69 protein-coding genes, 2 tRNA genes and 2 rRNA genes are annotated in these 86,451 nt (G+C 56.3%); 45 read left to right on the forward strand and 28 right to left on the reverse strand.

All coding sequences use genetic code 11. The features are described from left to right. Window positions 1-206: 206 nt before the first annotated feature. Entirely contained in the window at window positions 207-881 is a 675-nt protein-coding gene (locus tag CEE69_RS25870; RefSeq protein WP_233215646.1) for a transposase, read from the reverse strand. A gap of 260 nt (window positions 882-1,141) precedes the next feature. Here CEE69_RS25870 and CEE69_RS25880 point away from each other — a divergent pair, with 260 nt between their 5' ends. From CEE69_RS25880 to CEE69_RS25890, 3 genes are all read left to right on the forward strand, one after another. Continuing rightward, window positions 1,142-2,110: a hypothetical protein gene (locus tag CEE69_RS25880; RefSeq protein WP_099263550.1), complete on the forward strand. Its 969-nt coding sequence runs from the start codon at window positions 1,142-1,144 to the stop codon at window positions 2,108-2,110. Between the two features lie 283 nt (window positions 2,111-2,393). Next, window positions 2,394-2,822 carry a GNAT family N-acetyltransferase gene (locus tag CEE69_RS25885; protein ID WP_199169955.1) on the forward strand — a complete coding sequence of 143 codons (429 nt, stop codon included), beginning with the start codon at window positions 2,394-2,396 and terminating at the stop codon, window positions 2,820-2,822. 1 nt (window position 2,823) lies between these two features. Then, on the forward strand, window positions 2,824-3,885 hold the full coding sequence (locus CEE69_RS25890; protein ID WP_099263492.1) for a M42 family metallopeptidase: 1,062 nt from the start codon (window positions 2,824-2,826) through the stop codon (window positions 3,883-3,885). Between the two features lie 197 nt (window positions 3,886-4,082). On the opposite strand, the gene CEE69_RS25895 is transcribed toward CEE69_RS25890, so the two are convergent. Continuing rightward, window positions 4,083-5,120: a nucleoside monophosphate kinase gene (locus CEE69_RS25895; RefSeq protein WP_099263493.1), complete on the reverse strand. Its 1,038-nt coding sequence runs from the start codon at window positions 5,118-5,120 to the stop codon at window positions 4,083-4,085. Between the two features lie 65 nt (window positions 5,121-5,185). After that, window positions 5,186-8,023: an alanine--tRNA ligase gene (alaS, locus tag CEE69_RS25900; protein WP_099263494.1), complete on the reverse strand. Its 2,838-nt coding sequence runs from the start codon at window positions 8,021-8,023 to the stop codon at window positions 5,186-5,188. A 236-nt stretch (window positions 8,024-8,259) separates the two neighbouring features. On the opposite strand from alaS, the gene CEE69_RS25905 reads away from it, so the two are divergent. The 7 genes from CEE69_RS25905 to CEE69_RS25935 all read left to right on the forward strand — a co-directional run bounded on the left by CEE69_RS25905 (window position 8,260) and on the right by CEE69_RS25935 (window position 16,336). Next, complete coding sequence (locus CEE69_RS25905; protein ID WP_099263553.1) at window positions 8,260-9,366, forward strand: M24 family metallopeptidase; 1,107 nt, start codon at window positions 8,260-8,262, stop codon at window positions 9,364-9,366. Between the two features lie 90 nt (window positions 9,367-9,456). Beyond that, window positions 9,457-9,957, forward strand: a complete 501-nt coding sequence (gene accB / locus CEE69_RS25910; RefSeq protein WP_099263495.1) for an acetyl-CoA carboxylase biotin carboxyl carrier protein — start codon at window positions 9,457-9,459, stop codon at window positions 9,955-9,957. Window positions 9,958-9,962: 5 nt separating this feature from the next. Beyond that, window positions 9,963-11,315, forward strand: a complete 1,353-nt coding sequence (gene accC, locus CEE69_RS25915; RefSeq protein WP_099263496.1) for an acetyl-CoA carboxylase biotin carboxylase subunit — start codon at window positions 9,963-9,965, stop codon at window positions 11,313-11,315. A gap of 151 nt (window positions 11,316-11,466) precedes the next feature. Beyond that, window positions 11,467-12,462: an NAD-dependent epimerase/dehydratase family protein gene (locus tag CEE69_RS25920; RefSeq protein ID WP_099263497.1), complete on the forward strand. Its 996-nt coding sequence runs from the start codon at window positions 11,467-11,469 to the stop codon at window positions 12,460-12,462. A 124-nt stretch (window positions 12,463-12,586) separates the two neighbouring features. Beyond that, a complete protein-coding gene (locus CEE69_RS25925) occupies window positions 12,587-13,222 on the forward strand; it encodes an RNA polymerase sigma factor (RefSeq protein ID WP_099263498.1) in 636 nt (211 codons plus the stop codon). Window positions 13,223-13,229: 7 nt separating this feature from the next. Next, complete coding sequence (locus CEE69_RS25930; RefSeq protein ID WP_233215648.1) at window positions 13,230-14,756, forward strand: serine/threonine-protein kinase; 1,527 nt, start codon at window positions 13,230-13,232, stop codon at window positions 14,754-14,756. Window positions 14,757-14,998: 242 nt separating this feature from the next. Next, window positions 14,999-16,336, forward strand: a complete 1,338-nt coding sequence (locus CEE69_RS25935) for a hypothetical protein (RefSeq protein WP_233215649.1) — start codon at window positions 14,999-15,001, stop codon at window positions 16,334-16,336. Window positions 16,337-16,354: 18 nt separating this feature from the next. On the opposite strand, the gene CEE69_RS25940 is transcribed toward CEE69_RS25935, so the two are convergent. The 8 genes from CEE69_RS25940 to CEE69_RS25980 form a co-directional block, all read right to left on the reverse strand. Further along, window positions 16,355-16,927, reverse strand: coding sequence for a hypothetical protein (locus tag CEE69_RS25940; RefSeq protein ID WP_099263501.1), 573 nt, complete (start codon window positions 16,925-16,927; stop codon window positions 16,355-16,357). An 83-nt stretch (window positions 16,928-17,010) separates the two neighbouring features. Continuing rightward, window positions 17,011-18,330 carry a glycosyltransferase family 87 protein gene (locus CEE69_RS25945; protein WP_099263502.1) on the reverse strand — a complete coding sequence of 440 codons (1,320 nt, stop codon included), beginning with the start codon at window positions 18,328-18,330 and terminating at the stop codon, window positions 17,011-17,013. Then, a complete protein-coding gene (gpmI, locus tag CEE69_RS25950; protein WP_099263503.1) occupies window positions 18,330-19,961 on the reverse strand; it encodes a 2,3-bisphosphoglycerate-independent phosphoglycerate mutase in 1,632 nt (543 codons plus the stop codon). The genes CEE69_RS25945 and gpmI overlap by 1 nt, the downstream gene beginning before the upstream one ends. 131 nt (window positions 19,962-20,092) lie before the next feature. Continuing rightward, window positions 20,093-20,476, reverse strand: a complete 384-nt coding sequence (locus CEE69_RS25955; RefSeq protein WP_199169952.1) for a group I truncated hemoglobin — start codon at window positions 20,474-20,476, stop codon at window positions 20,093-20,095. A gap of 21 nt (window positions 20,477-20,497) precedes the next feature. Beyond that, window positions 20,498-21,415, reverse strand: a complete 918-nt coding sequence (locus CEE69_RS25960) for a sugar phosphate isomerase/epimerase family protein (RefSeq protein WP_099263504.1) — start codon at window positions 21,413-21,415, stop codon at window positions 20,498-20,500. An 86-nt stretch (window positions 21,416-21,501) separates the two neighbouring features. Then, the gene (locus CEE69_RS25965; RefSeq protein ID WP_099263505.1) at window positions 21,502-23,259 is read right to left on the reverse strand and encodes a hypothetical protein; all 1,758 of its coding nucleotides are present in this window, start codon (window positions 23,257-23,259) and stop codon (window positions 21,502-21,504) included. A gap of 484 nt (window positions 23,260-23,743) precedes the next feature. Beyond that, a complete protein-coding gene (locus CEE69_RS25975; RefSeq protein ID WP_233215658.1) occupies window positions 23,744-24,724 on the reverse strand; it encodes an agmatine deiminase family protein in 981 nt (326 codons plus the stop codon). A gap of 103 nt (window positions 24,725-24,827) precedes the next feature. Beyond that, window positions 24,828-25,118: a hypothetical protein gene (locus CEE69_RS25980; protein ID WP_007328915.1), complete on the reverse strand. Its 291-nt coding sequence runs from the start codon at window positions 25,116-25,118 to the stop codon at window positions 24,828-24,830. Window positions 25,119-25,378: 260 nt separating this feature from the next. On the opposite strand from CEE69_RS25980, the gene hpf reads away from it, so the two are divergent. From hpf to ccsA, 11 genes are all read left to right on the forward strand, one after another. Continuing rightward, the gene (hpf, locus tag CEE69_RS25985; protein WP_099263507.1) at window positions 25,379-25,720 is read left to right on the forward strand and encodes a ribosome hibernation-promoting factor, HPF/YfiA family; all 342 of its coding nucleotides are present in this window, start codon (window positions 25,379-25,381) and stop codon (window positions 25,718-25,720) included. A gap of 84 nt (window positions 25,721-25,804) precedes the next feature. Beyond that, window positions 25,805-26,284, forward strand: coding sequence for a PTS sugar transporter subunit IIA (locus CEE69_RS25990; RefSeq protein ID WP_007328918.1), 480 nt, complete (start codon window positions 25,805-25,807; stop codon window positions 26,282-26,284). A gap of 142 nt (window positions 26,285-26,426) precedes the next feature. Beyond that, window positions 26,427-26,774 carry an HPr family phosphocarrier protein gene (locus tag CEE69_RS25995; RefSeq protein WP_099263508.1) on the forward strand — a complete coding sequence of 116 codons (348 nt, stop codon included), beginning with the start codon at window positions 26,427-26,429 and terminating at the stop codon, window positions 26,772-26,774. A 417-nt stretch (window positions 26,775-27,191) separates the two neighbouring features. Next, window positions 27,192-28,937: a phosphoenolpyruvate--protein phosphotransferase gene (ptsP, locus tag CEE69_RS26000; RefSeq protein ID WP_233215659.1), complete on the forward strand. Its 1,746-nt coding sequence runs from the start codon at window positions 27,192-27,194 to the stop codon at window positions 28,935-28,937. Continuing rightward, entirely contained in the window at window positions 28,934-29,635 is a 702-nt protein-coding gene (locus tag CEE69_RS26005) for a TIGR03936 family radical SAM-associated protein (protein ID WP_099263510.1), read from the forward strand. Before ptsP ends, CEE69_RS26005 begins: the two co-directional genes overlap by 4 nt. A gap of 111 nt (window positions 29,636-29,746) precedes the next feature. Beyond that, window positions 29,747-31,351, forward strand: a complete 1,605-nt coding sequence (locus CEE69_RS26010; protein WP_099263511.1) for an Rne/Rng family ribonuclease — start codon at window positions 29,747-29,749, stop codon at window positions 31,349-31,351. A 5-nt stretch (window positions 31,352-31,356) separates the two neighbouring features. Continuing rightward, on the forward strand, window positions 31,357-32,919 hold the full coding sequence (locus CEE69_RS26015; RefSeq protein WP_099263512.1) for a sulfatase family protein: 1,563 nt from the start codon (window positions 31,357-31,359) through the stop codon (window positions 32,917-32,919). Window positions 32,920-32,947: 28 nt separating this feature from the next. Then, entirely contained in the window at window positions 32,948-34,285 is a 1,338-nt protein-coding gene (locus tag CEE69_RS26020; protein WP_099263513.1) for a sulfatase family protein, read from the forward strand. Window positions 34,286-34,306: 21 nt separating this feature from the next. Next, window positions 34,307-36,502, forward strand: coding sequence for an FdhF/YdeP family oxidoreductase (locus CEE69_RS26025; protein ID WP_099263514.1), 2,196 nt, complete (start codon window positions 34,307-34,309; stop codon window positions 36,500-36,502). Between the two features lie 476 nt (window positions 36,503-36,978). Then, window positions 36,979-38,226, forward strand: a complete 1,248-nt coding sequence (locus tag CEE69_RS26035) for a dihydrolipoyllysine-residue succinyltransferase component of 2-oxoglutarate dehydrogenase complex (protein WP_099263516.1) — start codon at window positions 36,979-36,981, stop codon at window positions 38,224-38,226. Window positions 38,227-38,293: 67 nt separating this feature from the next. After that, window positions 38,294-41,983 (forward strand): cytochrome c biogenesis protein, encoded by a 3,690-nt coding sequence (ccsA, locus tag CEE69_RS26040; RefSeq protein WP_099263517.1) that lies wholly within the window; start codon window positions 38,294-38,296, stop codon window positions 41,981-41,983. 162 nt (window positions 41,984-42,145) lie between these two features. Here the strand turns inward: ccsA and CEE69_RS26045 are convergent, their stop codons facing one another. After that, window positions 42,146-43,006 (reverse strand): class I SAM-dependent methyltransferase, encoded by an 861-nt coding sequence (locus tag CEE69_RS26045; RefSeq protein ID WP_099263518.1) that lies wholly within the window; start codon window positions 43,004-43,006, stop codon window positions 42,146-42,148. Then, window positions 42,994-43,824: a phosphoribosylformylglycinamidine synthase subunit PurQ gene (locus CEE69_RS26050; RefSeq protein WP_099263519.1), complete on the reverse strand. Its 831-nt coding sequence runs from the start codon at window positions 43,822-43,824 to the stop codon at window positions 42,994-42,996. Before CEE69_RS26050 ends, CEE69_RS26045 begins: the two co-directional genes overlap by 13 nt. 190 nt (window positions 43,825-44,014) lie before the next feature. On the opposite strand from CEE69_RS26050, the gene CEE69_RS26055 reads away from it, so the two are divergent. Then, a complete protein-coding gene (locus tag CEE69_RS26055; protein WP_099263520.1) occupies window positions 44,015-45,403 on the forward strand; it encodes a class-III pyridoxal-phosphate-dependent aminotransferase in 1,389 nt (462 codons plus the stop codon). A gap of 91 nt (window positions 45,404-45,494) precedes the next feature. Here CEE69_RS26055 and CEE69_RS26060 read toward each other — a convergent pair whose 3' ends face one another. The 3 genes from CEE69_RS26060 to CEE69_RS26070 form a co-directional block, all read right to left on the reverse strand. Next, window positions 45,495-45,914, reverse strand: coding sequence for a hypothetical protein (locus CEE69_RS26060; RefSeq protein WP_143549338.1), 420 nt, complete (start codon window positions 45,912-45,914; stop codon window positions 45,495-45,497). A 355-nt stretch (window positions 45,915-46,269) separates the two neighbouring features. Continuing rightward, window positions 46,270-47,496 (reverse strand): metallophosphoesterase, encoded by a 1,227-nt coding sequence (locus tag CEE69_RS26065; RefSeq protein ID WP_099263522.1) that lies wholly within the window; start codon window positions 47,494-47,496, stop codon window positions 46,270-46,272. After that, window positions 47,493-48,014, reverse strand: a complete 522-nt coding sequence (locus tag CEE69_RS26070; protein WP_099263523.1) for a SixA phosphatase family protein — start codon at window positions 48,012-48,014, stop codon at window positions 47,493-47,495. Before CEE69_RS26070 ends, CEE69_RS26065 begins: the two co-directional genes overlap by 4 nt. A gap of 99 nt (window positions 48,015-48,113) precedes the next feature. Here CEE69_RS26070 and CEE69_RS26075 point away from each other — a divergent pair, with 99 nt between their 5' ends. Together CEE69_RS26075 and CEE69_RS26085 are read left to right on the forward strand one after the other, a co-directional pair. Beyond that, window positions 48,114-49,493, forward strand: coding sequence for a PQQ-binding-like beta-propeller repeat protein (locus tag CEE69_RS26075; RefSeq protein WP_099263524.1), 1,380 nt, complete (start codon window positions 48,114-48,116; stop codon window positions 49,491-49,493). A gap of 506 nt (window positions 49,494-49,999) precedes the next feature. Then, on the forward strand, window positions 50,000-50,479 hold the full coding sequence (locus CEE69_RS26085; protein WP_099263525.1) for an EVE domain-containing protein: 480 nt from the start codon (window positions 50,000-50,002) through the stop codon (window positions 50,477-50,479). 48 nt (window positions 50,480-50,527) lie between these two features. Here the strand turns inward: CEE69_RS26085 and CEE69_RS26090 are convergent, their stop codons facing one another. Continuing rightward, on the reverse strand, window positions 50,528-51,007 hold the full coding sequence (locus CEE69_RS26090) for a DUF6960 family protein (protein ID WP_099263556.1): 480 nt from the start codon (window positions 51,005-51,007) through the stop codon (window positions 50,528-50,530). 283 nt (window positions 51,008-51,290) lie between these two features. On the opposite strand from CEE69_RS26090, the gene CEE69_RS26095 reads away from it, so the two are divergent. From CEE69_RS26095 to CEE69_RS26105, 3 genes are all read left to right on the forward strand, one after another. Continuing rightward, complete coding sequence (locus CEE69_RS26095; RefSeq protein WP_099263526.1) at window positions 51,291-51,911, forward strand: peptidylprolyl isomerase; 621 nt, start codon at window positions 51,291-51,293, stop codon at window positions 51,909-51,911. A gap of 243 nt (window positions 51,912-52,154) precedes the next feature. Next, window positions 52,155-53,636, forward strand: a complete 1,482-nt coding sequence (locus CEE69_RS26100; protein ID WP_099263527.1) for a DUF58 domain-containing protein — start codon at window positions 52,155-52,157, stop codon at window positions 53,634-53,636. A 163-nt stretch (window positions 53,637-53,799) separates the two neighbouring features. Beyond that, window positions 53,800-54,027 carry a hypothetical protein gene (locus tag CEE69_RS26105; RefSeq protein WP_008658974.1) on the forward strand — a complete coding sequence of 76 codons (228 nt, stop codon included), beginning with the start codon at window positions 53,800-53,802 and terminating at the stop codon, window positions 54,025-54,027. Window positions 54,028-54,511: 484 nt separating this feature from the next. On the opposite strand, the gene rrf is transcribed toward CEE69_RS26105, so the two are convergent. The 4 genes from rrf to CEE69_RS26130 form a co-directional block, all read right to left on the reverse strand. Next, window positions 54,512-54,620, reverse strand: a 5S ribosomal RNA gene (gene rrf / locus CEE69_RS26110). A gap of 107 nt (window positions 54,621-54,727) precedes the next feature. Continuing rightward, a 23S ribosomal RNA gene (locus CEE69_RS26115) occupies window positions 54,728-57,619 on the reverse strand. 820 nt (window positions 57,620-58,439) lie between these two features. After that, a tRNA-Ala gene (locus tag CEE69_RS26125) sits at window positions 58,440-58,512 on the reverse strand. Window positions 58,513-58,590: 78 nt separating this feature from the next. Next, window positions 58,591-58,664, reverse strand: a tRNA-Ile gene (locus CEE69_RS26130). Between the two features lie 278 nt (window positions 58,665-58,942). Between CEE69_RS26130 and CEE69_RS26140 the strand changes: the two genes are divergently transcribed. Beyond that, window positions 58,943-60,883, forward strand: a complete 1,941-nt coding sequence (locus tag CEE69_RS26140) for a TlpA disulfide reductase family protein (RefSeq protein ID WP_099263529.1) — start codon at window positions 58,943-58,945, stop codon at window positions 60,881-60,883. A 96-nt stretch (window positions 60,884-60,979) separates the two neighbouring features. Here the strand turns inward: CEE69_RS26140 and CEE69_RS26145 are convergent, their stop codons facing one another. The 3 genes from CEE69_RS26145 to CEE69_RS26155 are packed head-to-tail and all read right to left on the reverse strand — an operon-like array spanning window position 60,980 to window position 64,709. Continuing rightward, window positions 60,980-61,867: an RAD55 family ATPase gene (locus tag CEE69_RS26145; RefSeq protein WP_099263530.1), complete on the reverse strand. Its 888-nt coding sequence runs from the start codon at window positions 61,865-61,867 to the stop codon at window positions 60,980-60,982. 23 nt (window positions 61,868-61,890) lie between these two features. Further along, on the reverse strand, window positions 61,891-63,369 hold the full coding sequence (locus CEE69_RS26150; protein WP_099263531.1) for an NAD(P)/FAD-dependent oxidoreductase: 1,479 nt from the start codon (window positions 63,367-63,369) through the stop codon (window positions 61,891-61,893). Beyond that, window positions 63,366-64,709 (reverse strand): MBL fold metallo-hydrolase RNA specificity domain-containing protein, encoded by a 1,344-nt coding sequence (locus CEE69_RS26155; RefSeq protein ID WP_233215651.1) that lies wholly within the window; start codon window positions 64,707-64,709, stop codon window positions 63,366-63,368. The genes CEE69_RS26150 and CEE69_RS26155 overlap by 4 nt, the downstream gene beginning before the upstream one ends. Window positions 64,710-64,909: 200 nt before the next feature. Here CEE69_RS26155 and CEE69_RS26160 point away from each other — a divergent pair, with 200 nt between their 5' ends. From CEE69_RS26160 to CEE69_RS26175, 4 genes are all read left to right on the forward strand, one after another. Continuing rightward, the gene (locus tag CEE69_RS26160; RefSeq protein ID WP_099263533.1) at window positions 64,910-65,272 is read left to right on the forward strand and encodes a hypothetical protein; all 363 of its coding nucleotides are present in this window, start codon (window positions 64,910-64,912) and stop codon (window positions 65,270-65,272) included. 198 nt (window positions 65,273-65,470) lie between these two features. Continuing rightward, window positions 65,471-66,550 (forward strand): DUF1611 domain-containing protein, encoded by a 1,080-nt coding sequence (locus CEE69_RS26165; RefSeq protein WP_099263557.1) that lies wholly within the window; start codon window positions 65,471-65,473, stop codon window positions 66,548-66,550. Next, window positions 66,547-67,596: a dipeptide epimerase gene (locus tag CEE69_RS26170; protein ID WP_099263534.1), complete on the forward strand. Its 1,050-nt coding sequence runs from the start codon at window positions 66,547-66,549 to the stop codon at window positions 67,594-67,596. Before CEE69_RS26165 ends, CEE69_RS26170 begins: the two co-directional genes overlap by 4 nt. Window positions 67,597-67,655: 59 nt before the next feature. Next, window positions 67,656-70,064 (forward strand): serine hydrolase, encoded by a 2,409-nt coding sequence (locus CEE69_RS26175; protein WP_099263535.1) that lies wholly within the window; start codon window positions 67,656-67,658, stop codon window positions 70,062-70,064. Window positions 70,065-70,097: 33 nt separating this feature from the next. On the opposite strand, the gene CEE69_RS26180 is transcribed toward CEE69_RS26175, so the two are convergent. The 3 genes from CEE69_RS26180 to CEE69_RS26190 are packed head-to-tail and all read right to left on the reverse strand — an operon-like array spanning window position 70,098 to window position 73,311. Continuing rightward, window positions 70,098-71,927 carry a hypothetical protein gene (locus tag CEE69_RS26180; RefSeq protein ID WP_099263536.1) on the reverse strand — a complete coding sequence of 610 codons (1,830 nt, stop codon included), beginning with the start codon at window positions 71,925-71,927 and terminating at the stop codon, window positions 70,098-70,100. Then, window positions 71,924-72,919 (reverse strand): ABC transporter ATP-binding protein, encoded by a 996-nt coding sequence (locus tag CEE69_RS26185; RefSeq protein WP_099263537.1) that lies wholly within the window; start codon window positions 72,917-72,919, stop codon window positions 71,924-71,926. Before CEE69_RS26185 ends, CEE69_RS26180 begins: the two co-directional genes overlap by 4 nt. Then, complete coding sequence (locus tag CEE69_RS26190; protein WP_008671697.1) at window positions 72,916-73,311, reverse strand: GntR family transcriptional regulator; 396 nt, start codon at window positions 73,309-73,311, stop codon at window positions 72,916-72,918. The genes CEE69_RS26185 and CEE69_RS26190 overlap by 4 nt, the downstream gene beginning before the upstream one ends. A gap of 255 nt (window positions 73,312-73,566) precedes the next feature. Between CEE69_RS26190 and CEE69_RS26200 the strand changes: the two genes are divergently transcribed. From CEE69_RS26200 to CEE69_RS26275, 13 genes are all read left to right on the forward strand, one after another. Further along, the gene (locus CEE69_RS26200) at window positions 73,567-74,139 is read left to right on the forward strand and encodes an RNA polymerase sigma factor (RefSeq protein ID WP_233215653.1); all 573 of its coding nucleotides are present in this window, start codon (window positions 73,567-73,569) and stop codon (window positions 74,137-74,139) included. After that, entirely contained in the window at window positions 74,132-74,605 is a 474-nt protein-coding gene (locus tag CEE69_RS26205) for a hypothetical protein (RefSeq protein WP_099263540.1), read from the forward strand. Before CEE69_RS26200 ends, CEE69_RS26205 begins: the two co-directional genes overlap by 8 nt. Further along, on the forward strand, window positions 74,602-75,669 hold the full coding sequence (locus CEE69_RS26210) for a hypothetical protein (protein ID WP_233215654.1): 1,068 nt from the start codon (window positions 74,602-74,604) through the stop codon (window positions 75,667-75,669). The genes CEE69_RS26205 and CEE69_RS26210 overlap by 4 nt, the downstream gene beginning before the upstream one ends. Then, on the forward strand, window positions 75,666-76,769 hold the full coding sequence (locus tag CEE69_RS26215; RefSeq protein ID WP_099263541.1) for a type II secretion system F family protein: 1,104 nt from the start codon (window positions 75,666-75,668) through the stop codon (window positions 76,767-76,769). Before CEE69_RS26210 ends, CEE69_RS26215 begins: the two co-directional genes overlap by 4 nt. Next, window positions 76,766-77,836 (forward strand): type II secretion system F family protein, encoded by a 1,071-nt coding sequence (locus CEE69_RS26220; protein WP_099263542.1) that lies wholly within the window; start codon window positions 76,766-76,768, stop codon window positions 77,834-77,836. The genes CEE69_RS26215 and CEE69_RS26220 overlap by 4 nt, the downstream gene beginning before the upstream one ends. Then, window positions 77,836-78,261: a type IV pilus modification PilV family protein gene (locus CEE69_RS26225; RefSeq protein ID WP_099263543.1), complete on the forward strand. Its 426-nt coding sequence runs from the start codon at window positions 77,836-77,838 to the stop codon at window positions 78,259-78,261. The genes CEE69_RS26220 and CEE69_RS26225 overlap by 1 nt, the downstream gene beginning before the upstream one ends. Before the next feature lie 104 nt (window positions 78,262-78,365). After that, window positions 78,366-78,797, forward strand: coding sequence for a hypothetical protein (locus tag CEE69_RS26230; RefSeq protein ID WP_233215655.1), 432 nt, complete (start codon window positions 78,366-78,368; stop codon window positions 78,795-78,797). A 251-nt stretch (window positions 78,798-79,048) separates the two neighbouring features. After that, entirely contained in the window at window positions 79,049-79,375 is a 327-nt protein-coding gene (locus CEE69_RS26235; protein ID WP_233215656.1) for a hypothetical protein, read from the forward strand. Window positions 79,376-79,407: 32 nt separating this feature from the next. Beyond that, window positions 79,408-80,271: a DUF1559 domain-containing protein gene (locus tag CEE69_RS26240; protein WP_099263559.1), complete on the forward strand. Its 864-nt coding sequence runs from the start codon at window positions 79,408-79,410 to the stop codon at window positions 80,269-80,271. 944 nt (window positions 80,272-81,215) lie between these two features. Beyond that, window positions 81,216-81,380, forward strand: coding sequence for a 50S ribosomal protein L33 (gene rpmG / locus CEE69_RS26250; protein ID WP_007324504.1), 165 nt, complete (start codon window positions 81,216-81,218; stop codon window positions 81,378-81,380). Between the two features lie 39 nt (window positions 81,381-81,419). After that, window positions 81,420-83,219: a single-stranded-DNA-specific exonuclease RecJ gene (gene recJ, locus CEE69_RS26255; protein WP_099263545.1), complete on the forward strand. Its 1,800-nt coding sequence runs from the start codon at window positions 81,420-81,422 to the stop codon at window positions 83,217-83,219. A gap of 371 nt (window positions 83,220-83,590) precedes the next feature. After that, window positions 83,591-84,400 (forward strand): D-mannonate oxidoreductase, encoded by an 810-nt coding sequence (locus CEE69_RS26270; protein ID WP_099263547.1) that lies wholly within the window; start codon window positions 83,591-83,593, stop codon window positions 84,398-84,400. A 193-nt stretch (window positions 84,401-84,593) separates the two neighbouring features. Beyond that, complete coding sequence (locus CEE69_RS26275; RefSeq protein ID WP_008658280.1) at window positions 84,594-85,670, forward strand: sugar kinase; 1,077 nt, start codon at window positions 84,594-84,596, stop codon at window positions 85,668-85,670. A 90-nt stretch (window positions 85,671-85,760) separates the two neighbouring features. Here CEE69_RS26275 and CEE69_RS26280 read toward each other — a convergent pair whose 3' ends face one another. Beyond that, window positions 85,761-86,258, reverse strand: a complete 498-nt coding sequence (locus CEE69_RS26280) for a DUF4430 domain-containing protein (RefSeq protein WP_233215657.1) — start codon at window positions 86,256-86,258, stop codon at window positions 85,761-85,763. Between the last annotated feature and the right edge of the window lie 193 nt (window positions 86,259-86,451).

Below are 86,451 nucleotides of genomic sequence, written 5' to 3' on the forward strand. Positions count from 1 at the left end.
GTTACGGACTGCTCATTCGCTTTTGGTTGCTCTCCACCCTTTCTGTTGAAAACGCAGTTACCATCAGCTACGGGGCGGTAACGAATTCCCCGATCAGGACTTTCACCTGACAATTCAATCGCCTTTGCAGGCGCACTAGCTCGGTGGTCCTCCACCGAGACGAGCATGAACTCACGGCGGGGACCGACGTGCTACAGGTTTTTAACTCATTCACGAGTCCAGAGTGTGAATTCCGACTCGTTTAGGCGAGCGTTGGACGGATTGCGGTCGATGTAGCCTTGCAGATATTCGAACTGTTCGGGACTGCGAACGATGTGGTCAAACGGTTCGCTTTGCCACAAACTCCCTCGACGCCCCAATTGGCGATTGATCTCTCGCGCCGAAAACCTCAGTACCTCTCGTAGTTGGTTTCGAAGCAAGAAACCATCTTGCATCTGAAGCAAAACATGCACGTGATTGGGCATGATCACGAACCGCTCGAGGTCATAACGCTCACCATCGAAAAACCGCAGTGACTTCGCAACGACATCGCGTGCCGTCATGTCGCGTAAACAGCAATCTCCATGACAGTCGTCCAGGTGACCATGCCATCGACGATTCTTGTGAAACCTCAACTCTCGCTTGATAGATGGATCAACCGCTGGTGATTGCAACACCTGATCAACGGACCAATCATCCAGCCCATTCTGCTGAAGCCAATTTTCGATCTCTGCGTGCCAACGTTGAACCACCTGCTTCGGCATCGAATCGGCAAGACGAAATGTAACGAAGGTCAGAACCCCATTCATATCGAGATGCGGGAGATTGCGACGAGACTCCAAGACATCACACTTTGTGTCGTAGTAAGCCCATTCGACCGGCGAATTTTTCTTGCCACTCATCCTCAGTCCAATTTCTCGCTGAGTCTTCCAAACGGCGGTATTCTCTCACAGGATCCCTCTGGACCAGCATTGAATATTGAACCCCACATTCCCAACCTGTAGCTCGGTGGTCCCCTGCCGAGACGAGCGCAAACTCACGGCGGGGACCGCCGTGCTACAGTTTTTTTTGATCGCTGTCGCATTCTGTGAAACTGAAGCGTCGTGATTCCTTGGCGGAGTTGACTTGACATCGTTTGTCGCGGATTCGTAGTGTCGGCTCGATAGATGATCCCAAGGTTCTTTCCGATTTGGTTGGACGGCATTCCCGCGTGTATTTTCGTTCCCACGAACGAATGACTCTCTCGGCACCAATGCGGTGTTGGTGGGCTGCTTGCGCACTGGCGTTTGTGACGCTTGGATCAGGATGCTCGCTGTTTCAAAACGGTGTCTGGTCGGACGGGACTCTGGACGAGTCGCACTCAGGTACCAAGCACACTCAGGTTTCCAAGCTCACTCACAAGAGCCGCAAGACGATTTCGTTGCAAGCTGACTTCCGTCATGTCAGCACGCAAGACCTCGACGAATCGCTCTGGCAGCACATCGACGAAACGGCTTTCCCACCCAAGGTCCGCGAAGCCTGGCTGGCCAACGGGTTTCGCATCGGTTTGATCGCGACTCCCGATGCGTTGCCTGACACGGCGGAAGAAAACATGGCCGCGGGCGGCGACCCCATCGATCGATTGCTATCCACCGCCGGAATCCTGGGCCGAAGCCCCTCCGGAGTCGACACGATTCCTTTGCGGCCTTCGCAGCGGCACGAGCTTCCAGTTTCTCACGTGCTCGATGGTGCCCATGTGGTGCTGGCACAAGAGAATGGAAAACTCACGGGTCGCTCGTTGGATTCGCCTCAGATGTCACTCTCGTTGACGCCAACCTTGGGACCGGGGCCCGGACAAGTCACGTTGGACATCCGTCCCGAAATTCAACACGGTTCGGTTCAACAACGTTTCATCAGCAGCGAAGCCGCCACACGATTGGCAACCGGACGCTCGACATGGGAGTTGCCCGAGATGAATCTGTCTTGGGCGGCCAATCCTCACCTGACTTTGCTGATCGCTCCGGTGCATCAACCGGACGAAACCGAACCCACGTTCGGATTGGCTCGGCAAATGCTTCGCGATTCCGATCACATGCAAGACGATCAGCACGTGATGCTGTTGCTGCGGGTCAACGATCTGCCATCGTCCTGATCGCGACGAGTCACCGGTCGATTTCGTTTCGGTGACGCTGGCTGGGGACGAACACCCTCCCCTTCTCATATGGGTCTTCTCATTTGGGATCTTTCGTGATCCGCCGATGCCCCCGCGAAGGATCGGCGGCATTTGTTAAACTCGTGTTTTTGGTGGCCTCCGACTGCAACTGCCGGTGAAACTTCGTTTTTGAAAGACGCTCGCTTTGGCTGACATTCCCTCCCCCGATCCCGCTCCGATCGTCAACGCCCCGCCGGTTTCTCCGCCGGGGGAATCGCTGTCGATGGACGAAGTGACCGTGCGGCAATCAACTCCGTTGGACGCCCTCGCCATCCACGCTTTGATGCGTCCGTTTGTTTCGCAGCACCTGCTGCTCTCTCGCACCGAAGCCGAGATCATCGAACTGACTCGCCACGGTTATGTCGCCATGGTCGAGCCACGCTGCATTGGTTTTGCCGCGATCGAGGTCTACAGCCCGAAGCTGGCCGAACTGCAATGTTTGGCCGTGCACCCCGAGGCTCAACGTTTGGGCTTGGGTCGCAAGCTGGTCGGTCACTGCATCGAACGAGCCCGCACGCTCGGGGTGATGGAAATTCTCGCGATCAGCTCCTCCGAAGACTTCCTCAAATCATGTGGCTTCGACTATTCGTTGCCCGACCAGAAGAAAGCCTTGTTCTGCCAACTCCGCCCTCGCAACTTCGATGACAACTGAAATGCAACCGCTCGAATTTTTCAAGCAATCAATCCTGACTCCCAGTCCTTCGGGCTACGAAGAGCCAATCCAAAAACTGATCGGCCAGTACCTGAAACCGCACAGCGAAGAAGTCTCCATCGACGTGCACGGCAACTTGACCGCGCGAGTTGGCACAGCGGGTGGCCCCAAGTTGATGCTGGCCGGCCACTGCGACCAAATCGGAATGCTGATCTCGCACATCGACGACCAAGGTTTCTTGTACGCCCAAACCATCGGCGGCTGGGACCCACAGCAACTGATCGGCCAATCCATGACAGTGTGGACCGACGACGGGCCAGTCTCAGCGGTCATCAGCCGCAAGCCGATTCACCTTCTGTCCCAGGCAGAACGCGGCGAAGTCGTCAAGCTGGAACAAATGTGGCTGGACATCGGAGCCAAAGATGGTGACGAAGCCAAATCGAAAGTCCGCATCGGTGACTGCGTGACGCTGGACCTCGCCTACCGCGAATTGCTGGGCGACTTGGTCAGCGGTCCCGGCATGGACAACAAAACTGGAATGTGGACTGTCATCGAAACAGCTCGGCGTTGTGCGACTTCCGACGATGCTTTGCAGTGTGAACTGCACAGTGTCGCGACCGTGCAGGAAGAGATCGGGTTGCGTGGAGCCAAGACCGCGGCCGGGCGTATCCAACCGGACGTGGCCATCGCGGTCGACGTCACGCACGCATCGGATTGCCCAACGATCGACAAACAACAGCAAGGCGATATCAAGATCGGTGGCGGTCCTGTCATCTACCGCGGCCCAAACATCAACGCCAAAGTCGCGAAACGGCTGATGCAATTGGCCGATGACAATGACATCGCGTACCAGCCCGCTGCACTCGGCCGTGCCGCGCCGAACGATTCCAATGTGCTACAGGTTTCTGGTTCGGGCGTTGCCACCGGTTTGGTCGCCATCCCCAACCGCTACATGCACTCAGCGGTCGAAACGATCAGCCTGGGTGACATCGAAGCAATCGCGAAATTGCTGACGCTGTTCGCTCAATCGCTAACGGCAGAATGCGATTTCATTCCCGGTTGAACAAACTGTAGCTCGGTGGTCCCACCAGGGAGATGCTGCAGCAAAGTATTTGCTCGAAGACTATTAGCGGAGCGGCGCGAGCCGCCCGGTGTGTCATCCGAGAGTTCGCGGTCTGCCGTCACCCTTAGAAACCCCGAGCTATCGCCAGACTTTTACTCACGGCGGGGACCGCCGTGCTACAGGTTTTTGGAACCGGTCTAGTTCGGGAATGGCCTCAACCCAAGGAGCATTTCGGCTCTCTCGGACAGCGGTTTGTTCGCCAGACTGCAATCGGTGTGCTCGGACAGATTCTCACAAACAAGCTTGTAGACCGTCTGACGGTCCAAGCTCGTGTCCACTTCAACGCACCGGTTCAACTTCCGAAAATATTCGACGGTCGGCAACGTTTCTGCTTTGAAGGTATCGAACCTCGACTTCAAGCTTTCTAAATTGTCGTCTTGCCGGCCGGTGTATTTTGCTCGAGCCAAGACTCGTTTCTCGAGCACGTCATACGGGCACTCAAAGAACAGCATCTTTGGCAGTTCAGCGTGTCCGCCAAACGCGTCACGCCACGCTTCCAAGTTGGACTCCGATCGCGGGAACCCGTCCAGCAAGAAATTCCGGTTGCCAGTGCGTCGTGTTGTTGCTTCCATTGCTTCTTGGAGCAGCTTCACAACGATTGTGCTGGGGACCAAATTTCCCGCGGCGATGATCTCTTCAATGGTCGCCGCATGAGGCCCATTGGCTTCCCGCTCGGCTCGCAGCAAATCGCCGGTCGACAAGTGGACCCAGCCAAGTTGGGACTCGGCCAATTCACACATCGTCCCTTTGCCGGCGCCGGGACCACCGAGCACGAACACGACATTCGGTTTTGGGCATGGCTGCCGTGGGTCATGATGATGGATCACAACCTCGGGAGCGGGTGCGACGCCCTTCTTGTACACATGCCATGGTCGGTCCGTTGGCGGCAATTCATCTTCACAGGTGATGTCATAAGCGAGGTGCCCATCCAGCCGACAGATCCTCCACGATCGATACGTATTGGAATACGACAGCGCCGGGCTTCTGGCAGATTTTCCGTCCGCACGATCCCAGGCCATCTTGCCATTCCAATACCCAAGACTGGAAACGGTCCCCGACTCAGACTCAGCCGGCGGCGCCGTGGAGGGCACAAAGAGCCCATCCACTTCAGGCAATCCCGCACCGGTCACCTCGATATAGAACGTATTGGGAGTCAACTCGTTTGATTCATTCATGAGGAGCAAAGCATCCCATCTTTGGTGGCCGTGGCAGGAAATGAAAGGCAAGCAAGAGGCGGCTCTTAACCCAGTTTCTCGGTCATCGTTTCGCGAGCTTGCTGGAGAGCTTCGGGCAATTTGCTGGCGTCTTTGCCACCGGCTTGAGCCATGTCAGGACGTCCACCACCGCTGCCGCCGACCACCTTGGCCGCTGCACCGACCCAATCACCTGCTTTCAATCCGCGATCGACCAAATCGCGACTCAGGCCACCGACCAACATGACTTTCTCGTTCATCGCCGAAGCCAACAACACGGCCGTCGGGGCGTCGCTCTTCTTGCGAATCTGATCGATCCAACCACGCATGATGTTTGGATTGGCACCTGGTGTTTCCACGACGATCAACAACGTGTCGCCGACTTTGGTTCCGTCCGCGATCAAGTCATCGGCGGAGATTTTGCCGCCCGCGGTGACTTGTTTGAGCTGTTCGACCAACTTCGAGCGATCCGCCAACAACGAATCCAAACGGCCCAACACATCGGTGATCGCAACGTTCAATCGGCGAGTCAAACCGCGAACTGCCGCTCGCACTGCGTTGTAGTCATCTGTGTCAGTCGCTTCGGCATTGGCTGCCTTGGCATCGAAGACAAACTCGGCGGGGTAGTCGGCCGCTTTGCCGGACGACAACTCTTTCTTCAACCGGCGAACTTCTTCGATCAACGCAACCGTGGCGGCGGAAGCCAGCGAAGCATCGCAGTTCAATTTGCCCGCCACCTCATTCAGCAACGCTTGTGTTTGCTCGCGGTGTTCCTTAGCACGGCCGCCCGTCAGCGCTTCGATTCGGCGTGTTCCCGTGGAAACGCTTTCCTCGACAACGACTTCGAACGAGCCAACCTGATTGGTGTTGGTCAGGTGAGTCCCGCCGCACAATTCGCGACTGAACGTTCCCATCGAAACCATCCGGCATGGGTCGGGATACTTTTCGCCAAACAACATCATCGCACCCGCTTCTCGAGCATCGGCAAGCGACACGGTGTCCCAGCGAATTTCATCGCCGCTGCCAACCATGCTCAGCACATCTTGTTCGATCTTCACCAACGTCTCGTCGTCGATGGCCTTGGGGTTAGTGAAGTCAAAACGCAAGCGATCCGGTTCAACCTTGCTGCCCTGTTGCTCCGCATGGCGACCAACATGGTTGTGCAGTGCGTGGTGCAAAATGTGAGTCGCACTGTGGGCTCGTGCGAGCGCGGTGCGGTTCTCGACATCAACCGTTGCCGTGCAAGTTTCGCCTTCGCTGATCTTGCCGCGAACCAATCGTCCGTGGTGCACAATCAACGAAGCGTGTCGCTGCGTGTCGATGACTTCAAATTCAAAGTGATCGTTTGCGATCACACCGATGTCGCCAACTTGGCCGCCCGATTCGCCATAGAACGGTGAGTGGTCCAGCACCAATCGCAAGATCGCGTCTTCGGGGCGATCGAGGTGACTGAGCAATTGCCCGTCGTCGCCCTTGCCTTTGCCATCGCCGGTAATGATGCCTTTGACGACTGCCGAAGCTTCGGTTTGGTCATAGCCAACAAACGGTGTTTCACGCAAAGCCTCTTTCAGCGTTTCCAAAGGTCCGGTTTGGAACAGAACGCGTTGTCCGCCGTCGCTTTCGTCGGCGTGTTTGTCCATCGCTTCGCGAAAGCCCGACCAATCGAACGTGAAGTTCTGCTCGGCGGCCAGCGTTTGAACCAATTCCGGTGGAACACCATAGGTCGTCAACAAATCCGCAGCGTCGGCACCGGGCACCATCACGGATGATTCGTCGTTCATCTCTTCGAACAAACGGTGAATGCGTTTCATCCCGCCATCGATGGTCGAGAAGAATGCTTTCTCTTCAGACTCAATCGCTTCGCTGACGCGTTGGGTCGTTTGGCCCAGTTCTGGGTAAGCAGCCTTGGACGCATTCGCGACAGCTTCGACCAGCTTGTACAAGAAAGGCTCTCGCAAATTCATTTGGTACCCGTCCAACACCGCGCGGCGAATCAAACGGCGAATGACCGAGCGAGCGTCTTTGGGTCCGGGGTACACGTTTTCATGAACCGCGAAAACGCTGGCTCGCGCGTGGTCAGTGATCCGGCGAAGTCGCCGCCCGTTGTCACTCTCGTATTCGTACTTCACACCGCAGACTTCCGACGCCGCTTCGACAATCGGAAACAGACTGTCGATGTGGAAGTTGGTTGGCACGCCTTGCAAGACACTGGCGGTTCGCTCCAGCCCCATACCGGTGTCGATGTTCTTGCTGGGAAGCGGATGCAAGTTGTCCGGCGGCGTTCCCACACGATTGAACTGGGTGAACACCAAGTTCCAGATTTCGACATCGCTGCCGTCTTCGAGTTGGTAATAGATTTCGCTGCAGGGACCGCAAACTCCGTCGGGCCCTTCGCTCGGAGCGGATGCCGGCCAAAAGTTTTCGTCTTCTTCCATTCGCGAAATGCGTTGGGTCGGCAATCCGATCTTTTCGTGCCAAATCCCAAACGCTTCGTCGTCATCCTTGTAGACCGTGACCGTCAATCGCTCGCCGGGGATGCCCAACCACTTCTTGTCGGTCAAAAATTCCCACGCCCAGTGGATCGCTTCTTCCTTGAAGTAGTCGCCGAACGAAAAATTGCCCAGCATTTCAAAGAACGTGTGGTGAAACGCGGTCCGGCCGACATTGTCGATGTCACCCGTTCGCAAACACTTTTGACAGGTCGTCGCACGAGTGAAGTCCAGTTTGACCTTGCCGAGAAAGTGGTCTTTGAACTGGTTCATCCCCGCGGGGGTGAACAAAACCGAAGGATCCCAAGCCGGAACGAGCACGTCGCTGGGTTGGCGGACGCAACCTTTGGTCTCAAAGAACGCCAGATATTTTTCGCGGAGTTCGTCAGTTTTCATCGGGATGTGCGGGTGGGTTCAACGGGGAAAAGATCGGGGATTGAGCCAAGTGGGCTCGCGGTCCATCGTCGGCATGATATCAGTCGATGCCCGACGGGTGACAGGTGCCGAATTTCGGCCCACAATGCCAGCCCGCACAGTGCCAATCGCCGGGCGGCGGCTTCCGCCTCGGTCCGTCGACGAAAAGCATCTGCCGCGAAACGGCCGACTCAACATCACCACTGGATATCGACTTCATGACAGAGCGTATTGAACGACTTGTGCAATCCATCGCCGATTCGGACCAGCAGATGGACGCGATTTTGATCTGCAGCGAAGTCAACGTGCGATATCTCAGCGGATTCACCGGCGACAGCACTTGGTTGCTGGTCCGTCCCGACGGCAAAGCAACGCTGCTGTCCGATCGCCGCTACGAAACCCAAATTGCCGAAGAATGCCCGAACCTGGAAAGTGCGATTCGGCCGCCCAGCCAGACTTTGGTCGCGTTGCTGGCGGAGTATCTGGGCGATTTGTCGCTGAAAACGATTGGCTTCGAGGCTGATCACGTGCAAGTTTCCACGCTTCGGAAGTGGCAGGAACAGATTGAAACGATGGAGTGGGTCGATACCAGCGGATTGGTCGAAACACTGCGTTCGATCAAAGACGCCGATGAGTTGGCCACGATTCGGCGTGCCATCGCGATTGCCGAGCGAAGCTTCCTCAGCGTCACCAACAAACTGACGCCGCAGATGACCGAACTGCAAATCGCTCACGAACTCGAAGCGACGATGCGAAGTCTGGGAGCGTCCGGAGTCGCCTTCGACGTGATCGCGGGGGCCGAACCCAGCGGTGCCCTGCCCCACTATCACCCTCGCAACATTGCCCTGGCAGATTGCCGAACGCTGCTCATCGATTGGGGGGCTCGCGTCGACGGATACTGCAGCGACTTGACCCGGACACTGCACAAAGCCGAAGTGAGATCAACGACCGCCGATCGATTTGAAGCCGCCTACCAAGCTGTTTTGGAATCACAAGAAGCTGCGATCTCCGCCATTCGCGACGGGGTGGAAGCCATCGAAGTGGACCGAGCGGCTCGCCAGGTTCTGCAAAAAGCGGGGCTGGGCGACGCTTTCAAACACGGGCTCGGACACGGGTTTGGATTGCAAATTCACGAGGATCCACGCATGGGCCCGATGTCGACCGAGGTTCTCCGCGAGGGGATGGTGATTACTGTAGAGCCAGGCGTGTATTTCGAGGGCGAATTTGGAATTCGCATTGAGGACGACATCCTCGTCACAGCGGATGGATTTGAGCGTCTGAGCACCCTTCCGAAGGGTCTCGATGATTGTCGTCTTGTTGTGTAAAACGTGCAAACTTAATCTTCACCCACAAAAGGTTGCTCGGATCCCATCTGGATTCGAGAAACATTGGACTTTGCAGGTATCGGACTTCGTATGAAATCGGAAACACCCGACGACGGGGATGTGTTTGACATCGATCGGATTCGCCAGATCGTCGAGTTGATGGAACAACACGAACTGAACGAAGTGGACCTGCAACAGGGCGACGATCGGATCAAACTGACTCGTGGTGGAACAGCTCCCGCCATGATTCCCGCGCCCGCCGCAGTGGCTCCCGTTGCAGCACCTGCGCCGGCCGCCGCTCCCGCTCCGGCCCCAGCTGGTGGCGACGCCGGCGGTGACACTGCCGGGACGATCACCATCAACTCGCCGATGGTTGGCACGTTCTATTCGAAAGCCAATCCTGAATCGCCGCCGTTTGTCAAAGTCGGTGACGTGGTCAACGACGACACCGTGATTTGCATCGTCGAGGCAATGAAGGTCTTCAACGAGATTCCTGCCGAATGCCGCGGGAAGATTGTCGAGGTGCTGGTCAGCGATCAACAAGCCGTCGATTTCGGTAAACCTTTGTTCCGCGTCCAGGTGGACGGCTGAAGTCTATGTTTGAACGAATTTTGATCGCCAATCGAGGCGAGATTGCGCTGCGTGTGATTCGCGCCTGTCGCGAAATGGGTATCGAGTCGGTCGCCGTTTACAGCGAAGCCGACAAGGACTCCATGCACGTCAAGTTGGCGGACCACGCGTACTGCGTTGGCACCAACCGAAGCGCTGACAGCTACTTGAAAATTGATCGCATCATCGCCACGGCCGAAGTGGCCGGCGTCGACGCGATCCACCCCGGTTATGGCTTCTTGGCAGAGAACGCTCAGTTCAACGAGCAATGCCGCAGCAGCGGGTTCGAATTCATCGGCCCCTCGCCAACCGCGATGGACAAACTGGGCGACAAGAACACCGCTCGTTCGATGGCGATCGCGCAAAACGTCCCCGTCGTTCCCGGCAGTGATGGATTGATCGCGGACTTCGATCGAGCCATCGACACCGCGAAAGAAATCGGCTTTCCCGTGCTGATCAAAGCCACCGCCGGTGGTGGTGGCAAAGGCATGCGGGTCGCCGAGACCGAAGACGTTCTTAAGAGCCAACTCGAAGCGGCTCGCAACGAAGCCATCGCGGCATTCGGCAACGGTGGCGTGTACCTGGAAAAATTCATCCAGCAACCGCGTCACATCGAAGTCCAAGTCATCGCGGACTCGCACGGCAACGTGTGCCACCTGTTCGAACGTGACTGCAGCGTCCAACGGCGCCACCAAAAACTCGTCGAAGAAGCCCCCAGCCCCGACCTGCCGCAAGACCGCCGCGAAGCGATCTGCGATGCCGCCGTGCGAATGATCGCTGGTGCGGATTACGCTGGCGCGGGAACGGTCGAGTTCATTGTCGACAAGGACTACAACTTCTACTTCATCGAAGTCAACGCGCGGATCCAAGTCGAACACCCGGTTTCAGAAATGATCACCGGCGTGGACCTGATCCAAGAACAAATTCGCGTCGCCGCTGGTCTGCCGCTGTCGTTCCGTCAAGAAGAACTGACTTGCACCGGCCACGCGATCGAATGCCGGCTCAATGCGGAAGATCCAACGAAGAACTTCCAACCTTGCCCTGGGCAAATCAAATCGATGTTCGTGCCTGGCGGCATGGGCGTTCGATTCGATTCGCATGTGCAGACCGGTTACGTGGTGCCTCCGTATTACGATTCGATGATCGGCAAACTGATCGTCCATCGCCCGACGCGGGAACAAGCCATCGCGACGATGCTTCGTGCTTTGAAGGAACTGCAGGTCGAAGGCATCACCACAACCGTCGGTTTCCACAACTGGATCCTCCGAAACGAAGCCTTCGTAAACGGCACCGTGGACACCAAATTCGTCGACCGAAACTACGAAGGCCAAACGTCTTAGGGTTGCGTCACCGCTAGGAAAAGTCGTTCTGGCCGTAGCGGAAGTCGCCAAGACTTTCGGCAATTCACGATGCAGACCGAAACTCTTGACGAGTTCCGCTACCCCATTGGTCGATGCCACTCCTGATTCCGTTGGTCCCCAAGGAATAACCATGCGAGTCTTTGTGACTGGCGGCACTGGCTTGCTGGGCAACACGATCCTTCGCCAACTGTCGGGCGCCGGACATGACCTGATCGCTTTGGTGCGAGGCGAACCCGATCCCCAGGTCTTCGATGGGATCAACACGACGTTCGCTCACGGCGACCTCCTCGATCAAACCGCGATCGAAAATGCGGTGGCTGACTGCGATGTGGTCATTCACTCCGCCGGCATGATCCACCTGGGTTGGAAACGCCTCGACGACAGCATGGCCGTCAACCGCGACGGCACCCAAACCATCGTCGACGCCTGCCTGCATCACGATTGCAAACTCGTTCACGTTGGCACCGTCAACACGCTCGGTATCGCGGACCGCAACGGCGTGGCGAACGAAGACACTCCGCTGGACCACGCAGGCGGGCAAATCCCGTGCAGCTACGTCCTCAGCAAACGAGCTGGCAACGAGGTCGTTTTGCAGGGCGTCCAAGATGGCCTGAAAGCCGTCTTGGTTCACCCGGGGTTCATGCTCGGTCCCTGGGATTGGAAACCCAGCAGCGGCCGGATGCTTCTGGAAGTCAGCAAAGCCTGGCGGCCGCTCTCACCTTCAGGCGGCAACAGCACCTGCGATTCGCGAGACGTGGCCGCCGCCGCCATCCGCGCCGCTGAAAAGCTGATCAGCAATAAAATCCCCGCGGGCCGGCAATACATCTTGGCTGGCCACAACATGCGATACCTCGAACTGTGGAAAGCCATGACCGAGGCGATGGGTGCCCGCCAACCGCTCATGCGTGCCGGGCCGGCTCAGCGATGGATCGCAGGAGTCGCCGGCGACGTGGTCGGCAAACTGCTGCCACACGAAGTTGACTTCAACAGCGCCGCCGTGGGCATGTCGAGCCAATACCACTACTACGACAGTTCGCGAGCCCAAAGCGAACTCGACTACAAAATCCGGCCGTTTGAAGAAAGCCTGGCCGACGCTGCGAACTGGATCCGCCACCACCACCAGTGAAGCTGGGCACAGACACAATCGCAAGCACCAGGATTTTCGCCATTTTCTAAGATTGGGCGCAATGTTTGGCTCGGACATCCGTGAGACTCTTTGAACAGTCGGTCCACCCACCTGGAACTGCGTTTTGGATTTCGATTCCACCGCCGCCGAACCAACGACTCGCGCAAGTCTGCTTTTGAGACTGCGTGATTCCAAGGATGAATTCGCCTGGGCCGAGTTCTCTGCCGTCTATGAGCCGGTGATCTACCGCCTGATCAAACGGCGTGGGGTGCAGGACGCGGACGCTCGCGAGATTGTGCAAGAGATTCTGATGTCGGTCGCCGGTGCGATCGAGCGGTTTGACGTGACCGCCCAAGGCTCTTTTCGCGGTTGGCTCAGCCGAATCACGCGAAACGCAACCATCGACCGACTGAGATCGGTTCAGTCTCGCCGCGAACTGAATGGAGGCAGCAGCATCGTTCGAATCATCGACGCCGTTGCCTCCAACGAGCAAGGCATCGACGGCACTCAACAGGACGCAGAATTGTCGCACGAGTTTGATCGTGATCATCGCCAACAATTGTTTCGCTGGGCCGCAAGCAAGGTGCGATCACGCACGGGCGAAAGAAACTGGATCGCGTTCTGGCGAACCGCCGTGGAGGACCAATCCATCGCGGCCGTCGCCTCCGACCTGGGCATCTCCGAAGGCTCGGTCTATGTCGCCAGGTGCCGAATCCTCAAACGGATTCGCGAACTCGTCCATCAACGTTTGAGTGATTGAACGCATCATGATTGCCAAGCAAAACCCACACTTTGAATTGGACAAGCTACGAGAGTTGCTTGACGAGCGATTGTCTGCCCCCGAAGCGGATCGCATCGAGTTTCATCTCAGCAATTGCCAGCATTGCCGGTCGCAACTACAGGAAATTGCCGGCGAGCCCATGTGGTGGGACGAGACAGTCGAAGTCCTCAGCAAGAGCACCTTCATCGACCAAAGCAGCCGGCCTGCTTCTAAACCCCCGAGCGATCCGGCCGAACCCCAGCGATCCTTCGACGCGTCCTTGGACTGGATCCGTCCCCTGCTGCAACCACTGCGGGATCAACGCTCAGACGCCGTCGATGACGCGCCTGCAATTGGCACCTTGGACCAATACTCGATTCACAGCGTGATCGGACAAGGAGGCATGGGCGTCGTGCTACGAGGCTTGGACCCGGAACTGAATCGACCGGTTGCGATCAAAGTCCTCTCCCCTCATCTCGCCGGCGTTGGTGCGGCGCGGACCCGCTTCATGCGAGAGGCACAAGCCGCCGCGGCGATTGTGCATCCTTCCATCGTACCGATCTACAGCGTTGTCCCGAACGCTCGATTGCCTTACCTGGTGATGCCCTGCATCGACGGCGGAAACTTGCAACAATGCCTTGATCGCGAAGGCCCGCTGGAACTGATCGAAATCGTTAGGATCGGCCTGCAAATCGCCGAAGGATTGTCAGCCGCGCACAAGAACAGCGTGCTTCACCGAGACATCAAACCCGCCAATATCTTGATCGAAGAAGGCAACGGTCGCGTCCTGATCAGCGACTTTGGACTCGCTCGAGCACTCGATGACGCCACGCTAACCAACAGCGGCATGATCGCTGGCACACCGCAGTACATGAGCCCAGAGCAAGCTCGCGGCGAACCCTTGGACGCCCGCAGCGATCTGTTCAGCTTGGGCAGTCTGCTCTACGCGCTGGCAACGGGACGACCGCCCTTCCGCGCCGAGTCCCCTCTCGGAGTCCTGCGAAAGATCACCGAGACACGCGCCAAACCCATCCAAGAGATCAACGAACGAATGCCTCGTTGGTTCGACAACTTGGTCGCTCGCCTCATGGAACCTGACCTCACGCTTCGGATCGACTCCGCAGACGAGACGGTCACGCTCCTGCGTGAGGTCAACGCCCATGTGCGAAACCCAACGGCCAATCGACTGCCTGACTCGCTCAACGAACGTCGCCCGCAACGCTCCCTTCGATGGACGCTTGCCACGGCAGGCCTGCTGACAGTGGTGTTCGCGATTGCAACCTGGAACCACCGCCCGCCAGAAAACACTCACACGGAACCGTCGCCACCAACCATCATCGAACAATCGCGACGGTTGATCGCGATGCCACCGAGCGCCCCCGCGGCCCCCACTCCGACCACCGACGACTGGGACGCAGTTCACTTCAACGCAGAACTGCGTTTGCTTCAGTTCGCGCTGGATCAACTGACAATCCAACTCGACGGAACTGACTCAACAATCGATCCCGACCTCACTGATGGAGATCAAAAATGAAGGATGAAGCTCAAATAAAATCGGTTCCCACTGCGACGTTGCCCAAGCGAAGAAGCCGTGCCTGGAAGTCGGCACTCATCGCGACATTGACGGTCCCCACGGCTGCCATCTTGGTGTGGTCCTGGACTTCCCCGCCCTCAACATGGGCCCAAAACCGGGATTCACGACCGATCAGCCAACAGCGACCTCTGAACTCTTATCCCCAACCGAACAACCTACCGTACCAGGAGTCGCGTGCGCAAATGACAAGTGACCCCAACTCACGGAATGGCTTTTCAACTCCGCCATACCCCACCTACGTTCAGCAATCGCAAACAAGATTCAATCGCAAAACCAACATGGCGCTGCCGGTCAACAAGGGGAATTCACTGGTCCCAAACGATGGATTCCAAGAAGCCGAGGTCCCCGTCACGGTTCATTCCACTGACCAATACGGAAACATCTCCATCAGAACCGACATGAGAACCGCGAGAGTTCCTGTCCGAGCCACAGGCCTTGTGATGACCAAGGGGAATTCCAAACACAACGAAAGAATCAAGCAACTGGTCAATGAACTGCGGGGATCAACAACCAACAACGAAAACAGCAACGAGGTGGACGCCAAGCTGGCTGAATTGCGGAACGAACTGGAATCGGAATTCAAGCGGATGCATGAACAGCAAGGCTCGGAGATCGCAGCAATTGAAAAGCGCCTCCAATCGCTCAAGGATATCCATCAGCAACGCGCTGAAAACCAAGACAAAATCATTCAGCGACGAATCGATCAACTGCTCGGCCGCAGCGATCCACTGGATTGGAACTACACACCACCAACCACTCCGTATGGCCCCGTCTCACCGTATTTTGGCACCGACTCGATCGGTCCGGACTTGCTTCCTAGAGGCTATTCAGAGCCCTACTCCCCAACCCCGCAAGCCAACACCTCTCGTTCAAACAACTCATGGCAACCGAGCCCCAACCGGCCCCCGACTCGTTCGCCACAAACACCAGCGTCCAAATCCGCTCCTCCATCCTACCCCGGAAAACTCATGGAAGCTTTCGAGTCTGCCTTGAAAGCGAACGACGCGGCACTCCTCGAGCAGTCAAACAAAGAACGCCTCAATGACTACACTCGCCTGCATGAACAGGGCGCGCTTCCTGCCTCTGAATTGCGAAAGGCAACCCTCGACTACACAACCGCCCAAAAGCAAACCGCGCTGCTGAAACTGCAACTTCAATCGATCCAGCGTGGCTTGGCTCGCAATTTGAAAGCGGCTGAATTCGAACTGGCCACCCTCATCGAGCAGCAGCAATCAAATCCCTCTGCCAACTCCAAGTCCACACAACTCGAGCGCCAAAAGGCTGAGTCTGCGATCACTGAAGCGAGAGATGCAATCGCACAATTCGAGGCTGCGATGAAACTGATTCCCGCCAGTGCGGACTCGGCCGATGCCCCCGAGAATCCAAACGAACGCGTGGAACAGCCAACATCCGAACTGGATGGACCAACTGGCGAACCCCAAGCAAGCGAAGAACCAACTCGAAATCTCGAAACAGAGGAAGTAGAGACGACGCCAAATGAGCCCGTTCCGAGCTTTTAAACATCACTTGATTCACGACTACTCCAGGGTGATCACATCCTTGGTCACTTTCATGATCATCACCGCTCGCTTGCCATCATCAGCGTGAGTGGGCAGTCCCGTTCGTGAGTCAGCCGCCCCAACTAGGAACCACTTTCCAACCGGTGCTCTGACGGTGGTCGCGATGGTCATTCCCGATTGTGGCTGCGTCCGGAACTCAACCTGAGCCTGAACTTCACCCGACTCCGTCGTGTTCAGAAACCGGACCTGGCACTGCAATTGCCCGTAGCGCGAGCCACCGTCCACACGAGCGTCCAATCCAACCGTGACGGATGCCATCGCGCTGCCCGCAGGAACCAATCGGCCAAATCCGACCGTCGACAATGCCTCGCGTGCGGGCCCCGCATATTCGATCCGGTTCGCGTCGTCGGATTCGATCAACCACAACGCCTGAAAAGAAACATCCTTGATCGGACCAGTTGGAATAGCGGCAGCCTGCTGCTGTGCAACCACTTCTTTGGCGTCCATCGCGGAAAACAATGCAGCCAGAGCCGCGGCGAGAACAAGCGGAGCAAAACGCGTGTGAACGCACGGAAGAAATCGGTCGAGCATTTGAGGGAACCTCAACAATGGGGGATGTTCATTGAACAAACTTTGGACGAACGCGATCCTACAAAGTTCCGTCCCAATCTAGCTCACTCGACGCTTCCGCTGACCTGATTCTTTTCGTCGGCTTGTTTTCGATACGCGATCCAACACAGGATCACCAACGAAATCGCCAAGCAAATCCCATTGAGGCTGGTGAAGATCCGCACCACAACTTCCGGCAAATCAAAACGCAGCAGGAACGTTCGCGTTGATAAATAATTGAGTGCCGGAAACGCCATCAAGGCACACAAAACCCAACGAAGTTTGGGCGAGACACTCGCCCAACCGTCCAGCCTCGCCATCCAAGCCCCGGCAACAGGAGCAATCATCAGCAGCGAGTCGTAGGACTGATGGTACAAACTGACCAACAACGCGGTCAGCAAAACGCCGCCGGTCACGCCAGCAATCCCATCGTCCTCACCGCGTTTGGCTCGCACAAATAAGACCCACATCGGGACAATCAACAACGCCGCCATCGCCAGAATGTGTGGCAAATCCCCAGGGTCTTCCCCTCGCCATTTCGCAATGATCGCAAACAGATCAAGACGCGTCCAAGAATACACCGGCGACTCATCGTCCATCGATCGGTGAACCTCCTGCGTGTCGACAATCTGCTGCTGTAGGATCGAAACACCAGCGGCGATGTCGCCGTCACCTTCGTGGTGTGCAATCCAAGCCAGCGGCAACGCAGCACCAGCGATACTGAGCACGGCACCGATGATCAACGCTCGCCAATTGCCGCGAGCAAGCATGAGAAACCCAAGCGGCAAGATGTAGGTCGGCTTTGCCGAGACGACCAACAGTGCGAATGCTGCCCGAACGGGCCTGCGATCTGCCCAGACCACTGAAAGGAACGTCGCCAACACCAATTGAAAAGTGAAGTAACCATTGAACAACGTGATGTGACCACCACGGCTGTAAACCATCGCCATCGCGATGCAGAGAACGGCATCCCAGCGTTTCGCGTAACCAGCTTCGCGAGCCACCAGAATTGCGATTGCCGCCAGCAGAAACAGCTGCAGAATCACATTCAACGCTTCGCCAACATGCAGCGGCAGCACCGCCAGCGGTGCATGCATCAACAAAATCACTGGCGAGAAGAACGGAATCTGCCTCGCGACCGGATACTTGGCGGCATAGGCGTCGCTGTAAGGACTTTCACCCGCCAACACCGCTCGCGTGGGATAGTAAATCCCGTTGTGAAAATCGCAGAGCCCTTGATGCTCGGGATCAAATGGGCCGGGCGTTTGATAGTCCACGACAATGCGTGAGAACGTCGCCATCAAGCCCACCAGCAACAGCGCGGCAGCAATGATCGCGACGGTTCGGTTCCCTACGGTCCAACCTTCCCGCGGGGCAGACGACATCAGGCGTTCTGAGTTTCCATCAGAGGACGTCCCGTCATTTCAGGTGGCACTTCCAGTCCCATCAATGCCAAAACAGTGGGGGCGATGTCGGCTAATCGACCGCCTTCACGCAACGGTTTACCAACGAACTCAGGATCCACCACGATCAACGGGACCTGATAGGTCGTGTGTGCCGTGTGAGGACCACCAGTTTCTGGATCAATCATCTGCTCGCAGTTGCCGTGATCAGCGGTAACAACCAATGATCCGCCCGCGGCCAAAGTCGCGTCAACAACGCGACCGACGCAAGCATCGACCTTTTCAACCGCTTCGATCGCGGCATTCAACACGCCCGTGTGACCAACCATGTCTCCATTGGCGTAGTTGACGATGATCATGTCACAGGCTCCCGACTCAATTTGCTCGAGCACCTTTTCCGTGATGCCTTCGGCGGACATCTCCGGCTTTTGATCGTAGGTGGATACATCACGAGGCGATTGTGCCATGCCCCATTCTTCTTCAGCGAACGGATCGTCTCGATAGTCGTTGAAGAAGAACGTGACGTGCGGGTACTTCTCGGTTTCCGCACAACGGAATTGATGCAGTCCTTTGGAAGCCACGTATTCACCCAAGATGTTCGGCATCTTGGCTGGCTTCACAAAAATCACTTCGACGGGCAGGCCAGTTTCGTAACCCGTCATCGTCGCGAAATACAGGTTGTCGATCTTTTCGCCACGATCGAATCCGCCGCCCGGAATGTCTTTCCATGCCGCGTCATCAAACGTGAACGCTTTCGTGATTTCTCGCGTTCGGTCGCCGCGGTAGTTCATGAACAAAACCGCGTCGCCGGGCTGGACCGTGATCGGCGATCCACCCTCGGGAACGATGGACGATGCCGTGATGAACTCGTCGCCGTCCCGACTGCTTTCGGTTGGATTGGCGTAATAACTCTCGATCGCGGCGCTGGCACTCGGGAAGGTTTGCCCCTTGCCTTGAGTCATCAAATTGTAAGACGCCTCGACTCGTTCCCAACGCAGGTCACGATCCATCGCATAGAAACGCCCGATCACGGAAGCGACAACGCCGACACCGGATGCGGCGCAGTGATCAGTCAGTTGAGAGACAAATTTCAGCCCGCCACGCGGTGAGGTGTCGCGACCGTCGGTGATCGCGTGAATCGCAAGCTGATCACCAGTCAAACCATTTCGCTTGGCCAAATCGATCACGGCGATTCCATGCTGCAGATCGCTGTGCACTCGGCCGTCTGACATCAGTCCCAACAAGTGCAGTCGACCACCGTTCTTCTTCACATGTTCAATGGCGCCAGTGACGACCGGATTACTGAAGAAAGACTCGTCCCGAATCGCCCGCGTGATCCGCATGACTTCTTGGTCAACGATTCTGCCGGCACCAATGTTTTGGTGACCGACTTCACTGTTCCCCATCACGCCAGCGGGCAAGCCAACGTCTTCGCCAGAAGTGTGGATCAGAACACTGGGATATTCCTGGGTCAGTTTTTCATCGACCGGAGTGTTGGCCAAATGAACGGCGTTGCATTCGTTCCACTTTGGATCGGGGTTCTGCCCCCAACCATCACGGACGATCAAAACAACGGGGCGACGACGAGTGGCAGTCATGGAGGTCAAAACCAAAGTATGTGCGGAACAAGAACAATCCCAGTCGGATGTTCACGCCAAGGATCGACTCCAAGTGTCGGTGAATCCAACAAGGGGAAGTAGCCTGGAACAGCTAAAAATAAGAACTATCGAACTGGCGGAAGCGATCAACCGTCGACGTTGGTCGAACCGGTGACTTTATCGCTGTACATCGCCAATTTCCCGAGCACCTGATCGATGGCGTGAGAGGAGACGTTGTTTGCTTCCAACGCATCCGTCAAGTGCCCGCAGAATTTAGAGAAATGGGCTCCGGTGATTCCACGCCCGGCATGGACCTTCGTCAGGTCCGCACCGGTGTATTGGATATCACCTGAAGTGATCGACGCAATGAACTCGGTCTGCATCCGAGCCAATTTCTCAATGGGGACCCCATCAAAAAAATGAGTCAACTCGGGGTCCGCGAGAACACGGACATACATCTCGTCGACAACACGACGGACTCCGTCCATGCCACCAAGTTGGCCGAGCAAGTCGTCTTCGGGTTGACTCATGATGGAAGATCTCCAGCTGGATCACATAGGGGTCGGTTCGTAAGGAATGTCTTCAATCAGATCCATTGGCAATGGAGCCACGGTCATGCCGGCTTCCTTGCAAATGCCATCGATCGCTTCCTGGGATTTTTGAACCAAGAATTCGCGAGTCTGACCTTTGTACTGCGAAGTCGAAGCAGTCGGGCTCATTGGACCGCTGAAGTTGGTCTCGTTCAGGTGGCCGACCACCTTCACGTGATCCAAAGTCACACCATTCATTTCAGGAAGCAAACGATCGGTCGACTTCACAGTCGCCAAGTCAGCTTCTTCAGGAACGGAACCAAGACGCAGTGCAACGATCTTCTCACCCGAGATCTCACTGAGCTGATCCATGGCACCGTCGCCAACGACCCAGTCCCATGTGTCGATCACGTAGCCAACGTTTTCGTTTGGCACTGCGTCAACCAAAGCACGGAAAGTCTCGACGTTGTTGACGAAGGTGAACTCTTTTCCTTCCAACAATTCAGCACCGGCACGGAAGCCAATGCCAAGCTTGATTTCGCGTTGTCCCAAGACATCCGCGATTTGCCCCAAACGGTTGCGTTGGACGTCAAAGAACTCATTGAACGGCAGGCGATTCGTTGCGGCGGGGACGCGAATCAAGGCACGTTCCGCACCGAGCTGTTGAGCGATTTCGCCAAGCGGGTGCAGTTGAGCAACCGCTGCGGTGAAGGTGTCGTCATCGGAATCCAAATCGATCGCCAATTGGAACGAACCGATTTTGATTTCCGAAGCCTTCAAGTACTTCGAGGCGTCTTCGAAAGTGGTCCGTTGCGAACGACGAAGCATGTCGTGCATGTCGACATCCATGCCACGGAAGGCATACGTCAGGGCCAATTCGATCAACTCGCTTTGACGACCGTTGATACCAAGCGCGGAAGGACAGAAGTTTTTAAACATGGTGATTCCTAATTTGATTTGTATGGATTGTTTGAGATGGTTTTACGATTGAGTCAGAACCGCAGTGACGAACACCGCGTTCATGATCAACGACGACGACCGCGAGAGTTGCCACCGCCGCTTTGGCCGCGGCCTCCGCGAGAAGGCTGACTTTTGCGGCCTTTCAAATTGCTGTCGACAATCTGATTGACGATTTCATCCCAAGTTGGAATGTCAGGATCCTTTTTGCGAGAATCCTTTCGTTCACCGCGACGTCCGCGTGACGACGATCGCTCGCCATCACGGCCTGAACCGCTGGATCGTTCTGAGTTGCTCGAACGCTCTGAACCGCCGTCTCGTGTGGAACCGCCCGAGCGTTCTCGGTCATTGTCCCGGTCACGATTGCGGCCACCGCGAGATCGCGAACGACCTCGAGACCGAGTTTCGTTTTCACCCTCGGAATCATTGCTTTCCAAATCAACCGAATCGTCATCGTCGGCGAATGCAAATCGCGGCAACTCGTCGTCAATCGAGTCATCATCTTTTGGCGATTCCGAACCGCGGCCACTGCGAGCCTTCACGTCAGAAGAATCGCGTTCTTCTCGTCCGCGTCCGCCACGTCGTCGACCACCACGACGCGAACGTCGTCGGCCCGCACGAGGCTCGTCATCATCTGAATCTTCGCGTGAACGTTTCGAGTCGCGATCCGAAGATGGCTCATCGACCGATCCGTCATCAACGAACAAATCCGCTGCGAAGGAATCGTCATCCGATTCCAGGTCTGAATCATCCCAAGACTTGCTGCGAGTTTCCTCACGTCCGCCGGAGCGACTTTTATCGCCGCGACCGGGTTTTGAACGTTCGCTGCTGGAGCGATCCGAGTCTGAACGATCCGCCTTGGGACGTTCTTCTGAACCACGATCTGAATCCGATCGCTCACTGCGTCGCCCGCCGCGACGTCGACGACGCCCGCGAGTTTCGGATGCGTCGGAATCGGATTTTTCGCGATCACCGCGAGGCGTCTCCGACCGGCTTTTCACGACGACGTCTGAATCAGACATTTTTTGTCGTTGCCCGCGACGGCCACCACGACCGCTACGTGACTGAGGCTCAGAAGCCTTCTCTTCCGAGGACTCATCTTGCGAGTCTTCTGATTCACGACCACGCCGACTGCGTCCGCCACGGCCACGACCATTTCTTTCGCGGTCAGGCTTTGCGGCGGCAGGCTTGTCGTCTTCGTCAACCGAATCGGCATCCCAGCCGACGATATCACCGGTATCGGCAGCAATCAGATCGGACTCGTCATCGAACGCTTCCACCTCGGAAGCTTCTTCAGTACCCGAGTCATCGTTGCCGAGCAAGCCGCTCGCGAATCCACCGCCGCTGCTGCTCTTGCGAGGCGGTTCTCCCAAATCGGGATCGCCACGATGTTTACGATCGCGTTTGGAACCGGGCGATTCGTCCCCGCCCGATTTCAGCTGCGTCTCTCGCTTTGAAATCTTCGATTCGGCGGCACCAAAACCCGATGGCGTATCGTCGGATTCGTCGCCACTTTCATCGGCGTCGTCATCCGAGATTCCAAAACCTGGCAACTTCGGCGGTGGCTTAACGGCTGCCAAAGCTTGCAGCACGTCGTCGGCACCTTCATCCGGTTCCGAGAAAGCAGACACTTTCTTCGCGGACGGCTCCGAGGTTTCTTTGGGTTCAGGAGCGACTGCGTCGGGTTCCGCATCTTTCGATTCAGCGGTCTCCGCAACGGGCTCTGGCTCAGCAGCAGGTTTTGCAGGCTCTTCTTTGACTGCGGGACGATCTGGCGGTTTGGGTGTCCCCAACAAACTCGCGAGGATATTCCAATTGTCTGGCATGTGGTTTCCAATGCGACGCCAACCAGCGAATCGAAGGAGCCAGTCGAAAAAGGCTCGGAATGCGTTAGCTAGGCGTCGACAAAAAGTGTGCAATGATCTGAACTGGCTTCAATCGCGGCGTGGACTCTGCCTGCGTGCAGGAAACCGGTTCGTGGGCCGACCGACATCGATTGATCGGGCTTCGCACCCCAGCAACGACACCCTCTTCTCTACAAGAGTGTCCCTCTGGTACCCGATTTTTCTCGAGCAATTTTGCAATGGGGCGACGAGGCATCGCGGCAAGCGCGTCATCAATGGACGATCCGTCGGATTGTCAAGCCGCTAGGTATAACGTTCGGACGATTTTCGCCCAAGGGTGAATCAACGTCCCCAGCCCGATTTCGAGGGTTTCGAACCGAAATCCAAGCCCCAGTGAACCGAATGCGGCCTCCGGCAACGTTTCGAGTCACCCAGCAAACATTGCCGCCGACTCACCACGATGCAATCAAATCGCGGCTGGCTCGTGGCAACTGGCACAGTGCAACGCTCCCAACCCCCAAGCAATGTCGAAACAATCCACTCCGACGATTTCGACGCCCGGGCACAACTCACGCAGCAACGCCAAGGCCCGCTCATCGCTGACCGGCGAACGAAAGGTTGGCACCAGCATGCGATCAGGCCCCAGCCGCAAAAAATTGCAGTAGCTCTGCGGCACAGCGGCACCATCCACCTGCCGAGGTGGCGGGGTCGGCAATCGATGAACTGAAACAGCCGGCTCCGTTTGCCTCGACCACAATCGCAACTGACGAAAATTGGCCTCCAGCCCTGGGTAGTTCTCGTCTTCCTCGGAGCCTGCCACCGCACAAACCACGTTCTCAGCGTCCAAGAATCGTGCGATCTGATCGATGTGTCCGTCTGTGTCGTCGCCCGCGGGAGCCCCGCCGTCGATCCAAACGATTTCCTCCACACCGAGGCACTGATTCAGCCGCTGAGAAATCTGCTCTTGCGAAAGCCCGGGATTGCGAGCGGGATCCATCAAGCAGCCCGGGTTCACCAACAACCGCCCTGCCCCATCGGTTTCCAAGGCCCCACCTTCCAGTGTCAAAGTGCCATCGAGGCACTTCAAACCCGCGATTTTCGCGATTTTCGCACCGGCGGCCGCATCGGAATCAAAGGGCTCATACTTTCCGCCCCAAGCATTGAAATGCCAATTGATCGCCACGCGTTGTCCGTCCGAGCCGAAAACAAACGTCGGCCCGTAATCTCGGATCCAGCAATCATTGGTCGGAATATCGACGATTTGCAGCGAATCGCTTTCCACCAACCCAACGCGTTTCAGATGTTCGCGACAATCCTCCGCGACTGAACCTGCCGCGAGAATGCGCAAAGGCGTGGACTCGTGGATGGCGAGGACAAACCGAGCGAAAGCTGCCGGCACCGACTCAAAGTGGCCCGGCCAGGTACCTCGATTGTGCGGCCAAGCCAACCAAACAGCTGCGCATGGCTCCCATTCGGCGGGAAAGCGATAGCTGCTTGATGCCGACGGGCCGGCAGAAGATGGAGAAACCGGCACGTTCAAACGCTCAGCCTTACTCGACTTTAATTTCTTCCTTGACCTTCTGAACGAAGTGAGGCGCTTTGCCTCCCTTGCTCAGTTCTTCGGAGCGTTTGAGCGCTTCGTCCTTTTGGTCGAACTCGAAAACGGCAACCCGTTTCAAGTTCTGACTGAAGACACCCCAATAAAGCCGCAAGCGAACATCAGCGGCCGCCTTTTTAGTTTTCCGGCTGGACGCTTTTTTTCGCTTGGCCTCAGCGGCCAACTTTTCAGCGGCTTCTGCTTCGGCAGCTTTTTCCTGACGGCTGATGACCTTTCGAGCCATAAATCAGAGCTGTGGGGGTTGGAGGGTGGACAATCAAAAACCAATGGACGAACTGCGAAGCGTATCCATTCACCAACGTTTTGTCACGGGGCTAGCGTCTAAAGCGGCGAGCAATGTGAAAAATTGCCCAAAAGGATCGCTGTTCGCGTGCGACAAAGTCGGCTACGCTTGGTTTTGTGGACGACGGGCCCGACACGGCTAACATTGGCCTTCCGGTTCGGTCGCACGAATCTCAAATAGTAAACAGCAAGAGGTTGAGCATGCAGGTGAACGTTTCCGCCCGTCACGGGGCATTGCAACCCGGCGACCAAGCATTGGTCGAAGAAAAGGCCCTCAAACTGCGACGTCTTTACGATCGAGTGAATGCGATCGACGTCACAATCGACCTCGAGAACCTCGACAAACCTCACGTCGAATTTCGAATCTCCGTCGAGCATTCCGATGACTTGATTGCGCACGCTGAGGCGACCACCGTCATCGCTGCCCTGGACGCCGCCATCCCAAAAGCTGAACAGCAATTGCGGAAGCTGAAAGAGAAAAAGACCGAACATCGCGCCACCGCCCACAAACACATCGAAAGCGTCGACACCAACGACGAATGAGCCCTCGGCCCGTCCTCGTTGCGAATCCGTGCCGGCTTTTCATCTAAACGCTTCCATTCATTCGCATTTCAGACAATTTGTTCCATGAAGTTTTCCGACTTTGTTAAGACCGGCGCCATCCGCGCCGAATTGACCGCCACGACCAAAGAAGCGGTGATCGACGAGCTGGTTCAGTCACTCCTCGATGCCGGCGAAATTTCCGCTGACCAGCGTGACGACATCGTCGCCGCGATCATGAAACGGGAAGAACTCGGCAGCACCGGCATTGGCCGCGGAGTCGCCGTCCCTCACACCAAGCACCCCAGCGTTCAACAATTGGTTGGCACGGTGGGCGTCAGCGAGCAAGGAGTCGACTTCGACTCGCTCGACGGCGAACGCGTTCAGTTGTTCTTCCTCTTGATCAGCCCGCCCGAACGCCCCGGCGATCACCTGCGTGCTCTCGAGAACATTTCGCGTCAATTGCGTGACGAGTCGTTCTGTCGCTTCCTCAAACAGAGCAAGACTGCTGACGACATCCAACAATTGCTGCAAGAAGCCGACGACAACCAGTTTGCTGCCGGTTGAACGTTTTTCTGCTGAACCAATCCTTCAACATGAACGAACATCAAGGCAAACCCCAGCCAGACTCGCTCGATAGCGGCCCTGTGCTCCGTCCTGCTGTTTCTCACAATGTTGATTCCACTGTCACCCGCCCCGCGGTGATCGCATGAGCGCCTCCACACACGAACGACCGGTTCGTGTCCTCAATCGCCAAGGTTTGCATGCCCGGCCAGCCGATTTGCTGGTTCGTTGCGCATCGGAATTCCAATCTCAGATCTTCCTGCAAAAGGGATCTGAAAAGGTGGACTGCCGGAGCATCTTGTCGCTTTTGACACTCGGAGCCACCGAGGGAACCGAACTGACGGTTTCCGCCCAAGGGCAAGACGCTGAACAAGCCCTCGAAGCCGTCGGCCAACTGTTTGACCTCGGCTTTCACGAACTTGATGAGACCTCTGGTTCGCCTGCCTGCTCGGCCGGCGGCACCAGCGATGCTCCTGACCAATCACCCTCGTAGAGAGATCCAAATGTCGATTTTCCCGATCCTTTTTTCCCATTGCCCGGTGGTGCCGGTTCGCGTTTAGAAAGCCGTTCTCCCAACCAACACCACCGCTTCCCAGGAAGCGACCCGCCGAAACCAACCATCACTCGCCAGACTTGACGGGCATGATGCTCCCTTTCGGTACCGCCTCGCCCCAGCCGTTTTAAACTGGCTGCCAAATCAAAATGGGCTCTGCGGAAACAGTCACTGGCAATCACTTTTCACGGCCCAGCAATCCATGCGGGTGGTGCTGAAACCGCCACAGGCTGAACCAAAAACAGAGTTGGCTGGCAAGGTTCTCGGTTGGAAAGTTTTGTTTGTGCCTCGCGCAAATGGACTTCTAAACACGCAAGAAGAAATCAATCGGATCGAGTTCATCGGCATCGAAGCATGATGCTTGAACTGCAAGGCATTCCCGTTTCACCGGGTGTCGCCATCGGCCCAGCCTTGGTGCTGGACGCCGACGGATACCGCATCCCGCGTTGCATCGTCCCGGCGGCTGACGTCGAGGATGAGTTCGCGCGTCTGCACACCGCGGTTGATCTGGTCAGCGCTCACCTGGAGCACAGCCGACTGGAAACCACCGCGAATGCGGGACGCTCCACCGGCGACATTTTCGCGGCGCAATTGCAGATGCTGCATGACCCGCGACTGCACTCCGAATTGCAACGACGGATCGGTGAAGATCGCCAGTCGGCCGCCTTTGCTGTCAGCGGCGTGCTGCACAACTACGCCTCGGCTCTTCGCCGGCTCGACAATCCGCTGCTGGCTGATCGCGCTCAAGATGTGCTGGACATCGAGCGACAATTGCTGATGCAGCTCGGTGCTGTCACTCGTCAACCACTTTCGGATCTGAGCGAACCGGTCATCGTGCTTTCGCACATGCTGACCCCCAGCGAAACCGCCAACCTGGACCGTCGTTTCGTCAAAGGTTTCTGCACAGAAACGGGCGGCCCCGGCGGCCACACCGCCATCGTCGCGAAAGGCCTTGAGATCCCCGCCGTTGTTGGCATTGGTGATTTCCTGCATCAGATCGCTGGTTCAAACTGCGTCATCGTCGACGGCGACCGCGGCAAACTGATTGTCGACCCCGAAGACGACGTCCTGGATCACTATCGCGAGCGAGCCGAGTACCGTCGGTCTCTCGCAGTGCGATTGGCGGAACTCAGCCAACTGCCGGCCGAAACCACCGACGGCGTTCGCATTCAACTCAATGCCAACATTGAATTCCCGCACGAAACCACCGCCTGCCTCGATCGTGGCGCAGACGGGATCGGGCTTTACCGCACCGAATTCCTGTACCTGTCGTCCGACGACGAACCATCTGAAGAGGACCACTACCAGGCTTACTCCGAAGTTGTCCAAAAGATGGACGGTCGCCCGGTGGTCATCCGGACGCTCGACCTCGGTGCGGACAAAATGGGTCGTGGCAACATGGCTCACCGTGAAAACAATCCGTTCCTAGGGCTGCGAAGCATTCGCCTGTCCCTTCGCAACCTTGACGTGTTCCGGCCACAACTTCGTGCCGTCCTGCGAGCCGCCGTCCACGGTGACGTTCGCGTGATGTTCCCATTGATCACAACGATCAACGAACTTCGGCAAGCCCGCATGCTGCTGAACGTTGTCGCGGAAGACTTGCAAGAATCCGGCCTGCCGTATCGCAGCGACCTGCCCGTCGGAATGATGGTCGAGGTTCCCGCCGCGGTCATGATGCTAGAACACTTCGCCACCGAAGTCGACTTCTTCAGCATCGGCACCAACGATTTGGCCCAGTACACATTGGCGGTCGATCGCAGCAACGAATACGTCGCGGACCTTTATCAATCGAGCGACCCTGCGGTGCTTCGTTTGATCCAACACAGCATCGATGTGGCGGCGAAAAGCCAAACGCCCGTCAGTGTCTGCGGTGAAATGAGCAGCAACCCCGGCCGCGCGTTGCTGTTGCTTGGGATGGGTGTTCGCAACCTCAGCGTGCCACCCTCGGCCTTGCCACGCGTCAAGAAAGTCATCCGCAACGTATCGATCGAACAATGCGAAGCGATCGCGGAACGCGTGATGAAATTGGAAGCCGCTCGTGACGTTGACTTGTACTTGCTGGATCGCTTGGCCGACTTGGCACCTGAATTGGTGATGCAATGAGAACGCGGCCTTCTCGGCAATCACCCAACCTGCACCCCGTCGACCAGCTGCGGATTCGCTATCGCGTTCGTTTCGCGAAAACGGGTCTGCTCCGATGGATCAGCCACCGCGATTTGGCCCTGCTGTTCGAACGAGTCGCCCGCCGAGTCGCCCTGCCCTTGTCGATGACCGAAGGTTTTCATCCCACGCCTCGAATCGCGTTCCCCTCCGCATTGCCACTGGGAATCGAAAGCCTCGATGAAGTGGCGGAGATCGATCTGAGCGAGGATCTCGAAGCGGACGAGTTGCTGCAGCGTCTTCGAGGAGACGAGCAACCTGGCCTCACCATTCATTCGGTCGAAAAGATCCCCGAAGGCGTGAAGAAGGCTCGCATCGCCGCGACCCAGTACACCGTGTCGCTTCCGGATGATTGGGACGAATCCAATCGAGACCAAGTCAATCAAAACATCGCGGCACTGCAACACAATGAAACAGTCTCCGTCGATCGAAAAGGCAAGACGGTCACCGCGATCGTCAAAGAACACTTGCCCAAGATCGAACTACAAGACAACCAACTTTTTGCTCACATGGTCCTGGCCGATGGAGCGTCCCTGAAAATGCAGGACGTGCTCGACTTGCTGGACTTGAGCGACTGGCCCGAACGCGGCGCGACAATCGTTCGCACCGGCGTTGAACTCAAAGGGCCCAACCCGAATTAAACGCTCCTGAACCAGGAGCACCCACATACTTTCGTAACGTCGGCGTCCATGTGACCGTCCTTGTTGGCAGTCACATCAAGCCGGCTTCACACCGAAGAAAAGGTGACTTAGATGAAACGTGAAATGCTGATCAACGTGCTTCAGCCCGAAGAAAGCCGTATTGCTGTGGTCGAGAACAATCGACTCGAAGAGCTATACGTCGAACGGAAGAGCGTTGAGAATTACTCCGGCAACATTTATCGCGGCAAGATTGTCAATCTCGAACCCAGCATCCAAGCGGCGTTTGTCGACTTTGGTGTGGGCCGCAACGGCTTCTTGCACATCAGCGACATCGAGCCTCAATACTTCCGCCAAGGCGGTTACGATCCCGAAGAAATCATGCGGGAATCGGACGAGATGGCCGAAGCGGCTGCTCAACGAAATCGCGAATCGGGACGTGGCAGCACGCGTGTGTTCAAAGGCGGACGCCCTCGCAACAAACCGCCGATCCAAGAGATCTTCAAACGTGGCGACGAAGTCTTGGTGCAAGTCATCAAGGAAGGCATCGGAAACAAAGGCCCCACGCTCAGCACCTACATCTCGATCCCCGGACGCTACTTGGTGCTCATGCCCGCACTTTCGCGTGTTGGTGTCAGCCGAAAAATCGAAGACGAAGACGATCGGAAGCGTCTGAAGAAATGCTTGCTGTCGCTGAGCCCACCCAAGGGCCTCGGCTTCATCGTCCGCACGGCAGGTGCAGGACGCAGCGAAGGCGAACTGCAACGTGACATGGATTACTTGTTGCGACTCTGGAAAGCGATCGTTCGCCGCGTCGAAGAAACCAGCGAACCGGGTGAGATCTACGAGGAAAGCGATCTCATCATCCGCACCATTCGCGACATCTACAGCGATGACATCGATCACATTCTGATCGATCAAAAGGAGTCCTACGAAAAGGCTCGCGACTTCTTGAAGATGGTCATGCCTCGCGTGGTCGATCGCTTGAAGTACTACGACGGTCCCGGCCCTCTGTTCCACAAATACAACTTGGAAGAGGAGATCGTGAAGATCAACCAACGCCAGGTTGCTTTGCCCGACGGTGGGTCCATTGTGATCGACCCGACGGAAGCCTTGGTGGCGATCGACGTCAACAGCGGCAACTTCCGCGGCAACGCATCAGCGGAAGAGAACGCGTTCCGTCTGAACATTTCGGCTGCCAAAGAAATTGCTCGACAACTTCGCCTGCGTGACTTGGGCGGCGTGATCGTCAACGACTTCATCGACATGCGAAAAGAAAGCTATCGTCGCAAGGTCGAACGCGTCCTTCGCGATGCGATGGCCAACGATCGTGCCCGCACGAAGATTCTTCGGACCAGCCCATTCGGCTTGATCGAAATGACTCGCCAACGGATTCGCCCCAGCCTCAAACGCAGCATCTACAAAGACTGTCCTTGCTGCGAAGGCCGCGGTTTGGTCAAGACTCCCGAGAGCATGTCAATCGAAGTCGTCCGCATGCTGGCGTTGGCGGTGAAGAACAAACACATCGTTCGAGTCACCGTTCGCGTCAACGATGAGGTTTCCGCTTTCTTGAACAACAAGAAACGCCGAACCGTCAGCGAGATGGAAGAATGCGGTAACATGACCGTTCAAATTCTCGGCAGCGAAGGATTGTTCCCGGAACACCTGGAAGTGGATTGCCGTGATGAGCACGGCGAACGCGTCGAAATCGACTCCTGATCCCAATGCAAATTGATGTCACCACAGCCCAATCGCGAATCCGTTTCGTGGTTGGGCTTTTTTTGCTCTGTGCTGCCGCCTCGTCCGTCCCAAGTCGCGCAGCAGCGGATGATCCCCAACCCAACATCCTGTTCATCCTCTGCGATGACCATCGCTTCGATTGCCTGGGTGTTGCTGGGCATCCGTTCCTAGAAACACCTCACCTCGACACGATGGCTCGCGACGGGGCAATGCTCCGCCGAGCCTATGTGACGACGTCGCTGTGCTCACCCAGTCGAGCGTCGATCCTGACCGGGCAATACGCACACAACCACCGTGTTGTCGACAACTACCACGCGGTGGATCCGAACCTGGTTTTCTTCCCCGAATCACTGCAGAACGCTGGCTATCAAACCGCGTTCATTGGCAAGTGGCACATGGGCGGCGACATCGATGATCCGCAACGTGGCTTTGACCACTGGGTATCGTTTCGCGGCCAAGGCACGTATTGGCCCGATGGTCACGGGACCACTCGCGAAGTGCCTCAAACCACCTACGACGGGTTCAATGTCAATGGAAAACGCGTTCCACAACGCGGCTACATCACAGATGAATTGACCGAATATTCGCTCGATTGGCTGAACGGACGCGACCCTGACAAGCCGTTCTTCTTGTATGTCAGCCACAAAGCCGTGCATGCGGATTTCGTCCCCGCCGATCGGCATCGCGGCCGATACGACAACGAACCGTTGCCGATCGAAATCCCGACTACCGAAGCGATGGAAGCTGGCGACAAACCCATGTGGGTCCGCAACCAACGTAACAGTCGCCACGGAGTTGATTTTGGCTACAACCTGCCCGGCTTCAGCCCGGAAGTCTACTACCGTCGTTATTGCGAATCGCTGCTGGCCGTGGACGATTCCGTTGGCAAACTCCGCGAGTTTCTAGAACAGCAAAAACTCGATCAAAACACGATCGTCGTTTACATGGGCGACAACGGTTTTCAGTTCGGCGACCATGGACTGATCGACAAACGCACCGCCTACGAAGCCAGTGCGAAGGTGCCGCTGCTGGTCGTCGCTCCCGGAAAGATTCCCGCGGGCGTTCGCTTCGATGGGCTGGTTGGCAACATCGACATCGCTCCGACGCTTTTGGAAGCAGCCGACGCTCCGGATCTAGAAAACATCAACGGGCAAAGCGTTTGGCAATCGATCTGTTCTGGCGACTCATCGGCCCTGAAAGATCGCACGCTTCTTTACGAGTACTACTGGGAACGAAACTACCCGCACACGCCAACGCTTCACGCGGTCATCGGCGGTCAATTCAAGTACATCCGCTGCCACGGGCTGTGGGATCGAGACGAGCTCTACGATCTCGAGTCAGACCCCGGCGAAATGCAAAACTTGATCCATGATTCGAGGTATGCTGATCGGGTCGAATCGCTGAACCAGCAATTGTGGCAACTGTTGAAGAACAGCACCGGCATGGAGATGCCTTTGCTGGAAGATCACGGCCCACGGTTCCCACGTCGCGACGCGAACCAGTCTCCCCAAGCCGCTTTTCCGAAGGAATACTTTTCGGATCAGTGACTCCCACCTCCATCATGCCCCACCAACCATGAACGCTCCCCACCGTTTTCTGCTGGCATTGCCGGCACTGTGCCTCGCCCTTGTTGTCAGCGAACCCGCCTCCGCGCAAGACGCCCCGCTCAACGTCGTCGTGATTCTCAGTGACGACCAAGCTTGGAACGATTACTCGTTCATGGGCCATCCCCACATCCAGACGCCCAACTTGGATCGTCTGGCAAAGGAAAGCCTGACGTTCACTCGCGGATACTCGCCCGTCAGCCTGTGCCGTCCATCGCTGGCAACCATCATCAGCGGACTCTACCCACACCAACATGGTGTTGTTGGAAATGATCCTCCGTGGGCAGGAATGCAAAATGGCGAGCGTCGACCGGCGCACAACCAACCGGCCTACGTCAAAAACCGGATGGACTACCTGCAGCACGTCGACAACTTGGATTGCCATCCGGAACTGCTAGCACCGCATGGCTATCGCAGCTTGCAAACCGGCAAATGGTGGGAAGGCAAACCATCTCGTGCGGGCTTCACCGACGCGATGACACATGGCGACTTCACCCGCGACGGTCGCCATGGTGACCAAGGCCTGAAGATTGGCCGAGAAGGAATGCAGGTCATCGATGAATTCTTGGCGGACACCCAAGCCAAAGAGCAACCGTTCTATCTTTGGTACGCACCATTCTTGCCGCACGCACCGCACAATCCGCCGGAGCGTTTGCTAGCAAAATACCGCGACAAAACGGACTCCTTGCCGATGGCCAAGTACTGGGCCATGTGCGAGTGGTTTGACGAAACCTGCGGTGACCTCTTGGGTTTGCTCGAGAAGCACTCGCTCGCCGAAAACACACTGGTCGTCTATGTCACCGACAACGGCTGGATCAACCAAACCACGTCGAGTCGCTACGCACCACGCAGCAAACGAAGTCCGAACGAGGGCGGCACACGCACGCCAATCATGTACCGATTGCCCGGCGTGATTGAACCGCGAATGGACACGACCCATTTGGCGTCCACGATCGATGTTGTTCCTACCACACAAAAATTGCTTGGTTTTGAGGTCCCCGAAGGTCTGCCTGGAATCGACGTCTTAGACTCTGATGAACTGGAACTGCGTGACGCAATCTATGGAGAGATTTTCGAGCACGACATTCAATCGATGGATGATCCAGCCCCCAGTTTGCAGTACCGCTGGGTCATTCAGGGCGAATACAAGTTGATTGATCCATCAAGTCGCATGACGAAGCAATCGCCTGAACTCTACAATGTCGTGAATGATCCGCACGAAAACGAAAACCTGGCGGATCAACAACCGGAGAAGGTCGAAACGCTGCAATCGCTGTTGGATGAATGGTATTCACCTGACTCGGCGTGATTCGTCACTCCCCACTCGGTCTTGAAAGTCGATTCGATGAAAGTTGGCAGTGGCGGTGGCTTCCGAGCCATTTGGTACACGTTCAAAAAAGGGCGTGAGACCGGCAGCATTTGGAAGCTCTACAAAGCCATGCGGACTCGAAACTCATGCAAGACCTGCGCGGTCGGCATGGGTGGCCAAAAAGGCGGGATGGTCAACGAAACGGGTTCCTTCCCGGAAGTCTGCAAAAAGAGTTTGCAGGCCATGGTCGCGGACATGCAGCCCGGCATCGAACCACCGTTTTGGAAAAAGACCTCGGTCGAGCAACTCGCGGCGATGACTCCTCGCGAGCTCGAACACCTTGGTCGGTTGATCCATCCGGTTCGCTACCGGCAAGGTGACTCGCACTACGAAACGATCACCTGGGAAGAAGCTTTCGACACCATCGCTGGCAAGCTCGCTTCATTGTCGCCCGAAGAAACGTTCTGGTACTTCAGCGGCCGCAGCAGCAACGAAGCCGGCTTCTTGTTGCAGTTGCTCGCTCGTGTTTACGGAACGAACAACGTCAACAACTGCAGCTTCTATTGCCACCAAGCCAGCGGAGTTGGATTGCAAAGCAGCGTCGGCAGCGGAACGGCCACAATCCAGCTTGAAGACCTGGAGAAATCCGACTGCGTTTTCCTGATTGGCGGCAACCCAGCCAGCAACCACCCGCGGCTGATGACCAGCCTGATGCACGTCCGCCGTCGCGGTGGAAAAGTCATCGTCATCAACCCGGTCGAAGAAACCGGTTTGGTCACGTTCCGAATTCCCAGCGATCCGATCTCGTTGCTAAAAGGCACCAAGGTTGCGACGCACTACATCAAACCACACATCGGTGGTGACTTGGCGTTGCTATGGGGCATCGCGAAATCGCTGCAAGAGACCAACCAAATCGACCTGCCGTTCTTGCAAAACCACTGCAACGGTCACGAAGAATACCTCGCCGCACTGCAAGCGTTTGAGTGGGAAGAACTCGAAAGCAAATCGGGTGTAGACCGATCCGAGATGGAATCGATCGCAGCGTTGTACGCCAAGAGTGAACGAGCGGTGTTCTCGTGGACGATGGGAATCACACACCACGCTCATGGTGTTGAAAACGTCCAAGCGATCGCCAACCTCGCGATGTGCCGCGGCATGGTCGGACGCCCGGGCAGTGGCCTGATGCCAATTCGCGGGCACAGCAACGTGCAGGGCATCGGCAGCGTCGGCGTCACACCAAAACTCAAGCAACAAATCTTTGACGCGTTGCAAGAACACTTTGGCGTCGAACTTCCCACCACGGAAGGCCTCGACACGCTCGCCTGCATGGAAGACGCCGCGTCGGGAAAGATCAAAGCCGGGTTCTGCTTGGGTGGCAACCTGTTTGGGTCCAACCCGGATGCAACCTTCGCCGGCGAAGCCCTGTCGAATCTCGATCTTAACGTGATGATGAACACCACGATGAACACGGGACATGCTCACGGGCTCGCCAAGGAAACCATCATCTTGCCCGTCCTCGCACGCGACGAAGAACCCGAACCGACCACGCAAGAATCGATGTTCAACTTCGTCAGGTTGAGTGACGGCGGCCCTCGACGGTTGCCCGGTCCTCGCAGCGAAGTTGAGGTTATCGCGACGTTGGGTGCACGATTGCTTCCCGACGCGAAAGGCATCGATTGGAAACAGATGCACCACACATCCACGATCCGAGACTGGATCGGGCGGGTTGTGCCTGGCTACGGAAAGATCAGCTCGATCGACAAAACCAAAGAAGAGTTCCAGATCGACGGGCGCACGTTCTACGAACCTCAATTTGGCACCGAGGACGGACGAGCGGTAATGCATTGCCACTCGATCCCCGACCTCAAGGGCACTGCTGAAAATGAACTGCGGCTGATGACCGTACGCAGCGAAGGCCAATTCAACACAGTCGTTTACGAAGAGGAAGACCTGTACCGCAACCAAGATCGGCGGGACATCATCCTGATGAATCCCGATGATCTGCAGCGACTCGGTCTGACTCACGACCAACGCGTGACCGTCGAAAACGAAGTCGGATCGATGCCCGGCATCCTTGCGCGTGGATACGAGAAAATCCGTCCGGGCAACGCTTTGATGTACTACCCCGAATCAAACGTTTTGGTCGCACGCTATGCCGATCCGCAAAGCAAAACACCGGCCTTCAAAGGCGTGGTCGTTCGCGTCGTCGCGGAGTGAAACACGATCTGAATATTGGGGACAAGGCATCCGACGCGGAAATCGAAAAAGTTGAAGCGACAGTTGCAAATCGTAAATTTGCCTGGCGCCTGCGGATGCCCGTCAAAGTGCGGAAAACGCCGTCCGGCCTTCTTCCGTGTCTGGTTTCCGCAGGATTCCGACTTTGGTCTCGGAATCACGCCGGATTCCTCGCCCGCGACGCTTTGTCGCTTCTATCCGTCGAAAATCGTTCCCCGGTGCGGTCCATTGACTTCCCAGTGAGAACAAATCGGACTGCCGTCGCGTTTCAACAGTGATAGCAGTTAATCTGAGCTTGGATTCGCGTGAAAATCAGTCACCATGATGAGTGGCGGTTAGAAACAGCGTTCCTGCTGAAAATTGCCAGTGATCGGCAGTTTCACAGATTCCCCCCAACGGCTGCTCCCCACCTTCCCACACTTTTCGTCGTCCCACCTATGTCGTCCCCTTTTCGTCGCATGTCTGATTTCCGCCGGACGTCATGTGTCCCGATGTTCGCCAGCGTTTTCTGCGTTGGACTGCTGAGCATCCTGGCTGGATGCTCGCAAGAAGCACCGATCGTCACCTACCAAGTGCCGACCAAAATGCCGGCGGTCTTGGCCGCCGAAGACACTCGCACGATCGCCGCAATTCTGCCACAGAAGGACCAAGCTTGGTTCTTCAAGATCATGGGTCGCGAATCAGCGGTCGACTCGATCGACGACACCTTTCGTGAGTTCGTTGAGAACGTCGAATTTGAAGACGGCAAACCAAACTTGGACTCGGTCCCTGCGGACTGGCGAAAAGGTGCTGACCGAACGATGCGATTCGCCTCGTATGACATCAACACGCCTGTTCAGCAACTTGACCTCAGTGTTTCGCAGCTCTCTCGAATGGATGACTGGTCGGACTTCGTTGTCATGAACGTGAACCGCTGGCGAAAGCAGGTGGGACTGTCTGAAAGCCAAAAGGAATGGGCCGCGGCTGAGACCATGACTTGGTCGGGTGCGGACTCAGAAGAGTTTGCCGACGTTCCTGCGATCTGGGTCGACGTCACCGGCAGCGCCTCGGACGCCGGCCCACCAATGATGGCCGGCGGAGCACCGTTTGCCTCGATGGCTGGCGGCCCCATGACAGGCGGAGCCTCCAATGCGGCGCCCGCATCGGACCCGCACGCTGGTTTGCCACGCGATGCACAGGAAGCGATCGAACAAGCCAAAGCCAGCGGAGCATCGATGCCAGCGGCAAAAGAAAAAGCGTTCCCGAAAGAGTCCGCCAGCGACAACGCACCCAAATCCGATCCCGCTCTCGACTTTGACCGGCCCGAGGGATGGCGAGACGGCCGAATGAGCATGATGCGAATGGCGGCGTTCAATGCTGGCCCCGAAGAAGCCTCCGCGGAGATCACGGTGATTTCTGCCGGTGGTGATTTGCGAGGCAACGTGGCTCGATGGATGGGACAAGTCGACGGCGGACAACCTGACGACGCAGATGTCGACCAAGCCCTGGAATCGGCCGAGAAGTTGACCGTTGCGGGACGCGACGCCCAGCGGTTCATTCTTCATCCGAAAGACAAGAGCGACGACAACCAAGCATCTTCGATTGATGCGACGATCGTGCCGCTCGAAAACGATTTCAGCCTGTTCATTAAAATGGTCGGTCCGGCTGAAGTGATCGCGGACCAAGACGAAGCGATGCGAAGTTTTTTGAAGTCCCTGAAGTACTGACTTTCAAAGCACACGCCCTGCCCTCACCGCCGCTCATTTGGCGCCCCACCCTTACAAGAGTCATCCGATGGCATCCGTCACCAACGATACCCACGCAACGGACGATCGCGTCTCAACCATCGCGGATTGGCTAACCCCTTCGCGATTGCTCGCGTTGGCAGGATCGCTCAAGTTCACCGTCGCTCTGTTCGCGATGTCGATCGTGCTCGTTTTGGTCGGCACGTTGGCTCAAGATGAAATGAACATGCAGGAGGTCAAGCAACGATACTTCCTGTCGTGGATCGCTCCGTTGCACTTGGACGACTTCTTCCCACAAGCGTTTGTGCGACACGAAGAACCGTTTTCAATAATCGTGCCTTTGTGGGAAGGTCGCGAGGTAGATCTGCTAGTGTGGCGGTTCCCCGGCGGGGCGTTACTCGGGATGCTGCTGATGGTCAACCTGATAGCAGCCAAGATCACTCGCTTCCGATTACAAGCCAGCGGCGGTCGCTTGGCCGCCGGATTGGCATTTTTGGTTGCGGGAATCTTGGTTGCCGGACTGATTGTCTTTACCGGACACAACGACGATGGACTGCAAGGCACACCGCCCAGCTGGCTGTCCTACGATCGATTGTGGTCGGTCGTCATGGCGGTTCTGTCGATCGGAACCGTTGCAATGGGCATGACAGCATCCTCCGTCAAACTCCCAATCCTGCGATGGTTGACGTACTTCGCGACCGGAGCGTTGGCGGTGACCGTGCTGTATTGCTTGTTTACCGGAACTCGCATCGGCGATCCAGGACTTCGAATCGTCTGGCAACTCGCCAAGGGTGTGGGCGCCGGTCTGATCATGCTGGTTGGATGCCAATTGGCGTTTGGCAAACAGGGCGGCAACGTGCTGCTGCACCTCGGCGTTGGATTGTTGATGGTCGGCCAGTTTGCTTTCGGTGACCGCCAGACGGAACAACGCCTCAGTCTCGTTGAAGGGCAATCCACCAACACGTTCGTGAACTTGGACGAAATCGAACTTCAGTTCATCCACACCGAAGACGACGTCCAAAATGTCGTCGCCGTTCCGGCTCAGCGATTGGTAAACGCGGCCTCGAACGAGTCAACGATCGAGAACGAGTCGCTGCCCGTCAAAATCAAGGTACTCGAATACTTTGAAAATGCAGGAATCCAAGATTACCAGGACGACTCACCCGCAACCAAGGGAATCGGTCTGCAAGTCTCCGCTGCTGAGCGGAGCAAGTCAGGCGGTGCGGACATGGCGATGAACATCCCCGCCGCTTACGTCGAGTTGATCGAACCAGAATCCGACAAATCACTCGGAGTCTTCTTGGTCAGCCAGTCGATCAATGATCGCAAAATGCTGGTCCCTGATGGAACTTCCAAAGACACATTCGATTCCATCACCGTGGGCGACAAAGAATACGAATTCGGATTGCGTTTGCACCGAGAAGTCAAACCGTACTGGGTTCAGCTCGAAGACGTTCGACGAGTCACCTACAGCAACACCCAAACACCACGTGATTTCTCATCCTTTATCCGAATCGTCGACAGCGAAACTGGCGAAGACCGCAAGGAACGAGTCTGGATGAACAACCCGCTTCGCTATCGTGGCGAAACGTTCTACCAATCGAATTATGAAACGTTGCCGGGTGGCAAAGAGCTCACCGGCATCCAGGTCGTCCGCAACTCGGGTTGGCTGATTCCCTATGTCGCGTGCAGCATCACCGGACTTGGAATGTTGGTTCACTTTTGGGGAACACTCACTCGATTCATCTCTCGCCGACGACGTGAAAACGAGCGAGCGTTGGCCGAATTTGGCAGCGAGGAATCCGCTGGCACTTCCAAATTTGCAGATGGCATCGAGGTCACCGCCGAACCGGCTTCACGGAAGAACTTGCCCGTCATCGTGTACCTCGCTGCAGTCGCGGCGTTGGTGACCGTGATTCTCGCCCCCAGTGTCTCTCTGAAGAACAAATTGAAACCGGCTGACCGAGCCAGCGAATTTGACTTGGCGGCTCTTGGCAAGGTGCCAGTGCAGTACGGCGGCCGAGTGATGCCGCTCGACGCTTATGCACGGCAGACAATGAAAGCAATGACCAACAAGGATTCGTTGCCGCTGGATGCCGCACCAAGCGAAATCAAAGATCGAGTTGAAACGAAAAAGTTGTCCGCGGTGCAGTGGTTGATGGAGGTTGCCGTCGACGAACCGGCGCTGCGTTACCTGCCCATGTTCCGCATTGATGCCGAAGAAATTCGTGCCGAACTGGATCTAGACCGGCGAGAAAGCAAACTCTATTCGCTGGACGAAATCGGTAAAAACCTCGAACGATTCACGAAAATGGTGGAGGACGCTCGTGAAAAAGAATCGCTAGATCAAGACTTCAAGGACAAGAAGGCGATCGAACTGGACATGCGAACCCGGCAGTACACCGTTGCCGCCGCGATGCGTTTGCCAGTGCCCGAAGACATTCCAGCAAAATTCTTCCCCGAAGGAACCAGCGAACAAACGCGGCAACTGGTGGCTCTACGCCAACTTGAGCGGCAGATGAATAGCTTGGCTCAAATGTCTGCACCGGCGATCATTCCACCATCAATGGAACTGGCCACCAACAGCGAACAACAAGCCGACTGGACCGCTTTTGCCCCCGCATTCTTTGACATGGCCAAGAACGGCATCGCTCCGAAAGACAGCCAACCTGGCATTCGCACTTTCGGTGAATTGATTCGAGAATATGGCGAGGGCGATCCTGCTGCGTTCAACCAAGCTCTCGATGACCATTTGGCCGCAGTCCAAGCCTACAACATTCCTGGCTACGACCACTTTGCCGTTTCACTGGAACAATGGTTAGGTGCCGCCAATCCAACCGCGATTGCAACGGGGCTCTATATCCTGGCCATCATCTTGGGACTGATCTATTTCGCAATCGATTCACCACGACTGGGCAATGCGGTTTGGGGAACCATCGCAATTGCGTTCATCATTCACACGATCGTGATCCTGTCTCGCGTCTACATCACCGGTCGTGCTCCGGTTATCAATCTTTACTCATCGGCGATCTTCATCGGCTGGGCAGCCGTGTTGTTTGGCTTGGTGGTCGAACGCATCTTCCGTTACGGCACCGGCAACATGCTCGCCGCCGTCGCTGGCATGATGACTTTGCGAGTCGCTTACAACCTGACGCTGAACGTTGGCCAAGCCGAAACGATGGGCGTCCTGCAAGCAGTGCTGGACACTCAGTTCTGGCTTAGCACGCACGTGATCAGCGTTTCGCTCGGATACGTTGCAACCCTTGTCGCTGGTCTGCTCGGCATCGGGTATTTGATCTCCGGTTGGATCAACGCCAGCGATCGAGCCCGTCGCGATTTGTACCGCTGTGTCTACGGAGCCTCCTGCTTTGGCATTCTGTTCAGCTTCATCGGAACCGTGCTCGGCGGGCTTTGGGCCGACGATTCCTGGGGTCGCTTCTGGGGCTGGGACCCGAAAGAAAATGGAGCTCTCTTGATCGTGATTTGGAATGCTTTGATGCTCCACGCTCGTTGGGACGGGATGGTCAAAGCTCGCGGGTTCGCCATCCTTGCCATTGGCGGCAACATCATCACCGCCTGGAGTTGGTTCGGAACCAACGAACTTGGCATTGGCCTGCACAGCTATGGCTTCACTGAAGGTATGTTGCGAAACCTGGCGATCTTCTTCGCCACCCAGTTCGCCTTCATCGCCGCGGGCCTGCTCATTCCCTCCCGCAGCCCACTCTCCGACGAGTCGTAAATCCCGCGACCGTCGCTTGAAGTTGTAGGCCAGGTCTCACCTGGCGACCACGCCGAAGCTTTGGAACAAAGCGAGGCGTCCACCAACCTTCGCGAGTTCAAACCAAAACGGTCAATCACCAGCGCCATGTGAGACATGGCCTACGGCGATGAATCCGTCGCCTCATTTGCAACGGCAAAACACATACTCGTTGCATCCCCATCCGGAGCCAACCGTCGTGAGGTTGTCGAGCACAAACCCTTTTTCGCGAAGCGGGAGAATGATCGCTTCGGGCTTGGCGACTTCAAACGGCAGCCCACCAATCCAATCGACCCAGTCATGCCAGGCGTTCATGCCGCGGTCGGACTTCTTCGCTCGCCAATCTGCAAACGGCAGCGGGTTGCGGCCTCGGGCCAGCCTCGCGAGTGCGAATTTCAGTTCGTAGCAACCTGCGACCAGAACGACATACGCCGGGCGTAAAAAGGCAGGCAGGCGATGATAACCTTGCTTGATCTGCAACCATCGTCGGCTCCCTCCACCTTGATCGTTGTAGATCGCAATCGCGTACTGACCACCAGGTGCGACCACCGATGAGGTTGCCTCGATCGCCACATTCATTTGGCCGGTGTGATGGAGCACTCCCCAACTGTAGACAACGTCAAACGTTCCAAGCGAAGTCAACCACTCCGCATCGAGCGCCGAGCCTTGGTGAACTTGCCATTGCTCAGCCACAGTCGGGTTCTCCGCGACCGCTCGCTCACGAAGAGCCCGTGTGCAAGCCACGCTGTCGTCGTCCAAATCCACGCTGACGACTTCGGCGCCCATCGAAACAGCGGCCAGTGAAAACAGACCGCTGCCGGATCCAATGTCGAGGAACCGTTTGCCTGCCAGTGATTCCGCCTGCAAGAGCGTCTTCAATGAAGACGTTGCGTGCTGCAGCCGTTCGGTGTCAAACCGATCCAAAAACGACGCCCAGTTCTTGCCAAACGCGAACCGGGTTTCCGACTCTTCGACGGGCGCCACGGGCTCACTCAAGCAAACCACTCCACCGCGTTTCGGAACATCTGCAATCCTTCGCCGTGTTCGGGTTGCTCTTTGCGACGAGTCCAATACGGATGCTGAGTCGCATCGATATGACGCTCGGGGTGCGGCATCAAACCGAACACGCGGCCACTGGCATCACACACTCCGGCCACGTTGGCATCACCACCGTTAGGGTTGATCGGGAACGGCAACGTTTCGGATTGGATCTCGCCCGATGGTTCGCAGTATCGCAAAGCCAGTCGTCCGGCCGATCGCAGCTCTTCCAACACCTCCGCGTCGCGAGCGATGAACTTGCCTTCGGCGTGAGCCATTGGCAGATACATTTGTTCGATGTCTCGCAGGAACACGCAAGGCGTTTTGTCGACGGCCAAGTTCACCCAGCGGTCTTCGAATCGACCGTGATTGTTCCAGGTCAAAGTGGCGGGTGGGATGGAGTCGTCTGCCGATTCAGCGGGTCCGCCCGCGGTTTGCAATTGCCCGACGCCGCTGGTCAAAACACCCAACCGCATCAGCACCTGCATCCCGTTGCAAATCCCCAGCACCAAGTTGTCGCCGCTGTCGACGAAATGATGCATCAAGTCACCCAGGTGCCGTCGCATCCGAGTCGCCAGAATTCGGCCGGCGGCGATGTCGTCGCCGTAGCTGAATCCACCGGGCAAACAGAGGATTTGGTAGCGGCTCGCCAAAGCCGCGTTTTCCATCAATCGCCCGACGTGGACGCGTTCGGCGACCGCACCGGCCAACTCAAAGGCATGAGCGGTTTCGACATCGCAGTTGGTACCGGGAGCACGCAGGACGAGAACGCGAGGCTGAGGCATAGGAATGCAGTTTGGCAGACAAGTGGCGGAACAGAATTCAATCCGCAGAGCTTAGTTTTTTCCGCCCTGATCGGCAACGATCGTCGCGCAGTGATTGCCAAGAACCGAACCGGGAACCAAGATGCGTGCTCTCTGTTGTAGCTCGGGGATCCCCCGCGTTTGATACCGTTTTCGCCAATCGCTTTTGAACATGCTTCACGCCGAATCACTTCGTCAGGACCCCCGGATCGCACAAGCCAAGCAATTGATTGCCGAAGCAATGCGTGATCATTCCGCTTCCATGACGGATGTTTCACCCAGCGATCCCGACCAATCGGCGAGCTACCAATCCCTGATCGACGGGTTCACCTCCGCTCGAGGCGGCCCACCCATCTGGCCTTACTTCGCGTCCGGACTCGGAAACGGTCCCTACGTCGAACTGGCCGACGGCAGCGTCAAACTGGATTTCATTGGTGGAATCGGCGTGCACGGCGGCGGTCACTCGAATCCCGACCTGGTTTCGGCCAGCATCGATGCGGCGATCGAAGACACGGTCATGCAGGGAAACTTGCAGCAGAACCCGGCCAGTGTCGAAATGATGCAGCGACTCGTCTCGCTCGCCTCCGAATCGGGAGCACCGCTCGAACACGTGTTGCTTTCCACCAGCGGCGCGATGGCAAACGAGAACGCCTTGAAACTCGCGTTCCATCACCGACAACCCGCCGACCGAATCATCGCGTTTGACAATGCGTTCGCCGGTCGATCGATCGCGTTAGCAGCCTTGACCGACCGGCCCGCCTATCGAAACGGTTTGCCCGAAGCGATCCAAGTCGACTACTTGCCCTTCCTGCATCCGGACCATCCTGAAAAATCACAGCGGTGGGCAGTCGATGAATTGAAACGATTGCTCAAACGCTATCCAGGAAAACACGCGGCATTCTGGGCCGAACCGATCGCAGGCGAAGGCGGCTACTACCCTGGCAGCCACGATTTCTTCACCGCATTGTGCGAGCCACTTCGCGAAGCCGGTGTGCCAATCATCTTCGACGAGGTGCAAACGTTCTCGCGAACCAGCCGACCATTTGCGTTTCAACATTACGGCCTGGACCAATTCGCCGACATTGTCACCGTTGGCAAGATCACTCAGGTCTGCGCGACGCTGTACCGAAATGACTTCCACCCCAAGGCACCGATCCTCAGTCAAACGTTCACTGGATCGACCTCGGCGATTTCGACTGGACTGGCGACGCTAGATGCACTGCAATCCACCAATTGCTTCGGTGCCGACGGCGGAAACATGAAACGCCACGCCTACTTTGCCGAGCAACTTCAAAAGCTGGCCGAGAAATACCCCGGTTCGATTTCAGGTCCTTTTGGCGAAGGCATGATGATCGTGTTCACACCCGGCAAAGGCACACTCGATCACGCCAAGTTGCTGATGAACTTGATGTTCGAAGAAGGCTTGCTCGGATTCCTCTGCGGAGCCGAACCGGCTCGCTTGCGTTTCTTGCCGCCACCGATGATCACCACCAACGATCACATCGACGCGGCGATCAAGTTGCTCGATCGATCCCTCGAAAAGTTCGTTTCGCAAAAGTAGAAATCAAATCGTAGTGGACGAAGCAATGAGTGGATCACAAAGCTTCATGACCAGCAGATTCGATCGCCTGAACGCGCACACCGTCCGGATGTCATTGGCCCTCTTCACTCCCCCGTGACAACCGCTGCTCAGCCTTGGCAAGTTCGTCGGTGAGCACAGCGACTATCTCTGGATAAGAGAGATTCTTTCCTTCGTGGTACATTGAGACCGCCGCCAGAGCGTCTTCGTAGACATCACTGATTCGGAGGATGCTTTCGTCTTCCAATTCTTCTGGAAGGTTTTCTGTCGGCAGATACACGTGGGCTTGCAGCTCAGGATCAAGCAGCAAAGTCAACGCGAAATACCGGTGAGCAAAGGAAGCCCTATCCAGTCTGAATATCTCGTTCTGCCTGCTGAGGAAGTCAATTTCTTTTTTGGCGTCGCGGACTTTTAACCACAGGAAAGCCGAAGTGCAACCAAAGCATACAACCAAAATTGCAAGCACTCCGGCCATGAACTTCTGTATTTTCATCGAGCGGCCTATCAATCTGGAGTCGAGAAAAGAGTCAGGTGCGCAACGAACCAAAGACAGCAAGCTCGTCGTCAGTGATCACAAGGTCATTGTGATTGTGCTGCGTTCGGTTTGTTAGTGATGGTCTTGGTTGTGGTTCAGCAAAAATCAGAGATGACGCGGGTCGACGATAGAACCAGTTCGAATGTGCTGCCTTACAAACTACTGTTTCAGGTACTTCGCAGCAAAGTCTTCCGCGAATCCTCGGTAGTGCGGGAAGACGCGTAAGGATCGCTCATAATGGAGGTGGGTGGGAGGAGCCTGATTCAATGATCCGAATTCTTGGTGGATCCGGCGACGGAGATCGTGTTCCGGATTACGAACCTGGGCAGCGCAGTGTGATCAGCGACAACTCAGGCCGGCAACGAATTCGCAACAGGTGAACTCCACTGAGTCCCCGCGAAACATGCATTGTCGTTGGCGATCGATAAAAATCTCCCGATGCCCAACGACTGCCGTGCCAACTGGGACTCAAGATCGGACCGGCCAACGGCAATCGACCTTGCCCGCCATGCGTGTGACCAGCCAACATCAGATCCACCCCGTTCCGACGACACCAATCGAATTGATCGGGACTGTGGGAAAGACACAGTCGAAAGTTCACAGTGCTCTCCGACATGACAGCAACATCCGGCCGAGTGAACCAAGGCCACTCGTTGCCCAGCAACTGACACTTAACCGAACGCAGCGACACCGTTTCAATCTTCCCGCCAACGTCAATCCAGCCGGCGTCCGTCATTCGATCCCGCACCACGTCTGGATCCGAAACACGAGTGTCATGGTTGCCGAGCACAAAGTAACAACCGTCCTTCGCTCGTGCGGGCGAAAACAAATCGTGCAACCAAGCAACACAAGGTTGCTTGTCGACAATGTCGCCCGTCAGTGCCATCAAGTCCGGCGACCACTGCGTGGCGATCGAAACCGCGTGAGCCGTGAAGTCAGGTGCGACTTGCCCAGTCAAATGAATGTCTGACAGATGAGCGATCTTGTACCCGTCCAGTTGCTCCGGCAAACCAACGACGGGCAACTCTATCTCCTCCACCGCCATTTCGAAGATCTGGTTCATCGGCAACTTCGCCGCCCATCGGCACTTGCGAGTCCGTGCCAACGTCCGTCCGGTTTGCTTTGACACGTCGTGCAACTCGACACTGCGTTTCGCCGGGACGTGTTGGATTCTCCAAACCGGTCGCCACAGCAACCAAAGAAATCCAAACAAGCCACCCAACACAAGACAGAACGCGGCGTAGGCGAGCAATCCTAGGGGCAACATTTCAAAGCTTGATTCGCCGCGCACCCAGCTTGAGATTGGTTGAAAGAATGCCCAGCCCAAAACCAACGGCGTGAGCCATGTCTCAGCGAAAGCGATCTTCTCGGTTCGCTTGATCGTCGCCCGCTTCCATCCCATCGAATTCAATCGGTTGTAAAACGTCAGTCGCAATCCAAAGTGAGCGAGCAAGACAGCAGCCAACAACACGCAGCGAGATATCGGGTCCGCGAAAAAGATGTCCAAGCGATTGGCCAGTGGTTGAAGGAGATCGATCACGGAAGTTGTTTCGGCCGCATCTCTTTCCAGACTTGGCAATTCTCTGGGCCAAGTTCCGCCGACCAAGAGGAAATCTGGCATTCGAAAACAGCCAGTCCCGCGGTGGGAAACCCGCAAGCGTGATCAAGCAATTCGCTGGCCGCCGCACTGATTCCCGGATTGTGCCCCAAAACCAACAGGGTTTGCGGATGCTCCTCGGGCAAACCGTCCTCATCGGACAACCACTTTTCGGTCGTCCGAATGGTTTGGAAGATCGACGATGCGGTAGCCAAATAAAGATCCGATGAAAAACAGGTTGGTACGGGAGCTTCCCAACGCGAATTCAAAAACGCTGCCGTCTCACGAGTCCGCTTGGAATCAGATGACAACAAAAAATCTGGCCGGCAACCGTTGTCCTGTATCCATCCAGCGATTCTCGGGGCGTCACGGCGTCCGCGATCGTTGAGTGGCCGCTCATGGTCGGACAATTTCGCGTCAGCCCAGTCACTTTTCGCGTGACGCATCAAAATCAATCGCATTTGGCTCGGATCAGTAGAGGTGTGAGACGAAGCGGTTTGGATCAGCAAAAGAACATATAGTACGCAAAGGTTCCCATCCCAATTCTCGGACTTCACAATATGCGTGCTGCTTCTCTTTTCCAAAACTCGTCCATCGAGTTTGTTTCCGTCGCTCGATCGACAGTGCTTGCCCTCGGATTGGCCGCCGTCGCGATTCCAATCGCCTCCGCGGATGATTGGTCTGGTTGGTTGGGTGATCAACGCGACGGCGTTTATCGTGAATCGGGAATCATCGACTCGATCCCGGAATCAGGATTGCAACTCAAGTGGCGAGCCAAGATCGCCGGTGGCTACGCCGGTCCCTCGGTCGCCGATGGACGCGTGTTTGTATTTGACTACGCGCAACGCCAAGGTGAAGCGTTCAACGATCCCGGAAAACGAGCCGATCTCACCGGTGACGAACGTTTGATCGTCTTGGATTCAGAAACCGGCAAAGAATTGTGGCGTCACGAGTACGAACGTCCCTACAGCATTTCGTATCCGGCCGGCCCACGATGCACTCCCACCATCGACGGCGATCGAGTCTATATCCTCGGAAGTGAGGGCGATTTGCGTTGTCTCTCTGTCACTGATGGTGAACTGATCTGGAGCCGCAACTTTCCCAAAGACTTCTCGGCCGAAGTTCCAATCTGGGGTTTTTCTGCGCATCCGCTGATCGAAGGCGACCTGCTTTACACGATGGTCGGCGGCGACGGACAAGGCGTTGTCGCGTTTGACAAAATGACGGGCGAAGTTCGCTGGAAGCAACTCGATAGCAACGCCGGCTACTGTGCTCCATCGATTTTGAAGCAGGGCGATCAAAAGCAACTGCTCGTGTTTTCCCCGACCGGCATCCACGGTCTGGATTTGCTCAGCGGCGAACCGATCTGGAACGTTGAACTCAGTCCGATGTTCGACATGTCGATCGCGATCCCCGCCATTGAGGGCAATCGGGTTTACGCCAGTGGAATTCGTACCGAATCGGTGATGTTTGAGCTCAACGAAAACGCAACCGCCGCCAACGAACTTTGGCGCGGCGAACGGGATCACTCGGTGTTTTCCAGCAACAGCCCAGCTGTCTTCATCGATGGCGTGGTCTACGGAACCGATTGCAACGTCGGCGAGTTGATTGCGTTTGATGCCAAAGATGGCGACCGTCTTTGGTCAACCTTCCAGGCCACCAAACCGGATGAAAAGCGATTCATCAAACACGGCACTGCTTTTCTGACTCGAATCGGTGATTCCAACCGCTTCTTTGTTTTCTCTGAAAACGGCGACCTGATGATCGCGACGCTTTCCAAAGATGGATTTAAAGAGCATGGGCGGTTCCACGCGATCGAACCCACCCAAGAAGCGTTTGGTAGGTCGGTGGTATGGACTCACCCTGCCTACGCAAATCAAACCGTCTTCATTCGAAACGACCAAGAAATCGTCGCCTACAGCCTGGCAAAACCAGAGTAAAGTTGCCGACTGCTTTCAATTCCAAGCAGGTTGGCAGAAACGATTAGGCATAGCCCCCGGCCCACGTGGGAATTGTGATTGAAGCCAAATCAGCGAAGGCCGGCGAATAATCGTCAGCCTTCTTCGAGATGCCTCGGTGCCCACGCATCGGGGCATTCTCAATGGCTATCAACAATGATTTGGCCAACAAAAAGCCAAACGGCGGTGAATGCGATGCCCAATGCGGTGTGAATTGCGTCGACGTTCATATTTGTCTCAAGCCGATGGCGTGACCTCGCGTGAAACACGAGACCGCGCATGGAAAACGGATACAAGGCCGTTTCCATGGCCTGAATTAAGCAGCCGCAATCGTGCGGAAGCAGACGAATTCGTTTCATCGACACACAATTGCAGTGCGTCTTCTTGAGTTATCGACACACCTCCGAAACAATTCGACGAAAAATCACCGTGCCCGCACAAATTGACTCAACCGAACACCCGCACCCAACGACACCTCGAGCAAACTGATGAAGTACTGGCTGATGAAGACGGAACCGACCACGTTCAGCATCGATGACCTGGTCGAACAACCCGACCAAATCACCTGCTGGGAAGGTGTCCGCAACTACCAAGCTCGCAATTTGCTTCGGGACGACATCGAAGAAGGCGACCGAGTTCTGTTCTATCACTCGGCCTGCAAAACTCCCGCGGTCGTTGGATTGGCAACGGTCTCTCGCGGAGGCTATCCCGACCACCATGCCTGGGACAAAAAGAGCAACTACTTCGACCCAAAGAGCAATCCCGATTCTCCAACCTGGTTCATGGTCGACATCAAACTGGAAAAGAAACTTGATCGCCCAGTCACCCTGGCTGAATTGCGAGAAGAAGCCACGAAGGCTCGAAGTCCGTTGGCGGACATGGTGTTGCTACAGAAAGGCAGCCGACTCTCGGTTCAACCAGTCACCAAGAAGCAGTTCGATCGGGTCGTCAAACTTTCCGAGAAGTAGGCAGTCGCGATATCCCTCCGCTCGTTCAAACCGTGATTCGGTTGGCGATCAATCCGAAAATCCAATTCGATCGCCCGATCCATCCCACTTCGGTGTGGGATGCTCGATCTCACCCTGCCGAACTCTTTGTTTTTCTGAAAGCAAACGCATGTGCTCTCGCAGGAACAAGCGTGGCATGTTTTGGTCTGCCCGCCTCAATCGGTATGCAATCCGTCCTTTGCGACGAACGTAGTACATCCCGATCACTTCCCCCACAAAAAGATCTCGCTCCAGACCGAGTCCGACGGTTTCGACCTCATCTCCCACATCCACGTCTTCCGCTTTGATTTGCAACCACAAAGCCGGTCGCAATCGGAACGTCCATTTTCCATAGCGACAGTGATAGTAGGTGCCATCGAATGATTCTCGCCGGACGACACGTTCGCTTGGCAGCAGTTTCGAAACAACGGAGATGTCATCCGGGTGGATCCATCCCTGACCGTCTTCTGGCCACCGCGGATAGATCCCGTACTGTGGAAATTCAATCAAGGTGTCGCTCTTGGAGTCCGTGGAAATCACTCAGATCACCACAATTCACGAGGGATTCGGAATTCAGGCCTCCATTTTAACAAACCAGTCCGCTCTTTCGTGCGTCAGACAGGGTGACCATCTATTCACGGCCCGAGGTCTCAACCGCTCGCCGCTTTCGACCGTCACCGGACGAGCGAATGCGTTGTGGGGTTGGAGACTATCCGGCGGATTTGGTTCAATGTGAGCAAGACTAGCCGCCCTTCGCGGGTGGCTCCCACCATTCTCCCTTTAAAAGTTTGCCATGACTGTTCGTGCTTTCGTTTTGTCGCTGGTTGGAATCACAACCTTCGGTTTAATTGCAGGCCCTGCCTCCTCGTCCTTTGCCGCTGATCCAGCCAAGGGCGAAGTCACTCACAAAGTCTATTTCGATGTTTCGATCGGCGACGAGCCAGCGGGACGAATTGTTTTTGGACTGTTCGGCAAAGATGTTCCTAAAACCGCCGAAAACTTTCGTGCCCTATCAACTGGCGAAAAAGGCGACGGAAAATCAGGCGTGCCATTGGATTTCGAAGGCAGCGCATTTCACCGCGTGATCCCCGGATTCATGCTGCAGGGCGGTGATTTTACCGCAGGAGATGGCACCGGTGGCGAGAGCATCTACGGAGCCAAGTTTGCTGACGAAAACTTCAAATTCCAACACACCACGCCTGGTTTGTTGAGCATGGCAAACGCTGGTCCCAACACCAATGGTTCGCAGTTCTTCATCACCGTGGATGCAACACCTTGGCTAGATGGCAAACACGTCGTTTTCGGTCGAGTTTTGGAAGGCATGGATGTCGTCAAAAAAGTCGAAGCACAAGGCAGCCGATCTGGCCGGACTCGTGAATTGATCAAAATCACCGAGGCAGGCGAAGTAAAGTAGCTGCAGCTCAGTCTGAATCGGCTCGCAACGCCTTTTCCAAACAATCTTACGCGTCGTCGACCGGGACTCTGTTCCTCGTCGGCGACGCTTTTTTATTGCTTTTTGATATCGGCGTTTGGAGTCATTGATCAAACACCTCCGAGCTACCAAGGTGATTCGACGGCCACGATCCAGCCACCCGCGTGATAGAATGCTGAATACTGTGACGCACGCCTCTGTTTTCTCCAACCTGACCGAGCATCCATGAGCTTCGGACAACGTTTTCAAGCTCTGTTCGAAATTGCGAGCCAATGGCCGTGGCTGCTGTTGGTGCTGGCCAGCCTGCCTCTGGTTTTAGCGGCACTTTGGCTGCGAACTTACCCGACCCGTCGCTGGGTCGCGATGATCGGAGCCAGCGTCGTCATCAGCGTCGGGGTGGTCTTTTTCCCGAATCTGCTGGTCCTGCTCGGGTTGTTCGATGGCGTGATCGTCACCATCACGGCAATCGATTGTCTGCTACTGGTCATTGCCACTAAACGCATGCAGAGTGCCGGGCTGACAATCGAACGAACCGTTTCACGAACAAGTTCGCTGGGGGTCCCACTGGATTGCTCGCTCAACATTCAAAACCACACGCAAATGCGAATGCGTGGTGATATTCGCGATGATGTGCCCGAATATTTTGTTTCCGAACCAGTTCAACACCAGCTGGATCTGCCCCCCGGCCTTCAGTTGCAACTCCGACGGAAACTAACTCCTCACCGCCGTGGTGCTTTCCACCTGGACCGAATCGACCTCAAACTGTTCAGCCCGCTGGGTCTGTGGCAACGACACATTTTCAGACCGCTCCACAGTCAACTGAATGTCTTTCCTGACATGAAACAATTGTCGGACTATGCGCTGCTGGCAAGAACGGATCGCTTGAGCCTGATCGGAGTGCGGCAAACACGACGAGTCGGACAGGACAGTGATTTTGAACGCCTCAGGGACTACACGCGAGACGACAACTATCGACATATCGATTGGCGGAGCACTGCCCGCCGCAACAAGCTCACCGTCCGGCAATTTCAAAGCGACCAAAGCCAACGCCTGATCTTCCTGCTTGACTGCGGAAGAATGATGACGAACCAGCGGAACGGATATTCGCTGCTCGACCACGCACTCAATTCGATCCTGATGATGTCATATGTGGCCCTGCATCAGGGCGACTCGGTCGGAATGATTTGTTTCAGCGACACAATCCACGCCTACCTACCACCACGGGGCGGGGCAAGCCAAATGAATCGCCTGCTCCAAGCAGGATTTGACCAATTCCCAAGAATGGTCGAGTCTCGTTATGACCAGGCATTCCTGTACCTCAACTCACACTGCAAACGAAGGTCGCTGGTCACGCTGACAACTAACATTGTCGATGAGGTTAACGCTGAGGTTGTCGCAGATCATCTATCGAACCTTACCGGCACGCACCTACCTCTGGCGGTTGTCCTTCGCGATCGCGAAATGTTCGATGCAGCCGACTACCCGGCCGAAGTCCTGCAGGCTGCCGGAAATCAAACCGGCCCGACAATACTCGACGATACGAAGACGTACCGGGCCGCGGCCGCAGCCGAAATGCTTGTCTGGCGAGAAGAAGTGCTGTCTGGTCTTCGTCACAAAGGCGTTCTGGTCGTCGATGCTTTCCCCGATGAACTGAGTGCACCCATGGTCAATCAGTACTTAGAAGTCAAAGCCCAGCACCTGCTGTAGCGATTGAAACGAAAGATCAAAAGACCGCAATCAAACCGGCTAGAAACCAAACACTCACCTTCGAGCCACGTGCAAGCCGATTCAATCCAACGTCTACATTTACAACAGACGAAAACTGGAGTGCAATCGGATGTGGAGAAGTCTATTTCTTGCTGTCGGAATCATGATGGTCATCTTGGGCGTCGAAACGATGCTCATCGACTCCGCAACGGTCTATGCGGCCGCAGACTCCAGCGCCGTTGAGTTCATCGACCCAGGAGTGACTCCGGCACAAACTACAAAAGTCTGGACACCAACTGAGCGATTCCCTTGGGTCATGCTTGCAGTGGGTGCCGTCGTGATTCTCTACGCCATCACCCTGCCTAAACGATGGGGCCGTAGCGGAGACTGAACCGTACTTCGACGAAACACTACGACCTTCGAGAGCCACGGATCATCCCATTGACCGTGGCTCTTTCTATGCGCGATCAGCTAGCCCAGGCCAATGAAAGCAGAGGCTACGTATAAACCCGTGCACTAAGTATGTTTGGAATCAGTCTGGACCATGCCGCGGGATAGTCGCAGCAACCGTGGCTAACCCCAACCGGCCAACATAACCGAAGAAGATTGCGTACCTGGTAGCAACCGAAACCATCGAGGATACTACCACGACACCTCCAGCATCCAGCTGCCCCATCTACTTCGCAGAGCGGAGAAGCCATCAACAATCCGGTACACCGATGCACGGTTAACAGAAACTCTCGACCCACGCTCGCGGCAGACACAACTGAGAAGCATAAGGCTAGAATTGAACACAGCAACAACCGCAACCAAGTTGTGAAACCCATGCGCGCATAAAAAAACCCCTTTGAGAAAACTCAAAGGGGTTTTTAAAAATCCGGCAAGACCTACTTTCACGCTGGTGGGCACTATCATCGGCTCTTAAAGCTTGACTACTGTGTTCGGAATGGGAACAGGTATAACCTTTAAGATATGATCGCCGGAAAGACCTCACGACGAATGTTTCGCCGCCGTAAGGCCAGTTGTTTGGTAGTTGAACAAGTTAACTTCTTGAAGCCGATCCGATTGGACCGCATGAGTGCGGGATATCGGTGGCCAAACTTTCGCCCGTTAGTATTGGTTTGCTTAATGCATTACTGCACTTACACGTCCAACCTATCAACCTGGTAGTCTTCCAGGGGGCTTTCGACTAGTGTCTACGAATCCTTATCTCTGGGCGGGCTTCACGCTTAGATGCTTTCAGCGTTTATCCTTTCCGAAGTTAGCTATCCAGCCGTGCCGCTAGCGCGACAACTGGTACACCAGAGCTTCGTCCAACTAAATCCTCTCGTACTAAAGTTGAATCCCATCAAGATTCGAACGCCCACGGCAGATAGGGACCGACCTGTCTCACGACGGTCTGAACCCAGCTCACGTACCACTTTCATTGGCGAACAGCCAAACCCTTGGGAGCTTCTACACCCCCAGGATGTGATGAGCCGACATCGAGGTGCCAAACCGCATCGCCGCTGTGGACGCTCGGATGCGATAAGCCTGTTATCCCCGGAGTACCTTTTATCTGATGAGCGATAACCCTTCCATTCGGGATTACCGGATCACTAAGGCCAACTTTCGTTCCTGCTCGACTTATGAGTCTCGCAGTCAAGCACACTTATACCTTTACGCTCTACGCCTGATTGCCGACCAGGCTGAGTGTACCTTTGCACTCCTCCGTTACTCTTTGGGAGGAGACCGCCCCAGTCAAACTGCCCGACTGACACTGTCCTTTGCCCCGTTTCAGGGGATCAAAGTTAGAATTAAAATATGACCAGGCTGGTATTTCAACAACGACTCCTTCTACACTGGCGTGCAGAGTTCAAAGTCTCCCAGCTATCCTACACAAGACATATCTCAACCCAATAGCAGCCTACAGTAAAGGTTCACGGGGTCTTTCCGTCTAACCGCGGGTATGTGGCATCTTCACCACAACTACAATTTCACCGGGTCGGTGGTTGAGACAGTGCTCCAATCGTTACGCCTTTCATGCAGGTCGGAACTTACCCGACAAGGAACTTCGCTACCTTAGGACCCTCATAGTTAGGGCCGCCGTTTATTGGGGCTTCGGTCGCCAGCTTCGCTCCGAAGAGCTAACCGTCTTCCTTAACCTACCAACACCGGGCAGGCGTCAGTCTCTATACATCCACTTGCGTGTTAGCAGAGACCTGTGTTTTTGATAAACAGTCGTTAGAGCCGATTTTCTGTGGCCTCCAACAGCGTGAACCGTCGGAGGCGCCCCTTATCGCGAACTTACGGGGCCATTTTGCAGAGTTCCTTAACCACCGTTCTCCCGAGCGCCTTAGAATTCTCATCTCGCCTACCTGTGTCAGTTTTAGTACGGTCACAGGGCACATAACTTAGCGGCTTTTCTTGGACGTCCTTCCAATGACTTCGAGAACTTGGATGCTCTCGAGCTCAACCTTGGCTTATGTCAGGTCATTTATCCCCCAACACCTCGGTTTTCGCTACGGACATTTCTATTCGTACCGCTCACTTTCTGGACGCCGTCCCCGCATCGAAGTACCCATGTGGCGAAGGAATATTGACCTTCTATCCATCGTCTACGCCTTTCGGCCTCGACTAAGGTACCGGCTAACCCTGGGCGGATTTACCTTCCCCAGGAAACCTTAGGCTTTCGGCGAACAGGATTCTCACCTGTTTTATCGTTACTCATTCCGGCATAATCACCCGATGACCCCGACACCGCTCGTTACCGTACGGCTCGTATCTGATCATCGGCGCTCTCCTACCACTCTAGATAAATCTAGAATCCGCTGCTTCGGTGTACTACTTACTCCCGTTCATTATCGGCGCAGAAATGCTCGACTGGTAAGCTGTTACGCACTTTTTAAATGGTGGCTGCTTCTAAGCCAACATCCCAGCTGTCACGGCACTTCAACTTCCTTAGTGACTAAGTAGTACTTCGGGACCTTAGCAGGCGATCTGGGTTGTTTCCCTCTCGACCCTGGAGCTTATCCCCCAGGGACTGACTGCCGAGGTAAGGTGAACCGGTATTCGGAGTTTGGTTCGGTGGGGTACCCTTGGAAGGGCCCCCATCCGATTCAGTATCTCTACCCCCGGTCACTAATTTACTCGACGCTATCCCTCAAGATATTTCGGAGAGAACGAGCTATCTCCTGGTTTGATTACACTTTCAGTCCTCCCCACAGGTCATCCCCTCAGTTTTCAACCTAAGTGGGTTCGGTCCTCCACGCAGTTTAACCCGCGCTTCAACCTGCCCATGGGTAGATCACACAGGTTTCGCGTCTGCAGCAATCGACCAACGCCCTATTCAGACTTGGTTTCCCTTGGGCTTCGTTCCGTCAGAACTTAACCAAGCCGATTACCACAACTCGCCGGATCATTATGCAAAAGGCACGCCGTCACACATTAAAATAGTGCTCCGACCGCTTGTAGGCACATGGTTTCAGGTTCACATTCCTCCCCTAGCAGGGGTTCTTCTCACCATTCACTCACGCTACTGGTTCGCTATCGGTCGTTAGAGAGTATTTAGCCTTACGGGATGGTCCCCGCGGATTCAGTCCAGGTTTCACGTGACTGGACCTACTCAGGTGCTTCTAAGGTGAGACAATATTTTCGCGTACGGGGCTGTCACCCTCTGTGGCCGACCGTTCCAAGTCGTTTCACTAACACGTCTCAATCCCATATTGAAGTCCTACAACCCCGAGAAGGAAACCTCCTCGGTTTGGGCTATTCCGATTTCGCTCGCCGCTACTGACGGAATCGATTTTTCTTTCTATTCCTCTGGTTACTTAGATGTTTCAGTTCACCAGGTTGTTACACACACACCTATGTATTCAGTGTGCTGTGGTCGGGAACCCCGGGATCATCGCTTGTGTGTCAACTTCCCCAGGCTTTTCGCAGACTTCCACGCCCTTCTCCTTCTAACGCCAAGACATCCCCCATGTGCCCTTAATAGATTGGCCACCGAAATCCCGAACTCAAAACGCGAACCAGCAACACACCTTCTTGCGAAGAGCGAATCACAGGCACAACATCTTGGTTTCAAGCTTCAGTGCTATCTAGTTAACGATATCACACAGTGGCTCAGAGCTTCTCAAAGAGAAACAACTGAACCGCTCAAGAATCCAATCAGAATCAAATCACTACAGTCAGTTTCTTTCGAAACTCTCTTGCAGCGACGCTTCCGAAGAACTTATTACCCTACTGACAAATGCTCCTGAACCCCGGAAAAAGGCTCACTCACATCCGTCGCATGGTGCTCTTTTCAGATGCCAACTACCAAACAACCAAATTTTCAAAAATCAAGTTCCCGGATGCTCGCTAGGCGAGGACCCGAGAGACGCTGCCAAAAACAGCCGAGCAATCTCTTGCGTTTAGAGCTAGAGATCAGTCGGTCGCTTTTGAGCGAGCGAGGAAGTTAGCGATGAGCCAACTTCGAGTCAAGTGGAAGAAGCAGTGAATTTTGAAATAAGTTTCAAAGCTGACTTCGACTTGTTTGCCGCGTTACAGAACCTTGCTCAACCCTTTTGAAGGGTGTCGCAGAGCCTTGCTCAGCGGCGGGACAGGAAAGATAGCGAGCCGGCGATTCTGGTCAACCTCAATCAGTCTCAATTCTGAAGAAAGTTTTGTTTCTTCGTGAAGTGTTTCTGAATGAAGCGTTCCAGAAGCAAACCGGGACTTCTCATCCCTGCTTGTTTCCAGTCACCCGCGGTGAAGCGGGTGTCCTTCAACTTTCGGTTCTCAGCACAGCCTGACTTGAGCCAGTTTGTAAATTGAACCAAGTGGAGGTAGACGGACTCGAACCGACGACATTCTGCTTGCAAAGCAGACGCTCTCCCAACTGAGCTATACCCCCGTGATTTTGAGTTCCGAGGAGGAAGGGTGAAGTTCTGCTTGAAAACAGCAACTTTGCCCTACCACCTCGACACTCGAGTGGGCGTGCCAGAACTCGAATCTGGGACCTCGTCGTTATCAGCGACGCGCTCTAACCAACTGAGCTACACGCCCGTCAGGACCACAGGACCTGATGGTTTCCGCCTCGCTTTCGTGAGGCGGGTCGGAAGTTTAGGAAGTTTTGGTTTGTTGTCAAACGCACTTTGGCCATGTTTTTGACCAATTCCACCGATTCCGTGAGCGTTTTTTTCGGCTTCGTGCCTGGGAAGTCTTGAATCAACGTTCCCTCGAACAGCCGAATTCCGGCAAAATGCGGCTCCGACGTCCGCTTTGTTCGGATCGCTCGTTCCAATTCGATGTGCAAGTCAATCAGAAGGATTTGTTTAGCTGCCATGAGTAAACACAACCGTTTTCCCGCGTCCTGGTCGGTTCGAGGCTTCGTCCTCGGAGGCGGTTCGCTGGTCCTTTCCACCATGTTGGCGACGACTTCGTCCGCAGCTCCGCCTTCGGCCGCGGCCGCATTGGGCCTGAAACCGGTGCAGGATGGCGTGGAATATGAACAAGTCGAGTCGAGTGAAATCGAGAAGTGTGAAGTACGCGATATCGAACGCGACGATTGGTCGGGTTGGGAAGTTTCAGGCGGAGACGGCACGTTGCTTCGCCGTTTTGCTGACACCAACGGCGACAAAAAGGTCGATTTGTGGTGCTACTTCCAGTACGGCGTCGAGGTCTATCGGGACGTGGATGCCAATTTCAACGGGAAAGCGGACCAGTACCGATGGATGGGAACTGGCGGAACCCGGTGGGGCATCGACGAGAATGAAGATGGCCAAATCGACCGCTGGAAGATGATTTCCGCCGAGGAAACCACTCGCGAATTGGTTGAATCACTGGCCGATTCCGACGGCAACCGCTTCGTGACGCTGTTGGCTTCACCCAAAGAACTTCAAGCCGCCGGCCTGACCGGCGACCGCCTGGAGAGCCTCATCAAAAAGGCTTCCCGAGCGGCATCCAACTTCAAAAAGTTCGCGGCGTCCCAAAAATCCATCGGCCCAAGGTCGCAGTGGGTTCAGTTCGCCGCCGCGACTCCGGGGATCGTTCCCGCGGATGACATCGGCGTCAAAAAGGACGTGATGGCCTACGAAAACGCCGTCGCAATGTACGACTCTGAAGGCAAATCCGGCCAAATGCTGGTCGGAACCGTGATCCGAATCGATAATGCGTGGAAACTGGTCGATTTGCCTGTGCTGGCAGAAAACGGCGAACCCATTGCTCAGTCCAACGGCAACTTTTTCACTCCTGGTGGCATGGCCTCCACGGGCGCCGGCACCTCATCAGCAGGCAACTCAAAGACACAAGAATTGGTGGGTTCTCTCGAAACAGTCGACTCGCAAATGGTCGGTGAAGGCGATCCAAAGGCACTCGCGAAACTCAACGAACGCCGAGCTGACATCGTCGAAAAGCTGATCGATGCAGCCGAAACCCCTGCCGAACGCGAAACTTGGACGCGTCAATTGGTCGACACCGTGAGTGTTGCGACGCAAAGCGGGACCTACCCCGGTGGCCTCAAACGCTTGAAAGAGTTGGCCGCTTCCTTCCGAAAATCCAAAGGCACCCAATCTGATGCGATGCGTGCCTACACCGAATATCAGCTGATCGGGACCGAGTACATCGCTCGCCAAACCGAAGACGCTGACTTCGCCGAGAACCAAGTTTGGTGGCTGGAACAGCTCACCGAATTCGCCGATCAATACCCACGAGCTCCCGAAACAGCCGCTGCAAAATTGCAATTGGCTCTCAGCAAAGAGTTCGAAGACAAAGAAACCGAAGCCCTCCGGTTCTACAAAGAAGTCGCTCAAGATTTCCGCGGAACCGAAGCGGCCGAACGTGCCGCCGGCGCGGTTCGTCGCCTGGAATCCGAAGGCAAAGAAGTCGACCTCGAAGGCCGCACCGTTCAAGGAAAAGCCTTCCGTCTAAGCGGCCTTCGCGGTCGTCCGGTCGTACTTCATTACTGGGCCACTTGGTGCGATCCCTGCAAGAACGACATGAAATTGCTGCGTGGTTTGCAAGCTCGCTACCAACGCGCGGGCCTGCAAATCGTGGGTGTCAACATCGACAACCAACGCGAACAAGCGGCTGAATTTTTGAAGACCAACGCCTTGCCTTGGGTGCATTTGCACGAAGACGGCGGACTCGAAGGCAGCCCGCTGGCCAAGCAGTTTGGCGTGCAAACTTTGCCGACCACGATGCTGATTGACTCCAAAGGACGAGTCGTCGACCACAACATCGGAGCCGCTGAATTGGACGACGCGATTGAGAAATTGTTGAAGTAAACTTCGCCGTCACAGTCAAATTCGATCGGTGAGCAACCTGGGTTGCTCACCGATTTTTTTGCGCACTCAGCCTCGAAACTCGACCGTTTCCAACACTCAAACGTCGTCGCCAACGACCAAACCGTCTTCGGAAATTCGGTACGGAACGATCGATTCCTCGCAGAAACTGCCTCGATGTTTCGCGACACAAAGGGCCCGTCCCATCTTATTTCCGTCGCGAGTCTTGCCCATCAAAATGATCGTGTTGGCATTGGACAGCACGTCCCCACTCTGAATTGGCCGAGCGATCAAGTCGTCCAACATGACCTCGTGCGAAGTCGCCAGCAACAGGCTTCCCAGCGTTCGATGATCGTAGGCATGAGCCTCAATCCGATCGGCATTTTCTCGAAAATGAACCCGAAACAGATCCCTGGCCAGCCAATCATGTTCCTTACGCAGGATTTGATTCTGGATGTATTCGATCAGCTCGAATTGAATCGACTCAGCCGCCCGATCCACCGGTTCCACCCCATCGATCACAACCCGCCGGACACCGTGAGCGAAGTTGCCGTAGAAAAATGCAATCGCGCGGTCCAGCTTCTTGGCCCGCTCGTACGACCAACGACGCCAATCATCCGCGTCCATGTCCGAGGAAGTGACTCGGCGGCCTGAATCGCGAAACAGATGCATGCTGTCGCGACGCGTTTTTTCGCGGTCCCATACTTCACTCAGAATGACAGGTTCGTCGGCGGACGCCTCGGACAACTGCCATTCACCCAGCCGCTCCGCATACTCGAAGTGATTTTGAGAATCACCTCGGGCGGTCAGATCAAACACAACACCGCGCTGGCCTTCCTGAAGCTGCCCGTGCTTGGCGAACTGGATGCCAAGCTGTGTTTTGCCGATTCCGGTTGCTCCCAGAACGACAGTCATCGTCCCGGGCAACAAGCCTCCTCCCAGCATCTCGTCCAAGGCTGGGATTCCTGTTTGCAGTCTCTGACTCATGGTGCGTCCGTTCGCGTGGGAATTCACTGATTCAAAAGCAAATGCTCGGCAGCAATTCGACCACTGTCCATGGCCCCTTGAATGCTGGGCGTTTGGCAGTGGTCGCCTGCGATCCACACCCCTGCCCTGCTCTGCCCTGCCCTGCTCTGCCCTGCCCTGCTCTGGCTTGCCCTGCTCTGGCTTGCCCTGCTCTGGCTTGCCCCGTCGTCATCAGCAGAAGGCATTCCGCTGGATTGCGTTTCGGGTTCAGACACATTGCCATCTGCCGAGTTCGCCCGCCGCCAATCTTCCCACGCGGGTGACTTCACAATCGTGTCCAGCGACATCTTGGGCAGCGAATACGGGACATGAAAAACACGCAGCAATCGCCACCGCATCGCGTCCTCACCAAACCAATCTTTCAATTGCGATCGCACACGCGAATCGAGGGCCTCATCGTCCAAACCATCCGCTGGCTCGTGATTGCTGTCGACACTGACCGATATCAACGCTTTTCCAGGCGGTGCGTACGTCGGCGCAACATCGCTCAACACAACCGCACTCTGAATCGGCCCCGACTCATCGCCTCGCAACATCAGCGTCCGATGAGAATCCGGTGACCGGTCCGCGGCGTAATACAAATTGGTGGTGCCCAGCCACGGAGTCGCCATGGAATCCATCCCCAACAACCTCGCCGCCGCTCCCGCGGGCGTCGCGATCACCAGATGCCTGCACATCACCGCTGCACCATCGGACAGCACCACCCGGTGCCTGGCGTGATCCGGCGACTCACCCTCAAACGCGGTCCACTCGGATTCAGACAGCGGTTCGACCGACTGCACCGTGGTTTGATATTGAATCGATCCACGCGGCAATCCCTCGGCTAATTGACGCGGGATCGCCCCCATCCCATCGGCGGGAATCGCGATTTCGCCGCCGGCAAACATCCGAAAAACGAACTCCAACATTCGGCTGCTGACAGACAGCGATTCGTCCAAGAAAACTCCGCCCAGGAAAGGCCGAAAGAACTGGTCGATGATCCGTTCGCTGAAGCCATCCGACTGCAAGCGATCCTGGGTCGACGTCGACGATCGCTCATACAAATCTTGCAGGGAACCACGCAAACTCGCCCGTCGCAGCTTCGCAATCCGCAGCTTATCGACCAAGGAACCAACCGGGTTCATCGCGGACGCAATCGCACGCGCGGGCCTGCGCCAGGGATCACCCAAGAGTCGGAATTGCCCCTTTTGCCGGACCAAGGCTCCGGGCTCAAACGAACACAATCGCAGCGCGTCGTAGTCCAAGAATTGCTGACAAGCCGGGTACGCGGTCAACAGAACTTGAAAGCCATGATCGAGCGTGAACCCGTCCACCACATCGCTGCGAACCCGTCCGCCCACACGATCGGTTGCTTCCAAGATTCGAAATTCGCGACCGGCATCCGCCAACACGCGACCACAAGTCAGCCCGGCCAATCCTCCACCAATGATCAACGTTTCAGTGAATGATTCCGAATCACTCATATCAAGTGATAACCTTTTGCTGTCAATTTTTGAGTCAACGCCCGCTTGGCCGCGTAGTCGCCGTGCACCAACCGAATCTCCTTGGGTGCATCGGCCATTCCATCGACCAACGCGATTAAATCTTCTTGGTCACCGTGAGCCGAATACCCGGTCAGTCGATGCGTCTTGGCTCGCACATCATAGCGTCGTCCGTCCAAACGCACCCAATCACTGCCGCGTGAAATGTAATTTCCGGGCGTGCCTCCCGCTTGATAACCAGCGAAGACGATGTCGGTTTGCTCCTCGCCAATGAATTCCTTCAAGTAGTTGACCACCCGGCCTCCCGTGCACATTCCACTTCCGGCAATCACCACCGCGGGCAGGTTGTGTTTGGACAGATAGCGAACGGTTTCTTGGTGTTCGGAATGGCTGCCCACCGTCGTGAGATTTTCGAAGACCAGTGGTTGATCGTCGGTTTCCAAAGTCACCTGAGCTTCTTCGCCCCAGTGTGATTTCATTTCCTTGTAAAGCGCAGTGAATCGCGAAGCGAGCGGTGAGTCGACAATGACATCCACCCGCTTCATCAGCGTTCGATGCTCGGTTTCTTGAATGTGTTCGAAGATGGCGTTGAGCTCGTACAGCAACGCCTGTGTACGACCGAGCGAAAAGGCGGGCACGATCGTCACACCTGAATCGTGAAGTGTTCGCCGGATGACTTGCTCCAGCTCCGCTTTGCGATCGGCCTTGGGTGGATGCAACCTGTCCCCGTAAGTGCTCTCGAGCACCAACAAGTCCGCTCGCTCGGGACTGACCGGCGGATTCAAAAGCGGGTTGGTTCCCGCACCCACGTCACCACTGAAAACCGCTCGCCGACCGTCCTTCAGTTCGACTTCGAACATGGTCGATCCCAGCACGTGACCGGCCGGCAACAACCGGACCTTGACGCCGCCCGGACAATCGTGCCATTTGTGGTAGGAAAGCGGCACCAACTGCTTGCGAATTTGGCCCAAGAATTTCTTGATCAATCGCTTGGAACGTGTGAACCCGATCTTCAACGCGTCTTCCATCACCAGCGGCAATAACTTCGCCGTCGGAACGCTGCACAAAATCGGCCGGTCAAATCCAGCGGGCAGCAGATACGGAATCCGGCCTGCGTGATCGATATGCACATGGGTCAGCAAAAGTGCCTCGATGCCTCGAAGCGAAAACTCAATCTCGGGGTTGGGCTTCTTCCGTGCGTCTTCGCCTTGGAACGTGCCACAGTCGACCAACAGGCTCTTGGAATCATCGATCCAAAGTTGGTGACAAGAACCAGTGACACCTTCGTGTGCACCGTGGTGAACCAATTTCATAAGCGACATCAGAAGCAAGACAAGGAGAAACGACGCGAGCGGTCCGTCACGCCACCGCAGCACTTTACCACGCGAGGAACACGTCGAGGGCCCGCAGTGCCCCCAATCCCAGGACGCGGGCAACCCAGTGACCAAACGTGTCACGCACCCGTCCGATGTCATGTGTGTCGCCGCTTCCCTCCCCTTTCCAACAACCAAGGACACCTCCCATGGCCAAGTTTTACGTTCAATCAGGGACTTTTCGCAGTGTTGTCGCCGCTGACTCGGCTCGCAAAGCCGCTTTGTGGGCCGTCCACCAAGTCATGCAACAGGTCCTGCCAACCGACGAAGACTCGGGTTCCCTGCCCGCCTCTGGGTCCAGCCCCACCCCCACCAGCCAGTCGCAAGACAAATCATCCGACCGCCCCGACGGTTCCACACCGGTCGCGGTCTTGGACGGCCGAGTTCGAATCAGTGAACGCGGCTACGATCGAAACGATTGTGCTGAGATGCCGACCATGGAGGTGGTCGCGGAGTGGAACCAAATGGTGCTCACACTCGACCGTCTGCATCAAATGATGCGGCATGCGTGATGCGAGCAGCTGTCTGACGTGCGCATTTCGAAAACAGATTTACGCACCTGCGCAAGACTCAAAGAAGGCCTCTCGCTAGCCTATTTCGAAGCAAGCGTTGCCCAAGCGTTTGCCGCCGCGGAACCGCAGTTTCAGACTGACCGCGATCACGAAAAACAGGCCAGCGAATTCCTTCCCTCCTTTTGCGACGGACGATCGATGAACAACCAACTGCTAACCCGGCATCGTCGCATCGCTCTTTTGACCGATGGTGCTTCGACGCCGTTTCTGGCCAAAACAGCCATCAGCTTGTTGCGTTACCGGACCGCAGACATCGCCGCCGTGATCGACCGAGAACATGCGGGCAAAACGTCGGCGGAACTCTTTGGCGCAGGCAACGCTCCCATCGTTTCAACATGGTCACCCGACTTGGGTTGCGACGCGATTTACATCGGCATCGCACCTCCCGGTGGCAAGCTCCCGGGTGCCTGGCGTCCTCAATTGGAAGCCGCGATTCGTGCGGGAGTCGATGTGGTTTCGGGACTGCATGACTTTCTTTCCGAAGACAGCGAGTGGTGCGAAATTGCCAAGCAATCAGGATCGCACATCGTCGACGTTCGAAAGAACAACTGGAAAGAAACCGCCACCGGCAAACCCTTTCGCGAAGGTTGCGTTCGCATCCACGCCGTCGGACATGACTGCAGCATCGGCAAGATGGTCACGACGATCGAAATTGACAAAGGACTTCAAGCGGCCGGCAAATCAACTCAGTTTCTGGCGACCGGGCAAACCGGAATCATGATTTCCGGCCGTGGCGTTCCGGCGGACTGCGTGGTGTCCGATTTCGTCAACGGCGCCGTCGAGCACTTGGTCCGCGAAAATGACGAAGCCGATTTTCTGCTGGTGGAAGGCCAAGGCAGCATCTCCCATCCGGCCTACTCCGCCGTCACGCTGGGATTGCTTCACGGCTGCGTACCACAGGGACTTGTGTTTTGCTACGAAGCCGGCCGCAACGAGGTCAAAGGATTCGATGGATGTGCCATCCCTCCGCTCGAACACCAAATGCGAGCGATCGAACAATTGGCAAGATTGCGAGGTCCGTCCAAGTTCATCGGCATTTCGGTCAACACTCGAAAGCTGTCGCCTGGCGAGGCCAAACTCGAAGTCGAACGAGCCGAACATCGGTTTGGTTTGCCCGCCTGCGACGTCTATCGCGACGGTCCCGACAAACTGGTTCGAGCCTCGCTCGAACTGCAAGCAGCATGCGTTCCCAGCGTCCTGCAGGAGACCGGAGCGTGAAGCTGAATCTCTACCCGATCCGCTTGCCGCTTCGAGACCCGTTCACCATTTCGCGTGGAACGATCACTTACCAAGACAGCCTTGTCGTCGAACTGAAACACGACGGAATCGCCGGCTATGGCGAAGTCACCGCCAACGACTATTACGGTCACACGATCACCGCGATGAGCGACGCGCTCAACGGATTGAGCGAGGAAGATCTGGCGATGTGTTTTGATGACTCGCCGGAGAGCAACTGGCTTCACTTTTCCAAACGACTCGGCGGTGACATGTTCTCGCTGTCAGCCTTGGACATGGCCAGCCATGATTGGCACGCTCGCCACAGCGGATCCACGCTTTGGCATCACTGGGGACTGAAATGGAACTCCGATCTGCAATCCAGCTTCACGATCGGCATCGATTCCATTGAGGAGATGAAACGAAAACTGGATGCTGACTCTGGTTGGGACCTCTACAAAATCAAACTTGGCACCGATCACGACCTCGAGATCATCCGTCAACTTCGCCAGTGCACCACAGCCACTTTTCGCGTCGATGCGAACTGTGCCTGGTCGGCCCAGCAAACAATCGACTACTCCCAAGAACTTCAACATCTGGGCGTTCAGTTCATCGAGCAACCCCTGCCCCGTTCCGCGGATGCCGCCGACAAGCAACGTGTCTTGGAAGAATCATCCCTCCCAATCATCGCGGACGAAGACTGCCAAACCGAAGCCGACCTGGAAACCTGCTTCGAGCTGTTTGACGGAATCAACGTCAAACTCTGCAAGTGCGGCGGGCTGACCCCCGCTCGCAAGATGCTGACGGAAGCCAAACGCCGGGGCAAACTGACGATGGTGGGATGCATGGTGGAGTCAGCGGTTGGCATCAGCGGAGCTGCCCAGCTCGCACCGCTTCTCGATTTTGCTGACTTGGACGGAGCGAATTTGATCTCAGGCAGCCCAACGGATGGTGTCAAAGTTCAGTGCGGCAATCTGCACATGCCAGCCAGACTTGGCATCGGCGCGGAACTGGTCTCCACCGCCCTGCCCCAGTTTCTAGTTCAGTGAACCAGCTCGTCCATCCTTCGCTTCCTGTGTTTCGATTCACCTAGCCGCACCGCACGATCATGAACCACGAAAAGCTCTCCCTTCACTTCGTCCACAGACGCCCCACCGCTTTCCCAATCTGGCTAGCAGGAATTGCGTTCGTGCTCATCGCTTCGCCATCTTTGCATGCCGACGAGCCCTCCGCGGCGCTCGCTGCTGACCATGACTACAGCCAACTCATCGAGCAGTTGAACGAAACGATTCGTTCCGAGATGGATCAGAAGCAAATCCCAAGCTTCTCGATCGCTTTGGTGGCCGACGGGAAAGTCATCTCGTCCGAGGGCTTTGGATTTCAGGATGCGGAAAAGACCATCCCAGCTTCCGGCAAAACGGTTTACCGAGTCGGCTCGATCTCCAAGTTGTTGACCGACGTCGCCCTGATGCAATTGGTCGAGCAAGAAAAGCTTGACTTGGACCAGCCCGTCCAAAACGTGCTGCCGGATTTCAAGATCGCCGACGCCAAGCACTCATCAAAAATCACGCTGCGACAACTGACTCAACACCGCGCCGGAATCGTTCGCGAGTCGCCCGTAGGCAACTACTTCGATCCCACCGAACCAGGTCTGAAAGCAACCGTCGCCAGCCTCGCGGACACCCCACCAGTTTATGAGCCAGGCACTCGGACCAAGTACTCCAATGCGGGTGTGTCGGTCATCGGATTGGCCGTCGAGAAGGCCGCGGGAGTGTCTCACCCAAGCTACGTCCAACAACACGTGCTCGAACCGCTGGGGATGACGCACACCAGTTTCGAAAAAGACAAGGCCCTGGCAGAACACACGGCCGATGGCTGGATGTGGGGCTATGACCGGCCCGCGTTTGCCGCCCCCGGATTTTTGCTCGGCACCGGACCAGCAGGAAACCTGTATTCCAGCGTCGAAGACTTGGCCCAGTTCAGCTTGTTCGTGATGGACCAACATCCCACGAAAGTACTCAAGGACAATTCGCTCACCGAGATGCTGCAACCCGGCGTGACTCCTGACGGCAAACCACTGCCCTACGGAATCGGTTTTCGCGTCAGCGACTTTCAAGGCCACCGCCGCGTCGGTCACGGAGGAGCCGTGTATGGCTTCTCGACTCAGCTCGAGATCCTGCCTGACGAGAACATTGCCGTCATCGCCGCGAGCTCACTCGATGGAACGAACAACTGGATCACGCGAATTTGTGATCAAGCACTCGAGGGTATGCTCGCCGTCCAAAACGACCAAGAACTCACTCCGCCCGTTTCAACCGAACCAGTCCCCCGCTCGCGAGCCCGTGGCCTGTCCGGCATCTATTCCTCCATGCCCGGTGAAGCCTCTCGAACCGTGACCGTCGACTGGATCGGCGACCGACTGCTGCTTTGGAAAGGAACGTTCCAACGAGAAATTCGCAGTCGCTCGGACACCGGCGAATTGGTTTTGGACGATCGCTTTGGGTTTGGCACTTCCATTCGACAGGACAAATCGTTTTTGGTCATCAACGACGTGACCTACACGCGACTTTCCAATGCACCACCGCCAGAAGCGCCCGCCAAATGGCGCGACCTCATCGGTGAATATGGCTGGGACCACAACACGCTCTACATCCTAGAACGTCATGGCCAGCTCCACGCTTTAATTGAGTGGTTCTACTACTACCCGCTCACTGAAATTGCGGAAGATCGTTTCGCGTTTCCCGATCACGGGCTCTACCACGGCGAAGAATTGATCTTCCGGCGAGATGACTCTGGCGAAGTCACGGAAGTCATCGCGGCCAAGGTTGCTTTTCAAAAACGCGAGGTGGGAACCAAAGCTGGCGAGACGTTCAAAATCAAGCGGGAACTACCCGTCGAAAAGCTGCGTGAACTCGCTGGCGCCGCCAAACCACCTCACGAAGAAGGCAACTTCCGCCCGTCGGAATTGACCGAATTGACCACGCTCGATCCCAGCATCGAGCTGGACATTCGGTACGCAACAACGAACAATTTCATGGACACGGTTTTCTACCAGCAACCGCGTGCCTTCGCCCAGCGTCCCGCCGCGGAGGCTGCCGCAAAAGTGCATCAGGAACTGGCGAAACAAAACCTTGGCCTGCTCATTCACGATGCGTATCGGCCCTGGCGAGTAACGAAAATGTTCTGGGATGCGACACCCAGTGAAATGAAAGACTTTGTCGCCAACCCAGCCCAAGGTTCTCGCCACAATCGAGGTTGCGCATTGGACCTGACTCTGTTCGATCGATCGACGCAACAAGTCATTCCGATGGTTTCCGGCTACGACGAGTTCAGCAAACGGTCGTACCCGTTGTATCCCGGCGGAACCCAGCGACAACGTTACTACCGCGGTCTGCTGCGACGAGTGATGCAGTCCGCTGGTTTCCAGGTGTACGAGTTCGAATGGTGGCACTTCGATTTTGATGGCTGGCAACAGTACCGAATCGGCAATCTTTCCTTCGAAGAAATTGCCAACTGAATCCCCTACTCCATTGAGGTCGTGGACCACAACTCATCGATGAAGGTCGCGTCCGACGGACCATGGCAGAATCAAAACTCTCGCCAGAGGTAAAACCAAAGCGATCACCATCGCGATCGGCAAAAACGCTGGCGTCCAGGTGCCCCATGAGTTGCCCAGGACAATTTGCTCGGGCAGCACGCCCATCAAAACAGCGGAGAGCAACACAACGGCACTGCACCACACCGCGACCGTTCTTCCGATCCAAGCTTTGGGCTTTCCCGGTTGCCGAATGGCTTGCACGAGAGCGACCAAGACCGCGGCCAGCTTCACCCACAGCAACCAAGTGACCCAAGCTGGAATCTGCAGAACGCCAAGCCGAAATTCCTGCAGCATGACCTCCCACTCTTGGTGGCTGACAAACCAAGATCCCAAGCGATACGATCCCCAAATCAACAGCCCGCAGGACAAGAACGTGACCGCGGCGGTGACCCTGCGATCGGCCATCAATGCCATCCACAGCATGGCCACACCGCGTCCCACCAGAATCGCGGTTGAGAACAAAGCAATCGCGAGTGAGACCCGAACGCCCATCGCAAAGGAACTCACTCCGGTACCCGACGCCATTGCCTCGGACCATCGGTTCCACACCGGCTGATTGGACGGAATTGCAAAAGCCCCCAGCACGCCAAACGTGACCACCGACGCCAACAACACCAACCGTGTTGTTCGCCACACTTTGACTGCTGCCAAGACTTCTCGCGAAACCGGGCTGACCGCCAACAACAACGGAATCGCCCTGCCCTGCGGCCCTCGCTTCACTCCGCTGTGTTCTCCCCAACCGCCCGCTGTCGACAACGCGGTGTACGTCAGCACAATCAAACCAGCGACCACCACGGAAGCAAAATTCAGTGGCAAACAGGCCAACAACACAAGCGTTGGCACACCAATGCATGCGATCATGGACCATCGCATCGCCCGTGACTGACGACTATCAAACCACGCCAGCGCCGACGCTTGCCCACTTCTCCGCACTGACGCCCCCACACCGAGAATCCGTTCGCCGATCGAAGAGAAGAACTCACGGACTCTCGCCGTGATCGAACCGGCATCATCCAGTCCATATGAGTTGGATCGAGCCAGTTCCAATGATCGATGCGTGATCCAAAGAGTTCCGCCCCAAAGCAAGAGCAACGGCCATGGCAAATACACCAGCAACAACCATTTCGGATGCCCCGTATCCAACGCCACAAACGGCCAACACATTACCATGTATCCGGTCGGAATCAGCACCAGCAAGGTGAGGCCCCGATACCCGTTCCAAGAGAATGGCCGCCAACAAAATGCCAACACGGCCATGGAGCCGGTGCCGAGTGAGATCCACAGCGCAGGATAAAACCAACGCTCATGTTCACTGCGGTCCGCGAGTGAAAACTCAATCGCGATCGCAATCATCAACAACGAGATCGCAATCGCCGCATGTCGAGCCACAACAGCTACCAACAACAAGCGACTCGATGGGATTGGACTGCGCAGCAGAAATGCATCGAACCCCGAGGCTTTCCGCTCCACGTCCGGCCCTGACCAATCGATCGCGAAAATGGACCACAACAGCAACGGGGCTTGCGTCACCGCCATCACCGCCGCAATCGCATTGGACGCGAGCAAAACATCCGTCCCAAACCATCGGTGCATCCACGCAGCCATGACGACACCCACCAAGGAAAGCAGCCAAAGCTTTCTCCACACGCCGCCCCATCGTGCCCAAAGTAATCTCGCCGCAGCAAGACAGTCCTTCTGCCAATCGTTCCGACGGTCGCTGGCGAACTTGTCATTCGTGGGCAAATCAGTCCGCGTCGATCGCTGAATCGGTGATGTGCTCATGACGAAGTCTCCATCGCTGCACCTTCACGACCGGATGTTTGGTCATCGCGAGCCTCTGCCGTCACGGATTGCCGTGGGGCTCGCACATGGGCTTCGAACAATCGTTTCAGCGTCACATGACGGCTTTCGATCCATTGCCAATCGGGCGGCAACGCGGTCGGCGACAACTCGGATTGCCGAGGTACCACAAGCGACCATTCACCGTCTTCCTGATACCAGCCCAAACCTGCTTCCACCGGACAATCTCTCCGAGCGTGTTGTGTCGTGATCGTCTCGTCACGCGATCGCAAGATCCATTCTTCGTAGCGTTCGTCGACCGCCATCATCGGCATGGATTCAATCAGTTTGCCCTGATGCATGATCGCGACTTGATCACACACTCGGCTGACTTCGTCGAGCAAGTGGCTGCTGAAGATCACAGTCCGGCCTTCCAAGCTGACCGTTCGAATGATCGCTTGCAAAATGTCATCGCGAGCGATCGGATCCAGCCCGCTGCCAGGTTCATCTAAAACCAATAAGTCCGGCTTGTGAGCGATCGCGGCAATCAAACCCGCTCTTGCTCGGCCGCCCTTGGACAGAGATCGCAGCTTCGCGTCCGGTGACAACTCGAACCATTCACACAGCTCCGCCGCGTACGCTCGATCCCACCTCGGATAGATCGCTTCGCAAAATCCCGTCAAGTCACGAACTCGCATCCAAGTCGGCAAGCTGTCTTCCTCGGACAAGTACCCAATCCTCCGCATCACTTTTTCGCGATCGGTGATCGGGCTGCATCCCAGCACGCGGACACTTCCGACTCGCGGTTGATGCAAACCCAACAAGTGACGCAGCAGCGTTGTCTTGCCGGCTCCGTTGAGCCCCAACAATCCGAACACGGTTCCCTGCGGGATCGTCAGCGAAACATCGTTCAGTGCTTCCGTCCGGCCAAATCGTTGACTCAGGTTTTCGACCACCACGGCGTCCGGCACCGACGACTCTTGAACATCGTTCATGACGATTCTCCCCGTTTGCGTTGCAACTCTTCATCGCGACGGAGAATCCATTGCGACAACTCTTTCGCATCCACGCCCAGCCCTTGCGAGAGCACGAGCAATTGATCGATCGCGGGCTCAATCGCTTCCCGCTTCCCTTTCGCGGACATCGACGTCGGCGATGACGAAACAAACGTGCCTCGGGTGCGACGTTTCTCGACCAAGCCCGCTTGTTCGAGTTCGCGATACGCTCTCGCGATGGTGTTCGGATTGACGCGCAATCGCTCCGCCAACGTTCGGATGGCAGGCATCTCGTCTCCGCCGGAAAGCTGGCCCGACAGAATTCGATGTCGAATCTGCTGGACCACTTGCTGATAGAGCGGCACGCCGTCGTCGGATAAATGAATCTGCACAACTGACCCCTTGTGTTAATCCATTGATACAGCTGTCGCGACGACGAGTCAACTGTTTTCTTGAATTTCCGCCTGACGCTCCGTCGTGCTCAGGTCGGAGACCGGTGCTCGTGCTCGTGCTCGAAAACACGAGCACGAGCACGAGCACGAGCACGAGCACGAGCACGAGCACGAGGGCGAGGGCGAGGGCGAAGCAGCCAACATTTTTTCAAATTGTTTAGACAAATGACTCGCCGGGGCGCATCCTGTTGTTTGATGAGCCATTCCATCCCCTTTTCGAAACGCGTTTTTCAGTGCCTTGACCACATGGTGGTTCACGGCGGAGACGCGGTCGCCGGCCTGATCGACCTGACGTCGACTCGCATGGTGCGATTTGCCACGACGATCACGCGAAATCAGCACGACGCGGAAGACGCGGTGCAAACGGTGCTGGTGAAAGTCGCTGAGCGTCCGCGATTGGTCCGCGATGCCGACCAACCGTGGAACTACTTGCTGCGAATGGTCCGCAATGAATCGCTGGTCATCACGCGACGGAAATCACGCCTCAGCTTGATCGACAACCTGACGGATTTGCTAACAGTTCGGCGAGTCGATGAGCTGGAACAGGAAGAAACCAACCGCGCGGTTTGGCAAGCCCTTCGCAAATTGCCCACCAAACAAAGCGAAGTGATCGTGCTGAAGATTTGGGAACAAATGACGTTCCTCGAAATCGCGGACGTTCTGGAGATCACACCCGGCACAACCGCCAGCCGTTATCGCTACGGGATGCAAAAGATGACTCAGCTTCTGCGCGGCGACGTGGAATCGGAGGTGCCCGTTCATGGCTAATCACAATTCATTCGATAACGATCATCCGTTCGATGATGGCAACAACGGCGGAAAGACCAACGGCTACGAATTGGACAATTGGCAACTGGATGGCGGTGAATCCATCGAAGACCTGATTCGCGACGCGGGTCGCTACGTCCGCCCATCATCGGAACTTCGCCCGCGAGCCCTCGAGTCCGTGCGTCAACAAAACCAAACACGACAACGGACCGGGGGAGCATTCAAAATCATTGGGTTAGGCATGGCCGCGATGATGTCTTTCGTTTGGGTGGGACAGTCGATCGAAACCTTGGCTCCGCTTCAGCGGATAAGCAGCGACGAAGTGGAACAAGAAGCCGTCATGCGATCATCGTTGACCAACCAATCACTGGACTGGGCGTTGATGGAAGTGATGAATCACCATCGCCCAACAAAACAAGGCTCGAACAACATCCAATTCAATCAAAAGTCGGGTCGCCAACAATGAGCGACCCTGGCTCCAGTGCACGGCCTCTGAATTCTGATTCACAGCCCGATGTCTTTCATGATGGGCTGGCAGCCGCCGTGATGGCTCGCGTTCCGATCCATCTGGGAACCGGCGGATCTGTGGGTGGAACGCTGACACTTGAAAAAGTTGGCTTGCTAAAGCGGCGACCCGCCGCCGAATGGCCAACTCGTTACCGGGCGGCGAGAGAAGTCTTCACCCGCACCGGAAACATGCAAATCGTCCTGGACGGACTGACCCATGACACTCGTTCCGAACGAAAGCTCTCGCGTTTGCTTTGGGGGTCATGCATCTACTTGCTGACTCTCGCGTTGGTCGGCTACTTGGGGCTGGCGTTCTTCAGCCACTTCATTGGGCCCACCATCAACGCGTTGCGAGCTGACATGGAACTGGTTCCTTCCACGCCGCTGGCTTCCCGTTCAGATCCCATCGTTGATTTCCTACCGATGGCCCTCTTAGTCGCCCCTTTCGTTTTGCTGGGCACCTGCTTGCTGATCTGGATCACCGGTGGCGTCTCGCGATGGGCCGCTCGGCTCGGCGGTGGCGCGTACATCCGCGACAATGCCTCCGCCATTGCGATGCGTTTGATCGCCGCGATGGCCAAAGCTGGCGTTCCAGCCGAAGAAGCAGTGAACCTCAGTTGCGACCTACTCGACAGCGTTCCAGCCGCCCGCAATCAGGTGCAAACAACGCTCCGCGGCCGAACGCTCAACGCGTCCTCCGAAGCAACGCTGTTGCGTCTGGGAGCTCACTTCCAAACCAGCGCCACGAATCGAATGAGCGTGTTGAGAGTTGTGTTGCCGCTCGTGTTGACTTCCTTGATCGGCGGAACAGGCGCACTCGCCTACAGCGTTGCGTTGTTCAATCCACTGGTTTCGCTGATTCACGATTTGTCAAAGCCCACTCGCGATCTTCCCATCGGCAATCTGCCGAAGGGACAGGCTCTGAAACCACTGATTGCTCCTCCACCCATCGCGGAACGACGCAGTGACCCCACGTCAGCCAGACGCACAAACGAGGGATTCCAGCCTGGGGTGACATCATGACTGCCACCCCCGAAGACGAAGTGGTCCCTGAACTGGTCGCTTCGAGCACCAGTGGACTCCGGTTCGTCCAGCAACAAATTGAACAATTGCTTCAACGACGATCGATGATCGCATTGCAATTGCATCAGGCCGCCCAGCAATCCGTCGGCCCCGTGGCCCAGCACATGGAATTGATGAGTCGGTGGTTTGACCAGCCGATCACCGCAAAGGACGTGCTGCATCACCCGGATGCTCTTGCGATCTGCCAACCATTGCTGGCTGCATCCCAGTTGGAAACCTCACAACCGAATGCCTCCACCGAAGTTGCCAACGAGAAGACCAAACTCGAAGACGCGGTCCGACAATGGGAGAGCACACTTTCCGGTCGGCCGACTCGTAACCGGCTATGGATCATCCTCGTTTATCCGTTGTTTCTGGCTTTCGCTAGCATCGTGATTCTGATGGTGATCTGCGTTCTTCTGGTACCACCATTCCAAGAAATGATGGACGACTTTGGCCTCGAACTTCCGTTGCCGACGCAAACCGTCTTCGCCGTTTCGAATTTCACCCGTGAATATGGGTTGTGGCTTCTCGCTGCCGTCGTCGCGATTGGGCTGGTCATCCAACTGGTTCGGTTTCAGTCTCACCGCATCGGCCAACATCCGCCTTGGGTTCGCATGAGTCGCCGCCTGCTCACACCCGCCAGATTGGCTTGGGCGTCGTGGGCAGAACATGTCGCAATGATGCTGGACGTGGGCCTGACCCGGCGAGAGGCCTATCAAATCGCTGGCGAAAGCAGCCCTTCCCGCTGGATGTCCAGGCTCAGCGACGAATGCGTCCAATCGATCGAAGACGGTAGAGTTCCTCTTTCAGGTCCAACTCATATCCATGGCAAACCATGTCACCTGATGATCCATGCTGTGCAAACCGAGTTGATTCCTCAGCAAGCGGATAGCATGCGAGATGTCGCTGCAATCTATCGCGACCGTGAACGGCACCAACGCCGCGACATTCTGATTTGGGTGTCGCCTCTGATCGTTTGCATGTTGGGAATGACGATCGGATGGGTGATGATTGCACTCTTCATGCCTCTCGTTCAACTCATCAGTGGATTGACATGAGCACGCCATCATCCCCAACGCAAAACACGCCTGACGGCTTGCTGGCGCTTTCATCGATCCCGCAACGAGCCTTGGTTCGAACGTTGCTGGTCGCACACCAGGAACGCACCAACCCGGCGAAATGGGTGCATCTTCTGGCGGCTGAATTTGGCGGCCCGATTGGAATGCGAATGAATCATTTGGCGATGCTTTTAAAAGCAGGCACGCCCGTCGCGGACGCCCTCGAACAAACACCTGGCATCTTGGCTCCCTCCGGTTTGATGGCGATTCGGCTTGCGAGCGAAACAGGAACACTGAGCGAAACCTACGAGGCTTTGATCTCCGACCAAGGCTTGGAATCCGAGTCCACTGATTCCAGCTGGCGAAATCCTCGCTCGGAATTCACTCGAGTGCTGATCGGCTTCATCGTCGCGTGGTTCATCCTGGCATTCATGATGATTTTCATCATGCCTACCTTCGAAAAGATGTTCGGCGAGTTTGGCTTGGACCTTCCCCCGATCACTCGTTCGCTAATCTTGGTCAGCCATCGCGGTGGCGAGTTTTTCTTCTTCGGAATTGCGATTCTCTTGATGCTCGTTGTGGGGCGTCTGCTGTTCTTTGGGGAAAAACGCCCGCATCGATTCAACCCATTTCGATGGCACGAACGCTTCGTTCCACCTTCGGTCAACTTGCTGTCATTGTTGGCCATTGTGGTCGGCTCCGGTCGCCCGATCGCGTCGGGACTCGAGACCCTTTCCAAGTGTCACCACGTTCCCCAAACACGACGCAGACTCGCTGCGTCGTGCGAGCGAGTGGAACGAGGCGAAGATCCGTGGGCGACGCTGGCAAACGAAAGAATCTTGACTTCGCGAGAATCCCAAGCCTTGTCGGTGGCAGGATCGAGTGACGTTCAAGCCTGGTTGTTGCAGTGGTTGGCGGAATCACGATTCGACAGACGTTCGATTCGCCGCCACTTGCTGACGCGAGCGGTCTCTTTGGCCAGCCTGCTTCTGCTAGCCGCTGTCGTGGCTTGGGTTTGCATCGCGATCTTCCTTGTCCTCACCAGCCTGATCGGAGCTCTCGCGTGATGAACCATCGCTCCACATGCCGAACTTCGTCATCTCGAAACGCGTTCACGATGATTGAATTGGTGGTCGCCGCCTCCATCCTGATCGCGCTGATGTCAGTGGTCACTTCTCTGACGTTTCGCATTCATCAAGTCTGGCAAGACACCAATCAACAACGCATTGCGACCTGGGCGGTGTCCAGCGAACTGGAACGCATCACCTCGCTTCCGCTCGATGAGATCGAGGCCACTCTCGACGAACTCGAAGCTTCCGAGGAACTCCAAAATTTGTTGTCCGATCCTGAATGGTCGGGCGACTTCCTTGATGACGAACTCAGCCCACGCGTTACTTTGCGTCTGGACTGGAAACGCCGACATCCTGGCACTCCGCTGGAATTGGTCGGCTGGGTCTTGGACACGGACACCGACGAGGAGCCATCCCCATGATTCGTTCTCCCGCGCGGCGTGCGCATTCTTTGGTTGAACTGATGATCGTGCTCTCAGTGCTTTCATCGCTGATCACTGTTTCCATCGGCTGGATCCACCAATCCATGAAACTCTCGAAACAAATGCACTCCCGGCAAGCTCACCAAACCAACCTCACGCGTCTGACGCGGATGATTCGGGACGATGCCCGAACGGCTGACAAAGCTTCCGTTGACGGCCAAACGTTGACGCTGCCTTCTCTGGATGTCGTGTATCAAATCGACGGTTCGGTCATTCAGCGTACCGAAGAGATCGACGCCAGCACAACGCGGACGGACGTCTTTGAACTGCAACCCGGTTCTCGCGTGCACTGGATCGAAACCGAACTGCCAACGGCCATCACACTGCAAGTCAAACGTTCCAGTGGCACGCCTATCCCAAGTCGGTTGCCACCATCGGACGATCCGAATGCAGCCAGCTCGGACACAACCGATCGCAACGATTTGCATTTGCGAATGGAACTGAATCGATACGCACGATTTGGGGTGAAGCCATGAAACGCGCAGTGCCTGATCGACCTCGTCCCAGCGACATGCCCTTCCCTTCCTCCAACATCACCCCCGCACTTCAGCCTCCCTCTGGAAGAACTGAGCGAAGCGTCTCCACTCTTCACCCTCCCTCAGGGAGGGTCGAGCGAAGCGAGGGGAGGGCCGAACCTCAACTCCGCCCCCGCTCGTCACCCTCTCCACGCCCAGGCACCGCACTGATCTACGTGCTGGTGTGTTTGGCCATCTCGGTTTCGTTGGTCATGACATCGCTCAAGAGCAGTCTGACTCACCGTCGCCAAACCCAGCAACTGCTGCGAGTCGAACAAGCCGACTGGTTGCTAGAAGCCGGCTTGGTCCGAGCCCACCGGCAACTTCACGAGGACGATGCCTACACCGGAGAAACCTGGTCGGTCGGCGACGCGATTCGCGGCGGTGATCCCGCTGAAATCGAAATCGAAGTGACGCGAGACGACTCCTCCAAAGACTCGCTGACCGTTCACGTGACCGCACGCTTGGGTCAAGACGAACCGCAGAACCCGCATCGCATCCAGCGTTCACAAACTTGGCAAATCGCCTCCACTTTTTGATCCCGGCCATGCCTCTCACTCAGGAACTTAGCATGACAACGACATTCCCCTCTTCGTCACGGCGTGCATTCACGCTGGTCGAACTCTTGGTGGTGATCGCCATCATCGGCGTCTTGGTTGGTTTGCTGCTGCCGGCTGTTCAAGCCGCACGCGAAGCGGCTCGCCGGATGAGTTGCGCCAACAACATGGCCCAGATCACCCTGGCCACTCACAACTACGAATTCGCGATGGAGCACTTGCCACCAGGAACCACCAACCCGACCGGGCCCATCGTCAACACGCCCAATGGCGAACACATTAGTTATCTCGTTCGACTGTTGCCCTACATCGAACAACAAGGAGCCGCGGACGACTTCGATTTGACCGCCAGCACCTATGCTCCGGTCAATGCAAAGGTCCGTGCCTATCAAATCCCTGCCTTCCTTTGCCCTTCGTTTCCATTTGGAATGAACAGTGACGAAACGGCTGGACTATCGAACTACGCCGGTTGCCATCACGACGTCGAGGCAGCGATTGACGAAGACAACAACGGATTGCTGTTTCTCAACAGCGAGGTTCGCTACCGCGAGATTTACGATGGCAGTAGCCACACGATCCTGATCGGCGAGATGATTCCCACCCTCGCATCACTGGGTTGGGCCTCCGGCACACGAGCTTCGCTCCGCAACACCGGCACGCTGATCGGCGGCGGGATTCAAACGATAGGTGCGATGGGAGTGGGCGAGGAAAAAGACCCGCCTGAGTTCGTCGGCGGCTTTGCCAGCGAGCACCCCGGCGGCGGCAACTTCGGTTTCGCTGACGGCTCGGTCCGCTTCCTGACCCATTCCATCGATCCACAAATCCTCACCTACCTCGGCCACCGAGCCGACGGCGAATTCGTCGACGACGCGATGTGATTCAATGTCGCCCATCGGCTCCGCCCGATGGAGCCATATGCTTCGCACCAACAGTCGCCCATTGGCTCCGTCCAATGGAGTCACCCCGGACATACAACGACAGCATGTTAGGCGAACCGTTCGACCCATCAGCCGAGTTCTCGATTCAGGAACGCTGCAAACCGCACTGGTCGCAAGCGGGAGCAATCGTGTTCATCACCTTTCGACTGGCCGATTCCATCCCCGCGGTAGTAATCGATCGATGGGATCGTGAACGGGTCGACTGGCTGCATCGAGCAGGCCACCCCAGGCCACAACGCTGAACTGGAAATCGATTGCCCACTCCCTGGAACAAAAACTCAAAGACACGTTCCAGAGACAATTCAGGCAGACGCACGAACGTTTTCTTGATGATTGTCACGGTGCGTGTGTCTCGAAACGTCCTGAGATCGCTCGCATTGTCGCCGATGCATTGCACCATTTCGACGGAATTCGCTATCGACTCGGTGATTTCGTCGTCATGCCCAATCACGTGCATCTACTGGCGTCGTTCGCTGATCCTGACTCAATGTCGAAACAGTGCTTCTCGTGGCTTCATTTCACCGCCAAGAAAATCAACGCTGCGTTGGAACGGCGCGGAAAGCTCTGGCAATCCGATGCTTTCGATCATCTTGTTCGATCAGGTGAGCAATACGAATATCTGCGTCGCTCATCGAAGAAAACCCTGAGAAGGCAAACCTTTGCGAGGGCCAGTTTCTTCATTGGGTCAGCCCCGATGGCTGACACTCCGGTTTAGGTTGAGGGTAGCCGGATCTCGGCCCTTTCTCCATCGAGCGGAGTCGATGGGCGACAATCACACTCCGAATTCGCCCCAAAAAAGGACGACTTGCCAAAATCACACCTGGCTAGTCATACTCTGGGGCTCGAAAATTTCATTTCCCTGACAAACCACGCCGGCACGTCTGATGTCCAAGAGCAAGAAAAAAGCAGAAACCATTTTCCTGGTCTGCGAAGAAACCGGACAGTACAACTACACCCTCCGCAAAAAGCCTGGTGGGGAAAAACTTCGTTTGAAGAAGTACAACCCCAACCTGCGCAAGCACACCTGGCACGCTGAAAAGAAAAAGTAAGCTTCTCAGCGCCGACTCTATTCAAGGACGACGGTCGATTTGAGTACCGATTCCAGCTCGATTTCCGATACCAACCAGCTTGTTGATTCCGGGACGAAGCGGGAATGGCGGATCACTCCGCACGATGCTCCGTTGGTCGAACAACTGATCCGCACCACGGGACTGCCTCCCGTCGTCGCTCAGTTGCTGGTCAGTCGCGGCGTTTATTCGCAAGAAGACGCCGCCACGTTCTTGGACACCAAACTCACCAGCCTGCGTGACCCGCAGTTGCTGCCCGGCGTGCCTGCCGCGACCGAAAAAATCCTGGCCGCCGCAGAAGCCAAAACGCCGATCGTCATCTACGGCGATTACGACGCCGATGGCATGACCGGGTCCGCGATCCTGGTCAATTGCCTGCGATTGATCGGGGCCGAGGTCAGTTACCACGTGCCCAACCGGCTCGAGGAAGGATACGGCCTGAACGAGGACTCGATCCGCAAACTGGTCGCTCGCGGCAAGCAAATGATCATCTCGGTCGATTGCGGCATCGCCAGCCTCGAGTGCGCCAAACTCTGTCGCGAGCTTGGCGTGACCCTGATCGTCACCGATCATCATCAAATCGGCGACGAACTGCCTGACGCCGAAATCATCGTCCACCCACGACTGCCCGGAACGGCTTACCCGTTTGGCGAACTCTGCGGTGCCGGCGTCGCCTTCAAACTCGCCTGGTCGCTGTGCCAAGCCAAATGCGGGCAGAAAAAAGTCACGCCGCCGATGAAGCGATTCCTGATGCAATCGCTTTCGCTGGCCGCCATCGGAACCATCGCCGACGTGGTCCCGCTGCTCGACGAAAACCGCGTGCTGGTCAATCACGGCCTGCGAGTGATGCAGACCGAACCGCTGCCGGGTTTGTGGGAACTGATGAAGCTGACCAAACTCGACCAAGCCAGCGAATTGACGACGGAGAACATCTCCTTCGGGCTGGCTCCCCGATTGAACGCCGCTGGGCGACTTGGACAAGCTCAACTGGGCATCGAGCTGCTGACGATCGAAGCCGGCGACCGGGCCGTGGCGTTGGCCCAGTACATCGACCAGCTCAACGGAACCCGTGACACGCTGCAGCGAAGCGTTCAGCTGGCCGCACAAAAGCAAGCCAAAGCGGACTTTGATCCTGAAAACGATCCCGCGCTGGTGCTGGCCGGAGTCGGCTGGCACACCGGAGTCATCGGAGTCGTTGCCGGGCGATTGGCCGAGAAATACGCCAAACCCGTGATCATCCTCTCGCTCGACACCGCAGGCAAAGTCGACGCGACCGGATCGGGACGCGTCGGCGGCACCGGCATCAACCTTTACGAAGCCCTGCGAGAGTGCGAGGACCGACTGGTTCGCTACGGCGGTCACCCAGCCGCGGGCGGACTGACGATTCGCGAATCTGACATCGAAGCCTTCCGTGGTGACTTCTGCGAAGCGGTTTCGAAGCAGTGGTCCGAGCAAGAATTGGCTCCTGCGATTCAAATCGATGCGGAAGCTCCGCTCGGCCAACTGAACCTGCAAACGATGAAGCAGATCGAAACGATGGCTCCGTTCGGCGCCGGCAACCCGCGTCCCGTGTTGATGGGCCGCGACATTCAGCTCAACGAACCAGCCAAAAAGATGGGCAGGGGCGAAAACCACCTGTCCGTGCGTCTGAAACAAGGCGAACGCGTGATCCGCGGCGTCGCCTTCGGTGCGGCGGATTGGTGCGAACCGCTGAACCAGCACAACGGCCCGATCGAGATCGCTTACCGGCCCGTCATCAACGAGTTCAACGGCTACCGCAGTGTCGAAGTCCACCTGGTGGACTGGCGAAAACAAGCCTGAGGCGAGCAAGAATCTGCCCCGCTCCTCCATAGGAGGTCGTGCAGTTTTACAAGCGCAGTGCTCGCAAGTTTGAATTCACCCTCCTGAACGCAGTTGGGGAGGGTCGGAATGCGAGCGTTCAGCGAGAATTCCGGGGAGGGCTGCCCGCGCCGTTTCACATGCACGGCCCTCACCCTCGCGTACGCCTGAACGGCGTCGCTCGACCTCTCCCGATACTTCGTTTCGGGAGAGGTACGCCATGTGGAAATCTGCCGAAAAGCGGAATCAAAAAAGCTCCCCGCTCTCCATAGACCCTGCGTCGTTCGACTGGCAAAACTTCCCTGTTTCGCGTGCTGTTCTCTGCGTCGCGTTGCGAGTAAAGTACCGCCACTATGAATACTCTTTTTGAATTGAACGATGATGTCGCGGTCGTGATCGGCGGCACAGGCGAGCTCGGCGGCCACATGGCCCAGGCACTCGGATCGGCCGGGGCTCGCACGGCAGTCTTGGGACGCAACGCGGAACGCGGCGAAGCGAAAGTCAAAGCGATCACCTCGGGCGGTGGCGAAGCCAAATTCTTTGCCGTCGACGGGATGCAGGCAGACTCCTTGGCCGAAGCTCGCGATGCCATCACGGCTTGGGCCGGAACGCCAACGATCCTGGTCAACGCGGCGGGCGGAAACCATCCCGACGCGACGATTCCACCTGGCGGCGATGTCTGCGGATTGCCTCGCGAAGCCTGGCAACACGTGTTCGACCTGAACCTGGTCGGCGGAGCGTTGTTGCCCAGCCAAGTGTTCGCGCCCGCGATGATCGAAGCCGGCGTCGGCAGCATCATCAACATCGCCTCGATGTCAGGCATCATCCCGCTGTCTCGCGTCGTGGCTTACTCGGCCGCCAAAGCCGCGGTGATCAACCTGACCTTGTGGCTGGCTCGCGAATGGGCGACCACCGGCGTGCGAGTCAACGCGATCAGCCCCGGTTTCTTCCCCGCCGAACAAAACCGCAAACTGCTCTACAACGACGACGGCTCGTACACTGAACGTGGCGGCCAAATCGTCGGGCACACCCCGATGGCTCGCTTTGGAAAACCCGAAGAACTCGCCGGTGCCGCCATCTGGTTGGCTTCGCGAAAAGCGTCTTCGTTTGTGACCGGGCAAAACATCGCGGTCGACGGCGGATTCGCATCCGTCACGATCTAACCCTGCTTCGAACGAGTTTCTTGATTCGCTCACGATTCATAACCCGCAGCGTAAGCAAGGCAGCGCAGACCTCTCAGTGAATCCGCTTCACTGCTCTTCATCTGAGAACCTATCTCGCGGCGAGCCATTCGTGAAATGACTCGCTAACTGCCGCTCATCCCTTCATCCCAACTTTCCCCATCCACACTGTCCCATGATTGAACTACGCAGCGACGCCAAATACGCCATGGTCATTCCCACCAGCATGGGAATTCGCCTCACGCCAGTGGACCACCAACCGTTCCACTGCAGCGACACGTTCAAGATGCAAGCCACCAGCGCGGAATCGAACGTCGGCAGCATCTCGTCGTTCCTGGGATTGCCCGTCAAAATCTTGACCGCGTTTGTCAAAGACAGCCCAGTCGCCCGGTTCATCAAAGACGACTTGGCCGGCCGCCATATGGACTACGAAGGTCCTGAATTCGTTCAAGACAACCCTTGGGGCGTGCGTCACCAAATCAACATGGCCGACAGCGGTTGGGGGTCGCGTGGACCTCGCGTGCAAAACGACCGCGCCGGTGAAGTCGGCCGACAACTGAACGTCAAAGACTTTGACCTCGATCGCATCTTCGGAACCGAAGGCGCCAAGATCGTTCACCTGTCCGGCTTGATCGCTGCTCTCTCGGAAGAGACCAGCGAGTTCTGCTTGGAGATCGCTCGTGCGGCCAAGAAACATGGCTCACGAATCTCGTTCGACCTCAACCACCGGGCCTCGTTCTGGAAAGGTCGCGAAGAAAAATTGGCGGCTCAGTTCAAAGAGATCGCCAGCCTGTCCGACATCCTGATCGGCAACGAAGAAGACTTCCAACTGTGCCTCGGGGTCGAAGGCCCCGAAGCCGGCGGCAGTGACATTTCCGCGAAGATCGATGGCTTCAAGGAAATGATCAACCGAGTCAAAAAGGAATACGCCGATACCACTCTGTTTGCGACCACTCTGCGTGAAGTCGAGAGCGCTAACCTGCATCACTGGGGTGCGATCGTTTCGCACGGCACCGAGTTCGCTGTCATTGAGCCTCGCGAAATCGGTGTGATCGATCGCATCGGCGGCGGTGACGGATTCGTCGGCGGCTTGCTTTACGGCGTGCTGCAAGGCTGGGATGCAGAGAAGAGCTCGCAGTTCGGCTGGGCAACCGGTGCTTTGACCGCAACGCTCTACACCGACTACGGCCAACCCGCCGACGAAGACCAAGTCTGGAGCATCTGGAAGGGCAACGCCCGCGTCCAACGCTGAGTGGCGTTGGGGTCCCCGCCTCAAGCTAACAACGCGGCCTCCTCCGGAGCCCGCCCGACTCAAACCCTAGGCCAACCTTTCAAACGCCGATCACTCTTGATCCGCGGTCGCCTCTTCCAAGGTTGTGAACTTCCAAACGACCTTCGTCGGTGGATTCAATTCCGTCGTACCGATCCCTGTTGTCGCGAATTCGCCATCGATCGTGTACGTCCATCCCCGAGTGGCGTCCGTGGAAATCCCATCGATTGAATTGACGAACGCGGTGGCTCCTTCGCCGCCGATTTCCATCTTCGGGGAACTCAGGTTACGCATCAGGCTCTCCAAAGTGGATCCGGTTGCGACGTTGTCCACGACGTACGACTTCGTTGTCTCGTCGTCGATCACAAATTCGAGCGTGACCTCGCCAGTCGAAACGTAGTCTTCGATCACCGGGGGCTGAACCGGTGCGGTGGATCCGCCACAGCCAGCGACGCTGAGTGAAACCGAACCTAGCAGAACGCAAAACAGTGCACGAAAACGGCTGCCACTCGCCCGCGTGAAAAAGTGTCTCGCTGCCGGCGATGACTCCCCTGTCGTTTTTGTAAACACAATGTTTGCCTGTGAAACGTGGTAGCGAGTGAACCTCGCGAAGTGGTTCCTCACAACTTACCGCGAAAACGCGACCAAGTCAGGGGAACCCGCCAACCACCTGATAGGGGTAGGGAAGTCCGGTTGAGCCGGACTCCCCTCCCTCAGAACCGTACGTGCGGTTCTCCCGCATACGGCTCGCCAGTCAGTGGGT

It is taken from the genome of Rhodopirellula bahusiensis (genome assembly GCF_002727185.1).
Classification (GTDB): domain Bacteria; phylum Planctomycetota; class Planctomycetia; order Pirellulales; family Pirellulaceae; genus Rhodopirellula; species Rhodopirellula bahusiensis.

Bases quoted from the DNA above. Each gene is read 5' to 3' on its own strand.
- CEE69_RS26020 (WP_099263513.1), top strand. From the start codon at position 32,948: ATGAACGCTCCCCACCGTTTTCTGCTGGCATTGCCGGCACTGTGCCTC.
- CEE69_RS25890 (WP_099263492.1), top strand. From the start codon at position 2,824: ATGCAACCGCTCGAATTTTTCAAGCAATCAATCCTGACTCCCAGTCCT.
- CEE69_RS26175 (WP_099263535.1), top strand. From the start codon at position 67,656: ATGAACCACGAAAAGCTCTCCCTTCACTTCGTCCACAGACGCCCCACC.
- CEE69_RS26155 (WP_233215651.1), bottom strand. From the start codon at position 64,709: ATGTCGCTTATGAAATTGGTTCACCACGGTGCACACGAAGGTGTCACT.
- ptsP (WP_233215659.1), top strand. From the start codon at position 27,192: ATGCTTGAACTGCAAGGCATTCCCGTTTCACCGGGTGTCGCCATCGGC.
- CEE69_RS26240 (WP_099263559.1), top strand. From the start codon at position 79,408: ATGACAACGACATTCCCCTCTTCGTCACGGCGTGCATTCACGCTGGTC.
- CEE69_RS25955 (WP_199169952.1), bottom strand. From the start codon at position 20,476: ATGAGTCAACCCGAAGACGACTTGCTCGGCCAACTTGGTGGCATGGAC.
- CEE69_RS26235 (WP_233215656.1), top strand. From the start codon at position 79,049: ATGACATCGCTCAAGAGCAGTCTGACTCACCGTCGCCAAACCCAGCAA.
- CEE69_RS26005 (WP_099263510.1), top strand. From the start codon at position 28,934: ATGAGAACGCGGCCTTCTCGGCAATCACCCAACCTGCACCCCGTCGAC.
- CEE69_RS26055 (WP_099263520.1), top strand. From the start codon at position 44,015: ATGCTTCACGCCGAATCACTTCGTCAGGACCCCCGGATCGCACAAGCC.
- CEE69_RS26015 (WP_099263512.1), top strand. From the start codon at position 31,357: ATGCAAATTGATGTCACCACAGCCCAATCGCGAATCCGTTTCGTGGTT.
- CEE69_RS26050 (WP_099263519.1), bottom strand. From the start codon at position 43,824: ATGCCTCAGCCTCGCGTTCTCGTCCTGCGTGCTCCCGGTACCAACTGC.
- CEE69_RS25920 (WP_099263497.1), top strand. From the start codon at position 11,467: ATGCGAGTCTTTGTGACTGGCGGCACTGGCTTGCTGGGCAACACGATC.
- CEE69_RS26230 (WP_233215655.1), top strand. From the start codon at position 78,366: ATGAAACTCTCGAAACAAATGCACTCCCGGCAAGCTCACCAAACCAAC.
- CEE69_RS26060 (WP_143549338.1), bottom strand. From the start codon at position 45,914: ATGAAAATACAGAAGTTCATGGCCGGAGTGCTTGCAATTTTGGTTGTA.
- CEE69_RS26085 (WP_099263525.1), top strand. From the start codon at position 50,000: ATGAAGTACTGGCTGATGAAGACGGAACCGACCACGTTCAGCATCGAT.
- CEE69_RS26100 (WP_099263527.1), top strand. From the start codon at position 52,155: ATGAGCTTCGGACAACGTTTTCAAGCTCTGTTCGAAATTGCGAGCCAA.
- CEE69_RS25980 (WP_007328915.1), bottom strand. From the start codon at position 25,118: ATGGCTCGAAAGGTCATCAGCCGTCAGGAAAAAGCTGCCGAAGCAGAA.
- ccsA (WP_099263517.1), top strand. From the start codon at position 38,294: ATGGCATCCGTCACCAACGATACCCACGCAACGGACGATCGCGTCTCA.
- accB (WP_099263495.1), top strand. From the start codon at position 9,457: ATGAAATCGGAAACACCCGACGACGGGGATGTGTTTGACATCGATCGG.
- CEE69_RS26210 (WP_233215654.1), top strand. From the start codon at position 74,602: ATGAGCGACCCTGGCTCCAGTGCACGGCCTCTGAATTCTGATTCACAG.
- CEE69_RS25905 (WP_099263553.1), top strand. From the start codon at position 8,260: ATGACAGAGCGTATTGAACGACTTGTGCAATCCATCGCCGATTCGGAC.
- CEE69_RS26205 (WP_099263540.1), top strand. From the start codon at position 74,132: ATGGCTAATCACAATTCATTCGATAACGATCATCCGTTCGATGATGGC.
- CEE69_RS26145 (WP_099263530.1), bottom strand. From the start codon at position 61,867: ATGAGTCAGAGACTGCAAACAGGAATCCCAGCCTTGGACGAGATGCTG.
- CEE69_RS25960 (WP_099263504.1), bottom strand. From the start codon at position 21,415: ATGTTTAAAAACTTCTGTCCTTCCGCGCTTGGTATCAACGGTCGTCAA.
- CEE69_RS26140 (WP_099263529.1), top strand. From the start codon at position 58,943: ATGAGTAAACACAACCGTTTTCCCGCGTCCTGGTCGGTTCGAGGCTTC.
- CEE69_RS25965 (WP_099263505.1), bottom strand. From the start codon at position 23,259: ATGCCAGACAATTGGAATATCCTCGCGAGTTTGTTGGGGACACCCAAA.
- CEE69_RS26165 (WP_099263557.1), top strand. From the start codon at position 65,471: ATGAACAACCAACTGCTAACCCGGCATCGTCGCATCGCTCTTTTGACC.
- CEE69_RS25885 (WP_199169955.1), top strand. From the start codon at position 2,394: ATGGACGAAGTGACCGTGCGGCAATCAACTCCGTTGGACGCCCTCGCC.
- CEE69_RS25990 (WP_007328918.1), top strand. From the start codon at position 25,805: ATGAAGTTTTCCGACTTTGTTAAGACCGGCGCCATCCGCGCCGAATTG.
- CEE69_RS25930 (WP_233215648.1), top strand. From the start codon at position 13,230: ATGATTGCCAAGCAAAACCCACACTTTGAATTGGACAAGCTACGAGAG.
- CEE69_RS25870 (WP_233215646.1), bottom strand. From the start codon at position 881: ATGAGTGGCAAGAAAAATTCGCCGGTCGAATGGGCTTACTACGACACA.
- CEE69_RS25945 (WP_099263502.1), bottom strand. From the start codon at position 18,330: ATGTCGTCTGCCCCGCGGGAAGGTTGGACCGTAGGGAACCGAACCGTC.
- CEE69_RS26215 (WP_099263541.1), top strand. From the start codon at position 75,666: ATGACTGCCACCCCCGAAGACGAAGTGGTCCCTGAACTGGTCGCTTCG.
- hpf (WP_099263507.1), top strand. From the start codon at position 25,379: ATGCAGGTGAACGTTTCCGCCCGTCACGGGGCATTGCAACCCGGCGAC.
- CEE69_RS26225 (WP_099263543.1), top strand. From the start codon at position 77,836: ATGAACCATCGCTCCACATGCCGAACTTCGTCATCTCGAAACGCGTTC.
- CEE69_RS26185 (WP_099263537.1), bottom strand. From the start codon at position 72,919: ATGAACGATGTTCAAGAGTCGTCGGTGCCGGACGCCGTGGTGGTCGAA.
- CEE69_RS26275 (WP_008658280.1), top strand. From the start codon at position 84,594: ATGATTGAACTACGCAGCGACGCCAAATACGCCATGGTCATTCCCACC.
- CEE69_RS26220 (WP_099263542.1), top strand. From the start codon at position 76,766: ATGAGCACGCCATCATCCCCAACGCAAAACACGCCTGACGGCTTGCTG.
- CEE69_RS26070 (WP_099263523.1), bottom strand. From the start codon at position 48,014: ATGCGATTGATTTTGATGCGTCACGCGAAAAGTGACTGGGCTGACGCG.
- CEE69_RS26075 (WP_099263524.1), top strand. From the start codon at position 48,114: ATGCGTGCTGCTTCTCTTTTCCAAAACTCGTCCATCGAGTTTGTTTCC.
- CEE69_RS25995 (WP_099263508.1), top strand. From the start codon at position 26,427: ATGAGCGCCTCCACACACGAACGACCGGTTCGTGTCCTCAATCGCCAA.
- rpmG (WP_007324504.1), top strand. From the start codon at position 81,216: ATGTCCAAGAGCAAGAAAAAAGCAGAAACCATTTTCCTGGTCTGCGAA.
- CEE69_RS26200 (WP_233215653.1), top strand. From the start codon at position 73,567: ATGAGCCATTCCATCCCCTTTTCGAAACGCGTTTTTCAGTGCCTTGAC.
- CEE69_RS25895 (WP_099263493.1), bottom strand. From the start codon at position 5,120: ATGAATGAATCAAACGAGTTGACTCCCAATACGTTCTATATCGAGGTG.
- CEE69_RS26160 (WP_099263533.1), top strand. From the start codon at position 64,910: ATGGCCAAGTTTTACGTTCAATCAGGGACTTTTCGCAGTGTTGTCGCC.
- CEE69_RS26035 (WP_099263516.1), top strand. From the start codon at position 36,979: ATGTCTGATTTCCGCCGGACGTCATGTGTCCCGATGTTCGCCAGCGTT.
- CEE69_RS26270 (WP_099263547.1), top strand. From the start codon at position 83,591: ATGAATACTCTTTTTGAATTGAACGATGATGTCGCGGTCGTGATCGGC.
- CEE69_RS26010 (WP_099263511.1), top strand. From the start codon at position 29,747: ATGAAACGTGAAATGCTGATCAACGTGCTTCAGCCCGAAGAAAGCCGT.
- CEE69_RS26180 (WP_099263536.1), bottom strand. From the start codon at position 71,927: ATGAGCACATCACCGATTCAGCGATCGACGCGGACTGATTTGCCCACG.
- CEE69_RS26150 (WP_099263531.1), bottom strand. From the start codon at position 63,369: ATGAGTGATTCGGAATCATTCACTGAAACGTTGATCATTGGTGGAGGA.
- alaS (WP_099263494.1), bottom strand. From the start codon at position 8,023: ATGAAAACTGACGAACTCCGCGAAAAATATCTGGCGTTCTTTGAGACC.
- CEE69_RS25935 (WP_233215649.1), top strand. From the start codon at position 14,999: ATGACAAGTGACCCCAACTCACGGAATGGCTTTTCAACTCCGCCATAC.
- CEE69_RS26095 (WP_099263526.1), top strand. From the start codon at position 51,291: ATGACTGTTCGTGCTTTCGTTTTGTCGCTGGTTGGAATCACAACCTTC.
- CEE69_RS26105 (WP_008658974.1), top strand. From the start codon at position 53,800: ATGATGGTCATCTTGGGCGTCGAAACGATGCTCATCGACTCCGCAACG.
- accC (WP_099263496.1), top strand. From the start codon at position 9,963: ATGTTTGAACGAATTTTGATCGCCAATCGAGGCGAGATTGCGCTGCGT.
- CEE69_RS25940 (WP_099263501.1), bottom strand. From the start codon at position 16,927: ATGCTCGACCGATTTCTTCCGTGCGTTCACACGCGTTTTGCTCCGCTT.